Source organism: Streptomyces sp. NPDC001617 (assembly GCF_053596855.1).
Map to the genome: position 1 here is coordinate 1 of NZ_JBSFHA010000004.1, position 111,559 is coordinate 111,559.

General features: G+C 71.0%; 106 protein-coding genes and 2 pseudogenes (1 of these 108 cut by a window edge). 63 read left to right on the forward strand and 45 right to left on the reverse strand.

The features are described 5' to 3' along the window. Positions 1–401: 401 nt before the first annotated feature. The 3 genes from modB to ACWC09_RS04215 form a co-directional block, all read right to left on the reverse strand. Positions 402–1,334 (reverse strand): molybdate ABC transporter permease subunit, encoded by a 933-nt coding sequence (gene modB / locus ACWC09_RS04205; protein ID WP_450848305.1) that lies wholly within the window; start codon positions 1,332–1,334, stop codon positions 402–404. Next, positions 1,331–2,161 (reverse strand): molybdate ABC transporter substrate-binding protein, encoded by an 831-nt coding sequence (gene modA, locus ACWC09_RS04210; protein WP_450848307.1) that lies wholly within the window; start codon positions 2,159–2,161, stop codon positions 1,331–1,333. Before modA ends, modB begins: the two co-directional genes overlap by 4 nt. A gap of 171 nt (positions 2,162–2,332) precedes the next feature. Continuing rightward, positions 2,333–2,728 (reverse strand): TOBE domain-containing protein, encoded by a 396-nt coding sequence (locus tag ACWC09_RS04215; protein WP_450848309.1) that lies wholly within the window; start codon positions 2,726–2,728, stop codon positions 2,333–2,335. Between the two features lie 104 nt (positions 2,729–2,832). Between ACWC09_RS04215 and ACWC09_RS04220 the strand changes: the two genes are divergently transcribed. Beyond that, complete coding sequence (locus tag ACWC09_RS04220) at positions 2,833–3,453, forward strand: DUF1707 SHOCT-like domain-containing protein (protein ID WP_450848311.1); 621 nt, start codon at positions 2,833–2,835, stop codon at positions 3,451–3,453. On the opposite strand, the gene ACWC09_RS04225 is transcribed toward ACWC09_RS04220, so the two are convergent. After that, a complete protein-coding gene (locus ACWC09_RS04225) occupies positions 3,431–3,949 on the reverse strand; it encodes a hypothetical protein (RefSeq protein ID WP_450848312.1) in 519 nt (172 codons plus the stop codon). The two genes, ACWC09_RS04220 and ACWC09_RS04225, sit on opposite strands and share 23 nt — an antisense overlap. A 106-nt stretch (positions 3,950–4,055) precedes the next feature. Next, on the reverse strand, positions 4,056–6,005 hold the full coding sequence (locus ACWC09_RS04230; protein ID WP_450848314.1) for an amino acid transporter: 1,950 nt from the start codon (positions 6,003–6,005) through the stop codon (positions 4,056–4,058). A 471-nt stretch (positions 6,006–6,476) separates the two neighbouring features. On the opposite strand from ACWC09_RS04230, the gene ACWC09_RS04235 reads away from it, so the two are divergent. Then, positions 6,477–7,982, forward strand: a complete 1,506-nt coding sequence (locus tag ACWC09_RS04235) for a hypothetical protein (RefSeq protein WP_450848316.1) — start codon at positions 6,477–6,479, stop codon at positions 7,980–7,982. Position 7,983: 1 nt separating this feature from the next. Here the strand turns inward: ACWC09_RS04235 and ACWC09_RS04240 are convergent, their stop codons facing one another. Then, positions 7,984–9,558, reverse strand: a complete 1,575-nt coding sequence (locus ACWC09_RS04240) for a Na+/H+ antiporter (protein WP_450848717.1) — start codon at positions 9,556–9,558, stop codon at positions 7,984–7,986. A 313-nt stretch (positions 9,559–9,871) separates the two neighbouring features. Between ACWC09_RS04240 and ACWC09_RS04245 the strand changes: the two genes are divergently transcribed. Then, positions 9,872–11,719: an NAD-binding protein gene (locus ACWC09_RS04245; RefSeq protein WP_450848318.1), complete on the forward strand. Its 1,848-nt coding sequence runs from the start codon at positions 9,872–9,874 to the stop codon at positions 11,717–11,719. A 12-nt stretch (positions 11,720–11,731) separates the two neighbouring features. Here ACWC09_RS04245 and ACWC09_RS04250 read toward each other — a convergent pair whose 3' ends face one another. Continuing rightward, positions 11,732–12,277, reverse strand: a complete 546-nt coding sequence (locus ACWC09_RS04250; RefSeq protein WP_450848320.1) for a hypothetical protein — start codon at positions 12,275–12,277, stop codon at positions 11,732–11,734. A gap of 257 nt (positions 12,278–12,534) precedes the next feature. On the opposite strand from ACWC09_RS04250, the pseudogene ACWC09_RS04255 reads away from it, so the two are divergent. The 8 genes and pseudogenes from ACWC09_RS04255 to ACWC09_RS04290 form a co-directional block, all read left to right on the forward strand. Further along, positions 12,535–12,750, forward strand: a pseudogene (locus tag ACWC09_RS04255) (amino acid permease); the annotation flags it as partial. 104 nt (positions 12,751–12,854) lie between these two features. Next, positions 12,855–13,028, forward strand: coding sequence for a hypothetical protein (locus tag ACWC09_RS04260; protein ID WP_450848322.1), 174 nt, complete (start codon positions 12,855–12,857; stop codon positions 13,026–13,028). After that, positions 13,025–13,114, forward strand: a complete 90-nt coding sequence (gene kdpF, locus ACWC09_RS04265) for a K(+)-transporting ATPase subunit F (protein ID WP_450848323.1) — start codon at positions 13,025–13,027, stop codon at positions 13,112–13,114. Before ACWC09_RS04260 ends, kdpF begins: the two co-directional genes overlap by 4 nt. A 7-nt stretch (positions 13,115–13,121) precedes the next feature. Further along, entirely contained in the window at positions 13,122–14,801 is a 1,680-nt protein-coding gene (gene kdpA, locus ACWC09_RS04270) for a potassium-transporting ATPase subunit KdpA (RefSeq protein ID WP_450848325.1), read from the forward strand. Continuing rightward, complete coding sequence (kdpB, locus tag ACWC09_RS04275; protein WP_450848327.1) at positions 14,798–16,927, forward strand: potassium-transporting ATPase subunit KdpB; 2,130 nt, start codon at positions 14,798–14,800, stop codon at positions 16,925–16,927. Before kdpA ends, kdpB begins: the two co-directional genes overlap by 4 nt. 6 nt (positions 16,928–16,933) lie before the next feature. Further along, positions 16,934–17,566, forward strand: a complete 633-nt coding sequence (locus tag ACWC09_RS04280; protein WP_450848329.1) for a potassium-transporting ATPase subunit C — start codon at positions 16,934–16,936, stop codon at positions 17,564–17,566. 266 nt (positions 17,567–17,832) lie between these two features. Further along, complete coding sequence (locus ACWC09_RS04285; protein ID WP_450848331.1) at positions 17,833–18,516, forward strand: response regulator; 684 nt, start codon at positions 17,833–17,835, stop codon at positions 18,514–18,516. A gap of 2 nt (positions 18,517–18,518) precedes the next feature. Then, positions 18,519–21,062 carry a DUF4118 domain-containing protein gene (locus tag ACWC09_RS04290; RefSeq protein ID WP_450848333.1) on the forward strand — a complete coding sequence of 848 codons (2,544 nt, stop codon included), beginning with the start codon at positions 18,519–18,521 and terminating at the stop codon, positions 21,060–21,062. Between the two features lie 12 nt (positions 21,063–21,074). On the opposite strand, the gene ACWC09_RS04295 is transcribed toward ACWC09_RS04290, so the two are convergent. Then, positions 21,075–21,635 carry a universal stress protein gene (locus ACWC09_RS04295; protein ID WP_450848335.1) on the reverse strand — a complete coding sequence of 187 codons (561 nt, stop codon included), beginning with the start codon at positions 21,633–21,635 and terminating at the stop codon, positions 21,075–21,077. 327 nt (positions 21,636–21,962) lie between these two features. On the opposite strand from ACWC09_RS04295, the gene ACWC09_RS04300 reads away from it, so the two are divergent. The 4 genes from ACWC09_RS04300 to ACWC09_RS04315 all read left to right on the forward strand — a co-directional run bounded on the left by ACWC09_RS04300 (position 21,963) and on the right by ACWC09_RS04315 (position 26,189). After that, on the forward strand, positions 21,963–23,255 hold the full coding sequence (locus ACWC09_RS04300) for an extracellular solute-binding protein (RefSeq protein ID WP_450848337.1): 1,293 nt from the start codon (positions 21,963–21,965) through the stop codon (positions 23,253–23,255). A gap of 9 nt (positions 23,256–23,264) precedes the next feature. Next, positions 23,265–24,263 carry a carbohydrate ABC transporter permease gene (locus ACWC09_RS04305; RefSeq protein ID WP_450848339.1) on the forward strand — a complete coding sequence of 333 codons (999 nt, stop codon included), beginning with the start codon at positions 23,265–23,267 and terminating at the stop codon, positions 24,261–24,263. Positions 24,264–24,328: 65 nt separating this feature from the next. Further along, positions 24,329–25,093 carry a carbohydrate ABC transporter permease gene (locus ACWC09_RS04310; protein WP_450848719.1) on the forward strand — a complete coding sequence of 255 codons (765 nt, stop codon included), beginning with the start codon at positions 24,329–24,331 and terminating at the stop codon, positions 25,091–25,093. A gap of 46 nt (positions 25,094–25,139) precedes the next feature. After that, positions 25,140–26,189, forward strand: coding sequence for an endo-1,4-beta-xylanase (locus ACWC09_RS04315; RefSeq protein ID WP_450848341.1), 1,050 nt, complete (start codon positions 25,140–25,142; stop codon positions 26,187–26,189). Positions 26,190–26,361: 172 nt separating this feature from the next. Here the strand turns inward: ACWC09_RS04315 and ACWC09_RS04320 are convergent, their stop codons facing one another. The 3 genes from ACWC09_RS04320 to ACWC09_RS04330 form a co-directional block, all read right to left on the reverse strand. Then, positions 26,362–27,408 (reverse strand): LacI family DNA-binding transcriptional regulator, encoded by a 1,047-nt coding sequence (locus ACWC09_RS04320; protein ID WP_450848343.1) that lies wholly within the window; start codon positions 27,406–27,408, stop codon positions 26,362–26,364. A gap of 235 nt (positions 27,409–27,643) precedes the next feature. After that, positions 27,644–27,850, reverse strand: a complete 207-nt coding sequence (locus ACWC09_RS04325) for a DUF5999 family protein (protein ID WP_450848345.1) — start codon at positions 27,848–27,850, stop codon at positions 27,644–27,646. Between the two features lie 386 nt (positions 27,851–28,236). Continuing rightward, positions 28,237–28,821, reverse strand: coding sequence for a hypothetical protein (locus tag ACWC09_RS04330; protein ID WP_450848347.1), 585 nt, complete (start codon positions 28,819–28,821; stop codon positions 28,237–28,239). Positions 28,822–29,378: 557 nt separating this feature from the next. On the opposite strand from ACWC09_RS04330, the gene ACWC09_RS04335 reads away from it, so the two are divergent. Further along, the gene (locus tag ACWC09_RS04335; RefSeq protein WP_450848348.1) at positions 29,379–30,896 is read left to right on the forward strand and encodes a glutamate-cysteine ligase family protein; all 1,518 of its coding nucleotides are present in this window, start codon (positions 29,379–29,381) and stop codon (positions 30,894–30,896) included. Positions 30,897–30,969: 73 nt separating this feature from the next. Here ACWC09_RS04335 and ACWC09_RS04340 read toward each other — a convergent pair whose 3' ends face one another. Next, positions 30,970–32,736: a substrate-binding and VWA domain-containing protein gene (locus ACWC09_RS04340; RefSeq protein ID WP_450848350.1), complete on the reverse strand. Its 1,767-nt coding sequence runs from the start codon at positions 32,734–32,736 to the stop codon at positions 30,970–30,972. 184 nt (positions 32,737–32,920) lie between these two features. Here ACWC09_RS04340 and ACWC09_RS04345 point away from each other — a divergent pair, with 184 nt between their 5' ends. Further along, the gene (locus tag ACWC09_RS04345; protein ID WP_450848352.1) at positions 32,921–33,721 is read left to right on the forward strand and encodes a CPBP family intramembrane glutamic endopeptidase; all 801 of its coding nucleotides are present in this window, start codon (positions 32,921–32,923) and stop codon (positions 33,719–33,721) included. Positions 33,722–33,757: 36 nt separating this feature from the next. Here ACWC09_RS04345 and ACWC09_RS04350 read toward each other — a convergent pair whose 3' ends face one another. Then, complete coding sequence (locus ACWC09_RS04350) at positions 33,758–34,567, reverse strand: PhzF family phenazine biosynthesis protein (RefSeq protein ID WP_450848354.1); 810 nt, start codon at positions 34,565–34,567, stop codon at positions 33,758–33,760. 153 nt (positions 34,568–34,720) lie between these two features. Between ACWC09_RS04350 and ACWC09_RS04355 the strand changes: the two genes are divergently transcribed. The 3 genes from ACWC09_RS04355 (at position 34,721) to ACWC09_RS04365 (ending at position 38,644) form a co-directional block, all read left to right on the forward strand. Beyond that, a complete protein-coding gene (locus ACWC09_RS04355; protein WP_450848356.1) occupies positions 34,721–35,506 on the forward strand; it encodes a cyclase family protein in 786 nt (261 codons plus the stop codon). Then, the gene (locus tag ACWC09_RS04360) at positions 35,503–37,143 is read left to right on the forward strand and encodes a thiamine pyrophosphate-binding protein (RefSeq protein ID WP_450848358.1); all 1,641 of its coding nucleotides are present in this window, start codon (positions 35,503–35,505) and stop codon (positions 37,141–37,143) included. Before ACWC09_RS04355 ends, ACWC09_RS04360 begins: the two co-directional genes overlap by 4 nt. A gap of 778 nt (positions 37,144–37,921) precedes the next feature. After that, on the forward strand, positions 37,922–38,644 hold the full coding sequence (locus ACWC09_RS04365; RefSeq protein WP_450848360.1) for a dienelactone hydrolase family protein: 723 nt from the start codon (positions 37,922–37,924) through the stop codon (positions 38,642–38,644). A gap of 133 nt (positions 38,645–38,777) precedes the next feature. Here the strand turns inward: ACWC09_RS04365 and ACWC09_RS04370 are convergent, their stop codons facing one another. After that, positions 38,778–39,674 (reverse strand): aminoglycoside phosphotransferase family protein, encoded by an 897-nt coding sequence (locus ACWC09_RS04370; RefSeq protein WP_450848362.1) that lies wholly within the window; start codon positions 39,672–39,674, stop codon positions 38,778–38,780. 522 nt (positions 39,675–40,196) lie between these two features. Between ACWC09_RS04370 and ACWC09_RS04375 the strand changes: the two genes are divergently transcribed. Then, positions 40,197–40,841 carry a PadR family transcriptional regulator gene (locus ACWC09_RS04375; protein WP_450848364.1) on the forward strand — a complete coding sequence of 215 codons (645 nt, stop codon included), beginning with the start codon at positions 40,197–40,199 and terminating at the stop codon, positions 40,839–40,841. Positions 40,842–40,919: 78 nt separating this feature from the next. On the opposite strand, the gene ACWC09_RS04380 is transcribed toward ACWC09_RS04375, so the two are convergent. Beyond that, positions 40,920–41,348: a type II toxin-antitoxin system Rv0910 family toxin gene (locus tag ACWC09_RS04380; RefSeq protein ID WP_450848366.1), complete on the reverse strand. Its 429-nt coding sequence runs from the start codon at positions 41,346–41,348 to the stop codon at positions 40,920–40,922. A gap of 369 nt (positions 41,349–41,717) precedes the next feature. On the opposite strand from ACWC09_RS04380, the gene ACWC09_RS04385 reads away from it, so the two are divergent. The 3 genes from ACWC09_RS04385 (at position 41,718) to ACWC09_RS04395 (ending at position 44,807) form a co-directional block, all read left to right on the forward strand. Then, entirely contained in the window at positions 41,718–42,281 is a 564-nt protein-coding gene (locus ACWC09_RS04385) for a Clp protease N-terminal domain-containing protein (RefSeq protein ID WP_450848368.1), read from the forward strand. Positions 42,282–42,678: 397 nt separating this feature from the next. Further along, entirely contained in the window at positions 42,679–43,692 is a 1,014-nt protein-coding gene (locus ACWC09_RS04390; RefSeq protein WP_450848370.1) for an EamA family transporter, read from the forward strand. Positions 43,693–43,862: 170 nt separating this feature from the next. Next, positions 43,863–44,807, forward strand: a complete 945-nt coding sequence (locus tag ACWC09_RS04395) for a DMT family transporter (RefSeq protein WP_450848371.1) — start codon at positions 43,863–43,865, stop codon at positions 44,805–44,807. A gap of 72 nt (positions 44,808–44,879) precedes the next feature. On the opposite strand, the gene ACWC09_RS04400 is transcribed toward ACWC09_RS04395, so the two are convergent. Together ACWC09_RS04400 and ACWC09_RS04405 are read right to left on the reverse strand one after the other, a co-directional pair. Further along, positions 44,880–45,509: an FMN-binding negative transcriptional regulator gene (locus ACWC09_RS04400; RefSeq protein WP_450848373.1), complete on the reverse strand. Its 630-nt coding sequence runs from the start codon at positions 45,507–45,509 to the stop codon at positions 44,880–44,882. Beyond that, the gene (locus tag ACWC09_RS04405) at positions 45,509–46,192 is read right to left on the reverse strand and encodes a pyridoxamine 5'-phosphate oxidase family protein (protein WP_450848375.1); all 684 of its coding nucleotides are present in this window, start codon (positions 46,190–46,192) and stop codon (positions 45,509–45,511) included. Before ACWC09_RS04405 ends, ACWC09_RS04400 begins: the two co-directional genes overlap by 1 nt. Before the next feature lie 66 nt (positions 46,193–46,258). Between ACWC09_RS04405 and ACWC09_RS04410 the strand changes: the two genes are divergently transcribed. Beyond that, positions 46,259–47,590 (forward strand): aminotransferase class I/II-fold pyridoxal phosphate-dependent enzyme, encoded by a 1,332-nt coding sequence (locus ACWC09_RS04410; protein ID WP_450848377.1) that lies wholly within the window; start codon positions 46,259–46,261, stop codon positions 47,588–47,590. Between the two features lie 39 nt (positions 47,591–47,629). Here the strand turns inward: ACWC09_RS04410 and ACWC09_RS04415 are convergent, their stop codons facing one another. Beyond that, entirely contained in the window at positions 47,630–48,628 is a 999-nt protein-coding gene (locus ACWC09_RS04415) for a DMT family transporter (protein ID WP_450848379.1), read from the reverse strand. 73 nt (positions 48,629–48,701) lie between these two features. On the opposite strand from ACWC09_RS04415, the gene ACWC09_RS04420 reads away from it, so the two are divergent. Next, the gene (locus ACWC09_RS04420; RefSeq protein WP_450848381.1) at positions 48,702–49,604 is read left to right on the forward strand and encodes a LysR family transcriptional regulator; all 903 of its coding nucleotides are present in this window, start codon (positions 48,702–48,704) and stop codon (positions 49,602–49,604) included. On the opposite strand, the gene ACWC09_RS04425 is transcribed toward ACWC09_RS04420, so the two are convergent. After that, positions 49,601–50,068, reverse strand: coding sequence for a pyridoxamine 5'-phosphate oxidase family protein (locus ACWC09_RS04425; RefSeq protein WP_450848383.1), 468 nt, complete (start codon positions 50,066–50,068; stop codon positions 49,601–49,603). The two genes, ACWC09_RS04420 and ACWC09_RS04425, sit on opposite strands and share 4 nt — an antisense overlap. A 143-nt stretch (positions 50,069–50,211) precedes the next feature. Here ACWC09_RS04425 and ACWC09_RS04430 point away from each other — a divergent pair, with 143 nt between their 5' ends. Beyond that, entirely contained in the window at positions 50,212–50,868 is a 657-nt protein-coding gene (locus ACWC09_RS04430) for a cysteine hydrolase (RefSeq protein WP_450848385.1), read from the forward strand. Here ACWC09_RS04430 and ACWC09_RS04435 read toward each other — a convergent pair. Beyond that, positions 50,855–51,364 (reverse strand): Rieske (2Fe-2S) protein, encoded by a 510-nt coding sequence (locus tag ACWC09_RS04435; RefSeq protein WP_450848387.1) that lies wholly within the window; start codon positions 51,362–51,364, stop codon positions 50,855–50,857. The two genes, ACWC09_RS04430 and ACWC09_RS04435, sit on opposite strands and share 14 nt — an antisense overlap. Before the next feature lie 177 nt (positions 51,365–51,541). Here ACWC09_RS04435 and ACWC09_RS04440 point away from each other — a divergent pair, with 177 nt between their 5' ends. The 7 genes from ACWC09_RS04440 to ACWC09_RS04470 all read left to right on the forward strand — a co-directional run bounded on the left by ACWC09_RS04440 (position 51,542) and on the right by ACWC09_RS04470 (position 57,771). Continuing rightward, positions 51,542–52,306, forward strand: a complete 765-nt coding sequence (locus tag ACWC09_RS04440) for a HipA family kinase (RefSeq protein ID WP_450848389.1) — start codon at positions 51,542–51,544, stop codon at positions 52,304–52,306. Then, positions 52,303–52,752 (forward strand): DUF3037 domain-containing protein, encoded by a 450-nt coding sequence (locus tag ACWC09_RS04445; RefSeq protein ID WP_450848390.1) that lies wholly within the window; start codon positions 52,303–52,305, stop codon positions 52,750–52,752. Before ACWC09_RS04440 ends, ACWC09_RS04445 begins: the two co-directional genes overlap by 4 nt. A 158-nt stretch (positions 52,753–52,910) precedes the next feature. Next, a complete protein-coding gene (gene fabG / locus ACWC09_RS04450; protein ID WP_450848392.1) occupies positions 52,911–53,672 on the forward strand; it encodes a 3-oxoacyl-ACP reductase FabG in 762 nt (253 codons plus the stop codon). Between the two features lie 14 nt (positions 53,673–53,686). Next, complete coding sequence (locus ACWC09_RS04455) at positions 53,687–54,448, forward strand: SDR family oxidoreductase (protein WP_450848394.1); 762 nt, start codon at positions 53,687–53,689, stop codon at positions 54,446–54,448. 211 nt (positions 54,449–54,659) lie between these two features. Beyond that, entirely contained in the window at positions 54,660–56,243 is a 1,584-nt protein-coding gene (locus ACWC09_RS04460) for an ABC transporter substrate-binding protein (protein ID WP_450848396.1), read from the forward strand. A gap of 91 nt (positions 56,244–56,334) precedes the next feature. Continuing rightward, positions 56,335–57,018 (forward strand): uracil-DNA glycosylase, encoded by a 684-nt coding sequence (gene ung, locus ACWC09_RS04465; protein WP_450848398.1) that lies wholly within the window; start codon positions 56,335–56,337, stop codon positions 57,016–57,018. 231 nt (positions 57,019–57,249) lie between these two features. Then, complete coding sequence (locus ACWC09_RS04470) at positions 57,250–57,771, forward strand: hypothetical protein (protein ID WP_450848400.1); 522 nt, start codon at positions 57,250–57,252, stop codon at positions 57,769–57,771. 16 nt (positions 57,772–57,787) lie between these two features. Here the strand turns inward: ACWC09_RS04470 and ACWC09_RS04475 are convergent, their stop codons facing one another. Beyond that, the gene (locus ACWC09_RS04475; protein ID WP_450848402.1) at positions 57,788–58,273 is read right to left on the reverse strand and encodes a hypothetical protein; all 486 of its coding nucleotides are present in this window, start codon (positions 58,271–58,273) and stop codon (positions 57,788–57,790) included. Between the two features lie 112 nt (positions 58,274–58,385). Continuing rightward, positions 58,386–58,898: a DinB family protein gene (locus ACWC09_RS04480; RefSeq protein ID WP_450848404.1), complete on the reverse strand. Its 513-nt coding sequence runs from the start codon at positions 58,896–58,898 to the stop codon at positions 58,386–58,388. Positions 58,899–59,084: 186 nt separating this feature from the next. On the opposite strand from ACWC09_RS04480, the gene ACWC09_RS04485 reads away from it, so the two are divergent. Beyond that, entirely contained in the window at positions 59,085–59,990 is a 906-nt protein-coding gene (locus ACWC09_RS04485; protein WP_450848406.1) for a Gfo/Idh/MocA family protein, read from the forward strand. Here ACWC09_RS04485 and lnt read toward each other — a convergent pair. The 3 genes from lnt to ACWC09_RS04500 form a co-directional block, all read right to left on the reverse strand. Next, positions 59,914–61,479, reverse strand: a complete 1,566-nt coding sequence (lnt, locus tag ACWC09_RS04490) for an apolipoprotein N-acyltransferase (protein WP_450848408.1) — start codon at positions 61,477–61,479, stop codon at positions 59,914–59,916. The two genes, ACWC09_RS04485 and lnt, sit on opposite strands and share 77 nt — an antisense overlap. A gap of 71 nt (positions 61,480–61,550) precedes the next feature. After that, the gene (locus tag ACWC09_RS04495; RefSeq protein WP_450848410.1) at positions 61,551–62,036 is read right to left on the reverse strand and encodes a nuclear transport factor 2 family protein; all 486 of its coding nucleotides are present in this window, start codon (positions 62,034–62,036) and stop codon (positions 61,551–61,553) included. Between the two features lie 63 nt (positions 62,037–62,099). Next, a complete protein-coding gene (locus tag ACWC09_RS04500; RefSeq protein WP_450848412.1) occupies positions 62,100–62,447 on the reverse strand; it encodes an FAD-dependent oxidoreductase in 348 nt (115 codons plus the stop codon). Positions 62,448–62,531: 84 nt separating this feature from the next. Here ACWC09_RS04500 and ACWC09_RS04505 point away from each other — a divergent pair, with 84 nt between their 5' ends. Beyond that, entirely contained in the window at positions 62,532–63,500 is a 969-nt protein-coding gene (locus ACWC09_RS04505; protein WP_450848414.1) for an LLM class flavin-dependent oxidoreductase, read from the forward strand. Positions 63,501–63,537: 37 nt separating this feature from the next. Beyond that, the gene (locus ACWC09_RS04510; RefSeq protein WP_450848416.1) at positions 63,538–64,278 is read left to right on the forward strand and encodes an SDR family NAD(P)-dependent oxidoreductase; all 741 of its coding nucleotides are present in this window, start codon (positions 63,538–63,540) and stop codon (positions 64,276–64,278) included. A gap of 137 nt (positions 64,279–64,415) precedes the next feature. Here ACWC09_RS04510 and ACWC09_RS04515 read toward each other — a convergent pair whose 3' ends face one another. The 3 genes from ACWC09_RS04515 to ACWC09_RS04525 form a co-directional block, all read right to left on the reverse strand. Then, positions 64,416–64,988: a chloramphenicol phosphotransferase CPT family protein gene (locus tag ACWC09_RS04515; protein ID WP_450848417.1), complete on the reverse strand. Its 573-nt coding sequence runs from the start codon at positions 64,986–64,988 to the stop codon at positions 64,416–64,418. Positions 64,989–65,012: 24 nt separating this feature from the next. After that, a complete protein-coding gene (locus ACWC09_RS04520) occupies positions 65,013–65,192 on the reverse strand; it encodes a hypothetical protein (RefSeq protein ID WP_450848419.1) in 180 nt (59 codons plus the stop codon). Between the two features lie 261 nt (positions 65,193–65,453). Next, entirely contained in the window at positions 65,454–65,732 is a 279-nt protein-coding gene (locus ACWC09_RS04525; RefSeq protein ID WP_450848721.1) for a winged helix-turn-helix transcriptional regulator, read from the reverse strand. 135 nt (positions 65,733–65,867) lie between these two features. On the opposite strand from ACWC09_RS04525, the gene ACWC09_RS04530 reads away from it, so the two are divergent. Continuing rightward, positions 65,868–66,428: a carboxymuconolactone decarboxylase family protein gene (locus ACWC09_RS04530; RefSeq protein WP_450848421.1), complete on the forward strand. Its 561-nt coding sequence runs from the start codon at positions 65,868–65,870 to the stop codon at positions 66,426–66,428. 1 nt (position 66,429) lies between these two features. On the opposite strand, the gene ACWC09_RS04535 is transcribed toward ACWC09_RS04530, so the two are convergent. Further along, the gene (locus ACWC09_RS04535) at positions 66,430–67,305 is read right to left on the reverse strand and encodes an undecaprenyl-diphosphate phosphatase (protein WP_450848423.1); all 876 of its coding nucleotides are present in this window, start codon (positions 67,303–67,305) and stop codon (positions 66,430–66,432) included. Between the two features lie 320 nt (positions 67,306–67,625). Between ACWC09_RS04535 and ACWC09_RS04540 the strand changes: the two genes are divergently transcribed. The 3 genes from ACWC09_RS04540 to ACWC09_RS04550 are packed head-to-tail and all read left to right on the forward strand — an operon-like array spanning position 67,626 to position 70,440. Then, positions 67,626–68,804: a Gfo/Idh/MocA family protein gene (locus ACWC09_RS04540; RefSeq protein ID WP_450848425.1), complete on the forward strand. Its 1,179-nt coding sequence runs from the start codon at positions 67,626–67,628 to the stop codon at positions 68,802–68,804. Beyond that, positions 68,801–69,727 carry a DUF6807 domain-containing protein gene (locus tag ACWC09_RS04545; protein ID WP_450848427.1) on the forward strand — a complete coding sequence of 309 codons (927 nt, stop codon included), beginning with the start codon at positions 68,801–68,803 and terminating at the stop codon, positions 69,725–69,727. The genes ACWC09_RS04540 and ACWC09_RS04545 overlap by 4 nt, the downstream gene beginning before the upstream one ends. Beyond that, the gene (locus tag ACWC09_RS04550) at positions 69,721–70,440 is read left to right on the forward strand and encodes a cupin domain-containing protein (protein WP_450848429.1); all 720 of its coding nucleotides are present in this window, start codon (positions 69,721–69,723) and stop codon (positions 70,438–70,440) included. Before ACWC09_RS04545 ends, ACWC09_RS04550 begins: the two co-directional genes overlap by 7 nt. Positions 70,441–70,601: 161 nt before the next feature. Here the strand turns inward: ACWC09_RS04550 and ACWC09_RS04555 are convergent, their stop codons facing one another. Further along, complete coding sequence (locus tag ACWC09_RS04555) at positions 70,602–71,072, reverse strand: winged helix-turn-helix transcriptional regulator (RefSeq protein WP_450848430.1); 471 nt, start codon at positions 71,070–71,072, stop codon at positions 70,602–70,604. A 111-nt stretch (positions 71,073–71,183) separates the two neighbouring features. Between ACWC09_RS04555 and ACWC09_RS04560 the strand changes: the two genes are divergently transcribed. After that, positions 71,184–72,353, forward strand: a complete 1,170-nt coding sequence (locus tag ACWC09_RS04560) for a thiolase family protein (RefSeq protein ID WP_450848432.1) — start codon at positions 71,184–71,186, stop codon at positions 72,351–72,353. Positions 72,354–72,424: 71 nt separating this feature from the next. On the opposite strand, the gene ACWC09_RS04565 is transcribed toward ACWC09_RS04560, so the two are convergent. Then, on the reverse strand, positions 72,425–73,195 hold the full coding sequence (locus tag ACWC09_RS04565) for a TVP38/TMEM64 family protein (protein WP_450848434.1): 771 nt from the start codon (positions 73,193–73,195) through the stop codon (positions 72,425–72,427). A gap of 49 nt (positions 73,196–73,244) precedes the next feature. On the opposite strand from ACWC09_RS04565, the gene ACWC09_RS04570 reads away from it, so the two are divergent. From ACWC09_RS04570 to ACWC09_RS04580, 3 genes are all read left to right on the forward strand, one after another. Continuing rightward, positions 73,245–73,967 (forward strand): DNA alkylation repair protein, encoded by a 723-nt coding sequence (locus tag ACWC09_RS04570; protein WP_450848436.1) that lies wholly within the window; start codon positions 73,245–73,247, stop codon positions 73,965–73,967. Positions 73,968–74,244: 277 nt separating this feature from the next. Then, positions 74,245–75,414 (forward strand): elongation factor Tu, encoded by a 1,170-nt coding sequence (gene tuf, locus ACWC09_RS04575; RefSeq protein WP_450848438.1) that lies wholly within the window; start codon positions 74,245–74,247, stop codon positions 75,412–75,414. Positions 75,415–75,537: 123 nt separating this feature from the next. Then, complete coding sequence (locus ACWC09_RS04580; RefSeq protein ID WP_450848440.1) at positions 75,538–76,383, forward strand: spermidine synthase; 846 nt, start codon at positions 75,538–75,540, stop codon at positions 76,381–76,383. On the opposite strand, the gene ACWC09_RS04585 is transcribed toward ACWC09_RS04580, so the two are convergent. Then, positions 76,345–77,640, reverse strand: a complete 1,296-nt coding sequence (locus ACWC09_RS04585; RefSeq protein WP_450848442.1) for an MFS transporter — start codon at positions 77,638–77,640, stop codon at positions 76,345–76,347. The two genes, ACWC09_RS04580 and ACWC09_RS04585, sit on opposite strands and share 39 nt — an antisense overlap. A 157-nt stretch (positions 77,641–77,797) precedes the next feature. Here ACWC09_RS04585 and ACWC09_RS04590 point away from each other — a divergent pair, with 157 nt between their 5' ends. Further along, a complete protein-coding gene (locus tag ACWC09_RS04590) occupies positions 77,798–78,235 on the forward strand; it encodes a DUF4442 domain-containing protein (protein WP_450848723.1) in 438 nt (145 codons plus the stop codon). A gap of 81 nt (positions 78,236–78,316) precedes the next feature. Here the strand turns inward: ACWC09_RS04590 and galU are convergent, their stop codons facing one another. Further along, complete coding sequence (gene galU / locus ACWC09_RS04595) at positions 78,317–79,270, reverse strand: UTP--glucose-1-phosphate uridylyltransferase GalU (protein WP_450848444.1); 954 nt, start codon at positions 79,268–79,270, stop codon at positions 78,317–78,319. A 373-nt stretch (positions 79,271–79,643) separates the two neighbouring features. Between galU and ACWC09_RS04600 the strand changes: the two genes are divergently transcribed. The 4 genes from ACWC09_RS04600 to ACWC09_RS04615 all read left to right on the forward strand — a co-directional run bounded on the left by ACWC09_RS04600 (position 79,644) and on the right by ACWC09_RS04615 (position 86,454). Continuing rightward, entirely contained in the window at positions 79,644–81,425 is a 1,782-nt protein-coding gene (locus ACWC09_RS04600) for an RICIN domain-containing protein (RefSeq protein ID WP_450848446.1), read from the forward strand. Positions 81,426–81,704: 279 nt separating this feature from the next. Then, positions 81,705–84,170 carry a beta-glucosidase gene (locus ACWC09_RS04605; RefSeq protein WP_450848447.1) on the forward strand — a complete coding sequence of 822 codons (2,466 nt, stop codon included), beginning with the start codon at positions 81,705–81,707 and terminating at the stop codon, positions 84,168–84,170. Next, positions 84,167–85,726 carry a carboxylesterase/lipase family protein gene (locus ACWC09_RS04610; protein WP_450848449.1) on the forward strand — a complete coding sequence of 520 codons (1,560 nt, stop codon included), beginning with the start codon at positions 84,167–84,169 and terminating at the stop codon, positions 85,724–85,726. The genes ACWC09_RS04605 and ACWC09_RS04610 overlap by 4 nt, the downstream gene beginning before the upstream one ends. Positions 85,727–85,812: 86 nt before the next feature. Beyond that, complete coding sequence (locus tag ACWC09_RS04615; protein WP_450848451.1) at positions 85,813–86,454, forward strand: DedA family protein; 642 nt, start codon at positions 85,813–85,815, stop codon at positions 86,452–86,454. Between the two features lie 58 nt (positions 86,455–86,512). Here the strand turns inward: ACWC09_RS04615 and ACWC09_RS04620 are convergent, their stop codons facing one another. Then, on the reverse strand, positions 86,513–87,040 hold the full coding sequence (locus ACWC09_RS04620) for a gamma carbonic anhydrase family protein (protein WP_450848453.1): 528 nt from the start codon (positions 87,038–87,040) through the stop codon (positions 86,513–86,515). Positions 87,041–87,148: 108 nt separating this feature from the next. Here ACWC09_RS04620 and ACWC09_RS04625 point away from each other — a divergent pair, with 108 nt between their 5' ends. After that, positions 87,149–87,913, forward strand: coding sequence for an acyltransferase (locus tag ACWC09_RS04625; RefSeq protein ID WP_450848454.1), 765 nt, complete (start codon positions 87,149–87,151; stop codon positions 87,911–87,913). Between the two features lie 13 nt (positions 87,914–87,926). On the opposite strand, the gene ACWC09_RS04630 is transcribed toward ACWC09_RS04625, so the two are convergent. Further along, entirely contained in the window at positions 87,927–88,784 is an 858-nt protein-coding gene (locus tag ACWC09_RS04630) for an EamA family transporter (RefSeq protein WP_450848456.1), read from the reverse strand. Between the two features lie 136 nt (positions 88,785–88,920). On the opposite strand from ACWC09_RS04630, the gene ACWC09_RS04635 reads away from it, so the two are divergent. Next, a complete protein-coding gene (locus ACWC09_RS04635; protein WP_450848458.1) occupies positions 88,921–89,493 on the forward strand; it encodes a helix-turn-helix domain-containing protein in 573 nt (190 codons plus the stop codon). 32 nt (positions 89,494–89,525) lie between these two features. Then, positions 89,526–90,083 (forward strand): YbaK/EbsC family protein, encoded by a 558-nt coding sequence (locus ACWC09_RS04640; protein ID WP_450848460.1) that lies wholly within the window; start codon positions 89,526–89,528, stop codon positions 90,081–90,083. 4 nt (positions 90,084–90,087) lie between these two features. Here ACWC09_RS04640 and ACWC09_RS04645 read toward each other — a convergent pair whose 3' ends face one another. From ACWC09_RS04645 to ACWC09_RS04660, 4 genes are all read right to left on the reverse strand, one after another. Continuing rightward, positions 90,088–91,308 (reverse strand): 4-hydroxybenzoate 3-monooxygenase, encoded by a 1,221-nt coding sequence (locus ACWC09_RS04645; RefSeq protein WP_450848461.1) that lies wholly within the window; start codon positions 91,306–91,308, stop codon positions 90,088–90,090. A gap of 77 nt (positions 91,309–91,385) precedes the next feature. Then, complete coding sequence (locus tag ACWC09_RS04650; RefSeq protein WP_450848463.1) at positions 91,386–93,023, reverse strand: APC family permease; 1,638 nt, start codon at positions 93,021–93,023, stop codon at positions 91,386–91,388. A gap of 135 nt (positions 93,024–93,158) precedes the next feature. Next, positions 93,159–94,118, reverse strand: coding sequence for a formylglycine-generating enzyme family protein (locus ACWC09_RS04655; RefSeq protein WP_450848725.1), 960 nt, complete (start codon positions 94,116–94,118; stop codon positions 93,159–93,161). Positions 94,119–94,194: 76 nt separating this feature from the next. Further along, a complete protein-coding gene (locus ACWC09_RS04660) occupies positions 94,195–94,602 on the reverse strand; it encodes a CoA-binding protein (RefSeq protein ID WP_450848464.1) in 408 nt (135 codons plus the stop codon). A gap of 123 nt (positions 94,603–94,725) precedes the next feature. On the opposite strand from ACWC09_RS04660, the gene ACWC09_RS04665 reads away from it, so the two are divergent. The 3 genes from ACWC09_RS04665 to ACWC09_RS04675 all read left to right on the forward strand — a co-directional run bounded on the left by ACWC09_RS04665 (position 94,726) and on the right by ACWC09_RS04675 (position 96,898). Beyond that, positions 94,726–95,058 (forward strand): DUF190 domain-containing protein, encoded by a 333-nt coding sequence (locus ACWC09_RS04665; protein WP_450848466.1) that lies wholly within the window; start codon positions 94,726–94,728, stop codon positions 95,056–95,058. 524 nt (positions 95,059–95,582) lie between these two features. Next, entirely contained in the window at positions 95,583–96,347 is a 765-nt protein-coding gene (locus ACWC09_RS04670; protein ID WP_450848467.1) for a hypothetical protein, read from the forward strand. After that, entirely contained in the window at positions 96,344–96,898 is a 555-nt protein-coding gene (locus tag ACWC09_RS04675) for a SixA phosphatase family protein (RefSeq protein WP_450848469.1), read from the forward strand. Before ACWC09_RS04670 ends, ACWC09_RS04675 begins: the two co-directional genes overlap by 4 nt. Before the next feature lies 1 nt (position 96,899). On the opposite strand, the gene ACWC09_RS04680 is transcribed toward ACWC09_RS04675, so the two are convergent. Continuing rightward, positions 96,900–98,891, reverse strand: coding sequence for an amino acid transporter (locus ACWC09_RS04680; RefSeq protein ID WP_450848471.1), 1,992 nt, complete (start codon positions 98,889–98,891; stop codon positions 96,900–96,902). A gap of 142 nt (positions 98,892–99,033) precedes the next feature. Here ACWC09_RS04680 and ACWC09_RS04685 point away from each other — a divergent pair, with 142 nt between their 5' ends. The 3 genes from ACWC09_RS04685 (at position 99,034) to ACWC09_RS04695 (ending at position 103,918) form a co-directional block, all read left to right on the forward strand. Then, complete coding sequence (locus ACWC09_RS04685; RefSeq protein WP_450848473.1) at positions 99,034–99,660, forward strand: YigZ family protein; 627 nt, start codon at positions 99,034–99,036, stop codon at positions 99,658–99,660. A 107-nt stretch (positions 99,661–99,767) separates the two neighbouring features. Continuing rightward, complete coding sequence (locus ACWC09_RS04690) at positions 99,768–100,931, forward strand: exonuclease SbcCD subunit D (RefSeq protein ID WP_450848475.1); 1,164 nt, start codon at positions 99,768–99,770, stop codon at positions 100,929–100,931. Then, complete coding sequence (locus ACWC09_RS04695) at positions 100,928–103,918, forward strand: AAA family ATPase (protein ID WP_450848476.1); 2,991 nt, start codon at positions 100,928–100,930, stop codon at positions 103,916–103,918. Before ACWC09_RS04690 ends, ACWC09_RS04695 begins: the two co-directional genes overlap by 4 nt. Here ACWC09_RS04695 and ACWC09_RS04700 read toward each other — a convergent pair. Continuing rightward, positions 103,912–104,358, reverse strand: coding sequence for an Lrp/AsnC family transcriptional regulator (locus ACWC09_RS04700; protein ID WP_450848478.1), 447 nt, complete (start codon positions 104,356–104,358; stop codon positions 103,912–103,914). The genes ACWC09_RS04695 and ACWC09_RS04700 overlap by 7 nt on opposite strands. Positions 104,359–104,452: 94 nt before the next feature. Here ACWC09_RS04700 and ACWC09_RS04705 point away from each other — a divergent pair, with 94 nt between their 5' ends. Beyond that, complete coding sequence (locus tag ACWC09_RS04705) at positions 104,453–104,929, forward strand: rhodanese-like domain-containing protein (protein WP_450848480.1); 477 nt, start codon at positions 104,453–104,455, stop codon at positions 104,927–104,929. A gap of 15 nt (positions 104,930–104,944) precedes the next feature. On the opposite strand, the gene ACWC09_RS04710 is transcribed toward ACWC09_RS04705, so the two are convergent. Beyond that, positions 104,945–105,730, reverse strand: a complete 786-nt coding sequence (locus ACWC09_RS04710; protein ID WP_450848482.1) for an ATP-grasp domain-containing protein — start codon at positions 105,728–105,730, stop codon at positions 104,945–104,947. Between the two features lie 78 nt (positions 105,731–105,808). On the opposite strand from ACWC09_RS04710, the gene ACWC09_RS04715 reads away from it, so the two are divergent. Together ACWC09_RS04715 and ACWC09_RS04720 are read left to right on the forward strand one after the other, a co-directional pair. Next, the gene (locus tag ACWC09_RS04715) at positions 105,809–106,327 is read left to right on the forward strand and encodes an immunity 21 family protein (RefSeq protein ID WP_450848484.1); all 519 of its coding nucleotides are present in this window, start codon (positions 105,809–105,811) and stop codon (positions 106,325–106,327) included. A gap of 41 nt (positions 106,328–106,368) precedes the next feature. After that, a pseudogene (locus ACWC09_RS04720) lies at positions 106,369–107,251 on the forward strand (SDR family oxidoreductase). 122 nt (positions 107,252–107,373) lie between these two features. Here ACWC09_RS04720 and ACWC09_RS04725 read toward each other — a convergent pair. Continuing rightward, positions 107,374–109,065, reverse strand: a complete 1,692-nt coding sequence (locus tag ACWC09_RS04725) for a DUF885 domain-containing protein (protein WP_450848486.1) — start codon at positions 109,063–109,065, stop codon at positions 107,374–107,376. A gap of 32 nt (positions 109,066–109,097) precedes the next feature. Then, entirely contained in the window at positions 109,098–109,589 is a 492-nt protein-coding gene (locus ACWC09_RS04730; protein ID WP_450848487.1) for an Lrp/AsnC family transcriptional regulator, read from the reverse strand. A gap of 59 nt (positions 109,590–109,648) precedes the next feature. On the opposite strand from ACWC09_RS04730, the gene ACWC09_RS04735 reads away from it, so the two are divergent. Beyond that, positions 109,649–110,869, forward strand: a complete 1,221-nt coding sequence (locus ACWC09_RS04735; RefSeq protein WP_450848489.1) for a trans-sulfuration enzyme family protein — start codon at positions 109,649–109,651, stop codon at positions 110,867–110,869. Here ACWC09_RS04735 and ACWC09_RS04740 read toward each other — a convergent pair. Further along, on the reverse strand, positions 110,850–111,559 hold the 3' portion of the coding sequence (locus tag ACWC09_RS04740) for a GNAT family N-acetyltransferase (RefSeq protein ID WP_450848491.1). Its footprint extends 598 nt past the window's final position; 710 of the gene's 1,308 nt are visible here — the last part of the coding sequence; the start codon falls outside the window, past its right edge — the gene reads right to left on this strand; it ends in the stop codon at positions 110,850–110,852. The two genes, ACWC09_RS04735 and ACWC09_RS04740, sit on opposite strands and share 20 nt — an antisense overlap.

Below are 111,559 nucleotides of genomic sequence, written 5' to 3' on the forward strand. Positions count from 1 at the left end.
GCGCGAGGTCGCCCGCGAGGCGTGGGACGGCGGGCTGCTCCAGGTGCCGGGCGCGGACGCCGACTGGGCGGTTTCGTGGTCGGGTGCGGGTGGCCCCTGTGGGGGCTGGGCGCCGTCGGCGGCTGCGGGGCTGTGTTCTGTGGCTGCGAGATCGCCGTCTGCGAGCGCGGGGCTGTGTTCTGTGGTTGCGGGATCGCCGTCTGTGGCCGCGGGACCGCTGTCTGCGAGCGCGGGGCTGTGGTCTGTGGCCGCGGGACCGCTGTCTGTGATTGCGGGGCTGTGGTCTGTGGTTGCGGGATCGCCGTCTGTGGCGGCCGCGGGGTTGTGGTCTGCGGTTGACGGGGCGCCGTCCCGGGGCGCGGCGTGGGGATGGGTGGGGGGCTTGACCCGGTCGGTGTCCTTCATGATGTCGTCATCCAGCGGTCCCGCAGGCCCGCCAGTACCGCGATCGAGACGGCCAGGAGGACCAGGCTGAGGGCGATCGCTGCTTCTGGGTTGTTCTGGAGGGCCAGGTAGACCGCCAGGGGCATGGTCTGGGTGCGGCCCGGGAAATTGCCGGCGAAGGTGATCGTCGCGCCGAACTCGCCCAGGGCCCGGGCCCAGGCCAGGACCGCGCCTGCCGCGATGCCCGGGGCGATCAGGGGGAGGGTGACCCGGCGGAACGCGGTGAAGCGGGAGGCGCCCAGGGTGGTCGCGGCCTCCTCGTAGCGCGGGTCCGCCGCGCGCAGGGTGCCCTCGACGCTGATGACCAGGAACGGCATTGCCACGAAGGCCTCGGCGACCACCACTCCGGTCGTGGTGAAGGGGAGCGTGATGCCGAACCAGGAGTCCAGCCACCGGCCGACCACGCCGTTGCGGCCGAGGGCCAGGAGGAGGGCGACGCCGCCCACGACCGGGGGGAGCACCAGGGGGAGGGTCACCAGGGCCCGTACCAGGCCTCGGCCCGGGAAGTCCGTGCGGGCCAGCAGCCAGGCCAGGGGGACGCCGATGACCAGGCTCACAGCGGTCGCCGCCGTGGCGCAGAGCAGGGACAGACGCAGGGCCTGCCAGACCTCGGGGCTGGTCAGCTGGTCGGGGAGGGTGCTCCACGGCGCCCGTACCAGGAGGGCGACCACGGGGAGCAGGAGGAAGGCCAGGCCCAGGAGGGCGGGGAGGAGAAGAGGAAGGGGGACGCCGGGGGATCGGGTACGCCGGGTACGTCGCGTCCAACGGGCCTGCCGACGGGGGCTGTTGGGGGAGTGGCCCCGGTGGCCGTCGGTCTTGCGGACACGCCCGCGCCGCGGCCCACCCTCGAGGGTGTCGGCCGCTGCGTCGGGCTTGTCGGTGGACGTCACGGCTTGAGGAACCCGGCTTCGGTCAGGACCTTCTGACCCTGGGTGGACCGTACGAGGGCGATGAACTCCTTGGCCGCCGCCGCGTTGGGGGCGTTCTTGAGGAGAGCGATCGGGTAGGCGTTGACGGCGTCGGCGGACTCGGGGAACTCCACGCCCAAGACCTTGCTGCCGGCCGCCTTCACGTCCGTCTTGTAGACGACGGCCGCGTCGGCCTCCTTCAGCTCGACCTTCGTCAGGGCGCTCTTGACGTCCTGCTCGTAGGAGACCGGGGTGAGCTTCAGCTTGCCGGCGGTCAGGGCCTTCTGGGCGGCGGCGCCGCAGGGCACCGTCTTGTCGCACAGCACGACCTTCAACGAGGACTTGGTGAGGTCCTTGAGGGAGGAGACCTTGTCGGGGTTGCCCGGCAGGGTGGCGATCTCCAGTTGGTTGCGGACGAAGGTGGCGGGGGTGCCCACCGCGTCGTTCTTGTCGGTCACGATCGCCATCGTCTTGGGGCTGGCGGCCGCGAAGACGTCGGCCGGCGCGCCGCCGGTGATGCTCGCGGCCAGCGTGTCGCTGCCGCCGAAGTTGAAGGTGACCTTGGTGCCCGGATGTTCCTTCTCGAACTCCTTGCCCAAGGTCGTGAAGCTCTCCTGGAGCGAGGCGGCCGCGAAGACGGTGACGGTGCCGGACAGCTTCGGCGAGGAGGACGCGGACGACGAGGTGTCGGACTTCGTGGAGTTCGAGTCGGAGTCGGACGAGGAGCAGGCGGTCAGGGCCAGCAGCGCGGCGGCTCCTGTGCCGGCCACCTGCAGGGTCCGGCGGGTCCGGCGCGCGGAACGGGTCATCACGGGTCCACTCCCTCGGTTCTCGTCGCGGAGGGGCCGTCGGGTCCCTCCCGTGCGCCGATCATACTGGCGCATATGCGAGGTGTAAGTCTCCTGTCGCATTGCATGAGCCGGAGTAATGGCTTCGTAGGGTGGCATGTGCGTTCGTACGGAACGGGCGGTGCCGGTGGGTCAGGTGCGGTCGATGTGGACGTTCGTCGACTTCACCCGGGCCGTGGCCTCCATGCCGACCTCCAGGCCCAGTTCCTCCACGGCCTCCCGGGTCAGCAGGGAGACCAGTCGGTGCGGGCCGGCCTGGATCTCGACCTGGGCGGCCACGTCGCCGAGTTTGATCGCGGTGACGATCCCGGGGAAGGCGTTGCGGACCGAGGTGTACGGGGCTTCCTCCTCGCCGCTGCCGGCCTTGGCGAGTTCGACGGAGAAGGCCGCCAGGTCCCGGCCGTCGATGAGCCGGCGTCCGCCCTCGTCGCGGTGGGTGGCCACCCGGCCGGCGTCCGCCCAGCGGCGTGCGGTGTCGGGGCTGACGCCGAGCAGCCGTGCTGCCTGGCCGATTGTGTAGCTCTGCATGCGGATCACGATAGGGCCGTGAACGGGCCCTCGCGGATACGGGGTTGAGTGTGGGGTATGACGCGATATAGCGTTAGTTCGTGGCCTCGGAGGGGAGTGCGGGCATGGCCGGTGAGCTGTCGCGGGGTGGTGGGGCGTCCGGTGCCGCCGACTCGCTCGGACTGAGGGCCTCGCACGCGGATCGCGACCGGGTCGTGGACGTGCTGCGCATCGCGGCCGGGGACGGCCGGCTGACCGTGGAGGAACTGGACGAGCGCGTGGAGGCGGCCCTGTCCGCCCGGACGGTGGGGGAGCTCGCCGTCCTGACGACCGACCTGCCGACCGAGGTCGCGGGGATACCGGTCGAGGCCAAGGACGTCGTACGGATCGAGCAGCGGGGCGGCTCGGCCCGGCGGGGCGAGGGCTGGGTGGTGCCGCGGCGGCTGGAGATCGAGTCGGAGTGGGGTGACGTGACCCTCGACCTGAGCGATGCGGTGATCACGTACGACACCCTGCGGATCGACCTGGACATGCGCGGGGGCGTGCTGAAGCTGGTGACGCGGCCGGGAATCGTGGTGGACACCGACGGTCTGGTGTTGGGCTTCGCCAAGATCAAGGCCCGGTCGGCCGGGGAGCCGGGCGCGCCCGTCGAGCTGCGGGTCGAGATACACGGCCGTAAGGACTTCGGGCGGGTGGTGGTACGGCCGCGGCGGCGGGCGTTCGTCAGGAGAGACCCGACGCCCTGAGGACCGCCCGCGCGGTCTCGTCGTCGATCTCGTGGCCGAGGCTGCGCAGTACGTCCGTGCCCTGGCGCAGGGTGCCGCGTTCGAGGGAGCGGCGGACACCGGTGTCCAGCTCGTGCCAGAGCAGGGGGTCGGCGAGCAGGACGCGGGGGTCGAGCTCCACATGCCCGCCGTGGGCGTCGCGCAGGACGAGGTGCGAGGAGGCTCCGCTGTACTGGCGTACGGCGACCAGGGCGTCCGTACGGACCATGTGCCGGCACACCGGGCCGCGTACGGCGAGCCAGCCCGGCCCCGCGGTCACACGGGGCGGGAGCAGCACGGTGAAGACGGCTGCGGACAGGGTGAGCCAGAGCAGCGCGCGGGCCGGGGTCAGGGTCTCCGCGTCCCAGTCGACCAGCATGGTCATCGCGCAGAACGTGAGAGCGCAGCACACGGCGAGCCGGACGCTGCCACGCCAGTGGCGGTCACCCGCCGGGTTCGGCGGTCTGCTTCTTGGCATGAGGTGACCGTAGAGCGCGGAAGGCGGGACGGGAGCTGCTCCTGACGGCGTCCTGATGCCGAGGGGCGGCATCTTGACGGAATCCTGACGCTCGCCGCGATCGTGCTCAGCCCGTGTGGACGCGCGGGCGGCGGGCGCGGTCCGGCTCCGCCTCGCGCAAAACCTCCCGGGTGACCGGGGCGACCTCGCCCTGGCCGAAGAGGAAGAAGCGGAGGAAGTTGGCGAAGGGGTTGCCCTCGGTCCACTCGAAGTAGATGTGCGGGGTGCAGCCGGTGGAGTCGCGGGCGTGGAGGAGCAGGGCCGCCAGCGCGTTGGGGATGGAGGACGACTCCAGGGTCAGGACGCGATAGCGCTTGTGCAGAACCTCGCCGCGCACCCTCAGGCCCGCCTCGAACTCCGAGGGGTCGGTGACCGTCACCTCGACGAAGACGAAGTCCTCGCCGGGGATGTCGTTGTCCTCCTGGATCTGCTGGATCTTGTCGCGGTACTCGGCCTTGTCCCGCTGGTCGGGCTCGTTGGCGATGAACCGTATCTTGCGGCTGGCCATGTCCCGGATGAATCGTTCCGCCATGTCGTCGAGCTCGACATGCGTGACGCGCAGCTCGAAGGCGCGGGCCAGCCGGGACAGGAGGGAGACCAGGATGATGCCGGCGATGAAGCAGGCACCGATCTTGACGCCGTCGGGGCGTTCGACGACGTTCGCGCCGGTGACGTAGAGCAGGACCGCCGAGACGACGCCGAAGCCGATCGTCAAGGCGCGCTGCCCGGCGCGGCGGGATGCGATGGTCACCGCGATCGCCGCCGAGGACATCAGGACCAGCACACCGGTGGCGTAGGCGCCGCCCTGGGCGTCGACGTCGGCGTCGAAGATCCAGGTGACCAGGAAGCCGACCAGGGTGAAGACGATCACCATTGGGCGGACGGCACGGGCCCAGTGCGGGGCCATGCCGTAGCGGGGCAGGTAGCGCGGCATGAGGTTGAGCAGGCCCGCCATCGCGGAGGCGCCGGCGAACCACAGGATGGCGATGGTCGAGACGTCGTAGACCGTGCCGAAGGCGTTGCCCAGGTACTCGTGGGACAGGTACGCGAGCGCGCGCCCGTTGGCCTGGCCGCCGGACTTGAACTCCTTCTCCGGGATCAGGACCGTGGTGATGAAGCTCGTGACGATCAGGAAGATGCTCATGATCACGGCGGCCGCCGTGAGGAGCTTCTTCGTGTCGCGGATACGGCCCCCGGGGTTCTCGTCGGTGTCGCCCGCGTCGCCCTGGACGTGCGGCATGACCGCGACGCCGGTCTCGAAGCCGGACAGGCCGAGGGCCAGCTTCGGGAAGACCAGCAGTGAGACGCCGATCATGGCGAAGATGTTGCCGTGCTCGGCGGTGAGGGCGTTGGACCAGTCGGTGACCACATGACCCTCGGTGGCGACGTGCCACAGGCCGACGACCACGACGACCGCGTTGAGGCCGAGGTAGGCCACCACCAGGGCGACCGCGACGCCGATGGCCTCCAGGAAGCCCTTGAGGAAGACCGCGCCGAGCAGGGCGACCAGGACCAGCGTGATGATCATCCGCTGGCCGTGCAGAACGCTGGTCAGGTGCGGGTTCTCCACCATGTGGGTGGCCGCGTCCGCCGCCGACAGCGTGATGGTGATCAGGAAGTCGGTCGCCGCGAAGCCGAGCAGGGTCAGGACGAACAGCTTGCCCTTCCAGAACGACAGCAGCCGCTCCAGCATCGCGATCGAGCCCTCGCCGTGCGGGCTCTCCTCGGCCACCCGACGGTAGACCGGCAGCGCACCGGCCAGGGTCACGATCACCAGGATGACGGTCGCCACCGGCGACAGGAGACCGGCGGCCAGGGCGGCGATGCCGGGCTGGTAGCCGAGGGTCGAGAAGTAGTCCACACCGGTCAGGCACATCACCCGGTACCAACGCTGGCCCTTGTGGGCCGGCCCCGGCTCGGCTTGCGGGGCCTGCTGGACACCCTTGCCCATGTCGGACAGGCCCTGCAGCATCCAGGCGCGCAGGCGACTGGGAGGCGGGTACTCGGTGGTGGCCATCGGCGTGCTCCTGAGGTGCGGCTCAGCGTGTGGGTTCCGGCCATCACGCGGACGGCGGAATCAGCGTAAGCGGAGAGTGACGCGCGGGCCCACGGATGGCGGGGCTGTGGGCGTCAAGCTTCCGTTAAGACTGCCTGCTCGGAGTCGTCGCGCGTCGAAAAGGCAAGGTACGCGGAGTTTCGGTGGTATTAGGCCGGGTGAGGGAAGCACTGTCGCCGGCCCCGCGCGGACACCCTGTGTCATGGGACGGGGTGACGGCACGAGGACACCTTCGCCCCGTCGCAGACGCCGTCAAGGTCCCGTCAAACACACCTGATCCTGCGTCAGAGGAGCGTCAACGGACCTCTCGAGTGGCCGGAACCGGTCGCAGACTGAGCGGCGCGGGGGACGGGTGACCGTCCGTGGCCTGGTAGGGGAGGGACCGTGGCGATCACGGCCGGAACATCGCGGAGACCCGATACGGAAGGCGCCGTGCGGCCGCCGGTGCGAGCGGTCGTCCCGGCCGGGGGCGGGCCCGGCCCGCGGCCGCCCCGCTCGGGGCCCACCGGTCCCGGGCACCGGACCGTGGCCGCGCGGGCCGCTCTGCGTCGCCGTTTCCGGGCCACCGTGCCCGCGCGGCTGCACCTGCTGCGCGCGGCCACGGTCCTGCTGGCCACCGCCCTCGCGGCACTCCTGCTGGTGGCCGGCCTTGCGGCGGGCGGCACTTGGGGCAGCGTCGCCGGCCGTGACGCCCCCCGCACCACCAGCGCCGCCGACCTCGACCTGGCCCTGAACGACATGGACGCACAGGCCGCCAACATGCTGCTCGCCAACGGCGACGGTGGAAGAGGGCGGCTCCAGACCCCGTACGGGAAGGCTGTTGGTCTCTACCGCGACGCCCGCCGCCGGATAGGGCACGACCTGCGCACGCTCGCCGTCGCCGCGCAGGGCGCCCGGGGCGACGAACGGACCGTGGAGTCCCTCACCGACGACTTCGCCGAGTACCAGGAACTCGTCGGGCGCGCCCTGGAGAGCGACGGGCGGGTCGGCGGCACGGCGGACGCGCTCGTCGAGTACCGGAAGGCGACGGATCTGCTGCGGGGGCAACTCCTGCCGGAATCACGCAAGTTGGTCGACTCCAACAACCGTGCCTTCGACGCGGAGTACGGCGCGGCCCGCTCCGCCCTCTCCGCGCAGCTCGCCGCCGTCCTCGCGCTCGGTCTGCTGCTGCTCGTCCTGCTCGGGGGCCTCCAGTGGTATCTGGCCCGCAGTTTCCGCCGCGTCCTCAACCCCGGCGTGCTCGCCGCCACCGCCTGCACCCTCCTCGCCGTCGTGCTCGGCACCGAGATGCTGTCGGCCACCTCCGGCCATCTGCGCGGCGCCCGGCGGGACGCCTTCGACTCCGTCGTCGCCCTCTCCCGCGCCCGCGCCATCGCCTATGACGCCAACGCCGACGAGAGCCGCTACCTCCTCGACCCGCAGCGCCGCGACCGCTACGCGCGGACGTTCCTCGCCAAGTCGCAGGAGCTGTACGGCATCAGGGGCGCGACTCTGTCGTCGTACGACTCCCGACTCGCCACCAGCTGGCAGGCGTACCGAACCGACCACCACGACCTGCGCTTCACCGGCGAGTACCGGCGCGAGCTCGACAACATCACCTTTCCCGGGGAGCGGGCCGCGGCCGAGCGGACGGTCGAGGCCTACGCCGTCTACCAGCGCGACGACCGGAGGATCCGGGCGTTGCTCGCGGCCGGCAAGGAGCGGGAGGCGGTCGAGTTCTGCATGGGGTGGGAGCCCGGGACGTCCAACGCGCACTTCGGGGCCTACATGGCCGCGCTGGACAAGGTCACCGACATCAACCGGGCGCACTTCGCCTCGGCGGTGGGGGAGGGGAGGTCCGCCGTGAGTGCGGTGCTGCCGTGGGCGGTTGGTCTGTTGTTCGCGGCCGTGGTGCTCACGGCTCTCGGGCTGCGGCCGCGGCTGGCCGAGTTCCGCTGAGTCAGGCGTCCGTGAGGCGTGCCTCCTCCAGGTCCAGGGAGCGCTGGAGCCGTCTGCGGGTCGTGTCGCTGATGGCGTGCTCGTCGTAGAGGCGCTGGAGTTCCAGCGCTTCCACGGCGATCAGGTCGCGGCGCAGCTGGCGGTAGACCAGGTCGGCGGACTCGACGGGGACCGCATGGCCGTCGTCGTCGGCGAGGCGGTCGCGGGCGTCGTCGCGGCGGGCCGTGAGGCCGCGGCGGAGTCGGTCGAGGACGACGTCGGGTACGGCCTCCAGCTCCGAGAGCTCTTCGAGACGGCGGATGCCGGCGTCGGCGAGGCGGCAGCGGGCGGCGGCCTCCTCGCGCTCGGTGTGGTCGGGTTCGAGGGCGATGCCGGAGCGGCGGACGACCGGGGCGAGGGTGAAGCCCTGTACGACGAGGGTGACGACCACGACCGAGGTGGTCAGGACCAGCACCAGGGGGCGGTCCACCAGGGCCGAGCCGCTCTTCGTGGCCTCCGGGATGGACAGCGCGGCGGCCAGCGGCACGACGCCCCTTGTGCCCGCCCAGGTCAGCACCACCGGCATCCGCCAGTTCATGCGGCTGATCCCGCCCTTGCGCTGCACCACCGCCGACAGGGGCGCCAGCCACAGCAGCCGTACGGCGATGAGGGTGCCGGCGACGGCGAGGGCGTAGAGCGGCCAGGCCCGGTCGCCGTCGGACAGGGCCCGGACCTGGGCGGGCAGGGCGAGGCCGATGAGGGAGAAGACCACGCTCTCCAGCAGGAAGACGACGGTGCCGTAGACCGCGTGCAGCTGGAGGCGGATGCGGGCGTTGGTGAGCCGGTCGCCGCGGCCGCCGAGGACGACGCCGGCGACGACGACCGAGGTGACGCCGGAGGTGTGGGCCGCCTCGGCGAGAACGTAGGCGGCGTACGGTGTGACCAGGGCTATGACCGTCTCCAGGACCGGGTCCTCGGTGCGCCGGCGGATCAGGGTGACGACGGAGGCGACGGCCGCGCCGATGACCGTGCCGCCGCCCGCGAGGACCATGAACTCGCCGCCCGCCGCGCCCCAGTCGGCCGCCGCGGACGCCACGGCCACGCTCACCGCGACCCGGAACAGGACCAGCGAGGTCGCGTCGTTGAACAGGCTCTCCGCCTGCACCAGCATCTGGACCTTGGGCGGCAGCGCGAGACGTCTGCCGAGTGCGGTGACCGCGACCGGGTCGGTGCTGGCCAGTACCGCGCCGAGCACGAACGCCATCTGCCACGACAGCGGCGTCACCAGGGAGGCCACCGCGCCGACCGCCGCCGCGGACGCCAGGACCAGCCCGATGGCCAGGATCCCGACCGGCTTCCAGACCGCCTTCAGCTCGCGCCAGGACAGTTCCTCGGCGCTCGCGTACAGCAGCGGCGGCAGCACCACCAGGCCGATGATCTCGGGGCTGATCTCGATCTGCGGGGTGCCCGGCAGCAGGGCGACGGCGAGACCGGCGACCACGAGGAGAGAAGGGGCGGGAATGCGCCACCGGCGGGCGAAGGTGGCCACGAGTGTGGCCAGTACCACGAGTGCGAGAACCGTTCCGACGCCGCGCATGCCGTCCCCCTGGATTGCGAAGGGGGCCACCGCGGCACCCTGCCGACCAGACTTCCCGGCACACCGCTTTCACCCTATCCCGGCCGCGGCCCGTCAAGACAGTGTCAACGTCCCCGGCAGTGATGTCGTTGCCCCGGCCGCGTACGAGGTCGGCAGTGCAGTGGTCTGACCTGCCCGTCTTGGCGTGTTCTTGATTCATTCTTTGATGGTTGTCAGGTGCACGGCCGGAACAGTGCCGCCCTCCCCGGCCGTTCTGCCTCTTGTGACGTCAACTCTCCCCATCCGCGCGGATTCCGGACAGCGAGCACAGCACATGATCATCTGCGGTGACGACGGGCTCGCGCACCGGCTCGCCGTCGAACTGGACGGTGTGTGCGGCGAGATGGTCACCGTCGTGCTGCCCTCCGCAGGCGACGAGCACGGCGCCCGGATCGCCGCGCTGCACCGCGACCCGGACTCGCCCGTCGAACTGCACCTCTCCGCACGGCCCGACGAGCGCACCCTGAGAGCGGCGGGCGTCGACCGGGCCGCCGCCCTCGCCCTCACCTACCGGGACGACCAGGTCAACATGACCGCCGCTCTGCTGGCCCGCACCATCAACCCCTCGGTCCGGCTGGTCGTCCGCATGTTCAACCGCGAGCGCGGCCGCCATCTGGAACGGCTCCTGGACCGGGCGGCCGGACTGTGCGACGACCCCGCCCAGGACACCTCCACCACCGTGCTCTCCGACGCCGACACCGCCGTACCGGAACTCGTGGCGGCCGCCGCCGTGGGCCACGGCCACACCCTCCAGGTCGAGGGCAAGGTCTTCCGCGGTGTCGTACGGGCCGCGGGTGCGCCGGCGCAGGCGACCGACCTGACCACCCTGGCCGTCCTGTCCGGCGCCCACCAGGACGACCCGGCCAGCCAGGACAGCGCGGAGACGCCCGGGGAGGACGGCATCCAACTGCTGCCCGACACCCGGACCGCGTACCACCGGCAGTTCACGCACGGCCGGCTGATGCTGGAGGAGATCAGTGGGGACGCGGCCGAAGCGGCCGTCCGCCGACTGCGTCTGCATCCCCGCACCTGGTTGCGGGCGCGGCTCGCCCGTCTGCCGTGGAAGGTGTTCCTCTCCCATCAACTCGCCGCCGTCTACGGGGCGTTGGGCGCCGTCGTCGTGGCGCTGTCGGCCGCCACCGCGCTCTTCGCCGACGAACACCCGTGGTGGAAGAACTTCTACCTCCCGCTGCTGGACATCTTCACCATGGGCGACCCGGCCACCGACGAACCGGTCGCCCGCCGCGTCCTCCAACTCCTCGCCGGTTTCGTGGGGTTGGCCGTGCTCCCGCTCGTCGTCGCCGCGACCGTGAACGCCACCGAGGCCTTCCGCACCGCCTCCGCCAACCACCCGCCCGACGACGACGTGAACGGCCACATAGTCCTCGTCGGCCTCGGCATGGTCGGCACGAGGGTGCTGGCCCGGCTGCGCGCCGCCGACCACCAGGTGGTCGCCATCGAACGCGACCCGCACGCCCGTGGCGTCCCCCTCGCCCGTGAACTCGGCGTCCCGCTGATCCTGGACGACGCCACCTCCCCGAAGGTGCTGGACCTGGCCCGTGTCCGGCAGAGCCGCTCGCTGCTGGTGCTCACCCGCGACGACGGGCAGAACCTCGACATCGTCATGGCCGTCCGGGAGACCAACCCCGCCGTACGGGTGGTGACACGGCTCTACGACGACGGGTTCGCGGCGACCGTCCAGCGCACCCTGCGCGCCTCCTACCCGGACGCCCTGACCCGGAGCAGAAGTGTTTCCGCGTTGGCCGCGCCGTCGTTCGCCGCGGCGATGATGGGCCGGCATGTGCTGGGGGTGATGCCGGTGGAGCGGGGCTCACTGCTGTTCACCTGCGTGGACGTGGCCGGGCATCCCGAGCTGGAGGGGCGGTCCGTGCACGAGGCGTTCCGGGAGAACGCGTGGCGGGTGCTGGCCGTCGGGGCCGCCGCCGGACCGCTTCCGGCGGCGTCGGCCGCGGACAGCCTCACCGGGCTGCGGCCCGACCGCACGGAGTTCGACTGGCGTCCGGCACAGGCGCGGGTGCTGCGAGCGGGGGACCGGGTGGTGCTGGCCACGACTCGGCGCGGGCTGGACATCCTGATGACGGGCGTGCCGCCGCGGGACTGAGCCGAGGAACCGTCACTTCAGGTCGGAGACCTCGAACACCGTACGTGCCGTCTCGCGCTCCACCCGCTCCGCGATCCGGTCCAGCGCGGTGGTCCCGCACAGCAGGGTGCCGAGCGTGAGTGACCTGCGGGCGTCCTGGTGGAGCCGGTGCCAGAGGTCGGGGTTGTCGACGAGGACCTGGGGGTCGAGTTCGACACGTTCGCCGAAGACGTCCCGGAACACCAGACGCTGGGTGATCCCGTCCAGGCAGCGCACGGACACCAGGAGATCGGTGCGGACTCTGTGGGCGCGCAGCAGGCGGCGTGAGGCCAGCCAGCCCTCGCCGGCCCGGATCCGGGCCGGGCAGAGCGCGAGGAAGAGCAGCAGCGCGAGCGCGATCCACAGCGCACCGCGTCGGGCGGACAGGGTGTCCGCGCCCCAGTCGATCAGAAACAGCAGGGTCAGCAGTACGACGGCGCAGCGACCGGCACTGACCAGATCTCGCGCCCAACGGCGGTCGTGAACCGGGTGACCGGAGGTGCTGGGCCTCTGGTCACGCGCGTCGTCGCGGTGTCCCATGCGCCAGACGCTAGAGACCGCGCGGCACGGCGGAACGGACCTTGACGGGACCCATACGGCCCGGCCTCCCTTCTTGACGCCACGACAGCGACCTGCCGTCCGTCGCTCAGGTCGCATACCCGTCAAGGACGTGTCAAAGACGCCGGTTTCGGCGCGAAGAACCCGCAAGGGACGGTCGGCGGCCCGGAGAACGGGACACGACCTGGGGCACGGCACGTGACGGTCGTACGCGGCCGACGTCCACACCGCACGCGGGTTGTACGCCGGCCTCCCTGGGCCGCCCCATCGCCGCCTACCTCCGTGAGGTGTGCGCGTCCGAGCCGGCCACCCGGGTCACCGTGCTCATCCCGGAGACCGAGCCGGAGCGGCTGTGGCAGCGGCTGCCGCAGGACCAGCGGGGCGCGGTCGTCGCGCACGCCGTGCGCAGGGAGACCGACGCGGTGATCTGCCGCCTGCGCTTCCGGCTGTTCTGAGGCGGCCGTCCGAGCCGGTTGTTCCGAGCCGGCCTTTTCGAGCCGCAGGTCACAGGGCGGAGCAGTGGCCGTAAGAGACCCGTCAAAGCCGCGCGGAGCGCCGTATGGGACCCGTCAACGAGCGCTCGATTCCGGTCACTGAGCCTGTTTCCTCTAATCGTCCCTGTCCAACGAACCTCATCCAGGAGTTCACGATGGCCGATCTGGCCTTCGTCGTCACCACGATCGCGTGCTTCGCGCTGGTGGCTCTCGTCGCCAAGGGGGTGACGAAGCTGTGACCGCCGAGAACATCATCGGTCTGGTCGTAGCCGTCGCCCTGCTGGGCTATCTCGTCCTCGCCCTGATCTTCCCGGAGAGGTTCTGAGACAGATATGGGTCCCGTACTGGCCGGCGTGCTCCAACTGCTCGCGCTCATAGGCGCGTTGGCGCTCGCCTATGTCCCTCTCGGCAACTACATGGCCAACGTCTACTCCTCCGACAGGCACTGGCGCGTCGAGAAGTGGATCTACAAGGGCATCGGCGCCAACCCGGACACCGAGATGCGCTGGACCGCGTACCTGCGAGGTGTCCTCGCCTTCTCCGCGGTCAGCGTCCTCTTCCTCTACCTGCTCCAGCGGCTCCAGGGCGTCCTGCCGCTGTCGCTGGGCTTCAAGGCCATCGACCCGGACCAGGCGTTCAACACCGCCGCGTCCTTCGTCACCAACACCAACTGGCAGTCGTACTACGGCGAACAGGCCATGGGCCATGTCGTGCAGACGGCCGGACTGGCCGTGCAGAACTTCGTCTCGGCGGCGGTCGGCATCGCGGTGGCGGTGGCCCTCGTACGAGGGTTCGCGCGCTCGCGCACCGGCGAACTCGGCAACTTCTGGTCCGACATGGTGCGGGGCGTCACCCGCATCCTGCTGCCCGGTGCCTTCATCGCCGCGATCGTGCTCGTCGCCTGCGGTGCCATCCAGAACTTCTCCGGCATCCACGAGGTCGGTCAGTTCTTCCATGGGCACAGCATGGGCGGCTCGCAGCAGTGGAACGGCGGGGCGGTCGCCTCGCAGGAGGCCATCAAGGAGTTCGGGACGAACGGCGGTGGCTACTTCAACGCCAACTCCGCCCACCCCTTCGAGAACCCGACGCCCTTCACCAACCTCTTCGAGATCTTCCTGCTGCTCGTCGTCCCGTTCGCGCTGACCCGCACCTTCGGCATCATGGTCGGCTCGGTGAAACAGGGTTACGCGATCCTCGCGACCATGGCCACCATCTGGGTCGGCTTCGTCGCCCTGATGATGTGGACCGAGTTCGCCCACCACGGCCCGGCGTTCGAGCTGGCCCACGGCGCGATGGAGGGCAAGGAGGTCCGCTTCGGGGTCGGCTCCTCGTCGATCTTCGCGGTGTCGACCACACTGACCTCGACCGGTGCGGTGGACTCCTTCCACTCGTCCTTCACCGGCCTCGGCGGCGGCATCACCATGCTCGGCATGATGCTGGGCGAGATCGCGCCCGGCGGTACCGGTTCCGGTCTCTATGGCATGCTGATCATGGCGGTCATCGCGGTGTTCATCGCCGGTCTGATGGTCGGCCGTACGCCCGAGTACCTGGGCAAGAAGATCGGCACCCGCGAGATCAAGCTGGCGGCCTGCTACATCCTCATCACGCCCGCCCTGGTGCTGATCTTCACCGCCTTCGCGATGGCCCTGCCGACCCCGGCGCACTCGATGACCAACAGCGGGGCACACGGATTCTCCGAGATCCTCTACGCCTACACGTCCGCCGCCAACAACAACGGCTCGGCCTTCGCCGGACTGAACGCGGATACCCAGTGGTTCAACAGCACCCTGGGCCTGGCGATGATCCTCGGCCGCTTCCTGCCGATGGTGTTCGTGCTGGCGCTGGCCGGTTCGCTCGCCGAGCAGAAGCCGGTGCCGGCCACAGCGGGAACCCTGCGCACCGAAAAGCCTCTGTTCACCGGCCTGCTGGTGGGCGCGATCCTGATCATCACCGGTCTTACCTACTTCCCGGCCCTCGCGCTGGGCCCGCTGGCCGAGGGGCTGGCGTCATGACGACTGACACCAAGAAGCAGGACTCCATGTCCACAGCCACTCCGACCCGGGCGCCGCACAGCGACGTACCCACCGGGCACAAGTCCCCCGAGGGCCGTGTCGGCGCGGGCCTCTTCGACCCCAAGCAGCTGCTCAAGTCGCTGCCGGACGCGTTCCGCAAGCTCGACCCGCGGGTGATGGTCAAGGCGCCCGTGATGTTCGTGGTGTGGATCGGGTCGGTACTGACCACCGTCTTCTCCCTCAAGGACCCCGGCGACTGGTTCGGGTGGGCGATCAGCGCCTGGCTGTGGCTGACCGTGGTCTTCGCCAACCTGGCGGAGGCGGTCGCCGAGGGCCGTGGCAAGGCGCAGGCCGACACGCTGCGCAAGGCCAAGACGGACACCGTCGCGCGCAGGCTCGCCGGAGACTCCGAGGAGCGGGTCCCGGGAACCGAGTTGAAGATCGGCGACCTGGTCGTCTGCGAGGCCGGCGACATCATTCCCGGCGACGGTGACGTCGTCGAAGGTGTCGCGTCCGTGGACGAGTCGGCGATCACCGGTGAGTCGGCGCCCGTCATCCGTGAGTCCGGAGGCGATCGCAGTGCTGTCACCGGCGGGACGAAGGTGCTGTCCGACCGTATCGTCATCAAGATCACGACGAAGCCCGGCGAGACCTTCATCGACCGGATGATCAACCTGGTCGAGGGCGCGGCCCGGCAGAAGACGCCCAACGAGATCGCGCTGAACATCCTGTTGGCCTCGCTGACGATCGTGTTCCTGCTGGCGTGTGCCACGCTGCCGCCCTTCGCGGACTACGCGGGCACGCATCTGACGATGGTCGTGCTGGTGGCGTTGCTGGTCTGCCTCATCCCGACCACGATCGGCGCCCTGCTCTCCGCGATCGGCATCGCGGGTATGGACCGGCTGGTGCAGCGCAACGTACTCGCCATGTCCGGGCGTGCGGTCGAGGCGGCCGGTGACGTGTCGACGCTGCTGCTCGACAAGACCGGCACCATCACCCTGGGCAACCGGCAGGCCGCCGAGTTCGTGCCGGTCAGCGGGACGACCGAGGCCGAGCTGGCCGACGCGGCCCAGCTGTCGTCGCTGGCCGACGAGACGCCCGAGGGCCGCTCCATCGTCGTACTGGCGAAGGAGAAGTACGGCCTGCGGGAGCGGCACCAGGGCGAGTTGGCCGGGGCCGAGTGGATCGCGTTCACCGCGCAGACCCGGATGTCGGGTGTGGACGTGGACGCGCGTCAGATCCGTAAGGGCGCGGCCGGGTCGGTCATCGCGTGGGTGCAGGAGCGTGGTGGTGAAGTCGCCCAGGACGCACAGGATCTGACCGACCGGATCTCCGAGGCCGGCGGTACGCCACTGCTGGTGGCGGTCGAAGATGCCGACGGGGCGCGGGTGTTGGGCGTCATTCACCTCAAGGACGTCGTCAAGGAGGGCATGCGGGAGCGGTTCGACGAGCTGCGGCGCATGGGCATCAAGACCGTCATGATCACGGGTGACAACCCGTTGACGGCCAAGGCGATCGCCGAGGAGGCGGGCGTCGACGACTTCCTCGCGGAGGCCACGCCCGAGGACAAGATGGCGCTCATCAAGCGGGAGCAGGCGGGCGGCAAACTGGTCGCGATGACCGGTGACGGTACGAACGACGCGCCGGCCCTCGCCCAGGCGGACGTCGGGGTCGCGATGAACACCGGTACGTCGGCCGCCAAGGAGGCCGGCAACATGGTCGACCTCGACTCCAACCCGACCAAGCTGATCGAGATCGTCGAGATCGGCAAGCAACTCCTCATCACCCGAGGCGCGTTGACGACCTTCTCCATCGCCAACGACGTCGCGAAGTACTTCGCGATCATCCCGGCGTTGTTCGCGGCCGTGTACCCGGGCCTGAAGACGCTCAACGTCATGGGCCTGTCCTCGCCCGACTCCGCGATCCTCTCGGCGGTCATCTTCAACGCGCTGATCATCATCGCGCTGGTGCCGCTCTCGCTCAAGGGTGTGCAGTACCGGCCGGTCAGCGCCGACAAGCTGCTGCGGCGGAACCTCGCGATCTACGGCATCGGCGGTCTGATCGCGCCCTTCATCGGCATCAAGATCATCGACCTGCTCATCTCTCTGATCCCCGGGATCGGGTGAAGGACCATGAACAACTCCGTTGTGAACACCGGGCGGTTGCTGGGCGCGGGCCTGCGGGCGCTGCTCGTGTTGACTCTGCTCACAGGCGTGATCTACCCGCTGGCCGTCACAGGTGTGGCGCAGGCGCTGTTCCACAACAAGGCGAACGGCTCCGAGATCAAGGCCGACGGGAAGGTGGTCGGGTCCTCGCTGATCGGGCAACAGGGCTACAGCCTCGACTACTTCCAGCCGCGGCCCGCCAACGGGCTGGGCACGAACTCGGTCAACACCCAGTACAAGCTGATCCTCTCCGGCGCCACGAACCGCTCCGGTGACAACGCCGACCTCATCAAGTGGGTGAAGGAGGCGAAGGCGAAGGTCGTCAAGGACAACTCCGTGCCCGGCTACCCGGTCAAGCCCTCCCAGGTCCCCGCCGATGCGGTCACCTCCTCCGGCTCCGGCCTCGACCCGGACATCTCCCCGCAGTACGCGGAGCTCCAGGTCCACCGGGTCGCCCAGCGCAACCACCTCCCGGTCGCCCAGGTCGAGAAGCTGGTCAAGGACCACACCGAGGGCCGCACGCTCGGCTTCATGGGCGAGCCCCGCGTGAACGTCCTCGAACTCAACATCGCGCTCAAGGCCCTCGCGGCGAAGAGCTGATGGCGTCACGAGACCCGAGCGGGAGTCGGCGGCCGGAGCGATCCGAGCCCGTCGGCTCCCCTGGGGGGTGTCCGGCGGATCAGCCCGGCGTCGGGGGGTCCGGCACGCGCCCCCCACTGCCTCAAGGGCGTGGGGGACCCCCAGGAGTCCGCTCGGCTCGGCCAGGAAGCACCGTGTCTTTCAGCCGACCTGATCCGCCGGACACTCCCCAGCCGTGAAGCCGGTTGGACGTCGGCCGGCGCGTACGAGAGGAGTGGCGCCCACCCATGACCAGGGTGTTGGTGGTGGAGGACGACCCGCAGCTGGTGCGGGCCCTCGTGATCAACATGCAGGCGCGCCGGTACGGCGTGGACGCCGCCTCCGACGGAGCCACGGCGCTGCGCCTCGCGGCCGCGCGCCAACCGGACGTCGTGCTGCTGGACCTCGGGCTGCCCGACATGGACGGCGTCGACGTCATCCGGGCCCTGCGCGGCTGGACCCGGGTGCCGGTCCTGGTGCTGTCCGCGCGCCAGGCCTCCGACGAGAAGGTCGCCGCGCTCGACGCCGGCGCCGACGACTACATCACCAAACCCTTCAGCATGGACGAGCTGATGGCCCGGCTGCGCGCCGCCGTGCGCCGTGTCGAGGAGACCCCGCTCGCTCCCGAGACCACCCGGGTGGAGACCGCCGAGTTCACGGTCGACCTGCTGGCCAAGAAGGTGGTCCGCGGCCACCGGGACGTACGGCTCACACCGACCGAGTGGCATCTGCTGGAGATCCTGATCACCAACCCCGGCCGGCTCATCACCCAGAAGTACCTGCTCCAGGAGGTCTGGGGGGTCACCCAGAGCAACAAGACCAACTACCTCCGGGTCTACATGGCCCAGCTGCGCCGCAAGTTGGAGGCGGACCCCTCGCACCCCCGTTACCTCATCACCGAACCCGGCATGGGTTACCGCTTCGAAGGGTGAACATGGCACGCGGCAAGCTGCGGATCTACCTCGGCGCGGCACCGGGCGTCGGCAAGACGTACGCGATGCTCTCCGAGGCGCACCGGCGCATCGAGCGCGGGACCGACTGCGTCGTCGCCTTCGTGGAGCACCACGGCCGACCGCGCACCGAGGTGATGCTGCACGGCCTGGAGGAGATCCCGCGCAAGGAACTCCAGTACCGGGACACCACGTTCACCGAGATGGACATCGACGCCGTCCTGGCCCGCCGCCCCCAGGTGGCGATGGTCGACGAGCTGCCCCACACCAACATCCCCGGCTCCCGCAATGCCAAGCGCTGGCAGGACGTCGAGGAACTGCTCGCGGCCGGCATCGACGTCGTGTCGACGGTCAACATCCAGCACCTCGAATCGCTCGGCGACGTCGTCGAGTCCATCACGGGCGTACGACAGCAGGAGACCGTGCCGGACGAGGTGGTGCGGCGGGCCGACCAGATCGAACTCGTCGACATGTCGCCGCAGGCCCTGCGCCGCCGTATGGCACACGGGAACATCTACAGGCCGGACAAGGTCGACGCGGCCCTCTCCAACTACTTCCGGCCCGGAAACCTCACCGCCCTGCGGGAGTTGGCGCTGTTGTGGGTCGCCGACCGGGTCGACGAGTACCTCAACCAGTACCGCAGCGAGCACCAGGTCTCCACCATCTGGGGTTCGCGCGAACGGATCGTGGTCGGCCTGACCGGCGGCCCGGAGGGCCGGACGCTGATCCGACGGGCCGCGCGGCTCGCGGAGAAGGGCGCCGGCGGCGAGGTCCTCGCCGTCTACATCACCCGCAGCGACGGCCTGACCTACGCCTCCCCGAACGAACTCGCCGTCCAGCGCACCCTCGTGGAGGACCTGGGCGGCACCTTCCACCAGGTCGTCGGCGACGACGTCCCGGCGGCCCTGCTGGACTTCTCGCGCGGGGTGAACGCCACCCAGATCGTGCTCGGCGTCTCTCGACGCAGGAGTTGGCAGTACGTCTTCGGGCCGGGCGTCGGTGCGACGGTCGCCCGGGACTCGGGGCCCGACCTCGACGTGCACCTGATCACCCATGACGAGGCGGGCAAGGGCCGGGGTCTGCCCGTGAACCGGGGCGCACGGCTGGGCCGTTCCCGGATCATCCGGGGCTGGCTGGTCGGCGTGCTCGGCCCCGTTCTCCTCACCCTCCTCCTGACCGGCGTCGCCCCGGACGTCGGCCTCGCCAACGACATGCTGCTGTATCTAACCCTGACGGTCGCCGCGGCGCTGCTCGGCGGGCTGCTGCCGGCGCTGGCCTCGGCGGCGGTGGGCTCGCTGCTGCTGAACTGGTACTTCACCCCGCCCGTCCACACCTTCACCATTGCCGACCCGCAGAACATCGTCGCCATCGCGATCTTCGTCGGGGTCGCGGTGGCCGTGGCCTCCGTCGTCGACCTCGCCGCCCGGCGCACCCACCAGGCGGCGCGGCTGCGGGCGGAGTCGGAGATCCTCTCCTACCTCGCGGGCAATGTGCTCCGGGGCGAGACCAGTCTGGAGGCCCTGCTGGAGCGGGTGCGGGAGACCTTCGGCATGCGGTCCGTGGCGCTGCTGGAGCGGGAGAGCGAGGTGGCGCCGTGGACCTGCGCGGGCAGTGTGGGGCCGCGGCCCGCGGAGGCTCCCGAGGACGCGGACGCCGACATGCCGGTCGGGGACCACATGGCGCTGGCCCTGTCCGGGCGGGTGCTGCCGGCCGCCGACCGGCGGGTGCTGGCCGCGTTCGCCGCACAGTCCGCCGTGGTCCTGGACCGGCAGCGGCTGCGCAGCGAGGCCGACCAGGCCAAGGAGCTGGCCGAGGGGAACCGCATCCGCACGGCGCTGCTGGCCGCCGTGAGCCATGATCTGCGCACGCCGCTCGCGGGCATCAAGGCGTCGGTGTCGTCGCTGCGTTCGGACGACGTCGAGTGGTCCGAGCAGGACCGGGCCGACCTCCTGGAGGCGATCGAGGACGGCGCCGACCGGCTCGACCACCTGGTGGGCAACCTCCTCGACATGTCCCGTCTGCAGACCGGCACGGTCACGCCGATCGTCCGTGAGACCGACCTCGACGAGGTGGTGCCGATGGCGCTGGGCGGGGTTCCCGAGGACAGCGTGGAGCTGGACATCCCCGAGACCCTGCCGATGGTCGAGGCCGACAAGGGGCTGCTGGAGCGGGCGGTCGCCAACGTCGTGGAGAACGCGGTGAAGTACAGCCCCGCCGAGACACCGGTGCTGGTCGCCGCGAGCGCCATCGCCGACCGGGTCGAGGTGCGGGTGGTGGACCGCGGGCCCGGCGTCCCCGACGAGGCCAAGGAGCGCATCTTCGAGCCCTTCCAGCGGTACGGGGACGCTCCGCGCGGCGCCGGGGTCGGCCTGGGGCTGGCGGTGGCCCGCGGCTTCGCCGAGTCGATGGGCGGCACGCTGCACGCGGAGGACACGCCGGGCGGGGGCCTGACGATGGTGCTGAGTCTGCGGATGGCGGCCGGACGGCGACCGGAGGAACCGGATCTCTCGGCCACGGCGGTGTCGTAGCCGACGGCCCGCTCACGCGTCCCGCGGCCCTGGCGCCCTCAGCAGATCCCCCACATCAAGCCGCAGCCGCCATGCGTTACGACGATGTACGGCCGCCAACTCCGACTCCAGCGGCGACGGCGGCACCGCGAGGACCGGGCACGTGGCATGGGCCAGGCAGTAGCGGCTCGTCGAGCGGGCGAGGGCGCGGTGCAGTACGCCACGGCGGCCGGTGCCGACGACCAGCAGGTCGCTCTCCCGGTCGGCGGTGGCGACCAGCACCGGGCCCGGGGCGCCCCGGACGACGAGCGCGTGCATCGGGACGGCCGGGCCGGTCTCGCCGAAGATGTTGGTCAGGGCCGCGGCCAGCCGTCGGCGCGCCAGGCGCGGCCACTCCATGACCACCAGGGCCAGGGCGGTCGTGCGATGCGCCGCCGACGCCCCGCTGGGAGGCTCCCAGGCCAGCACCGGCCACAGTACGGCGCCCCGGCGCCGGGCCTCCTCGGCGGCGCGGCCCAGTGCGGTGAGGCTGCCCAGCGACCCGCTCACACCCACCACGACCCGGTCGGGCGGGGTGCCGTCCGTAGCGGACATGGCTCCCCTTTCTTCGTGACCCTCCTCCATCTCACTCCTGCCCCGAGCCCCTGACCACCCTCTGTTCAGAGGACTCCCGGTCGGCTCCGTAAGGTTCGTCGCCCAGATCGAATGTTTCGACCCCCCAGTCGAAAGGTCGACCCCGCATCCTCCTCAACATCCCCCGGCCACCAGCCCCTTGCTCGCAGATTGACCTCGTACAAGGGGTTGCCACCGTTTGGGAGCTGTCTCTAGGGTGCGGCAACAGCGAAGCTTTCTGGATCATCTCCGAAACTTTCGGTCCAGCGGACGGTCGTGGACACGCCGTCCCTACCCAAGGAGCGCATGATGGGCGATCGGGCACTGTCCCGCCGCGGCTTCCTGGCGGCCTCCGCCGCGGCCGGTCTGGGCATGACGGCACTGAGCGCGTGCGGCGGCGACTCGGACGGCGGGTCGTCGGACGGGACGACCGCGATCGAGTGGTGGAACATCTCCACCACCCAGCCGACGAAGAGCGTGTGGGCGGGGCTGGCCAAGAAGTTCGAGGCCCAGCACCCCAAGGTGAAGATAAAGATCGTCCAGCTGGAGAACGACGCCTACAAGTCGAAGATGACGGCGCTGACCGCCTCCGGGAAGCTCCCGGACATCTTCCACACCTGGGGCGGGGGAGTGCTGCAACAGCAGGTCGACGCAGGGCTCGTCGAGGACCTCACCGACCGGACCGGGCCATGGGCCGACGGTCTGCTGTCCGTGGCGAAGCAGCCGTACCTCCTCGACAAGAAGACGTACGGCATCCCGTTCGACATCGGCATGATCGGCTTCTGGTACAACAAGGCGCTCTTCAAGCAGGCCGGCATCACCACGCCGCCCACCACCTGGAGCGGCTTCCTCGACACGGTCAGGAAGCTCAAGGCGAAGAACATCACGCCCATCGCCCTGGCCGGCAAGGAGAAGTGGCCCGCCATGTACTACTGGGCCTACCTCGCCATGCGCACCGCCGGCATCGACGCCCTGCAGAAGGCCGACGAGAACAAGGACTTCAGCGATCCCGGGCTGGTCCAGGCCGGACAGCACCTCAAGGACCTGGTCAAACTCCAGCCGTTCCAGAAGGGGTTCCTCGGCGCCTCGTACTCCACGCCCACCGGCCAGGCGGCCACCATGGGCAACGGCAAGGCGGCCATGGAGCTCATGGGCCAGTGGGCCCCGGTCGTCGAGGCCGACGCGGGCAAGGGACTCGGCTCGAACCTCGGCTTCTTCCCGTTCCCGGCCGTCGACGGCGGAAAGGGCGCGATCACCGAGGTGTTCGGCGGAGGCGGTGGACACGCCCTGCGCAAGGGCGCCCCGCAGGCGGCTGTCGACTTCCTGAAGTTCTTCGCCTCCGAGGCCACCGACCTGGAGCTGGTGAAGAAGACCGGCGTCCTGCCGGTCGTCCCGGCCGCCGAGAGCGCCCTCAGCGACCCCAACACCAAGGCCGTACAGGCCCAGTTGAAGGGAGCCACCGGCTTCCAGCTCTACCTCGACCAGGCCTACGCGCCCGCCGTCGGCCAGGAGGTCAACGACAGCGTCACCGCGCTGATCGCCGGTTCCAAGTCCCCCGAACAGGTCACGCAGTCGATCACCAAGACCGCGAAGGAAGCGTAGTAGCCGGCGATGACCTCCACTTTCCTCCCGGACAAGCGGACGGGCCCCGACGTCGCCCGCACCTCCCCGGCCGCCAAGCCGGCCCGGGGGCGGGCGCGTCGGCGCCTGCTGAACTGGCTCACCGCGGTCGGCTTCCAGGTGCCCGCGCTGGTGCTGTTCATCGGGCTCGTGATCCTGCCGATGCTGTTCGCGCTGTACGCCGCCTTCTTCCGCTGGGGCGGCTTCGGCATGCCCTCCGACTACACGGGCACGGACAACTTCACCCGTCTCTTCCAGGACGACGTCTTCCTCGGCGACCTGTGGCGCTGCGGGGTCCTGATCGTCCTGTCCCTCGCGCTGCAACTGCCGTTCGCGCTCGCCATGGCCGTCGCCCTCAACCAGCGACTGCGCGGCCGGGCCGTCTACCGGATGCTGTTCTTCGCGCCGTACGTCCTGTCCGAGGCCATCACGGGCGTGCTGTTCAGCATGATCTTCGCGCCCGACGACGGACTCGCCGACCACGTCCTCGGCTCCATCGGCCTCGGCGGTATCGGCGGGGAGTGGTTCGCCGACCCCTCGTACGTCATGGCGACCCTCTTCCTGGTCATGACCTGGAAGTACTTCGGCTTCCACATGATGCTCTACCTGGCCGGACTCCAGTCCATCCCCGCCGAGTTGACGGAGGCGGCCCTCATCGACGGGGCGGGTCCCTGGCAGCGCTTCCGCAACGTCACCCTCCCGCTGCTCGCGCCCACGCTCCGCATCAGCGTCTTCCTGTCCGTCATCGGGTCGATCCAACTCTTCGACCTGGTCTGGGTGATCACCCAGGGTGGCCCCGACCACCACTCCGAGACGATGGCCGTGACTATGTTCCAGTACGGCTTCAAGCGGTACCAGGTCGGCTACGCCAGCGCGATCAGCGTGGTCATGTTCGGCATCTGCCTCGTCTTCGCCCTCGCCTACCAGCGGTTCGTGCTCCGCCGCGACCTCGAGGGCGCCACCACCACGATGCGGGGGGACGGCAAGTGACCCGGAAGACCAGGGCAGTTCGGACCCTGCCGCTGCACGTCGTCCTCGTCCTCGTCGGCGCGGTGATGGTCGTACCCCTGGTGTACGCCGGGCTGTCCGGCTTCAAGTCGACCGCCGAGCTGTCCAGCAACCCCTTCGGGCTGCCCGAGCACTGGCTGACCGGCAACTACACCGGCATCCTCGGCTCGGGCGACTTCTGGCGGCTGGTCGGCAACAGCACGCTGGTCGCGGTGGCGACGACCGCGATCGTGGTCGCCGTGTCCGCGCTCGCGGCCTTCTCCTTCGCCCGATTCGCCTTCCGCGGGCGGGAGTTGCTGTTCACCTTCTTCACGATGGGGCTGATGTTCCCCTTCGCGGTCGCCGCGCTCCCGCTGTTCCTGCTCCTGCGTTACCTCGGCCTGCTGGACAACCCGCTCGGCGTGATCCTCCCGCAGGCCGCCTTCGGGCTGCCGATGACCATCATCATCCTGCGCGGCTTCTTCCGGCAGATCCCGGGCGAGCTGGAGGAGGCGGCCACGCTCGACGGCTGCAGCGCCTTCGGGTTCTTCTGGCGGGTGCTGCTGCCCATGGCCCGGCCCGCACTCGGCACGGTCTCCGTGCTCGCCGTCGTCACCAGCTGGAACAACTTCTTCCTGCCGCTGCTGGTGTTCACCGACGCCAAGTGGTGGACGCTGCCGCTCGGTGTGGCGCAGTACCAGGGCCAGTACTCGGCGGACTACGCCCGTGTCTTCGCCTACCTCGTCCTGGCGATGGTCCCGGCCCTCGCCTTCTACTCGGTCGCCGAGCGCCAGCTCGTCGGCGGCCTCACCGCCGGCGCGACGAAGGGATGACACGCGCCGACACGGCATCGCACCCCACCCCGTGAGGAGTCGCACCATGCCCAAGAACCGCCTCAGACTCGTCGGCGCTCTCGCCGCGGTCCTGGTCGCCGCCGGTCTCACCACCGGCACGCCCGCCCAGGCCCAGAACAGGCCCGCCACCCTCGCCGACCTCGCCCAGCGCCACGGCCGCTACTTCGGCAGCGCGACCGACAACCCCGAACTCACCGACACCGCCTACACCTCCTTGCTCGGCGGCGAGTTCGACATGATCACGCCCGGCAACGGCATGAAGTGGTACGCCACCGAGCCCCGACAGGGCGTCTTCGACTGGACGAACGGCGACCAGATCGTCGACCTCGCCCGGAAGAACCATCAGCGGGTGCGCGCCCACACCCTGGTGTGGCACAGCCAGTTGCCCAGCTGGCTCACCGGCCGCGAGTGGACGGCGGACGAGCTGAGAGCCGTGCTCAAGAAGCACATCCAGACCGAGGTACGGCACTACCGCGGCAAGGTCTACTCGTGGGACGTCGTCAACGAGGCGTTCAACGAGGATGGCACCTACCGGGAGACCATCTGGTACAAGACGCTCGGCCCGGGCTACATCGCCGACGCCCTGCGTTGGGCCCACCAGGCCGACCCGCACGCGAAGTTGTACCTCAACGACTACAACATCGAGGCCGTCGGCCCGAAGTCGGACGCCTACTACCAGCTGGCGCAGGACCTCAAGGCCCAGCACGTCCCGCTCGACGGCATAGGTCTCCAGGCCCATCTGGCTCTCCAGTACGGCTATCCGACCACCCTGGAGGACAACCTCCGCCGCTTCTCCGAGCTCGGCCTCGACACCGCGCTCACCGAGGTCGACATACGGATGATCCTGCCGGCGACCGACGCGAAGCTCGCCCAACAGGCAGACTGGTACCGGGACTTGACGTCGGCGTGCCTCGCGGTGCGGCGGTGCGTGGGCATCACGGTCTGGGACTACACCGACAAGTACTCCTGGATTCCGGCGTTCTTCCCGGGTCAGGGCGCCGCGCTGCCGTGGGACGAACAACTGCGGCCCAAGCCCGCGTACTTCGCGATCAGGGAGGCGCTGGGCGGCAAGTAGCGGCACAACACCGGACGCCCCGGCGGCATTTAGGGGAGCAGCCGGGGACCGGCCCGGCCCGGTGGTGGGCGTGCCCCACCGGGTCGGTGCCGGATCGGTGGGTACGCGGAGAGCGTGGGCGCCGACGGTACGAGGGTCGGCGCCCCGTCAGGCCGACGGGAAGGCGGCGCTCTCAGCCCGCCTCGGCGACCGGTGCCGTGCTCGCCCGCACCACCAGTTCGGTGCCCAACTCCACGCGCGGAGAGTCCGGTTGCTCGTCGCGGGCCAGACGCAGGACCGTACGGACCGCCAACTTGCCCATGTCGGCGAGGGGTTGGCGGACCGTCGTCAGTGGTGGTGCCGACCAGCGGACTTCCGGAAGGTCGTCGAAACCGACCACGCTCATGTCCTCCGGCACCCGCAGACCGCGCCGACGCAGGGCCTCGATCGCGCCGAGCGCCATCTGGTCGCTGGCCGCGAAGATCGCGGTCGGTGGTTCGGGGAGGTCGAGGAGGGTGGTGCAGCCGGTGAAGCCGGACTCGGGGTGGAAGTCGCCGGGGACGACGAGGGTGTCGTCGAGGGCGATGCCGGCGCCCTCCAGGGCGGCGCGGTAGCCGTCGAGGCGGGCGCGGGAGCAGAGCAGCCGGGGCGGGCCCGCGATCAGACCGATCCTGCGGTGGCCCAGCGACAGCAGGTGCTCGGTGGCCGCCATGCCGCCCGACCAGTTGGCGGCGCCGATGGTGGGGACGTCGAGGGCGGGGGAGCCGGCCGGGTCGACGACGACGAGCGGGACGCCGAGGGCGCGCAACTCCTCGTGCAGGACCGGCTCCAGGGCCGAGGTGACCAGGATGACGCCGTCGGAGGCGCGGGCGCGCAGGTTCCGCATCCATTCGCGGGCGTCGCCCGAGCGCCCATGGATCGCCGACACGACCGTGCCGACACCGGCCGCGTGCGCGATCTCCTCCACACCCCGGATGATCTCCACCGCCCAGGGGCTGTCCAGGTCGTTGAAGACCAGGTCGAGCAGCGCGGCGCCGGAGCCGGAGGCCGCGGTGCGCTTGCGGTAGCCGTGCCTCAGCAGCAGGTCCTCGACCCGGGCCCGGGTCCTGGGCGACACATCGGACCGGCCGTTGACCACCCGTGACACGGTCGGCACCGAGACCCCGGCCTGCCGGGCGATCTCCGTGATCGTGACCTTGCCCCGGGTCTCGGATGCCGCCTCGGCCTCGTCTGCTGCCAATTCCCCCACCTCCATGGACGCCGCCGCGAAACTTTCCAGAAGTCTTCCGGAAAACGGGCGTCGGTGGGAAGGGTGATCACCACCGGATCGCCGCACGGCCCTCGCCACCACCTCTATACGCACGGGTAACTACGGGGTGTGATCACCCCCGGACGTGCGTCGGGGCCGGCTCGCGGCTTGGCTCCGCGACCGGCCCCTGGAATACACCGGACGGCTCGGCGCCGCCCGGTCCGCCTCAGGCGGCCGTCATCACCTGGCCGGCACCCATCGAGCGGTGCGGGGCGATGATCTGGCCGTCGGGCAGGAGCTCACCGGTGTCCTCGAAGAGCAGAACGCCGTTGCACAGCAGGCTCCAGCCCTGCTCCGGGTGGTGCGCCACGAGTCGGGCGGATTCCCGGTCGGCGGAGTCTGCTGAAGGGCACGGTGGCTGGTGCTGGCACATTGGTGGGATCTTTCGCTGGGTTGTGAGATGTGAGATGGCTGTCGTGTCTGTTCCGCGGCTTGAAGCGTTGTCCATGGCCGCCCCCCGTTGTCATAAGTCGGTCCAGTCCAGTGTTGCCCCACGGACGTCAATCCGCAGGCATTTCGACGCACCACTTCTTCACAGGTTGATGACGCTTCACCCGGGCGGGCGGTTCAGTCCAACTGCACTGTCACTTCGGGTGGTTCGCAGTGGTCGGATGGGGCTAGTCCGTACAGGTCAGAAGGATATCAAGGCTCGTACGAGCGACTAATTGCTCGTACGAGCGTAATGCCGCCGGAAAACAGCGCCGTGCCCCGTCACCGGAATTCGGCGACGGGGCACGCGGGCGGTCGGGGTGCGGAATGTCAGGCGATCTGGCCGAGCAGCGGGGCGGGAGTCACCCGATGGGTCAGCACCGGGAGCAGCTCGGCGACGCGGTGCGGGCGGTGCGCCGCGATACCGGGTGGGGCCGGCGCCAGCGGGACGAGCAGGTCGGTGGCGGCGGGGTGACCGACGGCGCCGTCGGCCGTGCTGTCGCCGTGCAGCCAGAGGGTGAGCATGTACAGGCTCGGTACCGACAGCAGGCGCGGCTGGTAGGGCTGCTTCATCGTCTCGGCCTGGCGCAGGGCGTGCTCGGTGGAGGCGATGTAGGGGCCCTCGAAGAAGTGCGAGAAGGCCCAGCCGTCGGGGGTCAGCATGGTCTCCGCCGCGGCCACCGCGCGGTCGGCGCAGCGGATCAGGAAACGCCACCCGGTCAGCCGGGTGGCGGAGATGCCCGCGGGGGTCAGCTCGTCCAGCACGTGTACGGGCAGCGGGAGCTCGGGGGTCGCGGGCCCCTGGGCGCGCAGCAGGGAGGGCGTTCGGGCCTCGCGGACCGCGGTGGGCGAGGCAAGTGCGGTGAGGACGGTGCGAAGTGCGGGCGCGGGAGCCGGGGGTACATGCAGCGGCATGGTGGGTCGCCTCTCATTCGACAGGCACGGTGGCGCGAGGGCGTGGCGGGGGCGGACGGCGCTGTCTGCTCACGAGGCGAGAGAGGCGGGGGCCGGGGTCTGGGTACGGTGAGCGTGGCTGAGGCCTGCCGCACGTCACCTGGACGGCAGGTTCCATGACCGGGGCGCCAACCCTCTGCCTTGTTAGTGGAGTTTATACGACATATGTTCAGACGGTGTTTCGTCTAACCGTTTCCGGAGCACCCGGCAAGGGCGTATCCGGTCGGCGATGCGCGGGAATCATCCCGATTCCGCTCCGGGGTTACGGCGGTGACCTCGCACAAGAGCCCGGAAGCGGTCGGCCAATTCTCGTCGGCGTTTTTCACGAGTTCGTTGTCGGCGTGAAACTGCACCGTGCTCCATGCCCGGTGAATGTGCCTCCGGTCACATCCGTCCAGAGTAGCGGGCGACGGCCTCGCGTGGGGACGTTATCGATCGCCGACGCTGGGCATCATCCCCCGTGACCTGACACCGGCGGTCGGGATCTGCCGACCGCCCGATCGAGGAGGGACGCTTCGATGGGGGAGAAGGTCGTGGCAGGTCGGTTCGATCTGTCCGAGCGGCAGCTCTACCGGGCCAAGCTCCGCAGGTGCCTCGCGGGGCTGGAGCGACTCCTGGCCGAGAAGCGGTTCGATCGCCCCAGGAACCTCATGGGGCTGGAGATCGAATTGAATCTGACCGGGGCCGACGGCATGCCGAAAATGCTCAATGGACAGGTCCTGGAACGGATCGCAAGTCGAGATTTCCAAACAGAACTCGCCATGTTCAACCTGGAAGTCAACATAGCCCCACATCGATTGGAGGGGCGGGTATTCGACCGGCTCGCCGAGGAACTCAGGACCTCATTGGCATATGCCGATCGTAAAGCGGGCGAGCTCGACGCGGGAATCGTGATGATCGGCATTCTGCCGACCCTCGACCGGGACGACCTGGTCTCCTCGAACCTCTCCGACGTCGACCGCTACGCCCTCCTCAACGACCAGATCGTCGCCGCCCGCGGGGAGGACTTCGTCCTCGACATCGACGGCGTCGAGCGCCTCACCTGCACCTCCAAGTCCATAGCGCCGGAGGCCGCCTGCACCTCCGTACAGCTGCACCTCCAGGTCACCCCGGCCCGCTTCGCCGACGTGTGGAACGCCGCGCAGGCCGTCGCCGCCGCCCAGATCGCCGTCGGCGCCAACTCGCCCTTCCTGTTCGGCCGTGAGCTGTGGCGTGAGTCCAGGCCGCCGCTCTTCCAGCAGTCCACCGACACCCGGCCGCCCGAGCTGCAGGCCCAAGGGGTGCGGCCGCGCACCTGGTTCGGGGAGCGGTGGATCTCCTCCGCGCACGACCTCTTCGAGGAGAACCTGCGCTTCTTCCCGGCTCTCCTGCCGATCTGCGACAAGGAGGACCCGCTGGACGTCCTCGACGCGGGCGGCGTCCCGAAACTCGCCGAACTCGTCCTGCACAACGGCACGGTGTACCGCTGGAACCGCCCGGTCTACGGCATCGCCGACGGCGTCCCGCATCTGCGCGTCGAGAACCGCGTCCTGCCGGCCGGCCCCAGCATCACCGACGTCATCGCCAACGCGGCCTTCTACTACGGGCTTGTTCGCGCCCTCGCCGAGGAGTCCCGGCCGGTCTGGACCCGGCTGCCCTTCGAGGCCGCCGCCGCCAACTTCGACGCCGCCTGCAAGCACGGCATCGAGGCCCGCCTGGAATGGCCGCGCCGCGGCCGCTACGGCGGTACCACGGAGGTCGACGCGGTGACCCTGGTCCGCGACGAACTCCTTCCGCTCGCCGAGGCCGGCCTGGACGCGTGGGGCATCGAACCCGCCGACCGCGACCTCTACCTCGGCGTCATCGAGGAACGCTGCCGCCGCCGCGTCAACGGCGCCTCCTGGCAGGCGGCCACCTTCCACCGGGCCCTGGAGACGGGCCTGTCCAGGGACGCCGCACTGGCGGCCACGACCCGGAGGTACAGCGAACTGATGCACACGGGGGAGCCGGTGCACACCTGGCCGGTGGGCTTGCCGGAGCCGGTGCCGCTGGGGTGAGGACGACGGTGGGAAGGCCGGCTCACGACGGGTGACTCGAGGAGTCGACGGGAGCCGGGGGCCGTGCCGGCGCTCAGTCCTCGCCCTGTGCCCCCGCCGCCACGATCGCCTTGAGGATCACCGACTGGATCTGGGACGGGTTGGTGACCGACTGACCCGAGCCGCCGGTGGCCTTGGCGATCTCCTCGGCTTCGTCCCGGTCGGCGTCGGGGCCCACGGCGATCATGATCAGGGGAACCGGGCGCTCGGGGTTGGTGAGTCTCTGGAGTTCGGAGATGAGCCTGGCGCGGGTGATGCTGCCGGGGTCCTGGTTGACGCCGTCGGTGAGGATGACGAGGGCGTTGAACTTCCCCTTGGCGTACGACGCCGTGGCCGCCTTGTAGGCGGCGAGCGTGGTGTCGTAGAGACCGGTCGCCCCGTCCGGCACCGGCTGCAGGGCGCCGAACGCGGCCGACAGCTTGTCCCGTTGGGTGCCGCTGCCCTTCTGGTCGCCGAGGCGTTCGGTCGGCACCAGGACGCGGTAGTCCCTGTCGCCGTCCAGCTTGGTGGAGAACTCCCACAGCCCGATCTCGTCCTCCGGCGTGAAGGTGGCGAGAGCCTGCAGCAGCGACGCCTTGGTGACGTCCATCCGGGACTGGCCGCCCGTCCCCGGCACCGCCTCGGCCATGGAGCCGGACGCGTCCACGACCGTGGTGAGCCGGGCGCTCTGCACCGTGATCGTCCAGGTGCCGAGGACCTCCTGCAGCGCCGTGTCCGAGGCCGGCTGCACTGCGGCCTCGGCGTACGGCTGCGGGCTGCTCCCACCGGCCTCGGCGACCACCGCCTCCGGCGCCGACTCGTCGGAGGTCCGGAAGCCGTACTTCTCCAGGAGCCGCGCCTGGGCGGGCTGGCGCAGGTAGTTCATGAACCGCAGCGCGGCCCGGCTCTGGTCGGTGGTCAGCTGGCCGACCATCGCGTACGGGTAGTCGAGCTCGGGCGAGCCGTCCTTGGGATAGAACATGTCCAGACGGGAGCCGCTGTCGGCGGACTCGTTGTACGAGTACGCCGCCTGCTCGGTGAGGACCAGCGCCTCGTTGCGCTTCGGATTGCCCAGCTCGGTCCCGGAGTTGTCGCGCGGCAACGTGTCCACGACCTGGCTGTCGCTGTCCGAGATGCGCTGCGACAGCGTCTTCATCATGGCCGCGGCCTGCGTCTGACCGCCTTTGAGCTTCGCGGTTGCCGTGCTCAGCCGGGTCAGCGCCAGCAGCCCGGTCGCACTGCGCGCGGGGTCGGCCGCACCCAGCTTCAGCGAGTCGTCCGTCATGGTCGCCCCGGCCAGCTCGATCCAGCTGTACGTCTTCTTCGGCCACCCCAGCGACTTCGCCGCCGTCGGCACCATGGCCATCCCGATCGGCGTCGAGGCGACCGCTCCCGCCGGGGTCAGGTCGGTCGCGGCGCTGTTCGCCGTGATCCGGTCGATCCACAGCTGCGAGTCCGGCACCCAGACCTGCGCGTCGGTCTTCTTGTCCGAGCTCAGTGTGTCCGCGACCTTGTACGAGTCACGCGCGGTCACCGAGACCGCGACACAGCGCCCGTCGGAGGTGATGTCGCTCTCCCGGGCCCGCTTCGCCGCGGCCGTCAGGGCGGGGGCGATGTCCGGCGAGGCGGCCAGCTCCAGCCGCACCGGATTGTCCTGGCAGGACGAGCCGAAGGAGAGCAGTCCGCTCTTGACCGCGCCCGCCGTGCCGCCGGCGACGGTCAGGACGAGAACCGTCGCGATGGCCACCTGCCGGCGGCGCACACGTGGGCGGGGGCCGCTGCCGCCCGCCCCATACTGATCGGGCAAGCTGTGACGTCCCATGACGGTGGTGCCCCTCCCTGTTGAACCTCGTGCCGCATCACGGCCGTATGGCAGGCAAAGGGGAGGTACGCCCCGTACGGTGCCCGTCCCCCCAACGGCCTAGCGCACGATCTTCGTAACTTCTTTCGAGACACTAGCGGGGGGACGATGTGGATGAGGCGGGATTGCTGAATTGGAGTCAGGTGTGCAGGCAGAGGCGGGTCCGATGGCCGATTCTTTTCCTCCGGAGAGGCTCTCGCGACGAATCCTCCGTGACGAGACACTGCTCGTTCTGGGGCTTTCGCTCGGTGCGAGTGGAGTGTCCGCCCTGATCAGCTTTGTCGGATCGGTCACGAAACCGGGCGGCCTCAAGGATCAGGCGGCGACCCTCAACGCCTCGGCCGCACCGGGCCGCCCCTGGCTGGATCTCGCCTGGCAGCTGTTCGGGATCGCGACGGCTCTGGTGCCCGTCGCACTCGTCGCGCACCTTCTCCTGCGGGAGGGCGGCAGCCTGCGCACCCTCGGCTTCGACCGCACCCGGCCCTGGCCCGACCTCGGTCGTGGCGCCGGTGTCGCGGCGGTGATCGGCAGCACCGGAATCGCCTTCTACCTGGCCGCACGCGGCCTCGGCTTCAACCTCACGGTGGTGCCGGAGGCGCTGCCCGACGTGTGGTGGAAGTACCCCGTGCTGATCCTCTCGGCGATGCAGAACGCCATCCTCGAAGAGGTCGTCGTCGTCGGCTATCTGCTGCGGCGGCTGGGTCAGTTGGGGTGGACGCCCGGCACCGCGCTGGTGGCCAGTTCCGTACTGCGTGGTAGCTACCACCTCTACCAGGGCATCGGCGGCTTCATCGGCAACATGGTGATGGGCGTGGTCTTCGTGTACCTGTACCGGCGCTGGGGCCGGGTGGGTCCCCTGGTGGTGGCGCATTCCCTGCTCGACATCGGGGCGTTCGTCGGCTACGCGCTGCTCGCCGGAAAGGTGGGCTGGCTGCCGACGGCGTGAGGCGCCGGCAGCCTCTCGTACGGGGCTTTCGAAGCCCTACGCCAGCAGCTCGCCCTCGATGACCGTGACCGCGCGTCCGCTCAGCAGGGTGCGGTCGCCGCGCAGCTCCGTGCGGACGCGGCCGGAGCGCGGCGAAGCCTGCAGACCGGTGAGGACGGAGCGGCCGAGGCGCTCGGACCAGAAGGGGGCCAGCGCCGTATGGGCACTGCCGGTGACGGGGTCCTCGTCGATGCCGACGTTCGGGAAGAAGCACCGGGAGACGAAGTCGTATCCCCGGGCGGGGTCCTCGGCGCGGGCGGTGGCGATGATGCCGCGGGCCGAGTAGGCGCCGAGGGCCCTGATATCAGGGCTCAGGCCATGGATCGTCTTCTCGTCGGCCAGCTCCACCACCAGGTCGCCGACGTTCGGTCCGGTGTCGAAGGCGGAGAGCGGTTCGGCGCCCAGGGCCTCGGCGACCCCCTCCGGGATCTCGACCGCCGTCAGCGGGGCGGTCGGGAAGTCCAGCGTGATCGACCCGTCCGCCTCGGGCGTCGCCACCAGCACACCGCTGCGGGTGGTGAACCGCACGGTGCCCTCGTGGGCGCCCGTGGTGTGCAGCACGTGGGCCGTGGCGAGCGTGGCGTGGCCGCACAGGGCGACCTCGGCCGCGGGCGTGAACCAGCGCAGTGCCCAGTCGGCCGCACCGCCCTCGGGCAGCGGGTGCGCGAACGCCGTCTCCGCGTGGTTCACCTCCAGGGCGATCTTCTGCAGCCGGTCGTCGTCCGGGAAGGAGTCGAGGAGCAGCACACCGGCGGGGTTGCCGGAGAAGGCACGGTCGGTGAACGCGTCGACGATTCGGATTCGCATGGTTCCGACGCTAGGACGCGGTGGCCTGTTCGACCAAGGCCAATGACCGGACACTGGACTGATTTGGGTGGCGCGCACCTCCGCTTGGCGGCCCACGGCTGACACCCTGTACAGGCCAGGTGTTGACAGTTCAGCCCCGCCCAGGAGGCCGTCATGTCCCAGCCGTCCGTGCTCGCCGCCCTGCTGTCCGGGCTGCGAAGCGGCTCCATCGAGGTCGTCGACCTCACGTCGCCGCTGTCCTCGTCCACACCGGTGATCCAGCTGCCGCCCCCCTTCGGCCAGACCCAGATCTTCGAACTGGAGGAGATCAGCCGCTACGACGACCGGGGCCCGGCCTGGTACTGGAACAACTTCCGCACCGGCGAGCACACGGGCACCCACTTCGACGCCCCCGTCCACTGGGTCACCGGCAAGGACCTCGCCGACGTGGCGTCGGTCCCGGCGGGCCGCCTGATCGCACCGGCGGCCGTACTGGACTTCTCCGAGCAGGCCGCCAAGGACCACGACTTCCTCGTCGAGGTGGACCACATCAAATCCTGGGAAGCCGTCAACGGCCCCCTCCCCGAAGGCGGTTGGCTGCTGCTGCGCACCGGCTGGGACGCCCGCTCCGAGTCGCAGGAGGAGTTCCTCAACGCCGACGAGAACGGCCCGCACACGCCGGGCCTCTCCCCGGAGTGCGCGCGCTGGGTCGCCGAGGAGGCACCGGTGATCGGCTTCGGCACGGAGACGGTCGGCACGGACGCCGGCCGGGCCCACTCCTTCGACCCGGCGTTCCCCTGCCACTCCTATCTCCTGGGCGCCGGCAAGTACGGCCTCACCCAGCTCCAGAACCTCGCGACCCTGCCCGCGACCGGCGCCGTCGTCATCGCCGGCCCGCTGCCCATCGTCAGCGGCTCCGGCGCCCCGGCCCGGGTACTCGCCCTGGTGGAGCGGTCGTGAAGGTCGCCGAAGCCGTCGGACGGGCGCTCACCGCGGCCGGGGTCGACCACGTCTTCGGCGTCGTCGGCTCGGGCAACTTCCACTTCACCAACGCCATGGTGGCCGCGGGCGCCCGCTTCGTCGCCGCCCGGCACGAGGGCGGCGCGGCGACCATGGCCGACGCCTACGCCCGCACCGGCGGCACGGTCGCCGCGCTCAGCCTCCACCAGGGCCCGGGCCTGACCAACGCCCTCACCGGCATCACCGAGGCCGCCAAGAGCCGTACGCCGCTGCTGGTGCTGGCGGCCGAGGCGACCGCGCAAAGGTCCAACTTCCGTATCGACCAGGCCGTGTTGGCACATTCGGTCGGCGCCCTGAGTGCCCGTGTGACAACAGCGCACGACGCGGTCGACCAGGCCCGTGCCGCTCTGCGCCGGGCCCGCCACGAACGCCGTACGGTCCTGCTCAACCTCCCGCTGGAGGTACAGGCTCTGGACGTGCCCGAGGGCGTGTCGCTGGACGCCGTACCCCTGCCGGACCCGGAACAGGCCGAGCCGTCTCAGAAGGGGGTGACCGATCTCGTACGGGCCCTGGAAGCCTCCCGGCGCCCGGTCTTCGTGGCCGGCCGAGGCGCCCGCACGCCTGCCGCCCGCGACGCCCTGACCTCCCTCGCCGACCGGTACGGCGCCCTGCTCGCGACCTCGGCCGTCGCCCGCGGCCTGTTCCACGACAGCCCCTGGTCGCTCGATGTGTCCGGCGGCTTCGCCTCGCCCCTCGCGACCGAACTGATCCAGGGCGCCGACCTGATCGTCGGCTGGGGATGCGCGCTGAACATGTGGACCATGCGGCACGGCAGTCTGATCGGCCCGGACGCGACCGTCGTACAGATCGACGAGGACCCGGAGGCGCTCGGCGCGCATCGCCCGATCGACCTCGGCGTCCACGGCGACGTGGAGCGCACGGCACGGCGGGCTTCGGAGGCGGGCGGAGCGGCGCGCGCGGGGTACCGGACCCCCGAGGTTTCCGGTGCCCTCGCCGCTCGGGGGCGGTGGCGGGACGTGCCGTACGAGGACGAGAGCACCCGGGAGCGGATCGACCCGCGCACGCTGAGCACCGCGCTCGACGAGATCCTCCCGGCCGAGCGGGTCGTCGGCGTGGACTCGGGGAACTTCATGGGCTACCCGAGCGCGTATCTCTCCGTCCCGGACCACAACGGCTTCTGCTTCACCCAGGCCTTCCAGTCGATCGGCCTGGGCCTCGCGACGACGATCGGCGCGGCGCTCGCGCAACCGGACCGGCTGCCGGTGGCGGTACTGGGCGACGGCGGTGCGCTGATGAGCGCCGTGGAACTGGACACGGTGCGCCGCCTCGGGCTGCCGATGGTGGTCGTCGTCCACAACGACGAGGGCTACGGCGCCGAGGTGCACCACTTCGGCCCCGACGGGTTCCCGCTGGACACGGTCACCTTCCCGGAGACGGACATCGCCGCCGTCGCCCGAGGCTACGGCTTCGAGGCGGTGACCGTGCGCACGCGCGCCGATCTCAAGGCGGTGGCGGACTGGGTCGCCGGGCCACGCTCTGCGCCGCTGCTGGTGGACGCCAAGGTGACCCGGGAGCACGGTGCCTGGTGGCTGGAGGAGGCGTTCCGAGGGCACTGAGACGGCCCCGCGGCCCCAAGTGGGGCCGGGGCAGGGCGGCTTACGGTCCGGCCGCCGCGCTGTGCAGGTTCTTCGGGGCCAGAGCGAGGCCTTCGGTCTGGGAGTGGGTGGCGTCGATGGCGACGAACTACCAAGTGGGGCGTGGCCTCCCGGTGGCAGGGCATCGACGTCATCGCCTCCATCAAGTGGCTCGGTCCGCTGGTCTTCCACGCCGCCGCGAAGGGCACGCCAATGCGGTGATCGCTCCGCTGCTCAGGCTGCCGGAGCTGCCGGTGGCCGAACTGCCCGATGTGCCGCAGGAGTTCGAGGCCGGCGCGCTGAACTGGAAGACGCGAGCCCTCGTCCGGGCCGCGGCAGGCCGCCCGTTCATCTGGGGTCGACGACTCGATCACCGACCTCGATCGCGCGTGGGTGACGACGCACCACCCAGCGGGCGCTCTCCTCCATCGCGTCGATGCCATGACCGGCCTTGTCGAAGCGGACTTCGCGGTCATCGGCGACCGGCTGCGAGCCTGAGGCGGCCGTAACTGTCCTGTCCCAACGAAGTTGTCGGCCGAGTCGGAGGCACAGTGGCTCTGCGGCATCCGGCCACGGAGCCTCCGCGAAAACCCGTTGGTGGACCACGGCGACCACTGCTACTTTTCCGGAGGCCGTGCGAGAGAACGAGGAGGTGGTACCCGTGAACGCAGTATCGACATGGGTGCTCCCCTCCGGGGCCACGGTCGGGCGATAGGTCGTCCGGGAGCGCCGTTCGCGAGCACTCCCGAAAGGCACGACCATGCGATTCACTTCCGAGCAGCGCCTCGACGACGGCGTCCTCGAACGCGAGTTCACCCTCGGCGAGATCCCCGGCACCCTGTGGACGCCTGAATCCGCCGCACCGGCCCCGCTGATCCTGATGGCCCACAACAACGGCCTGCCCAAGAGGGAAGCCCGGCTGGTGGCCCGGGCACGGCACACCGCGGCGTACGGCTACGCCGTGGCCACCATCGACGCCGTCGGGTGCGGCGACCGGCCCCGCTCCGCCGCCGACGAGCAGGCCCGCGCCGACCTCCGCCGGGCGATGCAGGCCGGTGAGCCGGTCGACGAGATCTTCGAGTCCTTCGTCGGCCCGCTGGTCGAAAGGGCGGTCCCGGAATGGCGGACCACCCTGGACGCCCTCCTCGCGCTGCGCGAGATCGGCGGCCCGGTCGGGTACTCGGGGTGGACCGCCCTCGGCATTCGGCTGGCGGTGGCCGAACCGCGCATCGCGGCCGCCGGTTTCTTCGCCGGGGGTTACGTGCCCCGCGCCCAGCGCGAGGAGGCCCGGCAGGTCACCATTCCGCTGCTGCTCCTGCTGCAGTGGGACGACGAAGGGAACCCTCGGCAGCGGGCCTTGGACCTGTTCGACGCCTTCGGCACCAAGGAGAAGACGCTGCACGCCAATCTGGGCGGGCACCTCGGCACCCCGTGGTTCGAGCGGGAGGACGGGGACCGGTTCTTCAGCCGGCACCTGAAGTGAGGCCGGGCCGTCAGGCCGACAGCAGCCGGTAGGCGGTGTCGGCCCGGCCACCGCTCATCGAGGACAGGTCCCGGCCCTCCTCGATTTGCGGCGGCCGGGCCGGGGTTTGTCACGGCCTCCGATCGGGGCGACGTCACTCCATCGACTCCAGAATGCGGTCGAGTGTCCGGCGCCCCATTCTGCTCATCGTCGGATTGCTCTCGACGTAGTACCAGACAACGCCCATCGCCTGTTCGAACGCCCATGCCTTGCCGCGCTCCCACTCCAGATCGTCACAGGCCAGTGTCCGCCGGAGCACTTCCCGCGGGCCCGGCTGCAACAGATGCCAGGCACTGACCAGATCCAGCGCGGGGTCGGCCGGGCCGAAGCCGCCGGTGTCGAGTACGCCGCTGAGCCGGTCTCCCGCGACCAGTACATTGCCGGGAATCAAGTCACCGTGGCTCATCACGTCGGCCTGCGTGCGTGGCAGCTCCCGAAAGTGGCTCCACACCTGGCGTAGCCGGGGCACGTCGAGCAGCCCTTCACTCTCCTCGAAGCACTTCGCCATCCAATCGTCGTGGTGAGCGAGAACGCCGCCACGACTTTCGCCGCTGAAAAGCCGACCCCGCGTCTCGGCGCCCCGCAGGACTGCGATGAAGGCCGCAAGGTCCTCGGCAAAAACGTCCGACCCACTCGGGTCGGCATCAGAGGCGATCGTTCCCGGCAGCCATGTCTGGACCGACCACGGCATGGGGTAACCCGCTCCAGGCTTTCCCAAGGCGACGGGTTGCGGGGCGGGGAACCGAGACACCTGTGCCAGCTCCGCGCTCGCCTGGGCTTCCTGTTCCAGAACCGCCAGCGCCTCGGCAGCATCGGCCAGACGCAGTGGAAAACGCGCGGAGAGGTCGTTCCCGATGCGGAAGATGGCGTTGACGGTCCCGGTCGACGACAGGCGTTGGATCGCCTTGCCGCTCCACTGAGGGAACTGTTCCTGGATCAAGGTCGCAACGATTTCGGTGGTCACGTCCACTTGGTCGTTGTGCATGGTCATCTCTCGGAGGCTCTTCTTCCGCTAGTCCCATCCGAAACGCCGGAAGCACACCGGATCAACTGAGACGACAGCCAGTATTCACACGCCAAGGTCCGGATCAACTGAGATTTTCGGTCACCCAGGCGTCTCAGGGAGACGTCCTCAGCGATGAGGGTGGGCTGGCAGGAGTCCTGGGTCCAGGCACGTCCGTCCGTCACTCACACGCTTCGAAGGCCGAGCGTGTGGGCGGCAGCGATGTCGGCTTCCGGTCTTCCGGATCTTCGCCTCCTGCTGGACGGTGCGCCCGTTGGTGACGATGACGCGAACCCGGCCGTCTGCCATCTGTTTCGTCCGCCAGATGATGAATCCGATCGTCCTCGACGACGCTTCGGTGTTCTCGGCGACCGCCCGTCGCATGGCGGCGCATCCGGCAGCAGCGTGAGACAGGACGGCCCTCTTGTCCGGCAGGGGCTTGCCATGCGAACTATTCCGATATATCGTTGACGCATCGCGACAGATCAACGATGGAATGGAGTGATTGCGATGCGTTCCCATGGATTCGAACGTGGACACGGTGGACCTGGCCCTCGTGGTGGCCGGGGTGGTTTCGAAGGTCGGCGTGGTGCCTTCGGTCCCTTCGGGCCGGGTGGTCCCGGCGGTGGCCCGGGTGGTCCGGGCTTCGGCTTCGGCGGACCCGGATTCGGTCCGGGGCCCTGGGGGCCACGAGGGCGTGGCGGACCGAGGGGAAGGGCGCGGCGTGGTGACGTACGTGCCTCGATCCTCGCCCTGCTCAAGGACCGGCCGATGCACGGCTACGAGATGATCCAGGAGATCGCCGAGCGCAGCGGCGGGGCGTGGAAGCCCAGTCCCGGCTCGGTGTACCCCACCCTCCAACTACTGGAGGACGAGGGCCTGATCACCAGCGCGAGCGAGGGCGGCAAGAAGCTCTTCTCGCTCACCGACTCCGGCCGCACCGCGGCCGACGAGGGCCCGGACGCGCCCTGGGAGGAAGCCTCCCGCGGCATCGACTTCGAGGCGCTCGGTGAGATCCGGCAGGCCGGCTTCGGTCTGATGGAGGCCTTCGGCCAGGTCTGGAAGACCGGCAGCAAGGAGCAGCGCGAGAAGGCGCTGACCGTCATCAACGAGGCCCGCAAGAAGCTGTACCTGATCCTCGCAGACGAGGACTGACCGGGACCGGCGGCCTCCCCGCCGTACGAAAAGGCGCCCCGTGGAGCGATCCGCGGGGCGCCTTCCCGTGTCCGGTGGTCAGGACACCAGCCCGGCGAGTTTCCGCAGCGACTCGTTCAGGGCGGCGGTCCCCGAGTCCTTGAGCTTGCCCGCCATCAGCGTGACCGCGGCGCCCGTGAACTCGCCGTCGATGCGGACCTTCGTGGCGTCGCCGTCGGGGGTCAGGGTGTAGCGCGTGGCCAGGCTCACGGCCATCGGGCCCTTGCCCTTGATGACGAAGACCCGGGCCGGTTCCAGTTCCGCGATGGTCCACTCGACCTCGGCCGGGAAGCCCATCAGCTTCATGTTCTCCTGGAAGGTCCCGCCCACTTCGAGTGCCGTCGGACCGCCCTGCGGAAAGCTGGTGTGGGTGGCGTTCCACTCGCCGTACGCGGGCCAGTCCGTGAGCTGCGCCCACACCTTCTCGGCCGGCGCCTCGATCCGTGCCTCCGCGCTGATTTCGGGCATGCGACCACCTCTTCGTGTCGGGCTGTGGTGTCGCGGAACGTAGCCGCAGGGCCTGGAACATTCAATACTGATGAACCGTCAGAAAATGTGAGTGTTCCGGTCGGTCGTGGATGCCTGAGCCGAAGGTGCCCCCGTCGTGGCAGTGCCAGGCGTCCCGGAACAGGTCGGCGGGCACCTGTTGGGCGTGCGACGGAGCGCTGCGGTTGCGCGCCGGGCGCACGGCAAGGGGGCGCGCGCCCCTCCGGGTAAAGCGGCCTGATGTCATCCGCAAGGAGGAGATTCCGGCGTACGGAGTCCACTCTGTGTGGGACCCCGAAATGCTTCCCTTCGGGGATGACGGGAGGCGGCGGGACTGATGGGGTGGGGGATGTGCAACCCCGTATCCCCCGGCAGCAAGTCGGTGAGCAGGCCGTGGGGCCCCGTCAGGACAACGATGCCAGGCTCAGTGCCGAGCTGGCAGCGGTGGTCTCCGGTGCCCGCCGTCGGGCGCTGCGCGACGGGGACCGGCAGATCGACACGGCTCATCTGCTGCACTCGCTCCTCGAGTACGACACCGAGGCGCGCACCGTCTTCGGAGAGGGGCCCGAGATCGCCCGGCTGCTCGGCTACCTCGTCCAGCGCAGCATCGGCTACGGCCTGCGCTGGCAGGGCTCGGTCGAGGACTCCGGCGCGGTCCCCGTGGTGACGGAGGCGGACGGCTTCTCGCCGCTGGCCGCGGGCGCCATGGAGTGCGCCCACGCGCTCGCCGCAGCCCGAGGCGACGACGCGGCGCTCGGCGTCGACCTCCTCGCCGCGATCGTCCTCGACCGCCAGGCCCGGGCCGTCGAGGTCCTGGACCGCGCCGGCATCGACCCGCACGAGGTGCTCGCCCGGATCGAGGACGCCCTGACCGAGACCGGATGGTCGGACCGCTGGGACGCATCGGGACGCTGAGGCGCCCGCGACTCACCGGGTCCCGTCCGGCCCGCCGCCGCGGCGCCGTTCGGGCTGTGGAGGCGGCTCCGGCCGCCGGGCACGTTCTGGAGACCGGCCGGGGCCGGTTCGGCCCAAGGGCGTGGCTTCGGCCGTCGGTCGGGGCCGCCCATCGGCCAGCCGCTGCCGCACGCGCGGCGGTCGGCCGGGTCCGGCGCCCGGGGGAGTTCCCGCCGCTCCACTCACGCCGGGGCCGGCGGTCGACCGCCGGCCCCGGCCCCAGCTGCTGCCGTGCCCGCGCTCCCCGGTGCGGCCAGTGAGTCCTCGGCATCCAGCACCCGACGCTTCGACCTCACTCCGTCCAGCCGGTGAGACAGGTGCCAATGGGGGTGACGCTCCTGTCATCGCCTGTCATCATGTGCCGGTGCAGACGTCAGAGAGCAGTCGGAGTGGGACGAGCGGGCCGGGCAAGGGCGTCGGGCTCGGGCTTGCGCTGCTGTCCGCCGTGGCCTTCGGGGGGTCCGGGGTCGCGGCCAAGCCGTTGATCGAGGCCGGCCTCGACCCGCTGCACGTGGTGTGGCTGCGGGTGACCGGCGCGGCGCTGGTGATGCTGCCGGTGGCCGTGCGGCACCGGGCCCTCGTGCGGCGACGGCCCGCCCTGCTCGCCGGGTTCGGTCTGCTCGCCGTCGCCGGTGTGCAGGCCTGCTACTTCGGCGCGATATCCCGGATACCCGTCGGCGTCGCGCTGCTCGTGGAGTACCTCGCGCCCGCCCTCGTCCTCGGCTGGGTGCGGTTCGTGCAGCGACGCCCGGTGACCCGGGCCGCCGCGCTCGGAGTGGCCCTCGCCGTCGGCGGTCTCGCCTGCGTCGTCGAGGTGTGGTCGGGGTTGAGCTTCGACGCACTCGGCCTGCTGCTCGCGCTCGCCGCCGCCTGCTGTCAGGTCGGCTACTTCGTCCTGTCCGACCAGGGCAGCGACGCCGGCGACGACGCCCCGGACCCGCTCGGCGTCATCGCCTACGGCCTGCTCATCGGTGCCCTGATCCTGACCGTCGTGGCCCGCCCCTGGACCATGGACTGGTCGGTGCTGACCGGCTCCGCGCGGATGAACGGCACTCCCGTCGCCGCCGGTCTCCTGCTGGGCTGGATCGTGCTCGTCGCCACCGTCCTCGCCTACGTCACCGGTGTGCTGTCGGTCCGTCGCCTCTCCCCGCAGGTCGCGGGCGTCGTGGCCTGTCTCGAAGCGGTCGTCGCGACCGTGCTGGCCTGGGTGCTGCTCGGCGAGCACCTCTCCGCGCCGCAGATCGTCGGTGGCGTGGTCGTCCTGGTGGGCGCGTTCATCGCCCAGTCCTCCGCACCCGCGAAGGGCTCGCCGGAGCCGGTGGCCGGCGGCGGCCCGGAAAGGTATTTGTCTCGCCGCGGAACCTCCGCCTAGTCTGCCGATCGTGCCTTCGACGCTCGTTCTTCCGCCCCCCGCCGCCTGAGGCGGGCCCTCCGGAATCCACGCCCGGCAGTCTGCCGGGCTGAACGGTGCTGCCCGCAGAAGCAGTCCACGGTCCTGGTCGTCCAGGACCACTTCCGACCTTCTGCACTGCGGAGACACTCGTGTCGAATGCTGCTTTCGGCCTGCCCGTCGGGCGAGGCCTGCTCTGTCTGATCGTCGCCGGTGCCGCCTGGGGCACCGCGGGCGCGGCCGCCTCCCTGGTCTACCGGACCAGTGACCTCGGCCCGATCGCCCTCTCCTTCTGGCGCTGCGCGATCGCCCTGGTCCTGCTGCTCGTCGCCCGCCTCCTGCGCCGCCCGCGCGTCCGCCCCGGCGTGACCCGACCGCTCGGCCGCAGGACCTGGCGTGCCGTCGTCACCGGCGTCGGGCTGGCCGTGTTCCAGACGGCGTACTTCGCGGCCGTGGAGGCCACCGGCCTGGCCGTGGGCACGGTGGTGACGCTCGGCGCCGGCCCGGTGCTGATCGCCGTCGGTGCCCGCGTCACCCTGGGGGAGCGGCTCGGCCGGGGTGGCGTGGCCGCCGTCGCCGGAGCGCTCGCCGGCCTCGCGATCCTCGTCCTCGGCAGTGGCGGCGCGGCCGTACGCCCGTGGGGTGTGCTGCTCGCGCTGTTGTCCGCGGCCGGGTACTGCGTGCTGACCCTGCTCACCCGCTGGTGGGGCCGACGCGGCGAGGCGGACGCCTCGGACACGTCCGTAGGGGCCTTCGCGGTGACCGCGCTCTGCCTCCTGCCCTTCGCCCTGTCCGAGGGCCTGGTCCCGCACACCGCCGACCCGGTCCGCACGCTCTGGCTGCTGGCGTACATCGCGGCCGTCCCCACGGCCCTCGCCTACGCGCTCTACTTCGCGGGCGCGGCGGTGGTCCGCTCGGCCACCGTGTCCGTGATCATGCTGCTGGAGCCGGTCGGCGCGGCGGTCCTGGCCGTCGTCCTGCTGGGTGAACACCTCACCGCGGCAACCCTGTTGGGCACCCTGGTGATGCTCGGCTCGGTGGCGGGCCTGGCGCTCGCGGAGGCGCGCGGCGCGGCTCGGGAACCGGTGCGCGCGTAACAACGAAACGAGAGGGGCCCTCCCCCGTAGGGCCCCTCTCCACAATGATCTGCGTCTGAACGGGAGTTGATGTCACGCCCCGCGTCTGCGCGACAGATGCCGGAGCGCGGCGGCATCACGCGGACCGCCCCGCTCGGCCAGCCCCTCCGCGACCCGCTCCTGCACCTCGGGCTTGCGCCCCGCGTACTTGAACTTCGCCCGTACGTCGACGACTTCGAGCCGTACCCCGCGCAGACCGGAGAGCATCCTGCCGAACGGCACCTCGCCCACCGCCACTTCGGCCGAGCCGCCCTCCGGCTGGAAGTGCCCCAGCATGAGGGTGAGCAACGCGGCCTTCTCCGCCGGATCGTCCACCACCTGGGCGCGGCAACGGAGTTGGACCGCCGTGTAGTAGCTCGTCGGCGTCCCGTGCTCGGCAGGCTCGTCCGGCATGGCCTGCCAGTACCCGGGGGCGTACACATAGTCGTCGACCACGCTCAGCAGCACGTCCGGGTTGGCCTCCAGTGCGGGCCACACCGGGTTGGGCCGCGCGAGGTGGGCGAGGACCTCGCCGCGCTCGGCGTCGTGGAGGAAGTGCAGCGGCTGCACGAACGGTGCCTCGCCGGGCAGGCCGTTGACGGCGAGCTGGCCGAAGTCATGTGTGCCGAGCCACTCCTGCCACTCGGTGTCGTCGCGCGCCGCGTCCCACGGATGGATCAGCATCACGGCACCGCCAGATAGCCGGGAACCTCGATACCGGGGGCCAGGTCAGCGTCGGCGACCGGGACTTCGTACCCCTTGCGCAGCGGGACGACCCCCGCCCAGTGGGGGAGGGACAGGTCCTCGGGGTCGTCGTTCACACCGCCCGTGCGGAGCTTGGCGGAGACCTCGTTCAGGTCGAGCCGGATCACCGCGGTCGCGGCCAGCTCCTTCTTGTTCGCGGGCCGCGAGTCGGCCGCCCGCCCCGGCACTACATGGTCGACCAGCGCGTCCAGCGCCGCCCGCTTCTCCTCGGGGTCGGTCACATCGTGGGCCACACCGTGCACCACCACGGACCGGTAGTTGATCGAGTGATGGAAGGCCGAACGGGCCAGGACCAGGGCATCGACATGCGTGACCGTCAGACACACCGCAAGGCCCAGATCGGCCTGACCGGTCATCCGCAACGGACGCGACCCGGTGGAGCCGTGCACGTACAGCCGATCACCCACCCGCCCGTACAAGGTGGGCAGCACCACCGGCGCACCGTCCCTCATGAAGCCCAGGTGGCAGACGAACCCCTCGTCGAGTATCGAGTGCACCAGCTCCTTGTCGTACGACGCCCGGTCCGCGGAGCGGGTGGGCACGGTGCGGTCGGTCGGCGTGTAGGCGGCAGTGTGCGAGGTGGGCTGGGCGGTCCCCTGCATGTGGGTCTCCATGGCTCTGCGTCCGGCGTCTTGCGATGTTGATTGCACTAGTGCATAATCTTCTTTGTGCTAGGAGGATATCGGATCGAAGGGCGACGCGCAGCGGAGATTGCGGCGAGCGTCGAGCGTGCGGTGGGTTCCGGCGACCTTGAGCCGGGTCAACTGCTTCCACCCATGCGGGAGTTGGCGGTCGAGCTGGAAGTGAATCCGAACACGGTCGCGTCCGCGTACCGCATCCTGCGGGAGCGCGGGGTGATCGAGACCGCCGGCCGCCGGGGCAGCCGAGTGCGCTCGAAGCCGGCCACGACCGGCCGCGAGTACATCCGGATGGACGTCCCGGAGGGCGTACGGGACGTGGCCAACGGCAATCCCGACCCCGCGCTGCTCCCGTCACTGGCGAAGGCGTTCGCGGCGGCGGGAGAGCAGGGCGACCGCGAGCCGGTGCTGTACGGGGATGCCCTCGTGGAGCCGGAGCTGGAGCGCATCGCACGGGCCCGACTGGATGCCGACGGCGTACCGGACGGCCCCCTGACCGTCGCGTCCGGCTCGCTGGACGCCATCGAGCGCGTGCTGGCGGCCCATCTCAAGCCCGGCGACACGGTCGCCGTGGAGGACCCCGGCTGGGGCAGCCTGCTCGACCTGATCCCGGCGCTGGGGCTGCGTACGGCTCCGGTGGGCGTCGACGACGAGGGCCCATGCCCCGAAGACGTCCGACGGGCGCTGGAATCCGGCGCCCGAGCCCTGATCGTCACGGACCGCGCCCAGAACCCGACGGGCGCCGCGGTGACCGCTCCACGCGCGCGTGCCCTGCGCACGGTCCTCCGTGACCATCCCCAGACCCTCCTGATCGAGGACGACCACGGCCACGGCATCGTCGACCTCCCCCTCCACCCTCTGGCCGAGACCACCCACCACTGGGCCTTCGTCCGCTCGGTGGCCAAGGCCTACGGCCCCGACCTCCGTCTGGCGGTCCTCACCGGAGACGCGGTCACGGTCGACCGCGTCTCCGGCCGCCATCGCCTGGGGCCGGGCTGGGTCAGCCGCATCACGCAGCGGGCGGTGGTGAGGCTGTGGGCGGACGGCGCGCTGGACACGGAGGCGGTGGCGAGGACCTACCGGGAACGCCGGGACCTGCTCATCGCGGCGCTGGCAGAGCGTGGAGTGAAGGCCCATGGCCGAAGCGGCCTGAACGTCTGGATCCCGGTCCCGGACGAGACCGGCGCGGTGGCGCGGCTGCTGCACGCCGGGTGGGCGGTGGCGCCCGGAGCCCGTTTCAGGATGAGCGCCCCCTCCGGTATTCGGATCACGATTTCGACCCTCGCACCGGAAGAGGCAGCCCCTTTGGCGTACGCCGTAGCCCAGGCTTTGGGTCCATCGCCGACCCGGAACTATGTATAGCCGACCAGGGACCATGTGGAGAGGGGAACTGACACTCCTTCAGGGGCGCGGGGCCGTGTCGAATGCGCGGCTGCCGCCGCGGGAGCGCGACCAGCCACGACCAACCCGCAGCCGACCATCGTCCCGCGCCTGCGTAAGCGCCGCACCGGCCAACACGACAACCGCCCCCACCGGCGTCGACCAACTCAACGACTCCCCGAGAATCGCAACCCCCGCAGCGGTTGCGACCACCGGAATGAAATACGTGACCATCTGAGCCGTGGTCGGCCCGACCTCGGCGACCAACCCGTACTGGACCAGAACAGCGAGCCCCGTCCCCAGCGCCCCCAACGCGGCGATCGCGAGCAGCGGCACAACAGGGAAGCGACTCGGAACCGATGTGAACAGCGGTGTGACAACGGCCAGTTGCACCGTAGCCAACAACAACTGCGCACCGGTCAACGACAGATGCGAGTGGCTGGACCCCGCCAACGTCCGACGCACATAGATCCACCCGACCGGATAACTCAGCGACGCCAGCAACGCCATACCCGTCCCCGCCGCATCCAGCCCATGAAACCCCTCCCAGGCCCCGAGAACCGTCAGCACACCCAGAAACCCGACCCCCAAACCCGCGACCCGAACCCGAGTGGGCCGATCCTCGGACAGCGCGACCAACGACAGAACCATCCCCCACAACGGCGAGGTCGCATTGCAGATCCCCGCCAGCGTCGACGGAATCGTCAACTCGGAATACGCGAACAACGAGAACGGCAGCGCGTTCAACAGAAACGCGGCGACGGCCACATGCCCCCACGTCCGCACCCCACGAGGCAATCGCTCCCTCTTCAGGGCCATCGCCGGCGCGAGCACCCCCGTTCCGAACACCAGCCGTCCCAGCGTGACCTGGAACGGCGCATACCCCTCCGTGCCGACCTTGATGAGCAGAAAGCTGAAGCCCCAGATCAGCGAGAGCGCGCCGAAGCGCAGACGCCAGTCGAGGACGGGCCGGCCGGAGGCGGACGGTGCGGGGGCTCGGGTCGCGGTGACGCTGCTCATGATCACAACGATCCCCCACCCGACCTCGTAGCACAATCGAGTTTCCCTCCAGGTATCTCGTAGTATTGCTTACATGTTGAACCTGGAGCGCCTCCGTACCCTCGACGCCCTGGCCCGCCACGGCTCGGTCAGCGGCGCGGCCGAGGGCCTGCATGTCACCACGTCGGCCGTCTCCCAGCAGCTGTCCAAGCTGGAGCGCGAGGTCGGCCAGCAACTCCTCGCCAAGAACGGCCGGGGGGTTCGCCTCACCGACGCGGGCCGGCTCCTCGCGGAGCACGCCGCCCGCATCCTCTCCCAGGTCGAGCTGGCCCAGTCCGACCTGGAGGCACACCGCGGCGAGGTCGTCGGCGAACTCCGCCTCGCCGCCTTCCCGACCGCCGCCCGCGGCCTCTTCCCGGCCGCGCTCTCGGAGTTGCGCAAGGCGCACCCGGGCCTGCGCGCCATCTCACGCGAGACGGAACCCGAACCCGCCGTACTGGCCGTGATGCGCGGCGACTTCGACCTCGCCGTCGTCCTCGACTGGTACAACAGGCCGCTGCCGATGCCCGACGGCCTCGTCAAGGCGGTCATCCTCGACGACACGGCCGACATCGCGATGCCCGCGGACCACCGTTACGCGCACCGCGCCGAGGTCGACCTGGAGGACTTCGCCGACGACGACTGGATCACCTGGGGCGAGAGCGAGTTCTGCCACGAGTGGCTGATCCACACGCTCCGCTCCAAGGGCATCGAACCGCGCGTCGCCCACCGCGCGGAGGAGCATCCCACTCAACTCGCCCTGGTCGCCGCGGGGTTGGGGGTCTGCGTGGCGCCGCGCCTCGGGCGCGGTCCGGTGCCGGAGGGCGTGCGGACCGTGCCCGTACGCCAGTCGGTCCGGCGCCAGATCTACGCCGTCTGGCGCGCGGACGCCGACCGCCGCCCGTCGATCCGGGCGGCGGTGGAGGCGCTGCAGGAGGCGGGGCGCACAGCGGTCTAGGCGGGACCCAGCTTGCGGAAGTCCCAGGACACGATCTTGTCCGGGGTCAGCCGTACCCACGCGTGCCGGCCGTCGTGCGGCATCTCCTCCAGGTTGAAGTTCTTGCGGGCGAACAGCGTTTCAGGGACGTCGAGTTCGGCACACAGCTCGCCGATGCGCGGGAACTCGCCCACGAACTCGACGGCCCCGGACAGTTCGACGCCGCGCAACTCGTCGTACTCCTCACCCGTGTCGACGACGATCGCGACCCGCGGATCGCGGCGCAGGTCGGTCCAGCGCTTGCTGCGCACCACGGAGTACAGCCACATCGAGTTGCCGTCCCAGGCGAACCACAGCGTGCTGACGTGCGGAGCGCCGTCCTTCGACACGGTGGCGACCCGGCAGGTGCGCTGGCTGGCGAGGAACTCGTCCAGCTCGCCGGGCGTCATCATGATCTTCCGGCCCCGGCGCTGAGTGACGCTCATGTGTCCCCCTCTTTCTCTCACGTCGTGTCAGAGGAACTCCTGTGATCCTCTGACATCACGTCAGAAAAGGATGGGTCGTCTTCCGTCCGTACGCAATGGTCGCTACGCTCGCCCGCTCCGGACCGCAGCCACGAGGGGAAACCGTGCCGTCGTACGAACAGCTCAGTGAACTCCTCGACCCGGCGACCACCGTGCTGCTCACCGTCGAATGCCAGCAGGGCGTCGTCGGCCCGGACAGCGCCCTGCCCGAACTCGCCCGCGAGGCACGGCAGTCGGGTGCCCTCGCCAACATCGCCCGGTTGGTGGCCACCGCGCACGAGACCGGTGTCCAGGTCGTCCACGCGATCGCCGAGCGGCGGCCCGACGGCCGCGGCGCCAACCGCAACGCCCGCCTCTTCCGCGCCGCCGAACGCCTGCCCGTCCAGCAGTTGTCCGGCACCACGGCGGTCCGCGTGGCCGCCCCGATCGAGGTGTCCGAGGAGGACTTCGTCGTACGACGACTGCACGGCCTCTCCCCGATCCAGGGCACCGACGTCGACGCGCTGCTGCGCAACCTCGGCTGCCGCACCCTGGTCGTCACCGGAGTCTCGGCGAACGTAGCGATCCCGAACGCCGTGTTCGACGCGGTCAACCGCGGCTACAGCGTCGTCGTGCCGTCCGACGCCATCGCGGGGGTGCCTGCCGACTACACCCCCGCGATGATCCGTCACACCCTCGCGTTGGTCGCCACGGTCGCGACCACGGACGAGGTGCTGGGCTGCCTCGGGCGGCCCCGGCGCGCTCGGGTCACGCGAGCGTGATCGAGTCCCCGCTCACGGTCACGTTCTCGGCGGTCAGACCCGTCGTCGCCGGGCCCTTCTTCACGCTGCCGTCCTCGACCGAGAACTGGCTCCCGTGGCACGGGCAGACGATGACCCCGTTGGCGATGCTGCTCACCGCGCAGCCCGCGTGCGGACACCTGGTCGAGAACGCCTTGTAGGTGCCCGACGCCGGCTGCGTGACCACGACGGCCTGGTCCTTGAAGATCTTGCCGCCCCCCTCGGGGATGTCGGCGGTCTTCGCCAGGGCCGTGCCACCGCCGGTGCCGGAGGAGGCGCTGCTGCTCGCGCTGGAACCGCCGCTGCCGCCGCTGCTGGCGTTCGCGCCGGCCTGGGTGTTGGAGGTGTCGGAGGAGGAGTTGTCGTCGGACGATCCGCACGCGCTCAGCGCGACGGCGAGTCCGGCCGCGCCGACCGCCGCAACGACGGTACGGCGGCCGGGCGCCGCGGTGGGGGGAAGCGATTCGCTGGTCGTCATGCTGACGTTCCCTTCATTGCAAGACATTGCAAGCTTCGTAGATCTGGACAGGGGTACGGGTTGCGCGCATGGGTTGTTCAGACGTAGTCGAGATCTAAACGTGCTCAAGGTCATGGCGGGGTAAGCCAGAGCTGTCGCTTCGCTGTCGGCCGGAAACCGTGCCAGTAACCTGGGGCGATGCTCAAGGAAGTCATCGCGACCCGCTACATCGCGCCCCTGCGTGAGGGCGGCTCGCTGCCGGGGCTCGTCGAGGCGGACGACTTCGGTACGTACGTCATGAAGTTCACCGGCGCCGGACAGGGCCGCAAGACACTGGTCGCCGAGGTCGTCTGCGGAGAGCTGGCCCGGAGGCTCGGCTTCCGGATGCCCCGCCTGGTGACGATCGACCTCGACCCGGTGCTGGGCCTCGGCGAACCCGAGCAGCAGGTGCAGGACCTGCTCAGGGGCAGCGGCGGCACCAACCTCGGCATGGACTTCCTCTCCGGCGCCCTCGGCTTCGACCCGCTCGCCTTCGAGGTGAGCCCCGAGGAGGCCGGGCGCATCGTCTGGTTCGACGCGCTGATCAACAACGTCGACCGCTCCTGGCGCAACCCCAACCTGCTGATGGTCCGTGGCGACCTGTGGCTCATCGACCACGGCGCCACCATGATCTGGCACCACAACTGGCCCGGCGCCGAGAAGTCCGCCGCCCGCCCCTACGACGCCTCGGATCACGCCCTCAAGGGCTTCGCCCCGGATGTCGCCCGAGCCGCCTCCGAGCTGGCCCCCCTCGTCACCGAGGACCTCCTCGCCGAGGTCACCGCCGAGGTCCCGGACGTCTGGCTGGCCGACGAGCCCGGCTTCGACGCCCCGGACGACCTCAGACGGGCGTACGCCCGGCCGCTGCTCGCGCGCGCCGCGACCGTCCATGAGCGCATCACCGGAATCGAGGAGGGCACGTGAGCGAGCGCCACATTCACATGGCCGGGAGTGTGGTCGAACGCCACATCATCCGGGGCAGCGAGGCCAACGACCGGGACGTCTTCGAGTACGCCCTGCTGCGGGTCGTCCCCCGCGTCGAGCGCGGCGAGTGCATCAACGCCGGCGTGCTCGTCTACTGCCGCGGCAAGCGCTACGTCGGCGCCCGCACCCACCTCGACGAGGCGCGGCTGCTCGCCCTGGACCCGGAGGCGGACGTGGCCGGCGTCCGGGCCGCCCTCGCGGCCGTCGAGCGCGTCTGCGGTGGGGGAGACACGGCCGGACAGGCCGCCGGGGACGACGCCGGACGGCGCTTCCGCTGGCTCGTCGCGCCCCGCTCCACCGTCGTCCAGCCCGGACCGGTGCACACGGGGCTCACCGCCGATCCGGCGGCCGAGACCGAGCGGTTGCTCGACCTGCTCGTGAGGTAATGGATCACACCGGTGGCGCGTGCCGTTGACACCGAGTGCCAGGCCTTCTAGCGTCACGTCTGCCGAAGGTACTAAGCGGTCGCTCACCCAGCGGGCGTAGAGTCGGACGGACGCACCTTCAAGCGGGCGAACTTTCTCGAGGGCGAGGAGAAGCAGCAATGTCCACCACTGAGCAGCGGGTTGCCGTGGTCACCGGCGGAGCGCGCGGCATCGGGGCCGCGACCGCCGTACGACTGGCCGCGGAGGGCCGCGCGGTCGCCGTGATCGACCTCGACGAGGCCGCCTGCAAGGACACCGTGGAGAAGATCACCGCGGCGGGCGGCCGGGCGATCGCGGTCGGCGCGGACGTCTCCGACGAGGCCCAGGTCGAGGCGGCCGTCGCGCGCGTGGTCGAGGAGCTGGGCGCGCCGACGATCCTCGTCAACAACGCGGGCGTGCTCCGCGACAACCTGCTGTTCAAGATGAGCGTCTCGGACTGGGACACCGTCCTGAACGTGCACCTGCGCGGCTCCTTCCTGATGACGAAGGCCGTCCAGAAGCACATGGTCGACGCCGGCTTCGGCCGGGTGGTCAACCTGTCCTCGTCCTCCGCGCTCGGCAACCGCGGTCAGGCCAACTACTCGGCCGCCAAGGCCGGTCTGCAGGGCTTCACCAAGACCCTCGCGATCGAGCTCGGCAAGTTCGGCATCACCGCCAACGCCGTCGCCCCCGGCTTCATCGCCACCGACATGACCGCCGCCACCGCCGCGCGCGTGGGCATGGGCTTCGAGGAGTTCAAGGCCGCGGCCGCCACCCAGATCCCCGTGGCCCGGGTCGGCGAGCCGGACGACATCGCCAACGCCATCGCCTTCTTCACCGGCGAGGCGGCCGGATTCGTCTCCGGCCAGGTGCTGTACGTCGCCGGCGGACCGCTCGACTAGGAGAACCTCCCCTCATGACTGAACTGCCCGCACTCTCCGGCAAGGTCGCCATCGTCACGGGCGCCAGCCGAGGCATCGGCTACGGCGTCGCCGAGGCCCTCGTCGCCCGCGGCGACCGTGTGGCCATCACCGGCCGCAACGAGGACGCCCTGAAGGAGGCCGTCGAGAATCTCGGCGCCGAGCGCGTCATCGGCATCGCCGGCAAGGCGCACGACCTGGAGCACCAGACCGAGGTCGTCGCGCGCACCATGGAGGCCTTCGGCCGCGTCGACTACCTGGTCAACAACGCCGGCACCAACCCGGTGTTCGGACCGATCGCCGACCTCGACCTGAACGTGGCCCGCAAGGTCTTCGAGACCAACGTGATCTCCGCGCTCGGCTTCGCCCAGAAGACCTGGCACGCCTGGCAGAAGGACAACGGCGGCGCGATCGTCAACATCGCGTCCGTCGCGGGCATCGCGCCCTCGCCCTTCATCGCCGCGTACGGCGTCAGCAAGGCCGCGCTGATCAACCTGACCCAGCAGCTGGCGCACGAGTTCGCGCCCAAGGTGCGGGTCAACGCGATCGCCCCGGCCGTGGTGAAGACCCAGTTCGCCAAGGCCCTGTACGAGGGCCGGGAGGCGGAGGCGGCCGCCGCCTACCCACTGGCCCGGCTCGGCGTGCCCTCCGACATCGGCGGCGCCGCCGCGTTTCTCACCTCCGAGCAGTCCGACTGGGTCACCGGCCAGACGCTCGTCGTCGACGGCGGCATCTTCCTGAACGCCGGCGTCGGCTGACGCAACGGTTGCGATCGTAACGATCGGGCACCCAAGGGCGCGATTTCCTTGACGGAAATCGCGCCCTTGTCCTTGCACAGGAAGAGCACAGTCCAATGACAACGTCGTCATAAACGAGCTGATCAAGGCCCCTTTTCGACCGGGGTTCAACTTCGGTGACACTGCGGTATGGTCTGCCGACCCTTGGTACGGCGGATCGAGGAGCGAGCGCGTGTTCAACCGGAAGCGACGCCTGCGTCAGATGGCGGCCATCGCGTCCATATCGTCCCTGGTGACCGGCTGTGGAGTCCTCTCGTCGGACTCCTCCGGCGACACGGGACCGATCACGGTCGGGACGACCAGTGCCCCCAGCACCCTGGATCCCGCGGCTTCCTGGGACCAGTCCTGGGAGCTGTTTCGCAATATTTACCAAACGCTCCTCAACTACCCCGTCGGCGCGACCACCCCACAGCCCGACGCCGCGGAGAAGTGCAGATTCACGGACAGCTCGAACAGAACGTTCAGATGCGAGCTGCGTTCCGGCCTGAAGTTCTCCGACGGGCACACGCTCGATGCCGAGGCGGTCAAGTACTCGATCGACCGCATCAGGAAGATCAACCTCAACGGCGGCCCCGCGGGCCTCCTCGGCAGCCTCGACCGGGTCCAGGCGCTGGGTGACAAGACGGTCGTCTTCCACCTCAACAAGCCGGACGCCACCTTCCCGTTCGTGCTCGCCACGCCCGCCATGTCGATCGTCGACCCCGAGGAGTACCCGGCCTCCTCCCTCCGCAAGGACGACAAGGTCTACGGCTCCGGGCCCTACACGCTCCAGTCGTACGAGGACGGCAAGCGGGCCGAACTCGTCAAGAACGACAACTACAAGGGCTATGCCGACCGCAAGAACGACGCGGTGACCATCCGCTACTACCGCGAGTCGGCCCCCATGGTCGCCGACCTCAAGAAGGGCACGCTCGACGTCGCCTTCCGGGGCCTGGACGCCGACGACATCGTCAACCTGCAGAAGCATGACGCGGACGGCAATCTCCAGCTCGTCGAGGGCGCCGGCATCGAGATCAACTACCTGGTGTTCAACCCCAAGGACTCCTGGGCCCGAAAGGCCGCCGTACGCAAGGCCGTCGCCCAGGTCGTCGACCGCGGGGCGATCGCCCACAAGGTCTACAAGGACACCGTCGAGCCCCTGTACTCGATGGTCCCGAAGGGCCTGACCGGCCACACCACCGACTTCTTCGACGACTTCGGCAACCCCAGCACCGCCAAGGCCCGCAAGATCCTCACCGACGCGGGCATCACCCAGCGCGTCCCGCTCACCCTCTGGTACACCACCGACCGCTACGGCTCCTCCACCAAACTGGAGTTCGCCGAGATCAAGCGCCAGCTGGAAGCCTCCGGCCTCTTCACGATCACCCTGAAGAGCCGCCCCTGGAAGACGTACGTCACCGGCTACCAGAAGGGCGAGTACCCCGTGTTCGGGCGCGGCTGGTTCCCCGACTTCCCGGACGCCGACAACTTCATCGCGCCGTTCGTCGGCAACCAGAACGCGCTCGGCACGCCCTACCCGGCCCCCGAGATCACCGGCGTGCTGCTGCCCCGCTCACGCAGTGAGAGCGACCGCGCCAACGTGGTCTCGGACTTCGAGCAGGCCCAGCAGATCCTCGTCCGCGACGCCCGGCTGCTGCCGCTGTGGCAGGGCAAGCAGTTCGTGGCCGCCAGCGACGACATCTCCGGCGCGGAGCAGGCGCTCGATCCGTCGACGATCATGATGATGTGGCAGCTGTACCGCAAGACCAGCTGGTAGCGGGCGGAGTCGGGGGAGCGGAGGGTCATTGTCAGTGGTCGCCTGTAGGTTCTGAGACCTGGAAGTGACCGCACGACATGAGGACGTTGACGTGACCGACACCGCCATGCTGCCCGAGTCCTGGCGCGGGGTTCTGGGCGACGAGCTGCAGCAGCCCTACTTCAAGGAGCTGACGGAGTTCGTCGAGGAGGAGCGGGCGAAGGGTCCCGTGTACCCGCCGCGCGAGGAGGTCTTCGCCGCGCTGGACGCGACGCCGTACGACCGGGTGAAGGTCCTGATCCTCGGTCAGGACCCGTACCACGGCGAGGGCCAGGGCCACGGCCTGTGCTTCTCGGTCCGCCAGGGCGTCAAGATCCCCCCGTCCCTCCGCAACATCTACAAGGAGATGCACGAGGAGCTGGGCACCCCCATCCCTGACAACGGCTACCTCATGCCGTGGGCCCAGCAGGGCGTCCTCCTGCTCAACGCGGTCCTCACGGTCCGCTCCGGCGAGGCCAACTCCCACAAGGGCAAGGGGTGGGAGAAGTTCACCGACGCGGTCATCCGCGCCGTGGCCGACCGCCCCGACCCGGCGGTCTTCGTCCTCTGGGGCAACTACGCCCAGAAGAAGCTCCCCCTGATCGACGAGACCCGCCACACGGTGGTCAAGGGCGCACACCCCTCCCCCCTGTCGGCGAAGAAGTTCTTCGGCTCGCGCCCCTTCACCCAGATCAACGAGGCGGTGGCGGCCCAGGGGCACGAGCCGATCGACTGGGCGATCCCGAACCTGGGCTGACGCATCTTCGGTGGGGGCAGCGGCGGCACCGAACCGCCGACGGTCCGGCAGTTCCCCTTCAGGAGCGCCGGGCCGTGTCACTGTGCGGCTCCGCCGCATGGGCACGACCAGCCCCCACCGACCCGCAGCCCACCACGGACCCACACCACGACGGCGCGGCCTGACCAGCAAAGCCAACCGAGCGGATTAGCGTCGAAGCGGACAAACCCGGCGACACCCCCGGAGGGCATCGTGGCGGACCAACAAGAACAGACCGCACTCGATGCCGTCATGACCCGCATCGGCCAGGTCGTCATCCTGCACCACGCCGGCGACCGCGAAGAGGCCCGCCACCGCTTCCTCCAGCTGTGGGCGGAGATCGGCGAGCACGGCGACCCGTTGCACCGCTGCACCCTGGCCCACTACATGGCCGACACCCAGGACGACCCGTCCGACGAACTGGCCTGGGACCTAAGGGCGTTGACGGCGGCCGAGGAACTGAACGACGAGCGCTCCGACGGGCACGAGAACGCCCTCGCGGTAAGGGCGCTGTATCCGTCTCTGCACGTGAACCTGGCCGCCGACTACGTGAAACTCGGCCGCGACGGCGCCGCCCGCACCCATCTGCGCTCGGCCCGGACCGCCGCCGCGGCGCTCGGGGACGACCGTTACGGCGACGGGGTGTGGGCGGCCATCAGCCGGCTGGAGTCGGGCCTGGGGGAGCGGGACGCCGACGGGGACGGATGGTGGGGGCCGCCCAGACAGCGGCCCTGACGGGGGTACGGTCGCCTCAACGCCCGTACGCCTGCTTGCAGATGACCGACTCCGGACTCTCCGCCTTCCAGCCCCCGTAGTGCCTGCCCAGCGCGCACACGTCCTTCGCGCTCTTCGGAACCGACTTGGTCCCGTCCGGAATGTCGACCCGCGGCCGCTGCGGATGCCGGTGCTCCGGATGCGGCGCGCGGGGATGCGGCCGCGGATGCGAGCGGGGCGCCGCCGGCCGCTCGGCCGGAGCCGGCACGCCGGCGGCCGCTCGGTGCTGCTTCGGCGTCCCGGCCTCCGCCCGCCGGGACGGGCCGATCATCTCCAGTGCCTCCCGCGCCGGCGCCTGCATGATCTGCGGCTCCTCCTCACCGTCGGGGCGGGGTGCCGACAGCTGGGAGGGGGCCGTCGGCGGCGAGCCGGGCACGGGTTGGCGCTGGACGGTCACACAGCCGGTGAGGGCCGATACAGCCACGGTGACCAGGAGCGTTGCGGTGGTCGTTGTTCGATGCACCCGCGCAAGAATGTCGTCTCGGGCGCCCCGGAGGACAGCGGACAAGCGGATCATGCCCCACACGGGTGATCTCTGCCCCCGTACGGAGGGCGCGGCCGCGGCCCGGCTGACGTCAGTCGCCGGTGGAACCGTCGATGCGCTCGCGCAGCAGGTCGGCGTGGCCGTTGTGGCGGGCGTACTCCTCGATCATGTGGGTGTAGATCCAGCGCAGGTTGAACTGCTCGCCGGTACGCCGGCTCTTCCCTTCGGAGAGGTCGTCCAGGCCGAAGCGGGCCGCGTTGCTCCGGGCGATCTCGATCTCGGCCTGCCAGGTGGTGTACGCCTCGTCCCAGGTGTCCGCGTCCGTGAGGTGGAACTCGCCGTCCGGGTCCTCGTCGCTGTAGTAGAGGGGACCCGCGTCGTCGTTCGTGAGGACCTTGCGGAACCAGCCCCGCTCGCACTCGGCCAGATGCCGCACCAGCCCCATCAGGGACAGCGAGGACGGCTCCACGGAGGCCGTCCGCAACTGGGCGTCGCTCAGGCCCTCGCACTTCCATGCCAGGGTCTGCCGGTGGTAGTCCAGCCAGCCCTCCAGCATGGTGCGTTCGCCGGCGTCGGTCGCGGGTTCACGGCGTTCGGTCGTCATGCCCGCATCCTCGCCCACCTCGTCCGTCCCCGCCCGGCATTTTCCCACCGCGAGCGCCGCACTCTCGCAGGCCGTGCCCCGGGCTGCTCCTGCGCGGCTTCGGTGCGATCGCCGACCGGCGGCCCCCGTAGCAGCCGTATGCTTCCGGCAGGACCCCGGCAGACAACCGTGAGAGGAGACCATCCCGTGAAGGTCGGCTGCATCGGACTCGGCGACATCGCGCAGAAGGCCTACCTCCCGGTGCTCGGCGGCCTGGCCGGAGTCGAGCTGCACCTGCAGACCCGCACCCCCGCCACGCTCGACCGGGTCGGCGACAGCCACCACCTCCCGGCCGGCCGGCGGCACCGGGACCTCGACTCCCTCCTCGCCCAGGACCTCGACGCGGCCTTCGTGCACGCGCCCACCCTTGTGCACCCCGAGATCGTGACGCGGCTGCTGGAGGCGGGTGTGCCGACGTACGTCGACAAACCGCTCGCCTATCGGCTCGCCGACTCCGAGCGGCTGGTGGCGCTCGCCGAGGAGCGCGACCTCTCGCTCGCCGTCGGCTTCAACCGGCGTTTCGCGCCCGGGTACGTGCAGTGCGCGGACCATCCGCGCGAGCTGATCCTCATGCAGAAGAACCGGATCGGGCTGCCGGAGGAGCCGCGCTCGATGATCCTCGACGACTTCATCCATGTCGTCGACACACTGCGGTTCCTGGTGCCCGGGCCGATCGACGACGTGACGGTACGCGCGCGCGTGGAGGACGGTCTGCTGCACCACGTCGTGCTCCAGCTGGCCGGGGACGGCTTCACCGCGCTCGGCGTGATGAACCGGCTCAGCGGCTCGGCCGAGGAGATCCTGGAGGTGTCCGGGCAGGACACCAAGCGTCAGGTGGTCAACCTCGCCGAGATAATCGACCACAAGGGGCAGCCGACCGTGCGCCGCCGCGGTGACTGGGTGCCGGTGGCCCGGCAGCGCGGCATCGAGCAGGCGACGCTGGCCTTCCTGGACGCCGTGCGGGCGGGCAAGGTGCTCAGCGCCCGGGACGCACTGGCGACTCACGAACTGTGCGAGCGGGTGGTACGTGCGGTTCTGGACCGGGCCGCCTGAGCCGGAACGCCCGTACGCCCTCGGCCGCGCACCACACCGCGAGGATCACGAGGGCGCCGTGCACCGGCCAGTCGCCGTAGCGGACGTACGGTGTCAGGCCGTGTGCCAGTGGTATGTCATATACCACTGAAGCGCTTTCGTCGGTGCCCAGCCAGGAACCGATCCGCTGCCCGCTCGCCCCGTACACCGCCGACACGCCGGTGAGCGTCGCGTGGACCATCGGGCGGCCGGTCTCGGCGGCCCGCAGGGCGGCGAGGGAAGCGTGCTGTTCGGGGGCCCAGCTCTGCTGGAAGGTGGAGGTCGCGGACTGGGCTATCAGCAACTCCGCGCCGTCCTCGGCGAGATGGCGGCTCATGTCGGGGAACGCCGACTCGAAGCAGACCATCGGGCCGACGTGCAGGCCGTGGCCGACGTTCATGATCACCTGTTCGGTGCCGCGCCTGCGGTCCTCGCCGGCCGCCTTGCCCACGGAGGTGGCCCAGCCGAGCAGCCTGCGGGCCGGTATGTACTCGCCGAAGGGCACCAGGCGCATCTTGTCGTAGCGGTCGCCGGTGGGGCCGTCCGGGCCGACCAGGATCGAGCTCTTGTAGATGCCGGGCTTGTCGGAGCGCCGGGCGTCGACGTTGACCAGGATGTCGGTCTTCGTCTCCCGGGAGAGCGCGGCGATGCGTTTGGCCAGATCGGGCCGGTCGCCGAGGTCGAAGCCGACGCTGCTCTCGCCCCAGACGATCAGGTCGAGGTTCCGCCCGGCGAGTTCGCGGGTGAGCTGTTCCTCGCGGTCGAAGCGCTGGTTCGGGCCGTCTATGACGCCGGGCTGGACCACGGCTATCCGTGCCCGGCCGTCGGTGTCCGGGCGCGGTGACCACACCCAGGCCGCGGAGGTGGCCGCGGCCGTCGCGACCAGGCCGGCGACGGCCGGCACCCGGGACTCACGGACCGACACCAGCACGGCGAGGGCGACATTGACGGCCACCACCAGGAAACTCAGCAACCACACCCCACCGACCGAGGCCAGCCGCAGCGCGGGCTCCACCTGCCACTGACTGGAGCCGATCACGCCCCACGGCCCGCCCAGCCCCTGCCAGGACCGCACCAGTTCGACCATCAGCCAGCCCGACGGCAGGACGAGGAGGGCGGCAAGACCCCGCCCGGGCCCGGGCACCCCGTCCAGGAAGCGGCGCACCAGCCAGCCCCAGGGCGCCCACAGCACGCCCAGCAGCGCGGCGAGGACGAAGATGAACACGTTCAGGCTCGGCAGCAGCCAGTGGTGCACCGCCACCATGTACCCGAAGCCGCCGCACCAGCCGTCGTACGCCGCCCGTTTCCCGGTCGGCGCCGAGCGGATCAGCACGATCCACGGGACGAGGGCGACGTACGCGAACCACCACAACGACGGCGCCGGGAACGCGAAGACGGGCAGGGCGCCGGCCAGCCCGGCGAGGGCCGAGCGGCGCCACGGGGAGGCGAGCCAGTGACCGAAGGTCTTCATACGCCACCTCCCTACCCAGTGGGTGGCTCCAGTGTGCGTGTTTTCGGTGATCCGGAACAGAGGGGCCGAGATCAGTCGGTCACCGGGGCGGGCCGCCGCCCGGGCAGCTGCCGCCACTTCTCCTGTACGACCACCTCGCGCACCCGCCAGCCGTCGTATGTCCGCAGCAGCCCGAAGGCATAGCGCCCGCCGCACACGAAGTCGGGAGCGGCACCCTCCGCGTCCTGGGAGTCGAAGCGCATGGGGTTGACGTAGTCGGCCTGCACGCGCGCGGTGTCGCCGGTGTCCTGTTCCAACGTCCCGAACCGCACCCGGCGGTTGACGATCAGATGCTGCCGCATCGGGAACAGCAGCATGTTCTCGGCCAGCCAGGCGGAAACGCTTCCCGCGTCCCCCTCTATCCCGCCGGCCGACCGGTAGTCGGCGCGCCCGTCGGGCGTGAACAGCCCCCGGTACGTCGCCCAGTCGCCGTCGTCCACCGCCACCGCGTAGTCGGTGACCAACTCGTCGACGGCCAGCCGGTCCATCACGGTCGCGAGCTCCACGCGCTGCGTCATCGGCTCAGTGTTGGGCATGGCGCGTGTCCGGCCAAGGGGCGTGCGGTGATATTCGGCTCCTTGTCACACGACGTCCACGCCCCAGGAAGCCGCATGGGCGCCGAACTCGTTCTCGGCCGCTATGGCCACCATGCGCTTGTTCCGGGCCTCGGCCTCCGGACCGTCCGGCAGATGGTAGTCGGCGCCCGCCCTGGCCGAACTGGCTTGTACGGTCGTGGCGTTGGCGTTGCGCTGACGCGCGTACCGTTCGAGCGCCTCGGGTACGTCCGCCGGAGTCGCGTCCGTGAGGACGTGACCGAGCACCGCCGCGTCCATGATCGCCTGAGCCGCGCCCTGGGCCTGGAACGGCACCATCGCACTCAGTGTCGCGGCCAGTCCTCCGATGCCGGCGCCCACCACGATGGCTCGCATGGCACGACCCCACCGCAGAACTCCGGTGCTGTACAGGCCAATTCAGGCGCGATGCGGTGTCCGGCCCCTTCCTATACTGACCGAATGATCAGCATCCCCCTCAGCGCGCTCGAAGTGGCCATGGTCCAGACGGGCGCCCGGGCCGCCGACACGTTGCGCGACACCACCGCGTTCGCGCGAGGCATCGAGGACCTCGGCTACGAGCGACTCTGGTACGCGGAACACCACCACTCCCCGGCCATCGGGGCGTTCCCGCCGGTCGTCCTCACCGCCCACACGGCCGCGTCCACCTCGTCCCTCCGGGTCGGCTCCGGGGGAGTCATGGCGCCGAACCACGCGCCGATCATGCTCGCCGAGCAGTTCGGCACCCTGGCCGCCCTGCACCCCGACCGCATCGACCTGGGCATCGGCCGGGGCCCGGGCACCTTCGACGAACCCACGGCCCGTGCCCTGCGCCGAGGGGCGGGTCCGACGACGGACGCCGAGTACCGCGAGGACGTGTCGGCGATCCTGCGCCTTCTGCTGGACGAGGTCGCGCTCGGCTCCCTCCCGGAACCCTGGCTGCTGTCCTCCAGCACGGCCGGCGCCGCGCTCGCCGCCGCACTAGGACTGCCCATCGCCTTCGCGCACCACATCCGCCCCGACAACACCCGGACCGCGCTCGCCCACTACCGCGACCATTTCACCCCGTCCCGCTGGTGCGCCCGCCCGCGCGTCCTGCTCTGCGTGGAGACGGTGTGCGCCGAGACGGACGAGGAGGCGGCCCGGCTCGCGGGCCCGATGGACGTCGTCAAGGCGGGACTTCTGAAGGGACAGAGCGAGGTCCCGTTCCCGACCCCCGAAGCGGCCGCGGCCCACGCCTTCACCGCCGGCGAAGCGAAGGCCCTGTCGGCGTTCCGTGCCCACCAGGCCCACGGTTCGCCCGACTCGGTGGCGAAGCGGCTCGCGGACCTGACGGACGCCACCGGGGCGGACGAGCTGATGCTGGTGACGCCCGTCTACGCGCTGGCGGACCGGTTGCGGTCGTACGCTCTCGTGGCAGAACTAAAGTGATCGATGATCGATCATTCGCGGGAGTCCAGGAGGTCCCATGAAGCGTCTCGTCACGGTCGTCACCGGCGGCAGCAGGGGAATCGGCGCCGCGACCTGTCTGCGGCTCGCGGCGGAGGGGCATGACGTGGCGGTCGGGTACGTCCACGACGCCGAGGCCGCGGAGGCGGTGGCGGAGGGGGTGCGGAAGCTCGGCCGCCGTGCCGTCGCGGTGCGGGCGGACACGGCCGTCGAGGCCGACGTCGAGCGCCTCTTCGAGACGGCGGAACGCGAACTCGGCCCGATCACGGGGCTGGTGAACAACGCGGGCGTGACCGGCCTGCTGGGCCGCCTCGCCGACACGGACACGGCGACCCTGCGCCGGGTCGTGGACGTCAACCTCCTGGGCACGCTGCTGTGTTCGCGCCGTGCGGCCCAGCTCATGACGGCGCGGGGGAGCGGCGTCATCGTGAACGTGTCCTCGGGCGCGGCCACGCTCGGCAGCCCCGGGGAGTACGTCCACTACGCGGCGACCAAGGCGGCCGTCGACGCGCTGACCGTGGGCCTCGCCAAGGAACTCGGCCCGGACGGCATCCGCGTCAACGCGGTCGCGCCCGGCGCGATCGACACCGACATGCACGCCGCGATGGGCGACCCGGACCGGGCTCACCGTATGGCCGAGGCGATTCCGCTACGGCGGCCGGGGCAGCCCGAGGAGATCGCCGCGGCCATCGCGTGGCTGATGTCGCCGGAGGCTTCGTATGCGACAGGGGCGGTTTTGCGGGTGGCGGGTGGGCGGTGAGTGGCCGTCCTGGGCGGAGGGTTACAGGTGGGCGTGAGTGGCCGTCCTGGGCGCAAGGTTTGGGTGGGTCCTGAGGCTCGGCGCGGATGGTCGCCCGGTGTCGGGCCTCGGCCGTGGGCGGCCATCGGTGTCCAGGCTCAGCCGTGGCCGGCCCGCAGCCGCTCGAACGCGGTCGGCCTCGGCCGGTTCGGCAGGAACTCCTTGATGCGCAGGGCGCATTCACGCGCGGTCTCCGCGGCGGTGTCGCACTCGACGTCGTAACGGCCGTGTGCGTGCACCTGCTTCAGCTGGCGGGCGGCGAGGCCCGGCGGCCGGTCACCGCGCTCGCGCTCACGGCGCTCCAACTCCTCGACGGGGCAGTGCACCCCGACGAGCACCACATCCTCCGGGACGAGGACCGACAGACAGTCCTTCAGTCGCCACTCCGCGCTCAACACATGGTCCACGACGATGTTGTTGCCGGCGGCGGCCATGCCGGCGACCGCGCGGTGGAAGCCCTGCCAGGTCCGGTGCAGAACGGTGTCCAACTGGTCCGGCGGAATCGGCACACGGGATCGCATGGCATGAAACACGTCGACCGGCATATGGAAGTACGGCTCCTCAAGGACCCGCACCAGCTCGGCCGCGATGCTGGACTTGCCCGAACTGGACGTGCCGTTCAGGAAGATGACGAGGCCGCGCTGGGCGGGGACGCTCTCCAGGTGCTCCATGCCGGGAATCCCGGGCCGGCCGCTTCAGGCCGCCTTGACGACGTGGCCCCGGATGGCCGCCGCCCACTCGACCACCAGCAGCTCGTACTCCGCGCGCTCCTGGGGCGACAGCGAGCCGCCCGCACGCAGCCACAGCGCCCGGATCTGCTCGTTGACTTCGGCAGCAGACCGCACGGAACCAGAGGCCATGGAATCGGGGGACATGCCGACAAGCCTAGGGGCAAGCACTGACACTGCGCTACCGAGCGGCTACTCATCCCGTATGTCATTGGTCACGGTTCCATGATCACGCCCGCTGTCACTGACTGGTAAGTCAGTCGCTCCAGGCGACTGCACACCATCCGCGCCGGTTCGTTCCGCGGTGGAACTCCCGTATGGCGTAGAGGTGTTGGCCCAGGCGGCCCCCCGTGCACGTCACTGTCGAACCCGCGACGCGGGCGCATTGCCGGGTCAGGTCGCGTGGCCTCACCGCTGCCGCTCGGCCCACACCCGGGACCAGTCCAGCAGTGGTCCCATCGCCGTCACCAGGTCGGCTCCCAATGGGGTGAGCTGCCAGGTCGCGTCGGACGTCGGTGCGGCGACGGCGGCCTCGCGCAGCTCGGTAAGGCGGGTGGACAGCACGCTGGACGACATGCCGTCGCATCGGCGCTGGAGGTCGCGGAAGCCGATCGGGCCGCCGTGCTGGTGGAGTTCCCAGATCACGCGCAGCGTCCAGCGCCGGCCCAGCAGATCCAGGGCCGCCATGACGGGACGGCCGGTGCTGGAACCGCGGACCGGGCGGCCGGGGGTGGGGGCCGAGTCCAAGTGACCTCCTCCGTACGCGCCTTCTTCCGTCCCCACTCTTGCGCTTCGATTTCAGAAGCGCAAGAGTCGGTCGGCATGAAGCAGCGCATCGACGGCGTAGCGCCGCCCTACTCACCCGAAACCGACCGCGCCCTGCAGCGCTGGATGCCACCCGGCGTCGACCGCGAACCCCTGATGCTCTTCAAGGTCCTGGAACGCCACCCCGAACTCGCCTCCCGCATGCGCGCGCTGGGCGCCGGCCTCCTCGTCCACGGCCACCTCTCCGACGCCGACCGCGAACTCGTGATCGCCCGCGTCTGCGCCCGCGCCGACTGCGCCTACGAATGGGGCGTCCACATGGCGGCGTACGCCGAAGTCGCCGGTCTCGCACCCCACCAGGCGACCCTCACCGCCGACGGCACACCCGACGACCCGGCCTGGTCCCCTCGTCAGACGGCGCTCCTCCGGGCCGTCGACGAACTGCATGACACCGCACGGCTGACCGACGCCACCTGGTCCGCCCTGCGCCGGCACCTCGACGAGCCCGAGGCCCTGGAGTTCCTGGTCCTCGCCGGCTGGTACCGCACCATCGCCTACGTGGCCAACGGCGCCCGGATCGAGCCCGAACCCTGGGCGCTCACCCTGCCCACCGGGTAGGTCAGTCCGCCGACTCCGCCGCGTGCGGGCTCAGCACACCCGCCGTCACCAGGGCGAAGATCACGATGCCGAGCGCGATCCGGTACCAGACGAACGGCATGAAGCTCTTGGTCGAGATGAACTTCATGAACCACGCGATCACCGCGTAACCGCAGGCGAAGGCGATCACCGTCGCGAACAGCGTCGGCCCCCAAGACACATGGTCGCTCTCCATCGCGTCCTTGACCTCGAACAGGCCGGACGCCAGCACCGCGGGGATCGCGAGGAGGAAGGAGTAGCGGGCCGCGGCCTCACGCTTGTAACCCATGAACAGGCCGCCGCTGATCGTCGCGCCGGAGCGGGAGACGCCCGGGACGAGCGCCGCCGCCTGGCACAGGCCGTAGATCAGGCCGTCCTTCACGCCCAGGTTCGCCAGCGTCTTGCGCTGCTTGGGCGCCCGGTGCCGCCCGCCCGTCTCGTCCCGGGCCGCCAGCCGGTCGGCGACGCCGATCACGACACCGATGACGATCAGCATGGTCGCGGTGATCCGCAGATCGCGGAAGGGTCCCTCGATCCGGTCCTTGAACAGCAGTCCCAGCACACCGATCGGGATCGAGCCGACGATCACCAGCCAGCCCATCCGGGCGTCGTGGTCCGCCCGCATGTCCTTGTCGACCAGCGACCGCGACCATGCCGAGACGATCCGCCCGATGTCCTTGCGGAAGTAGATCAGTACCGCCGCCTCCGTGCCGATCTGCGTGATCGCCGTGAAGGCCGCTCCCGGGTCCTTCCAGCCCGAGAAGGCCGCGGTCAGCCGCAGATGCGCACTGGAGGAGACGGGAAGGAACTCGGTCAGCCCCTGGACGAGCCCGAGGATGAGGGATTCAAACCAAGACATGGAGGTACGGCGTCCAAGTGCTCGTCGTCGCGGGCGCGACGGAACGTCACGCCGCCGGGCGTGCTGATCACGGGTGTGCAAAGCAGCCTAGCGTCCGGCGACGGCGGCCCCGGCACAGGGGTTCCACGGGCACCGGCGAGCCCGGGCGAGCCCGGGCGGCGATCACTCCTCACGCCTCTGAGTCGCAGGCCATCTCCCGCCCCGGGTGTCGGGTGGTTGACCTTGTGCGGGGACGGAGCTTACGTTGCTGGAAGGAGAAAGCGCTTGCTAGCTGCCCCTCCTCGTGGCTCGTCGTTTGCGGAGGAGTGCTGATCGCGTCCATGTCCACGCCCGAGACCCAGCCCGGGACGTCCCCGACCCCCTCCACCCCGCTCGCCGGCCGCCGCATCCGGGCCGCTCTCGTCGGCATCGGCGCCATCGGGCGGGGCTCGCACCTGCCCGCGCTGGCCAGGCTGGCGGAGGAGGGTGAGACGGAGGTCGTAGCAGCCGTTGACATCGATGCCACCGCCGTCGAGGAGTTCTGCCGGGCGACCGGGATCCCGCACGCGTACACCGACCTGGAGCAGATGCTGCGCGAGCAGCGCCCCGACCTGGTGAGCATCTGCACCCCGCCGACCCTGCACCGCGACCAGACCATCGCCGCGCTGCGCGCCGGGGCCTGGGTGTGGTGCGAGAAGCCGCCGGTGCCGACGCTCGCCGACTTCGACGCCGTGGAGGCCGAGGAGGGCAAGGACGGCGGTCCGTACGCCTCGATCGTCTTCCAGCACCGCTTCGGCTCGGGTTCGAAGCACGTACGACGCCTGCTCGCCGAGAAGGCCGTGGGCCGGCCGCTCGTCGCGCACTGCCAGACCACCTGGCACCGCGACACCGCCTACTACGCCGTGCCCTGGCGCGGCCGCTGGGCGACCGAGGGCGGCGGCCCCGCGATGGGGCACGGCATCCACCAGATGGACCTCCTCCTCGACCTGCTCGGCCCGTGGAGCGAGGTGCGCGCGATGGCCGGGCGGCTGGTGCACGACGTGGAGACCGAGGACGTGTCGACCGCCCTGGTCCGCTTCGAGAACGGCGCCCTGGCGACGATCGTGAACAGTGTCCTCAGCCCGGACGAGGTCAGCCGCATCCGCATCGACTGCGAGCGCGCCAGCGTCGAGCTCACCCATCTGTACGGCCACAGCAACGCCAACTGGCGCATCACGCCGGCCCCGGACGTGCCCGGTGACGAGGCCGCCGCCTGGCGGGACTTCGGCGCGGACGTGCCCAGTTCGCATCTGGAGCAGTTGCGGGAGCTGGTCGCGAGCATGCGGGCGGCGGAGCGGCCGCGCAGCAGCGGAGCGGACGGGCGGACGAGCCTGGAGCTGATCGCCGCACTGTACAAGTCGGCGTTCACGGACGTGACGGTGAAGGCCGGCGAGATCGGCCCCGGTGACCCGTTCTACACGGCGATGCACGGCAACGCGCCCGGCTGGGCTCCGACCGCTGCCGAGGAGGTGTCCGCATGACCGGCCTGCGTCTCGTCCACGCCCACGGCGACCGGATCACGATCACCGAACCGTCCACCGGTGTGGAGCTGTTGAGCTATGTCTACGCCCCCGAAGCGGCCTGGGAGTCCCCGAAGCCGTACATCCACCCCCTGCGCACCCTGGCCGGCGACGTCGTCACCGACTACCGCCCCAACGACCACCGCTGGCACAAGGGCCTCCAGCTGACGGCCTCGCACCTGTCGGGTGCCAACCTGTGGGGCGGCAACTCGTACATCCACGGCGAGGGGTACCTGCAACTCCCGGAGCGCGTCGGCTCGATGGCGCACATCGGCTTCGACGAGGTGGAGGTCCATGAGGACCGGGCCGTCATCGCGGAACGGCTCACCTGGCATCCGTACAGCGGCGAACTGTGGGCCGACGAGGAGCGCCGGATCGAGATCCACGACGTCGACCGGGAGTCCGGCTCCTGGGCGCTGACCTGGACGAGTGCCGTCACCAACCGCCGTGACGAGCCGCTGCACTTCGGCAGCCCGACCACCGCCGGCCGTGAACTCGCCGGCTACACCGGCCTGTTCTGGCGCGGCCCGCGCGCCTTCCGGGACGGCCGGATCATCGGCCCCGAGTCCGAGGGCCCCGGCCTGATGGGCGAACAGGCGCCCTGGCTCGCCTACTCCGGCGAGCACGACGGCACCGACGGCCACGCCACCCTCGTCTTCGTCCACGCCCCCGAGAACGACCACCTCGGTGTCCAAGGGACCCACCCCGCCCACTGGTTCGTCCGCAACGAGCCGTTCGCCGCCGTGGCCCCCTCCTGGGCGTTCTACGACGAACTGGAACTCGCCCCCGGCGACACCCTCACCCGCCGCTACCGCGTCGTCGTGGCCGACGGAGCCTGGGAGCGGGAGGGGATCGCCAAGTACCTGGAGGCACACCCATGGTGAGCGCCGAAGACTTCACGGGACTGCCGGGCGGCGTCGCCGTCTCGCACCTCTCCGTCTACGACTGGCCCGCCGCCGACGGCGTCTGCGGCGGAACTCCCCATCTGCACCTGACCTGTTCGGAGGCGTACGTCGTCACCGGCGGCCGTGGCGCGGTGCAGACCCTCACGACGTCCGGGTACGAGGTCACGCCCCTCGTACCCGGCACGGTCGCCTGGTTCACGCCGGGCACCATCCACCGCCTGGTCAACGAGGACGACCTGCGCATCACCGTCCTGATGCAGAACAGCGGTCTGCCGGAGGCGGGCGACGCGGTCCTGACGCTGCCGCCGCGGTACCTGACCGACCCGGAGACATACGCCGCCGCGACCACGATCCCGACGGACGCGCCGGAGGAGGAGCAGGCCCGGGTGGCCCGCGCCCGCCGGGACCTCGCCCTGGAGGGCTACCGCGCCCTGCGCGAGGCCGACGGCCCCGAGCCGCTGGCCGCCTTCCACCGCGCCGCCGCGGCACTGGTACGACCCCGGCTCGCCGAGTGGCGCGAGCGCTGGCGCCGGGGTGCCGAGGCCGCCTCAGCTGCCACGGGGGAGCAGCTGGGCCGCCTCGAACAAGGCGATGCGGGTCACCTGGCCGACGCCGTGGTACGGGCCGAACAGCCCGCTGCGTACGGGAAGTTCGGGATGTGCGGGCGGCTGGACGTCTACAAGGGCGACTGACCGTCAGACCGGTGCGGTGAGCCCGGCGGCGAGGAACACCGTGCCCATGCGGACATGAGCGCGCCCCGGGAAAGGGCTTGCCGACAGGGGAAGAGTCACAGCGGAAACGAGAACGATTCCCACTGCTCGCGGAGTTGTCGCTGACACGAGGGCCGCGGCGATCAGGCCGCCGTCGGCCCCGAAACGGTCCACCCCTCGGTCTGCGGATGGGCCGTCAGGTCCTCGTGGCGGACGGGGTCGCCGCAGGCCTGGCAGGTGACGACCGGGATCAGCTCGTTGCCGCAGCGGTGCTCGACCACCATGGGCAGCTCGACACCGCCCCGGAGATGGCGGTCGCCCCACTCCTTGAGGGTCATCAGGACCGGCTCCAGCTCCAGACCCGCCTGCGTCGGCCGGTACTCGAAGCGCCGCGGCCGTTCGCTGTAGACGCGCTTGGTCAGGATCCCCGCCTCGACGAGCCGGCGCAGCCGGGCGGCCAGGATGTCGCGCGGGGCGCCGATGTTGCGCACCAGCTGGTCGAAGCGGCCGTTGCCCAGACACACCTCCCGCAGGACGAGCAGCGAGTACTTCTCGCCGACGAGTGCCAGGGCGTCGGCGATGGAACAGGGGCGCGGGTCTTTGGGGGCGGCCATGACGCCCAGTCTAGGTGAGGGTTTGATTTTCCAACTCGCAGGGCTATGGTGAGTTTGGATTTCCTACTCACCGGTAGTCGTCGTACTCGCGAAGTCGTGGAGGCCCGCACCATGCGTGACGCAGTGATCGTCGAAGCCGTACGCACCCCGATAGGCAAGGGCAAGCCGAACGGCGCCCTCGCGCACGTCCACCCCGTCGAGCTCCTCGCCCACACCCTGCGCACCCTCGTCGAACGCTCCGGTGTCGACCCGGCGCTGATCGACGACGTCATCGGAGGCACGGTCACCCAGGTCGGCGAGCAGTCGGTCAACATCACCCGGCAGGCCGTCCTGTCGGCGGGCTTCCCCGACGCGGTGCCCGCGACCACGGTGGACCGCCAGTGCGGCTCCTCGCAGCAGGCGGTGCACTTCGCGGCGCAGGGCGTGCTCGCGGGGGCGTACGACCTGGTCGTCGCCTGCGGGGTGGAGTCCATGGGGCGCGTGCCGATGGGCTCGGCCGTGCTCCCCGGCACCGACCCGTTCGGGCCCGGTGTCGCCCGGCGCTACCCGGAGGGCCTGGTCCCGCAGGGCATCAGTGCCGAACTCATCGCCACGAAGTGGTCCATGACCCGCGAGGCCTTGGACGACTTCGCGCTCTCCTCGCACCACAAGGCGGCGGCGGCCTGGGACGCCGGCCTCTTCGACGCGGAGACGGCACCCCTGGAGGGCCTCGTGCGCGACGAGTGCATACGGCCCGGCAGCACTCCCGAGATCCTCGCCGGCCTCAAGCCCGCCTACTACGACCCCGGCTTCGCAGAGCGCTTCCCGCAGATCGAGTGGAACATCACCGCGGGCAACGCCAGCCCCATCAACGACGGCGCCTCCGCCGTCCTCATCACGTCCAGCGAGACGGCGGCCCGCCTCGGCCTGCGCCCACTGGCCCGCCTCCACAGCTTCGCCGTCACCGGCTCCGACCCGCTCCTGATGCTCACGGGCGTCATCCCGGCCACGGAGAAGGTCCTGCACCGGGCCGGCCTCACCCTCGCCGACATCGACCTGTTCGAGGTCAACGAGGCCTTCTCCAGCGTCGTGCTGGCCTGGCAGCAGGAGCTGGGCGCCGACCTGGCCAAGGTCAACGTGCACGGCGGCGCGATAGCGATCGGGCATCCGCTGGGCGCGAGCGGCACCCGGCTGACGACGACACTCGTGCACGCGATGCGGGAGCGGGGTGCCCGTTACGCCTTGCAGACGATGTGCGAGGCGGGTGGGTTGGCCAACGCGATGATTCTGGAAGGGCTCTAGGCCAACGCCCATTCTCTGGCGCGACCAGCCTCAACGAACCCGCAGACGCCAACCGGCAATGCGTGGCACCCTCAGCCGCGCAAATGATGCCGCTTCCGCCACGCCAGCACCGTCCCCACCAAGGCCGGCAGGGCGATGCAGGCCATCGCGATCAGAAAGGCCGGCGACGTCGGAGACGACGCGCGCGCACCGGCGACGACATACGCGGCGGTGTTCGGGATCGATCCGAGCGCCGTCGCGACCAGGAAGGGCACCCAGCCCATCCTGGAGACGGCGGCACAGTAGTTGGCCGCCCAGAACGGCACTCCGGGGAAGAGCCGGGCCGCCATCATCGAGCGGAAGGCGTGCCGGCTGAGCTGCCCGTCCGCGGCCTTCAACAACCGCCCCCGCAGCAGCGGTCGCAGCGCGTCCTGCCCGAGCACCCGGCCCAGGCCGAAGGCGAGACCGGCCCCGAGGACCGTGCCCGCCAGGGTCGTGCCGATGCCCACCTGGGAGCCGAACAGCGCGCCCCCGGCGAGGTTCAGCAGCGGCCGCGGCACGAACGCCACCGTGCACAGCCCGTACGCCCCCGCGAACACGACGGCCGCCGCGGCTCCGCCGAGCTGCGGCGGCCAGCCGTCCGCCAGCAGCCGCTGCGGCTCGAAGAGCAGCACCGTCGTGGCAGCGGCGGCGAGCAGGGCGATCAGCAGCGACAGCCGCGACCATGGCGAGAGCAGCACGCGCGTGAAGCGCGCGCCGGGGCCCATCGGGACGGGCACGGGCAGGGCGACGGCGAACTCCGTGGCGGCGGCCCGGGGAGAGGCCGTGGCGGTGCCCCCAGAGCGGGTGGTGGCATCGAGCATCCCGTGACAGTAACGGATTGATATATGTGATCGCCGTATGGTTCGTCTCATGAGCGTCACAGGTACGGATATTCTGGACGTGCCCTTCAGCACACTCGCCGACACCGTGCTGGATCGGCTCACCGTCACGTACGCCGCCGCGGCCGACCCGGAGCGGGCCGCGCCGACGCGCGCGTACATGAAGGACGTGGCCCCTTTCCTCGGCCTCACCACACCTGTGCGCCGTGCCCTGTCCCGCACCGTCATGGAGGGCCTGCCCCGCCCCGACGAGGCCGACTGCACCGCGATCGCGCTGCGCTGCTGGCGGCTGCCCGAGCGCGAGTACCAGTACTTCGCCGTGGACTATCTGCGCCGCCACGCGCGCGTGTGCTCGTCCGGCTTCCTGCCGGTGGCCCGCCACCTCGTGGCCACCGTCTCCTGGTGGGACACCGTCGACCTCCTCGCCGCCCACGTCGTGGGCGCCCTGGTCGCGGCCGACCCGGCGCTCACGGCGGACATGGACGCCTGGATCGTCGACGACGACCTGTGGATCGCCCGTACCGCGCTGCTCCACCAGCTGCGCTACAAGGAACGCACCGACACCGAGCGCCTGTTCACCTACTGCCTGCGCCAGTCCGGGCACCCCGACTTCTTCATCCGCAAGGCCATCGGCTGGGCGCTGCGGGAGTACGCCAAGACCGACCCGGAGGCCGTACGGGCGTTCCTGGCGCGTGAGCGGGGGCGGTTCGCGCCGCTGTCGGTGCGGGAGGCGCTGAAGAACATCGGGGCCTGAGGCGGGCGGGGCGGGCCTGAACTGCCGTAGCGCGGAAAACCATTCGACGCCGGGCAGAGCGTCGGCGATGATCGGCGACATGTTCCGGTACGCCTTCGTCCTCGCAGCATCCGCGGTCGCGGATGCACCGAAGGCTGCCGTCCCGATCCTCCTGGCCGCTGTCGACGGCGCCCGAAGCTGACCCTCTCCGGAATGTCCGGCGGACCCCGCGAGGGGAGGGTCGGCGAGTCCTTGGGGTCCCCAGCTCTTCCACACAGAGGCTTCGAGGTACTCAGCCATGCCCAAGACGGCATACGTACGCACCAAACCGCATCTCAACATCGGCACCATGGGCCATGTCGACCACGGCAAGACCACCCTGACCGCCGCCATCACCAAGGTCCTCGCCGAGCGCGGCACCGGCACCTTCGTGCCGTTCGACCGCATCGACCGCGCCCCGGAGGAGGCGGCCCGCGGCATCACCATCAACATCGCGCACGTCGAGTACGAGACGGACACCCGCCACTACGCGCACGTGGACATGCCGGGCCATGCCGACTACGTCAAGAACATGGTCACCGGCGCCGCGCAGCTCGACGGGGCGATCCTCGTCGTCTCGGCGCTCGACGGGATCATGCCGCAGACCGCCGAACACGTCCTGCTCGCCCGGCAGGTGGGCGTCGACCACGTGGTCGTGGCCCTGAACAAGGCCGACGCGGCGGACGAGGAGCTCGTCGAACTGGTCGAGTTGGAGGTCCGTGAGCTGCTCACCGCGCACGGCTACGGCGGCGACGGGGTACCCGTCGTACGGGTCTCCGGGCTGAAGGCCCTGGAGGGCGACCCGCGCTGGACGTCGTCCATCGAGGCGCTGCTCGACGCCGTGGACACGTATGTGCCCATGCCGGAGCGGTACTTGGACGCGCCGTTCCTGCTGCCGGTGGAGAACGTGCTCACCATCACCGGCAGGGGGACCGTGGTGACGGGTGCCGTGGAGCGGGGTGTCGTCCGGGTGGGCGACCGGGTCGAAGTGCTCGGCGCCGAGGTCGAGACCGTGGTCACCGGTCTGGAGACCTTCGGCAAGCCGATGGAGGAGGCGCAGGCCGGGGACAACGTGGCGCTGCTGCTGCGGGGAGTGCCTCGGGACGCGGTCCGGCGCGGGCATGTGGTGGCCGCGCCGGGGAGTGTGGTGCCCAGTCGGCGGTTCTCGGCGCAGGTGTATGTGTTGTCGGCGCGTGAGGGCGGTCGTACGACGGCCGTGGTCTCCGGCTATCGGCCGCAGTTCTACATCCGGACCGCGGATGTGGTCGGTGACGTGGACCTCGGTGAGGTGGGGGTCGTGCGGCCCGGGGAGACGGTGATGATGACCGTTGAGCTGGGGCGTGACGTTCCCTTGGAGCCGGGGCTCGGGTTCGCCATCCGTGAGGGCGGTCGGACCGTGGGGGCGGGGACTGTCACGGCCCTTGTGTGAGGGGGGCTCAGGTGCGTGGGGGACTGCGGGTCCGTTGTGGCCGGTCGCGCCCACGCGGCGGAGCCGCACATCGATGCGGCCCCGCGCCCCCTGGGCGGCACTGCGGTGCCCCACAATGGAGTCGTGACCGAGCCCATACCCGTGACCCGTGACGTCGACCACGGCACCGCCAAGCTGATGCCCGACGTCGACCGCAAGCGGGCCTGGCTGCTCACGGTCGACGGGGCGCCGCAGTCGTACGTCGATCTGGACGAGCCGGCGTATCTGGAGTTCGAGTACGCGCGGCGGCTCGGGCATGTGCTGGACATCGTCGACGAGCCGGGGCGGGCGTTGGACGCGCTGCATCTCGGTGGTGGTGCGCTCACGCTCCCCCGGTACCTCGCGGTGACCCGGCCCGGGTCCCGGCAGGACGTCGTCGAGGCCGACCGGGGACTGCTGGAGCTGGTCGTGGAGCAGCTGCCGCTGCCGGACGGCTCCGGTATCGCGCTGCACACCGCCGACGCCCGTGCCTGGCTGGAAGCCGCCCCCTCCGACTCCGCGGACGTGGTCGTCGCCGACGTCTTCGGCGGGTCCCGGGTCCCGGCCCACCTCACCTCCCTCGACTACGCCCGTGAGGCGGGACGGGTGCTGCGTGAGAACGGCGTCTATCTGGCCAACCTGGCGGATGCCGCGCCCTTCGGCTTCCTTCGCTCCCAACTCGCCACGTTCGCGGAGGAGTTCGAGGAGCTGGTGCTGATCGCCGAGCCGGCGGTGCTGCGGGGGCGGCGGTTCGGCAACGCCGTCCTGGTCGCCTCGCACCACCCGGTCGACACGGCCGCCCTGGCCCGGCTCACCGCCGCGGACGCCTTTCCCGCCCGGGTCGAACACGGCCAAGACATACGGGAGTTCATCGGCGGCGCGCGACCCGTCCGGGACGAGGACGCCGTACCGTCACCCGAGCCCCCCGACGGGGCGTTCGGCATCGGCTGAGCGGCTCGCCACGGCCACTTCCTCGGTACGACGGCGCAGGTTGCGTACGTCCGGCACGCTCAGCACCGCCGCCGTCACCACCACGACCAGCGCCGAACAGCCCCACAGGGACGCCGTCCGCCCGAACGCCTCCTCGGCGGGGCCCGCCAATGCCGTGGCGAGCGGCATCAGGGCGATCGACCCGAACCAGTCGTAGGCCGAGATCCGCGAGAGCTTCTCCTCGGGTATCTCCTGATGCAACGCGGTCATCCAACTCACCCCGAACACCTCCACCAGCGTCCCGGCCAGGAGCATCACCGCGCACAGGACGCCGAGGTGCACCGGCACGGCGAGTGCGGCCGACGGGAGGGCCATCGGGAAGACGCACAGGGTGCCCGCGAGGAGCAGGCGGTGTGGTTTCCAGCGGGTCATCAGGAGGGCGCCGGCCACCGTGCCCGCGCCGAAGAAGCCGAGGGCCAGGCCCCAGGGGCCGGCGCCGCCCAGGGCGTCGCGGGCGACCAGCGGGCCGTAGACCGCGTCGGCGGCGCCGAGCACCGCGTTGGCGATCGAGAACTGCACGACGATACCCCACAGCCAGGGCCGCCCCCGGAACTCACGCCAGCCCTCGCGCAGGTCGGCGAGCATCCCGCCGCCCGGTTCGCGCGGCGGGACGTGGCTCACGTCGAGGAAGGCCCGCAGCGCGCCGGCGATCGCGAAGGCCGCCGCGTCCGCCCCGAGCACCCAGCCCGGCCCGACCGCGGCGACCATCGCGCCGCCGAGCGCGGCCCCGCCGAGGGCCGCCCCCTGTGTCGCCATCCGGAACATGGCGAAGGCACGGCCGGCGTGCTCCCCTCGGACCGACGACATCAGCATGCCCTCGGCCGCCGGGCTGAAGAACGCCTGGCCGGTGCCGCCGAGCGCGGTCAGCAGCATCATCTGCCACAGCTGCGGATGCCCGGCGAGCACGAGTGCGGCGAAGGCCGCCTGGGACAGGCAGTTGAGGGCGTTGGCCGCCACCATCACGCGGTGGCGGGGCAGTCGGTCCGCGACCGCGCCGCCGATCAGCAGGAACACCACCAGCGGCAGCGTGCGGGAGGCGGCCACCAGACCCACGTCACCGCCGTCGCCGCCCGCCTCCAGTACGGCGAACGCCGAGGCGATCAGGGCGCCGTTCGCGCCGAGGCCGGTGATCACCGCCGCGGTGGTCAGGAGGCCGTAGTTGCGGCCCGTCCAGGCGGGGCGGCCGCGGTGCTCGGAGGAGTCGGCGGGGGACGTCACCGGACGACTGTCCCCGGCGGCACAGTCGCCTGCCAAACCGTTTCCGCGCCATGCTCATGACTCGTTCCGAGCCAGGCCCGTGATCCTGCCGACACCGCACGGATCTGGCCACTCGCGGCTACTCGTGGGTAACATTCCCGTCATGAGCGCAGACCAGATGTCCATCGGCGAGATGCTCGCCGCCACCGTGCCGATGGCCCGGACCATGAAGCTCGAGTTCGTGGAGACCACGCCGGAGAAGACCGTGGTGACCCTGCCGGACCAGGGCGAGTTCCACAACCACGTCGGCGGGCCGCACGCCGGTGCGTTGTTCACGCTCGGGGAGACCGCGAGCGGCACGATCGTGCTGGCCGCGTTCGGGGAGCAGCTCTCGCGGGCCGTGCCGCTCGCCGTGCGCGCCGAGATCGCGTACAAGAAGCTGGCGATGGGGCCCGTCACGGCCACCGCGACCCTCGGTCGCCCGGTCGCCGATGTCGTCGCGGAGCTGGACGCGGGGGAACGCCCCGAGTTCCCGGTGGCGATCGAGATCCGTCGTGGGGACGGTGCCGTCACCGGCGAGATGACCGTCGTATGGACGCTGCGGCCCAACGGCTGAGCGGCGATCGAGCGTGGGGGCCCGGGGGTCGTCGTCGCCCCTCGGGCCCTTGCCGTGCCGTCGGTCGGCGAGGCCGTGTCGTCAGGCGGCGAATCGCCGGCGGGAGCTGTCCGCGCCGCCCTCCAGTCCCGCGACGAACTCCTTGAGCCACGACACGAATTCGGGGCCGAGGTCGTCGCGGTCGCAGGCCAGCCGGACGACGGTGCGCAGATAGTCGGCCTTGTCGCCGGTGTCGTAGCGCAGGCCGTCGAAGACGACGCCGTGCACCGTGCCGCCCGCGGCCAGTTCCTGGAGGGCGTCGGTCAGCTGGATCTCGCCGCCGCGGCCCGGCGGGGTGCGCTCGAGAGCGTCGAAGACGGCCGGGTCCAGGACGTAGCGGCCGATGACGGCGTAGGCGCTGGGCGCGTCCTGGCGCGAGGGCTTCTCGACCATGCCGGTGACCCGCACCACGTCGTCCTCGCCGGTCGCCTCGACGGCCGCGCAGCCGTAGAGGTGGATCTGCTCCGGCGGCACCTCCATGAGGGCGACGACACTGCCCGCGTACTGGTCGCGGACGTCCAGCATCCGGCTGAGCAGTGTCTCGCGCGGGTCGATCAGGTCGTCGCCGAGCAGGACGGCGAAGGGCTGGTCGCCGACGTGGCGGCGGGCGCACAGGACGGCGTGGCCGAGGCCGAGGGGCTCGCCCTGGCGGATGTGGTGGATGTTGGCCAGCCGGGCCGGGTCGCGTACCGCGTCCAGGCGTACGGCGTCTCCCTTCGCGGCGAGTGCCTGCTCCAGTTCGAAGGCGTTGTCGAAGTGGTCCTCGATGGCCCGCTTGTGCCGGCCGGTGACCATGAGGACGTCGTCCAGACCGGCCGCGGCGGCCTCCTCGACGACGTACTGGATGGCCGGCTTGTCGACGACCGGCAGCATCTCCTTGGGCGTCGCCTTGGTCGCGGGCAGGAAGCGGGTGCCGAGGCCGGCGGCCGGGACGACGGCCTTGGTGACCGTGCGGGTGGTGGGGACGGGGGCGCTCGAAGAGTGGGGGGCGATCATGCGGCCCATGCTGACCCGCGGGGATGAGAGCTTCCCGAGAGGAACTTCGGAGATTCCTGTGCGTCCGGCGACGGGCACCAGAAGTTGGAGATTTCGTGTGCCAACCACCTTTGCGCGCACACAAGTTGAGGCCTCTCGACCGCTGATTTTCGAATACCGGTGCGGATACCGCCGGTAACTTATCTGAAGTTTCCCCGTTTTGAACTTGGGTCACTCGAACTCCTTGTTTCCTGTGCGCCAATTGTGCGAAAGTGAGCGGCCCCATAGCGGCCGAGATCTGGCACCGCATAGGTACGCACCAATCAGGCACCTGCTTTCCGGTGGACGCGCGTATTCCGCATGTGATCCTGCGGCTTGGAAGGAATTTGGTTCTGTGCCATCCCCCTACCCCCCACGTCCGCCGTACCCGCCGCGTCCCGGATCCGGGCCGGCCGAGTCCGACCGCAATCTCGTCGCGCAGCTGGGTCAGGGTGCGGCGGGAGTCCGGGCGGGCGCCCTGCTGCCGGCCCGGCACTGGCGGGCGACATGCGAGTACGCCGCCATCTGCCTGGCGACCACCGAGAGTGCTGCGTCGATGGTCGCGGCCGCCGCCTTCCACCGGGTGCTCGACCGGCCGACCGGCGGAGCCCTGCGGCCACAGCTCCTCATGGCCGTACGGGACACGGTCAAGGAGTGGGCGGCCGACGACCGTATATCCCTCGTGCTGCCGGAACTCCGCAAACCGACCGGCGGTCGCGGGCTGCGGGCCGCACGCTCCGTGACGCCCGAAAGGCGGCAGCTCGCCGAGCGCGCATTCCGCGCCCTTCCGGGAGCCTCACAATGCCTGCTCTGGCACGCTGAGGTCGAGGCCGAACCCATAACCATACCCGCCGGTCTGTTGGGGGTGGACGCGCCCACCGCGGCGGCCGCCCTTGAACAGGCGCGCGAGCAATTCCGGCAGGGCTGCGTACGCGCCCACCGGGAACTCGCACCCGGCAAGGAATGCCGCTTCTACAACCGCCTCCTCGACGTCCCGATCCGCAGAGGCGGCGCCCTGCTCCCGGATGTCCAGCAGCATCTGACGGAGTGCCGTTACTGCCGGCACGCCGCCGAGCAGCTCAGCCATTTCGAGGGCGGCCTCGGGGTGCTCCTCGCCGAGACCGTGCTCGGCTGGGGCGCCCAGCGCTACCTCGACTCCCGCCCCGGACGCGGCGGGGGCCGGGCGGTACGGCCCGGACAGGGCGGCACCCGCTTCACCGGCACCGGCCGTCATCGCCCCGTCCCCTCGGGCAGACGGGCCAAGGTCGTCGCCGTGGGCGTCGGCGTCACCGCCCTCGCTCTTCTCGCGACGGTCCTCGTGACCAAGGGGTGGTCCGATGACAACGGTGTCCCGGCCCCGCACGCCACCTGGGGCGCACCGAGCGGCAGCACCCTCGCCCCCGCGAAGCCCGTCGGCGGGACCGAGTCCGCCGGCTCACCGTCGCCCGCCTCGGCCCCAGGCCCCGTCGAGGTCGGCCGCGGCAGGCTCCGCAACCCGCACGCCGGCCTCTGCCTCGACGTCGAGGGCGGCCGGGCGGTGTCCGGGGCCCGGGCCCTGCTGGCGGCCTGCTCCGCAGCCGGGTCCCAGCAGTGGTCGTACCAGGACGACGGCCTGCTCCGCAGCGGCGTCGACCCGACCCTGTGTCTGGACTCCGACGCCGGCAAGCACGTGGTGATCCTGGCCGGTTGTGTCGTACACGCGGGGGAGGTGCGCTACGACCTCACCGTGCGCGGCGAGTTGCTGCTGCGCGGCGGGAAGGGGCTGCTCGTCGCCCCCGGGAAGAAGCGGGCCGTCGTCGTCACCGAGCGGGACGGGGCGGCCGGGCAGCGCTGGGTGCTCGAAGTGGGCGGCGGCGCGGAGAGCGCGGAGCGGGAAGGCGCACCACAGGGGAGTGCGCCTTCCGGGCAGCCGGGCCCTCGGCAGAGTGTCCCTCGGCCGCCCGGCGCTGCCGAGCCGCCGAGGGGCAAGCCCGAGAAGCCGAAGGAGCGCGGACAGGGCGAGCGGTACGGGACCCGGATGGCCCAGGTCGGCCACGAGACCCGGCCGACCCCGCTCGACGAGGTGGGGACCGTCCCCGCCGGCGTACGGGACACGGTCTCCTCCGTCACGGCGCCACTCACCGCCCTGCTTCACTGAGGTCCGGACCGCCGATGGGGCCGCCCTACACCGAGGGCGGCCCCGTCTTCGTTTCTTGTCGGCGTTTCCACCGTTTCCTGTTCGCATGATTGACACGAGTCACCTCCGGTCATAGTTTTCCCGCCGCGTCGGTGATGTCCAACGGGTCGTCAAGTGCCTTCTGGCGCAGGAGCGTTCAGAAGCCGAACACAACACCCGCGGCGCCGTCGCACGCTCCCCCCGAGGGGGGCACCCAGCGGTTCACATCGTCGTGCCCGCACACCGAAGGAGTGACGGCTCATGTCCGACACTGTCTCCCGGCGATCCGCCCTGCGCCTCATGGGCGGCGCGATCGCCGTCGCCACGGCGGCCACCGGCGGTCTCACGCCTCCCGCGTCCGCGCAGGCAAGACCGGAGGCGGGGGCCGGCCCCCGCGTGGAAGGCCTCATCGCCCACCTCACCCTCGACGAGAAGATCTCCCTCCTGCACGGTGCCACCGACCCCGCCTCGCTCGGCCAGGCCGGCTACGTCCCCGGAGTGAAACGCCTCGGCATCCCGCCCCTGCGCCTGACCGACGGCCCGGCAGGCGTCCGCGTCACCGCGCACGCCACCGCCCTGCCCGCCCCCGTCCTGCTCGCCTCCGCCTTCGACCCGTCTCTCGCCCGCCGCTACGGCCAGGTGGTCGGCCGCGAGGGCCGGGCCCTCGGCCAGGACGTCCTGCTCTCCCCGATGGTCAACCTCATCCGCACCCCGTACGCGGGCCGCAACTTCGAGACCTTCAGCGAGGATCCGCTGCTCGCCTCGCAGCTGGTCGCCGCGGAGATCGGCGGCATCCAGGGCGAGCACCTCATCGCGACCGTCAAGCACTACGCGATGAACAACCAGGAGCAGGACCGCATGTCCATCGACGTGCTCGTCGACGAACAGACCATGCACGAGATCGAGTTGCGCGGCTTCGAGGCGGCCGTCGACGCCGGCACCGGCGCGGTCATGGGCGCCTACAACAAGGTCAACTCCACCTTCGCCTGCGAGAACAAGACGCTGCTCACCGACATCCTGCGCGACCGGTGGGGCTTCGAGGGCTGGGTGATGACCGACTGGTTCGCCGCCCACAGCACGGTCGCCGCTCTCACCGCCGGCCTCGACATGGAGATGCCCGACGGCACCTACTTCGGCACGGCGCTCAAGACGGCCGTGCAGAACGGCAGTGTGGCCGAGCGCTATGTCGACCGCGCCGTGCGCCGCATCCTCGCGGTCATGGACCGCTTCGGCCTGCTCGACGGGACCATCCCGGCACGCCCCACCCGTGACGCGGCGGCCGGCGCGGCCGTCGCCCTGGAGGTCGCCAAGGCGGGCGCCACGCTCCTGCGCAACGAACACCGCACGCTCCCGCTGTCCCCGGGCGGCTCGGTCGCGGTGATCGGCCCGACCGGCAGCCTGCCCTTCGTCAGCGGCGGCGGCAGCGCGCACGTGGTGCCCGACCACGCGGACAGCCCCCTCGACGCCATCAAGTCCCGTGCCGCGAAGGTCACTTACGCCCTCGGCGAGGACCTGTTCGGCAAGGCGATCCCGGCCTCCGCGCTCAGCCCCGCCTTCGACAGCGAGGGCCAGCAGGTCGGCGTCGGCAAGATCTGGACGTACGACGGGACGCTCACCGTCTCCGACGCCGACGAGTGGACCTTCGTGCTGCACTTCTCCTCCGCGCCCACGGCACGCCCCAAGGTCCTGCTGGACGGCACCGAACTGTTCCCGCAGGCCGCCGGATACGGCGAGTACTTCTCGGGTGGGCTGGTCTCGACCGCCCCGGACGGACTGTCCGTCCGCCGCAAGACCCTGACCCTCGCCAAGGGCGCCCACACCCTCAAGATCACCGCGCAGGGAGGAGCCTCCGGTCTGCTGTTCCGCCTGCGGCGGATCACCGGCACGACCCGCGCCCAGGACGTCGCCGAGGCCGTCAAGGCCGCGCAGGTCGCCCGTGACGTCGTCCTGTTCGCCTATGAGGACGCCACCGAGGGCCTCGACCGCACCACCCTCGCCCTACCCGGCCACCAGGAGCAGCTGATCGAGGCGGTCACGGCGGCCAACCCGCGCACCACCGTCGTCCTCAACACCTCGTCCTCGACGTCGATGCCGTGGCTCGGGCGCACCGGCGCCGTGCTCCAGATGTACTACCCGGGCCAGGAGGGCGCGGCCGCCACCGCAGCCGTCCTGTACGGCGAGTGCGACCCCGGCGGCCGCCTCACGCAGTCCTTCCCGGTCGACGACCACCACCATCCCGTCGCCGACAACCCCCGCCGCTACCCGGGAGTCGACGGCACCGAGGAGTACTCGGAGGGCATCCACGTCGGCTACCGCTGGTACGACACGGAAGGCGTGCGCCCGCTGTTCCCCTTCGGCCACGGGCTGTCGTACACCTCCTTCGTCTACGAGGACGTGCGGGCGCGCCCGACCCGACACGGCCTGGAGGTGTCCTTCGGCGTGCGCAACACCGGACGGCGTACGGGAGTCGCGGTCCCGCAGGTCTACGTCGGGCGCTCACCCGACCTGGGACTCGACCAGGCGGTGCGCGTGTTGGGCGGCTACCAGCGGCTGTCGCTGCGGGCGGGCGAGCGACGCCGGGTCACCGTGGAAGTCGCCGCACGCACATTGTCCTCATGGGACCCGAAGCGTCACGATTGGGTGCTCGGGACCGGTCGGCGCACTGCGTGGGTCGGGGCGTCCTCACATGATCTGCGGCTGCGGGCAAGCGTGGAGGTGGGCAAGTGATACGACACGTCACCATCGCCCTGACGGCCCTCGCGGCCGCACTCCTCGCCCCCGTCCCGGCGGCGCAGGCGGCAACCCGGGCCCACGACCCCGTCGTTCGCACCGACGCCGGCCTGGTGCATGGTGAAACCACCGCCGAGGGACGGCAGTTCCTCGGCATCCCGTACGCCGAGCCGCCGGTCGGCGGCCTCCGCTGGCGCGCTCCGCGGCCCGTCCGCCCCTGGAGCGGGGTGCGATCGGCGCAGGGCTTCGGCAACAAGTGTGTACAGACATCGAGTTGGGATCCCGGATACGACCAGCCGTCGTACACCGAGGACTGCCTCGACGTGAACGTGTACGTCCCCTCCGGATCCGAACGGCGCGCGGTCCTGGTCTGGTTCCACGGCGGAGGCCTCACCGCGGGCGCCGGACAGGACGTCGTCCCCGACACCTTCGCGCGCCGGACCGGAACGGTCGTCGTAACCGTCAACTACCGCCTGGGCGCGATGGGTTTCCTCGCCGAGGCGGGCCTCGACCGCGAGGCGCGCGACGGGGTCTCGGGCAACTTCGGCATGCTCGACCAGCAGGCCGCGCTGCGCTGGGTGCGGGCCAACATAGGCCGCTTCGGCGGCGATCCGGGCCGCGTCACCATCGCCGGCGAGTCCGCGGGCGGCCGCTCGGTCTGTACCCAGCTGGCCTCCCCGACGGCGAAGGGTCTGTTCCGGGCGGGCGTCATCGAGAGCGGGGCGTACGACGACTGTGGCGCACGTGCGCACGCCGACGCGGTGGCCGAAGGAGCCGACTTCGCCAGGAAGCTCGGCTGTACGACGGTCGCCTGTCTGCGCGGCAAGTCGGCGCGCGAAATCCTCGACGCCCAGGGCGACTTCGACTGGGGCCCGGTGGCGGGCGGCGCGTTCCTGCCGGTGCAGCCGGAGCAGGCGATGGCGAAGGGGACCGCGTCCCGGGTGCCGGTGATCAACGGTTCGAACAAGGACGAGGGCAGGCTGTTCGCCTTCAGCGACTTCGATCTGAACGGCACGCCGGTCACGGCCGAGCAGTACCCCGACCTGATGCGCCAGAACTTCGGCGAGGAGGCGCTGCGGCGCTACCCGCTGTCGGACTACTCCACGCCGACGATCGCCTACGCCACCGCACTGGGCGACGTGGTGTTCAGCTGCCCGGCCCTGCGGCTGGACGGCCTGCTGGCCGCCCGCGGCCCGGTCTACTCGTACGAGTTCGCGGACCGCACCTCGCCGCCCTTCGCGTCCCTGCGCAACCTGCACACGGACTTCGACTTCGGCGCGACCCATGTGAACGAGATCCAGTACCTCTTCAAGCACTTCGGTCTGCAGAGCCCGTTCGACGCGGAGCAGAGGACGCTGTCGCGGCAGATGATCGACTACTGGGGGTCCTTCGTACGAGACGGTGTCCCGCGGGCCGCGGGACAACCCTCCATGCCCACGGGCCCGGGCGTGATCCTCTCCCTGAAGACCGCGTCCAAGGGAGGAAACACCCTCAGCGCCACGGTGCACCAGGAGCACCGGTGCGACCTCTGGGACAGCCCCGCGAGCGGCTGACCCGGTAGGCTTCCCGGCGTGCGCCCCCGTGCGGCGCACGCCGGGAACACGGAGAACCAAGGGTCACGAACCGGGAGGAATCGGCGTTGCACGTCCAGGAGTGGCTCGACACGGTGCCCGCGGCAGCCGTCTACGCCGTGGTGGCGCTGGTCATCGGTCTGGAGAGCCTGGGCATCCCGCTGCCGGGCGAGATCGTCCTGGTCTCGGCGGCCCTGCTGTCCTCCCAGCACTCCGGAATCAACCCGATCGTCCTCGGCGCGTGCGCGACCGCCGGCGCCGTCGTCGGCGACTCCATCGGCTACGCGATCGGGCGCAAGGGCGGCCGTCCACTGCTGGCCTGGCTGGGCCGGAAGTTCCCGAGACACTTCAGCGAGGGCCACGTCGCCACGGCGGAGAAGTCCTTCGAGAAGTGGGGCATGTGGGCGGTCTTCTTCGGCCGCTTCATCGCCCTGCTGCGGATCTTCGCGGGACCCCTCGCGGGCGTGCTCCACATGCCGTACTGGAAGTTCCTGATCGCCAACGTCCTCGGCGGCATCTGCTGGGCGGGCGGCACCACCGCGGTCATCTACTACGTCGGCATCGTCGCCGAGGACTGGCTGAAGCGGTTCTCGTACGTGGGGCTGGCGGCGGCGGTGCTGGTCGGCCTGACGTCGATGCTGATCATCAGGCGCAAGGCGAAGAAGGCGCAGGTCGCTTCGCGGGAGCCGGAGAAGGTTGCGGCCGAGTAGTGCGGCGCGGGTCGTCCGTGGCTGGTCGCGTGGTTCCCCGAGCCCGCAGGGGTTTGCGCTACTCGTGGATTTCGGTGTGCGCCTTTGCCAGATCCGCGTAGAGCGTGCCGTTCAGGGTGACCCCTTGCCGCTCCTCCTCCGTCAGCTCTCGCTTCACCTTCGCCGGTACCCCCGCCACCAACGACCCCGGCGGCACCCGCATCCCCTGCGGCACCAGGGCCTGCGCGGCGACCAGTGACCCCGCCCCGATCACCGCGCCGTTCAACACGGTCGCCCCCATCCCGATGAGGCAGTCGTCCTCGACGGTCGCCCCATGGACCACCGCGTTGTGCCCCACCGACACCCGCTCCCCGATGCTCACGGGAAAGCCGGGGTCGGCATGCAGGGTGCAGTTGTCCTGGATGTTGGCCTGTGCCCCGACGAAGATCCGCTCGACGTCACCCCGCAGCACCGCCCCGTACCAGACGCTCGCTCCGGCCTCCACTGTCACGTCCCCGATCACCGACGCCGTGGGCGCCACGAACGACTCCCCGGCGATCTTCGGCTCCCGCCCGCCGATCCCCGTGATCAACGCCTTCTGCGTCATCGCCCTCTCCTCGCTGTGGACACACTCCGCACCGTACGCCACCCGGTAGGGCGAAGATCACAACCCCTCGACCTCATATACGAACCGAACGCTCAGTACGGTGACACCGTGCCGAAGCGCAAGAACACGTTCTCATCCTGGTCGCGCGGCCTCGCGCAGCGCGCCGTCCACGCGGGCTGGGCCTGGGTGCAGCGCACGGGCTCGGTGACGGCCGACAACCCCGGCCGCTTCCGCTTCGGCTCGATCGGCGACGCCACCCGCCTGGCGTTCCCGCTGGGCACCGTCTTCGGTGAACCCTGGATCCACCTCGGCTCCCACTGCATCGTCGGCGAACAGGTCACCCTCACCGCCGGCCTCATGCCCGACCTCGACCTCGGCCCCGAACCGATCCTCCGCATCGGCGACGGTGTCGTCCTGGGCCGCGGCAGCCACGTCATCGCCGACACGACGGTGACGATCGGCAGCGACTGCTACTTCGGGCCGTACGTCTACGTCACCTCCACGAACCACTCCTACGACGATCCGCACGAGCCCATCGGCAAGCAGTGGCCGCGCATGGAGCCCGTGGAGATCGGCCCGGGCTGCTGGATCGGCACGGGTGCCGTGATCCTGCCGGGGGCGAGGATCGGGCGGAACGTGGTCGTGGCCGCGGGGGCGGTCGTACGAGGTGTGGTGCCGGACCATGCCGTGGTCGCGGGCGCGCCCGCCCGGGTCGTACGGCGCTGGACGGCCGGCGAGGGCTGGCAGCCGCCGCTCAGGACGCCCGCACCGGTGCCGATACCCGACGGGACCACGCCCGAACAGCTGTGGGCACTCTCGAAGTTGGACGAGGAGACGGTGGCGAAGCTCGCGGAGCTGGAGGCCGAGGCCTGACCGGCGTCGCGGCTCAGCCCGTCGCCAGCAGCAGCGTGCCGACCAGGGCGAGGCCCGCGCCCGCCGCCTGGATCCCTCTGAGGCGTTCCCGCAGGACCCCGCGGGCGGCCAGCGCCGTCACCACCGGGTAGAGCGAGGCGAGCACGGCGGCGACCGTGACCGGGCCGTGCTGGGCGGCGACCGAGTAGGTGCCGTTGGCCGCCACGTCCGCGAGGCCGACGAAGGCCAGGGCCGGCAGGGAGGCCCAGGGGAAGCCGCCCTCGGGGAGGGCGCGCGTGCCCCGCTTCACGGACGCGCACAGGGCGATGCCGCCCGCGGCCACGTTCGTCAGCCGCTGGACGAAGAGGGCGAGGAACAGACCGCCGGCCGTCGTGGAGGCTTCCGCGATCAGTGCGAACACGGTGCCGAAGCCGAGCGCTGCGACGAGGGTGAGCAGGATGGCCCGGCGCTGCACGGCGGCACCTCCCAGCTGCGGGCCGCCCGCGAGCACCACACCGGTGACGGCGACCGCGATCCCCAGGGCCTGCGTCAGGCCGGGACGCTCGCCGAGGAAGAGGCCCACGCCCACCGGGACCGCCACGCTCAGCGTCGCGAGCGGGGAGACGACGCCCATCGGGCCCAGCGCGAGCGCCTTGTAGAACGAGATCATCGCCACCGGCCCCGCCAGGCCCGCCGCGAACGCGAACCACAGCCGCGGACCGGCCTCGCTCCAGCCGCCGGTGGCCGCCACGATCACGCCGAGCACCGCCGCCGCGATCGTCTGCGAGACGACGACCACCGTGAGTGCCGGGGTACGCCGGGTCAGCAGTCCGCCGCCGAAGTCGGCCAGGCCCCACAACAGGCTGGTGGCCAGGGCGAAGAGTGCTGTCACGGCTTTCCTCGCAGTACAGTTCGGTGAACGATCGGGTCCACCCCACGGTAGTTCAGTGAAGTGAACCCTGTCATCCAAAATAATGCCCTCATCGGGCCTCTGTTCGCCCTCGTGGAACACGGATATTGGACGGAACGTGTCGGACCTCGACCTGCTGACCCAGTCCCTGGCGCGCAACGTCAAGCACTGGCGCGCGGTACGCGGCTTCACCCTGGACGTGCTCGCCGCCCGTGCCGGGGTCAGCCGGGGCATGCTCATCCAGATCGAGCAGGCCCGCACCAATCCGAGCCTCGGCACCGTGATCAAGATCGGCGACGCCCTCGGGGTCAGCATCACGACCCTGCTCGACTACGAGCAGGGTCCGAAGGTGCGGGTCGTCCCGGCCGACCAGACCGTACGGCTGTGGCACACCGAGGCGGGCAGCTACAGCCGGATCCTCGCCGGCACGGAGGCGCCCGGTCCGCTGGAGATGTGGCAGTGGCGGCTCGCGCCGGGCGAGAGCAGCAGGTCCGACCCGCACCCGGTCGGCACGGTCGAGATCCTGCACGTCACCGAGGGCGAACTCACCCTCACCGTCGAGGGAGTGCCGTACGGCGTCCCGGCCGGGTCCAGCGTCACCTTCGAGGCGAACGCCGAGCACTCGTACGCCAATGAGGGCGGAGTCCCGACGGAATGGGTGCTGGCCGTATCGGTCCCGCCCGCGCGCTGAGGCGGCCTGGGCCGTCCTGTTAGCGTGCGGCCATGCGCGCACCCATCGGACACTTCGACACCGCCCTCCCCGCTCCCGACGCCCTCGACGAGCTGATCGGCCCGGTCGCCGACGCCGTACGCCACTGGACCGGCAGCGTTCCCGCCGAGCAGATCGTCTGGGTCGACACCGACCCGCAGTGGGCCGACACCGCCGTCTTCGTGCAACACTACGGGCAGGAGCTGCTCGAGCAGTCGGCGAACTGCGTGGTGGTGGCGGGCAAGCGCGGCGGCGAGACGACGCTGGCCGCGTGTCTCGTCCTGTCCACCACCCGGGTCGACGTCAACGGCGCGGTGCGCCGCCAACTCGGCGCCCGCAAGGCCTCGTTCGCCTCCATGGACACGGCGACGGGGGAGACCGGCATGGAGTACGGCGGCATCACCCCGGTCGGACTCCCCGCCAGCTGGCCGGTGTTGGTGGACTCGGCCGTGGTCGACCTGCCGTACGTCCTGGTGGGCAGCGGACGACGGCGCGGCAAGCTGCTGGTGCCGGGCAAGGCGTTCGCCGAGCTGCCGGGTGCGGTGGTGCTGGAGGGGCTGGGCGTGGCCTGACCGGTCAGGGCGTCGGGCCGGTGCCGAGGTACTGCGCGGCGAACGCGGCCGCAGCGGAGGGGGATGCGAAGAGACGGCGCAGCCGGGCCAGTGTGGTGCCCGCACGGTACGCGTCGCCCGACGAGGTGCCGTGGTACACCTCCGACAGCCACTGCGAGAACTCCTGGTAGTCCCAGACGCGGTCGAGGCAGGCCTGCGAGTAGCCGTTCAGACCGGCGGGTTCGCCCTTGACGAGGTGGTCGACGAGCCCGTCGCCCAGCAGGAACGCGTCGTGCAGGGCGAGGTTCATGCCCTTCGCGGCGATGGGAGCGATGAGGTGGGCCGCGTCCCCGGCGAGGAAGAGGCGGCCGAACACCATGGGTTCGACGACGTAGTTGTGCATGTCGAGGACGCGCTTCTCGATCAGTCGGCCCTCGGTGAGCGGCGGCCGGTCGTCGGCGCCGAGGCGCTCCTGGAGCTCGGCCCAGACCCGCTCGTGCGGCCAGTTCTCCGGGTCGTCGCCGGGTGGGCATTCCAGGTAGTAGCGGGTGACCTCGGGGCTGCGGGCCATGTGCCCGGCGAAACCCCGCGGATGGATGCCGAACACCACGCAGTCGCTCGACGGCGGCGCCTCGGCGAGCAGCGCCAGCCAGCCGATGCCGTAGTCCTGCCGGGCGATCCGCGCACTCTGTGGCAGCACGGTCCGGGTCACCCCGCGTGCCCCGTCGCAGCCGGCCACGAACTCGCACCGCACGAGCTCCCGCTCACCGGTCTCCGGGTCGGTGTACGACACCGCCGGGTGGTCCGAGTCCAGCCCGTGCAGCTGGACGTCCCGCACACCGAACCGTATGGCCCCACCGCGCACGTCCGCGTACTCGCGCACGAGGTCCGTCACCAGCAACGGCTGTGGATAGACGAAGTGGTGATGGCCCGTCAGCTCGTGGTACGCGAGCCGGTGGCGCCGGTTGTCGAAGCGGAACTCGCACTCGGTGTGCAGCTGCGCCCGCTCCAACAGGTGGTCCGCCAGGCCGCGTTGCTCAAGACCCCGTACGGCCCATTCCTCCAGGACTCCGGCCCGGGGGTGCTGCTCGATGAACTCACGCGTCTCCACCTCCAGGACCAGACAGTCGACCGCGGCGGCCCGCAGGATGTTGCCGATGGTCAGACCGGCGGGCCCGGCGCCCATGATGACGACCGGAAAGCGCTGCGGGGACGGGGAGTTGGCGTGGGGGGTCGCGGAAGTCACCCGAGCATTATGACGGTGGCCCGTCAGCCACGGCAGGGCAGCCGCGGCCGACGGGCCCGTACGACAGAGGCGGTCGGTCAGTGCGCGGGGGCGTCGGTGACCACGACCTCCTCGATGCTGCGCTCGATGTCCGCGGCGGTGGAGGCGCTCGCCCGCGCCCAGTAGTAGATGCCCAGCGAGAAGGCCGCGATGACCAGCATGTCCCACCACAGGGGGAGGTTGCCCAGGCCGCCGAAGGTGCCCTGGGAGGAGATCACGCCTATGCCCAGCAGATAGACGGGCAGCCACTGGGCGGCCTTGAAGTCCATCCGGGGCGCGTCGGGCTGGTTGGTGGCGTTGGCCCACCAGGCGTAGCCGCCCAGGAGCAGATAGCCGAGGACGACCGCGATGCCGAGCCGCCACAGGATGTCCCAGCCGGCCCAGTAGATGATCAGGTTGGCCACGATGAAGGACACCGGGGAGATCACCTTGCCGGCGGGCAGCCGGTAGGGCCGCTCATGGTTCGGCAACTTGTCGACGAAGACGCCGTACGCCAGCGGCGCGCCCGCGTACATCAGGACGCTCGCGGAGGTGATGAAGCCGACCAGCTCCTGCCAGCTCGGGAAGGGCAGGAAGCAGACCACGCCGGTCACGAAGGACATGATCAGACCGAACCACGGCACGCCCCGGGAGTCGGTGCGGGCGAAGATCTTCGGCGCGTAGCCGTTCTTCGCCAGACCGTAGGAGATGCGGGAGGTGGCGGTGGTGTAGATCAGGCCGGTGCCGCCGGGGGAGATGATGGCGTCGGCGTAGAGGACGAAGGCCAGCCAGCCCAGACCCACCAGGGTCGCGAGGCCCGCCCACGGGCCGCTGATGCCGACGTAGTCGAGCTTGGCCCAGCCCTTGGCGAAGCTGCTGTGCGGCAGCGCGGCGATGAACACGACCTGCAGCAGGATGTAGATGACGGCGCCGATCGCGACCGAGCCGAGGGTCGCCCGGGGCAGGTCCTTCTTCGGGTTGCGGCTCTCGCCCGCCAGCTGGATCGCCTGCTCGAAGCCCAGCAGCGCGAAGATGATGCCGCTCGAACTGATGGCGCTGAGGACACCCTTGGCGCCGAACGGGGCGAAGCCCTCCGAGGTGAAGTTGGACCCGTGGAAGTTGCCGACGGCGATGATGAAGATCGCGGCCAGCGGCACGGCGATCTTCCACCAGGTGGCGGCGCTGTTGGTGTGCGCGAGGATCCGCACACCGAAGAAGTTGACCGTGACGAAGACGGCCATGAGGAGGACGGCGACGGTGATGCCGGAGGCCGTCAGGGTCTGGTCCTTGTGCTGGAGACCCTGCGCCCAGTGCCAGTGACCGGCGTAGCCGATCATCGCCTCGACCTCGATCGGCGCCACGGTCGCCGCCTGCAGCCAGGAGAACCAGCCGAAGGAGAGACCGGCGAGACCGCCGAAGGCGTAGTGCGGGTAGCGGGCCGTGCCGCCGGCCACCGGGAACATGCCACCGAGCTCTGCGTGCACCAGGGCCAGCAGGACGATGGCCACCGTGCCGATCACCCACGAGATGATCGCCGCGGGACCGGCCACGCCGACCGCCTTCTCGGCGCCGTAGAGCCAGCCGGAGCCGATGATGGAGCCGACGGAGGCCCACATCAGACCGATCAGTCCTACGTCACGCCTGAGGCCACCGGAGCCCCTGGTGTCCTGCAATGAGGCCTGCTCGACGCTCACCATATTTTCAGAGACCTCTCACAATATGAATAGCTGTTTTCAGTCCGTGCGACGTCGCAGATTAGGAATCATTGAGGGGGGAGCAGAAGACCCATGGTGAAGTTTTGACCAAAGCTCGAGCTGATCCTGTACAACTGTTCAGAGGCTCTGTACACAGCGGAAACCGGTGTGACCACTGGAACTGTCCACGGTGTTCGCGCTGCGTGCGGCCACGCGGTAGCGGTTGCAGTAGGAGCGGTGGCACAGGTGGGAGCCGCCGCGGATCACCTTCGCGCTGCCGGAGGCGGGGCCGGTGGGGTTGGGCAGGGGGCGGGCGGTGCCGTGGTCGGTGGTCCACCAGTCGGCGCACCACTCCCACACGTTGCCCGAGGTGTTGTACAGCCCGAAGCCGTTGGGCTCGAAGGCGTCGACCGGAGCGGTGCCGCGGTGGCCGTCGGCGGCGGTGTTCTTGGTGGGGAAGGTGCCGCGCCAGATGTTGCAGCGGTAGGTGCCGTCCGGGTCGAGCTCGTCGCCCCACGGGTACCGCTTGCGCTCCAGACCGCCGCGGGCCGCGTACTCCCACTCGGCCTCGGTCGGCAGCCGCTTGCCGGCCCAGGCGGCGTAGGCGGCCGCGTCGTTCCAGGACACGTGCACCACCGGATGGCCGCCCCGGCCCTCAAGCGTGCTGCCAGGTCCCTCGGGGTGTTCCCAGCTCGCGCCCGCGACCCCGCACCACCAAGGCGTGGCCTCGGGGCGCGGAGCACCTCGTCGCAGCGTGCCGGGCAGAAAGCCGGCGAAGACGTACGACCACCCGAGCCGCTCGGCGTCCGTGACATGCCCGGTGTCGCCCACGAAGGCGGCGAACAGCTCGTTCGTCACGGCACAGGCATCGATGCGGAAGGGCTCCAACCGCACCGCCCGCACGGGCCCTTCACCGTCGGCCGGGAACCCCTCGCTGTCCTCCGAGCCCATCAGGAACTCGCCGCCGGGCAGCAACACCATGCCGTCGGAACTCGCCGCCCGACGCTTCACGGCCGGCGGCGACGCGATCCGCAGCGGTTCGGCGGAGCCGCCGCCCGGCGGCATGCAGCAGGGGGCGGGCGAACCGGGCTCGTGCATCGGGTGTTCCTCGGGTGCGGACGACATGGGGCGGACCCCATGTGTACGACACGGTCCTGTGACGGGGTGCCCCCGGCTAGCCGAGCTTCGGTATCTCGATCGCGGGGCAGCGGTCCATCACCATCTCCAGGCCCGCCGCGCGCGTACGCTCGTACGCCGCCTCGTCGATCACGTCCAGCTGGAACCAGACGGCCTTCGCCCCCTTCGCGACCGCCTCGTCGGCGACCGGCCCGGCGAGGTCGCTGTTGACGAACACATCCACGACGTCGACGTCGAAGGGGATGTCGGCGAGGGAGGCGTACCCCTGCTCGCCGTGCACGGTCTCGGCCTTGGGGTGGACCGGCACGACACGCTTGCCGTAGCGCTGGAGCACCTGTGCGACGCCGTACGCGGCCCGCCGGCGGTTGGACGAGAGGCCCACCACCGCCCAGGTGTCGCCGAGTTCGGTGAGGATCTTGCGGACCGTTGCCTCGTCGCCGTACACCGTGGCCTCCCTGCGCCTCGTGGAAGTGCTGCCGACTGCCACAACGGCCGAGAGCCCGCGAGGATTCCCCGCCACCCGGCGGCGCAGTACCGTCTGGACAGTCCGCGCGGCAGGGGGTGGCCGATGCCCGGGTACGACATGCTCGCCGCACGTCTGACCATCCATCTGGACGCGGGCGTCGTCTGGCACCACCGCCCTGCCTACGCCGAACTCGTCCACCGCGCACACCGCGAGGGCCTGGTCGGCGCGAGCGTCTTCCGAGGCGTCACCGGCTTCGGCTCCGGCGACCCCAAGCCGCCCGCCCTCGGCCCGAAGGGCCCCTGCGCCGTGATCATCGTGGACGAGGAACCCCGCCTGAGGGACTTCCTGCCGCATGTGGCGGACGTCCTGGGGGAGACCTCCGCGGTGGCGGTGCTGGACCGGGTGCGGATCCATGCGCCGGGCGTGCGTGAGTGAAGGGCGGAGAGGGGAGGGCGGGCGCCGCATGGGTGGGGGTGCGTCGTGCGGGTGCGGTACGCGCGGGGGCGCCGCGGGTGCGGGATGGCGCCTGGATGAGCGCGCGGGCGTCGACAGAGGTGCCCGACTCGCTGCGGGCCCGTGGCGATGGCCCCGGCCCCTTGCGGCAGGGCCTGGACGCGTGCGCGGCTCTCGAACCGCCGCGGTGGCGGCACGCGCGCGTCGGCGTCGGCTCCTCGTAGCGGCCGCCTTACGCGCGTGCCGTGCGCTCCCGCCGTCCAGGGGCAGCGCGACGGCGAGGACGGGCCGTGCGGGCCGGCCCGCGTCGACGTGCACATCCGCGTGCCCCGCGCGTCCGCCGATTGCGGCCGGCGCAGTGGCGAGGGCGACCCGCACCACCCGGCCCGGTGTATCTGCACGCGCGCGTGCCGCGCACATGCGCCTCGCCCGGTCGCCGTGCACGCACCCGGAAGTCACCTCCATACCTTGTTGAATCGTGACGCCGTGTCCGGATTCCGTGCCGGATGCCTGCGCCGGGGCGTCGGCCCGCCTACGCTCACTCCGTGCTACGCATCACCGACGCCCGAACCGGCCAGTCCGTCGACGCCGCCCCGGCCCGCCGGGGGCTCACCCGCATCGAGGTCCATGTGGCCGGGTTCGACCCAGGCTCCCTGCGGGTGCTGCTCGTCGCCGACATGCTCGTGCGTGCCCTGGAGCTCGGCGGCACCCCGGTGTGGGGCGTGCTGACCAGTGGGCGGCAACGGGCGGAACTCCAGGCCGGGGCCGCCGCCCTCGGCATCCGGCCCTTCGAGGACAGCCGGGACGTCGGGTCCGGGCTCGGGGAGGCACAGGTCATCCATGTGGTGGAGGAGGGCGGCGCGACCCCCGACGGTGTGCGCATCGCCGTGGCCCCGGTCGACCCCGGGACGCCGAGCACGCCGGAGGACACGGACCCGGCCGCCCTGCGCCTCGCCCTGCTCGGCCAGCCCCGCACCGCACCGGCGCGGCTCGACGCCGCCGCCCTGAGCGAGGCCCACGCCACCCTCGCCCGCTGGCGGGCCGCTGTCGCCGCCTGGGCACGGCAGCCGTCCCGGCCCATCCCCGACGAGGCCCGCGCCCGCCTCCGTGCCGCCTGGGAGGACGACCTGGACATCCCCGCCGTACTCAACGCCCTGACCTGGGTGGAGACTTCGGCCGACCTGCCGGAGGGCGCCCGTTTCGAGACGTACGCCTACGCCGACCGGCTCCTCGGCCTCGAACTCACCCGCGACCTCGGATCCCCGGCATGACCGCCCGCATGGGAGCGGGTCCGCTGCGCTGCCTGGTCGTCCTGCGGCACGCCAAGTCCGCCTGGCCGGTGGGCGTCCCGGACCACGAACGCCCGCTCGCGCCACGCGGGCGCCGTGACGCCCCGGAGGCCGGCCGCGCCCTCGCCGAGAACGACTGCCTGCCCGACCTCGCCCTGTGCTCCACCGCCGTACGCGCGCGGCAGACCTGGGAGCTGGCCGCGGCCCAGTGGGGCACCCCGCCGCCGGTGCGCCGCGACCCGAGGCTGTACGCCGCCGATGTGCCCGACCTGCTGGAGGCCGTGCACGAGGTGCCACCCGAGGTCGAGACGCTGCTGCTCGTCGGGCACAACCCCGGCCTGGAGGAACTCGTCCTCGAACTCGCCGGGGACAGCCTCGACGACGCGCTGGACGAGGTGCGGGTGAAGTTCCCGACCTCGGCGATCGCCGTACTGGCCTGGCACGGCACCGGGTGGCAAGGGCTCGCCCCCGGCACGGCGCTCCTGACGAGCGTGATCGTGCCGAGGGGCAAAAAGGACCACAAGAAGGGCTGAGTCAGCCCACGTGCACGCGTGGCCGTCGTTCCGGGTCCGGCTCGGCGCGCCGCAGCACCTCGCGGGTGACCGGCGCGACTTCACCGTCCCCGAACACCAGGAAGCGGATCAGATGGCCGACGGGATTGCCCTCGGTCCAGCTGAAGTAGGCGTTCGGCACCTTGCCGGTACGGTCGCGCAGGTCCAGCAGAACAGCGGCGATGGTGTTCGGCACGGTCGGCCCCTGCACCCGCAGCCGGCGCACCCCGTGCTTCTCGTCGCCGTGCACGGTGATGTCCGAGGTGAAGTCCGAGGAGTCGCGGACGAAGACCTCCAGGAACAGCAGGGGGCTGTCCTCCGGGATGTGCGTGTGGGCCCGCTGGTCGTACTCCTTGGCGCGGTACTCCTTCGTGCTGTGCTCCTGCGGCTCGTTGGCGATCAGCCGCAGCGCCCCGCTGCTCGCGGCCTCCGTCACGAAGCGCACCGCCGTCTCGTCCAACGTCACCTCGGCGGCCCGCAGTTCGAACGCCCGCCGCACACGCGAGCCGAACGACGTCACCAGGATCGCCACGATGAAGATCGCCGCGATCTTGATGCCGTCGGGCCGCTCCAGGACGTTCGCCACCGTGGTGTACGCGAACACCGCGGTGATCGCCCCGAAGCCGACCGCCGCGGCCCGGTGGCCCCGCCTGTGCACGGCCACCGTCGAGGCGAACGACGCGGACAGCATGAGCACCAGCACACCGGTCGCGTACGCCCCGCTCTGCGCGTCCACGCTCGCGTCGAACCACAGCGTGATGCCGACCGCGGCCACCATGAAGACGAGCACCAGGGGGCGTACGGCCCGCGTCCACTCGGGCGCCATGCCGTAGCGCGGCAGATAGCGCGGTACGAGGTTGAGCAGACCGGCGAGCGCGGAGGCGCCCGCGAACCACAGGATGGCGATCGTCGAGACGTCGTACACCGTGCCGAAGGCCTCGCCAAGATGCTGGTGCGCGAGGTAGGCGAGCGCGCGCCCGTTCGCCGGGCCGCCGCTCTTGAACGCGTCCTGCGGGATCAGGATCGTCGTCGCGAGGCTGGAGAGCAGCAGGAAGAAGCTCATGATCACGGCGGCCGTGGTGAGCAGCCTGCGGGTCTCCCGGATACGGCCCGTCGGCTTCGCGTACGTGTCCGACTCGTCGCCCTCGACCTGTGGCATCACCGCCACACCGGTCTCGAAGCCGGACATGCCGAGCGCCAGCTTCGGGAACACCAGCAGCGCCACGCCGACCATCGCGAGCGGCGAGGAGTGTTCGGCCGTCAGCGCGTCGGTCCAGTCGCCGATCTTCACCGGGTGGCTGAGCACTTCCCAGGCGGACACGGCGAGCACGACGACATTGAGGGTCAGATACGCCCCCACCAGGACCACGGCGATCCCGATGGCCTCCCGGAACCCCTTCAGGAACACCGCACCGAGCGCACCGACGAGGGCGAGGGTGATCCAGAGGTTCCCGCCCTCAAGCCAGTGCGGGGCGAAAGGGTTCTCCACGACATGCGCGGCGGCGTCCGCGGCCGACAGGGTGATGGTGATCAGGAAGTCGGTGGCCGCGAACCCGAGCAGCACCAGGACGAAGATCTTCCCCGACCACCACGACAGCAGCCGCTCCAGCATGGCGATCGAGCCCTCGCCGTGCGGGCTCTCGTGCGCCACCCGGCGGTAGACCGGCAGCGCGCCGAGCAGGGTCAGCGCGATCAGCACCAGGGTCGCGACGGGAGAGAGCAGACCGGCGGCGAGCGCCGCGATGCCCGGCTGGTAGCCGAGGGTGGAGAAGTAGTCGACACCCGTGAGGCACATCACCCGCCACCACTTGTGGCCCTTGTGTTCGGCCTGCGGCGCGGCATGCGGTCCCGGATGCCGCGCCGACTGCTCGCTCAGGCCTTCCAGCAGCCACGCCCGGAAACGGGCCTTGGCAGGAGAGTGCTCGATATCGCCGGGGCCGGTCGTGCCCGGGCTCTCCACCTCGGTGCCGGTCATGCGGTGATCTCCCTGAGGACGTCATGGCCGTGGGGCCGTGCGGACAGCGTGGTGCGGACAACGAGGAGCGAGTATCCATGACATCCTCACCCGCACCACCGGCGGGGGGCGACCCCACAAGGGGGCCGCATAGGGTGGGCGAATGCAGGACGAGTACCGCACCGTCGCCCGCGCGGGCGTCCACGAGACCGAGGTCAACCGCTCCCGTTTCCTGTGCGCCGTCGCCCCGGCGGCCACCGAGCAGGAGGCCCAGGACTTCATCGCCGGCATCCGCAAGGAACACGCGGACGCCACGCACAACTGCTGGGCCTACGTCATCGGGGCCGACGCCTCCACCCAGAAGGCGAGCGACGACGGCGAACCGGGCGGCACCGCGGGCGTCCCCATGCTCCAGATGCTGCTGCGCCGCGACATGCGCTACGTCGTCGCCGTCGTCACCCGCTACTACGGCGGGGTCAAGCTCGGCGCGGGCGGCCTCATCCGGGCGTACGGCGGCGCGGTCGGCGAGGCCCTGGACACCCTCGGCACCCTCACCCGCCGCCGCTTCCGCCTCGCCACGGTGACCGTCGACCACCAGCGCGCCGGCAAGGTCCAGAACGACCTGCGGTCGACGGGACGCGAGGTGCGTGATGTGCGTTACGGCGAGGCGGTCACGATCGAGATCGGCCTGCCGGACGCCGATGTGACCACCTTCCGGGCCTGGTTGGCGGACGCGACGGCGGGAACGGCCGGGTTCGAACTGGGCGGAGAAGCCTACGGAGACGCATGACGTTCATCGCGAAACGGGCGTAACGGACTGGTGCGGGACGGCTCATGACGGGCCGATACGGGAGTAACCGCTCGTGATGTCAGACCCGGCCGTTAGGGTCGGGGATCATGAGGCTGCTGCACACGTCCGACTGGCACCTCGGCCGGGCGTTCCACCGGGTGAACATGCTCGGGGCCCAGGCCGGGTTCATCGGCCACCTCGTCACGACCGTGCGCGAGCGCGGTGTGGACGCGGTGGTCGTGTCGGGAGACGTGTACGACCGGGCGGTGCCGCCGCTGGCCGCGGTCGAGCTGTTCGACGACGCCCTGCACCGCCTCGCCGACCTCGGCGTGCCGACGGTGATGATCTCCGGGAACCACGACTCGGCCCGCCGACTGGGCGTCGGCGCCGGACTCATGGGTCGCGCGGGCATCCACCTGCGCACCGAGCCCTCGGCATGCGGCACGCCGGTGGTGCTGGCCGACGAGCACGGGGATGTCGCCTTCTACGGGCTGCCCTATCTCGAACCGGCCCTGGTCAAGGACCAGTTCGGCGTCGAGAAGGCCGGCCATGAGGCGGTGCTGGCCGCCGCCATGGAGCGCGTTCGCGCCGACCTCGCCACGCGCGCGCCGGGCACCCGGTCCGTCGTGCTCGCGCACGCCTTCGTCACCGGCGGCGAGGCCAGCGACAGCGAGCGGGACATCACGGTCGGCGGAGTGGCCGCCGTCCCCTCCGGCGTCTTCGACGGCGTCGACTACGCGGCGCTGGGGCATCTGCACGGCTGCCAGACCATCACCGAGCGCGTCCGCTACTCCGGCTCCCCGCTGCCGTACTCCTTCTCGGAGGCCGACCACCGCAAGACCATGTGGCTCGTCGACCTCGACGCCGAGGGTGCCGTCACCGCCGAGCGCGTCGACTGCCCGGTGCCGCGTGCACTGGCCCGCATCCGGGGGACCCTGGAGGACCTGCTCGCCGACCCCGGCCTCGCCCGGCACGAGGAGGCGTGGGTCGAGGCCACCCTCACCGACCCGGTCCGCCCGGCCGACCCCATGGCCCGCCTCACCGAGCGCTTCCCGCACACCCTCAGCCTCGCCTTCGACCCCGAGCGGGCACCGGACGACCCCGACGTGTCGTATGCCAGGCGGCTCGCGGGACGCAGCGACCAGGAGATTGCCGAGGACTTCGTCGCCCATGTGCGGGGCGCCGGGCCGGACGAGCGCGAACAGTCCGTGCTGCGGGACGCGTTCGACACGGTGCGCGCGGACGAGGCCGTGCGGGAGGTGGCGCGGTGAGGCTGCACCGGCTGGACATCACGGCCTTCGGGCCCTTCGGCGCCTCCCAGACCGTCGACTTCGACGCGCTGTCGGCGGCCGGGCTGTTCCTGCTGCACGGGCCGACCGGCGCGGGCAAGACGTCCGTCCTGGACGCCGTGTGCTACGCGCTCTACGGCACCGTCCCGGGCGCCCGCCAGAGCGGCCAGGGCCTCAGCCTGCGCAGCGACCACGCGGCGGTCGGCACGCGCACCGAGGTGAGGCTCGAACTGACCGTCGCCGGACGCCGGTTGGAGGTCACCCGGCAGCCGCCCTGGGAGCGCCCCAAGAAGCGCGGTTCGGGTACGACGCTGGAGAAGGCCCAGAGCCGGCTGCGCGAGTACGACGCCACGGCCGCCGTCTGGAAGGACCTCAGCCGCTCGCATCAGGAGATCGGTGAGGAGATCACCCAGCTGCTCGGGATGAGCCGCGAGCAGTTCTGCCAGGTCGTGCTCCTGCCCCAGGGCGACTTCGCGCGCTTCCTGCGCGCCGACGCCGAGGCCCGCGGCAAGCTGTTGGGCCGCCTCTTCGACACCCACCGCTTCGCGGAGGTCGAGAAGCGCCTCGCCGAGCGGCGACGGGCCGCAGAGGCCCAGGTGCGCGAGGGCGACGCGACCCTGCTGGCCGACGCGCACCGTATGCAGCAGGCGTCGGACGGTGCCATGGAGCTGCCGGAGTTGGCACCGGGGGAGCCGGGCCTGGCCGAGGCCGTCATCGGCGCGGCGGCGATCGCCCGCAGCACGGCCCGCGAACAACTGACGATCGCCCACTGCCGCCTCACGGCCATGGAGTCGGCTCAGGCGGCGGCCGAGCGAGCCCTGGGCGAGACACGCGAACTGGCCCGCCTTCAGGAGCGGTTCGCGGAGGCGCGAAGGCGTGCCGGACTGCTTGAGGAACGAGCCGACGCCCACCGGGAGGCGCAGGCCCGCATGGAGCGGGCACGCAAGGCGGAGGCGGTGGCCCCCGCGGTGGAACTGAGGGAGGCCGCGGAGGCGGAGCATCGGCGGGCGGCCACCGCCGAGGCGCGTGCGCGTGCCCTCCTGCCCGAGACGTTCACTTCCGCCGGCGCCGCCGGCCTCGCCGCCGCCGCGCGCCGGGCCGCCGAGGAACTCGGGGGGCTGGAGTCCGCCCGGCGCGGCGAGCAGCGGGTGGTTCAACTGGTCGGGGAGCGGTCCGACCTGGATCGGCAGGAGCGGGCCGACCAGGACGTGCTCCAGGAGGCCGAGGCATGGCTCGCCGGGTGGGACGAGATTCGGGCCGCGCTTCAGGGGAGCATCGAGTCCGCCCAGGACGCGGCCACCCGCGCCGAGCAGCTCGGTGTGCAGCGTGAGCCGGCGCAACGGCGGCTCGGGGCAGCTCGTCAGCGCGACCAGTTCGGCCGCGACACCGACGAGGCCCACGCGCGCGTGCTCGCCGCCCGCGAACGGTCCACCGAGGCCCGCGCCCACTGGCTCGACCTCAAGGAACAGCGCCTGAACGGCATCGCCGCCGAACTGGCCGCGAACCTCACCGACGGCGAGCCCTGCGCCGTCTGCGGAGCCACCGAACACCCCGCCCCGGCCCGCAAGGTCGCCGGCCACGTCGACCGCGAGACCGAGGAGCGTGCCCTCGCCGCCTACCAGCGCGCCGACGAGCAGCGCGCCGAGGAGGAGCGGCGCCTGGGCGTCGTACGGGAAGCGCTGGCCGCCGCCACCGCCGAGGCCGGAGACACGCCCACGGCCCGACTCGCCGAAGAGGTCGAGGAGTTGGAGCGGCTGTACGGGCGGGCCCGCGCCGCCGCCTCCGAGCTGCACCCGGCGAGCGAGCAGCTGCGGCGCGCAGAGCAGGAGCACGATCGGCGGACCACCGTACGACAGGAGGCAGCGGTCCGGGCCGCCGCCCGTGTGGGCCACCGCGACCGCCTCGACCGCGAACGGGCTGCTCTGGAGGAGGAGTTGGCCCAGGCGCGCGGCACCGCCGACAGTGTCGCCGCCCGCGCCGCCCAGCTGGAGCGCCAGGTCTCCCTCCTGACCGACGCCGCCGACACCGCTCGCGTCGCCGAGGACACCGCCCAGCGCCTCAAGGACGCCGACGCCCGCCTCGCCGACGCCGCGTTCCGGGCCGGCTTCGACACCCCGCAGGCCGCGGCCGTCGCCCTCCTCGACGACACCGCCCACCGCGAGCTCCAACGGCGCCTGGACGCCTGGCAGTCCGAGGAGGCCGCCGTACGTGCCGTGCTCGCCGAGGAGGAGACCGCGGCCGCCGCCCAGCAGCCGCCCGCCGACCTCACCGGCGCCCAACGGACGGCCACCGCGGCGGCCCAGCGTCTGCGCGACGCCGCCTCCACCCGCGACGCGGCGGCCCGGCGCTGCACCGAGCTCGACCGGCTCTCCGCCCGCTCGGCCGACGGCGTCCGGCGGCTGGCGCCCCTGCGCGAGGAGTACGACCGCGTGGCCCGTCTGGCCTCCCTCGCCGCGGGCACCTCGGCGGACAACGAGCGCAAGATGCGCCTGGAGTCGTACGTGCTCGCTGCCCGCCTCGAACAGGTCGCCGCCGCCGCGACCGTACGGCTGCAGCGCATGTCGTCCGGCCGCTACACCCTGCTCCACTCCGACGACCGCTCCGGACGCGGCCGCAGCGGCCTCGGACTCCATGTCGTCGACGCGTGGACCGGCCGCGAGCGCGACACGGCGACCCTGTCCGGCGGTGAGACCTTCTTCGCCTCCCTCGCGCTGGCCCTCGGCCTCGCCGATGTCGTCACCGACGAGGCGGGTGGCGTCCGCCTGGACACGCTCTTCATCGACGAGGGCTTCGGCAGCCTCGACGACCAGACCCTCGACGAGGTCCTCGACGTGCTCGACTCCCTGCGCGAGCGCGACCGCAGCGTCGGCATCGTCAGCCATGTAGCCGACCTGAGACGGCGCATCCACGCCCAGCTGGAGGTCGTGAAGGGCAGATCGGGATCGACGGTCCGGCAGCGAGGTCAGTGACCGAGCGGGCGCCTGGGCAGCGGCGACGAGTAGACGACACTCGTGGTCACCGAGCCGAGCGCCCCGATCTTCCCCGACACCTCCTCCAGGTGCCGCATGGAACGGGCGGTGACCTTGATGACGAAGCAGTCGTCGCCCGTGACGTGGTGCGCCTCCAGGATCTCGGGCGTCACCGCGACCAGGTCGTGGAACGGCTTGTAGTTGCCGTTGGGATACCTGAGCCGCACGAACGCGAGGATCGGCAGCCCCAGCCGCTCGGGGTCCACGACGGCGGCGTACCCCTGGATGACACCCGCCTCCTCCAGTCGCCGCACCCGCTCGGTGACCGCGCTCGGCGACATGGAGACGGCCCGGGCCAGCTCGGCGAAGCTGGCCCGGCCCTCCCGCTGGAGGACATCGAGAATGCGCCAGTCGGTGGCGTCCGGGGAAAACGCGGTCATGCCCGAGGAATAGCAGGGGAATCCCCGGCCGATCAAGAGGATGCCCGGGGAACCTCACTTCAGTAGGTTCGACGGCAGGCATAGATTTTCGAACATGATCTCCGACACCGTGCACCCCGTGCTCCGCGTCGCCCCCGCCGCCCCGGCCGAGGCCGCCGCCTACTTCCGGGCCTGCCTCGTCTTCCACGCCGACGCCTCCGACGTGGCCGCCGCGCTCGCGGCCGGCGGCGACCCCGGGTTCGTCGTGCTGGACTCCCGGTCGACCGAGTCCTGGGACCAGGGCCACATCCCCGGCGCAATCCACCTGCCGACCGCCCTGATCCCCGAACAGGCCGAGCGACTCCTCGACAAGACCGTGCCGGTCGTCACCTACTGCTGGGGCCCCGGCTGCAACGGCGCCACCCGTGCAGCGCTCGCCCTCGCCGAACTCGGCTACCAGGTCAAGGAGATGCTCGGCGGCTTCGAGTACTGGGCGCGCGAGGGCTTCGCGTACGAGACCTGGGAGGGTCCCGGGCGCCGCACCGCCGACCCGCTCACCGCGCCGGTGGACGCGCAGGACTGCGGCTGCTGACGCGCCGACGCCCGCTCAGTCCCGTAGCACCTCCGGAACCGGCCGCAGAAAGCGACGGTCGGCCGGCGTGAACCCCGAGGCCGGGCCCGCCGCCCGCAGCACCACGTCCAGCGCGGCATCCGCGTCGCACGCGTAATGCCCGCTGGCCCAGGCTGCGTTGGCCTCGACGACCGCCCACCCGGCGCCGTCGATCGGACCGACGTCCACCACGATCGCACTCGGCACCTCCGAAGCCGCCAACTGCCCGGCGAACGCCAGCACTTCGTCACGACGCGGGTCCTCCGTCAGCGGGGCGACATCGAGCGCACCCCGCGTCGCGTACCGGCTGCCGGTGCGGACCTCGCCGTCGAGGAGGAACAACCGGTACTCGACGGCGAACGCCACGATGTCGCTGACCAGCACCGCCTCGGTGTCGTCGACCGCGTCCGGGCCGGGCAGGCCGCTGCCGTCCGGGTAGACGCGGGCGGGGAAGCTCTTGTCGTTCGGCGGTTTCACGAAGGCCGGCCGCCGCAGCTGCCGCGCCTCAGCGATCGTGGTGAACTCGACGTCCCTGCACGTGAGTTCGTACGGAAGCCGGGCGAGCCAGTCCTCCGGCGCCTCCAACAGCCCGAGTCCCAGGCCCCCGGCGACCGTGTCCGCGAAGAGGGGGCCGGCGTAGAGCGACGCGTTCCCGCTCCACCGCGCGGGCAACCGCCAGTCGCGCAGGGTCTCGACACGCATGGCGCGACGCCGCGCCGCGTGGGCCAGGGCCAGGCCCGTCGCGGTGACGCGCGGGGAGAGAAAGAGGGTCCGGCTGCTCATGGGTGTCGAGGGTGGCGGATGAGGAGGGTTGGGGACCAGCGAATGTGCGCGACGGCTGTGCGTGTAGGTTCTTGCGTCATGGTGCGATACGCGGATCCCGGTGCGCTGGAGTGGGTCGAGTCGGGCGGCGGCCCTCTCATAGCGGTGCCGGAGACGGTCCTGCCGTTCTGGGCGGGGGCCGACGGCGAGGAGACGGCCTCGGACTACGACCGTGCCTGCGAGGTCGACGGAGTCGTCGGCCTGCTCCCGGTCGGGGACTCGTCGGCACTGGTCCTGGGCGACGAACCCGCCTCCACCGCCTACCTGCCGGAACACTCCACCTTCGTACGGTGGTGTGCCGCGAGCTCCGAGGACGAGCTCCTGGCCGGTGTCCCGGTCGCCCTCGCCACCGCCGACTGGGAGAACGAGGTCCGCTGGGACGTGCCGGGCGCGGTCGTGCTGTTCGACTCGGCCTGGCCCGGCAACGACACGGAGCGGACGGACTGCCTGAAAGTCGTACTCGAACCGGGGAGTTACGCGGTGCGGGCGGCCAACGTGCAGCCGGGGCCGGAGACTTGGCTGGGACTCGTGCAGCTGCGGCGGGTCGAGCACGGATAATCGTGTGCGGTGTACGGCCGTGATCACCATCATGGTCGTCCATGCCCCGACGCCCGCACCCCGCCCCCGAAGACCTGCGCCGCGCCCCCCTGCCCCTGCGCGGCCGAACCGCCCTCGTCACAGGGGCGAGCAGACGCGCCGGCATCGGGCACGCCGTCGCCCGGCGGCTGGCCGCGTACGGTGCGAGCGTCTACCTCCATCACCATGGGCCGCACGATGCCGCGATGCCTTGGGGTGCCGACCGGCCCGAGGCGGTGACGGCCTCCGTGCGCACGGCACTTGGCGATCCGGACGCCCGGGTCCTGGCGGGCCCGGCCGACCTCACCGAGCCGTCCGCGCCCGCCGATCTGATCGCGAGGGCCGCCTCCGCACTCGGCGGCCGGCTCGACATCCTCGTCGCCAACCACGCCCTCAGCGGCAGCGACGGCACCCTCGACGAAATCGACGCAGATGGGGGTGCCCCCGCGCGAGCTCTGTTCGAGCGTGGGGGAGCTCGACGCGCACTGGGCCGTCGACACCCGCTCGGTGCTGCTCCTCGTCCAGGCCTACGCCCGACTGCGCGCCCAGCTCCCGCCGCGCACCCCCGGCGGACGCGTCGTGATGATGACCTCCGGTCAGGACATCGCCGGCGGCATGCCGACCGAGATCGCCTACGCCCTCCAGAAGGGCGCCCTCGCCTCGATCACCCGCTCCCTGTCGACCACGCTCGCCGAACGAGCGATCACGGTCAACACGGTCAACCCGGGTCCCGTGGACACGGATTACGCGACCGGCGAGTTCTACGACCAGATCGCCGCACGCTTCCCCGCCGGTCACTGGGGCATGCCCGACGACCCGGCCCGTCTCATCGCGTGGCTCGCCACGGACGAGGCGGACTGGATCACCGGGGAGGTCATCAACTCGGAGGGCGGCTTCCGGCGTTGAGCCCGCGCCTCAATCGGCAAGGCGCCTTTCGGAATTGACCCGGTGCGTCAACTCAAGGGGCGGCGCCGGGCGTCGACCCTGTGCGTCAACGCGCGAGCCAGGCTCCCGGCGTTGCCCCCGCGTCACAACTGCGCCAGCTCGTCCACCAGGTCGTCCAGGCCCAGCGAGCCCTGTGAAAGGGCCGCCATGTGCCAGGACTTGAGGTCGAAGGCGTCGCCCTGCCGCTCGCGGGCCTTCTCGCGGCCGAGCAGCCAGGCGCGCTCGCCCAGCTTGTAGCCGATGGCCTGGCCCGGCATCGAGAGGTAGCGGGTCAGCTCGCTATCCACGAAGTCCGCCGGCCGACTGCTGTGCGCGCCGAAGAACTCCTGTGCCAGCGCGGGCGTCCAGCGTTCCCCGGGGTGGAAGGGGGAGTCGTCCGGGATCGTCAGCTCCAGGTGCATGCCGATGTCGATGATGACCCGGGCGGCCCGCATCATCTGCGCGTCCAGATAGCCCAGTCGGCGCTCGGGGTCGGTGAGGAAACCCAGCTCGTCCATCAGCCGCTCGGCGTACAGTGCCCAGCCCTCCGCGTTGGCGCTGACCATGCCGACGCCCGCCTGGTAGCGGGAGAGGTTGTCGGCGATGTGCTTCCACTGGGCCAGCTGGAGGTGGTGGCCCGGCACGCCCTCGTGGTACCAGGTGGAGACCAGGTCGTAGACGGGGAAGCGGGTCTGGCCCATGGTCGGCAGCCAGGTGCAGCCCGGGCGGGTGAAGTCGTCCGAGGGGGGCGTGTAGTACGGCGCCGCCGCGCTGCCGGGAGGCGCGATCCGGGACTCGACGCGTCGTACCCGCTCGGCCAGGTCGAAGTGGGTGCCGTCGAGCTTCTCGATCGCCTCGTCCATCAGGGCCTGCAGCCAGCGCTGCACCTCGTCGACGCCCTCGATGTGCGTGCCCTGCTCGTCCAGGTGGGCCAGGGCCACCCACGGCGTGGCCGCGCCGGGCAGGATCTTCTCCGCCTCGGTCCTCATCTCGCCGAGCAGCCGGTGGTACTCGGACCAGCCGTACGCGTACGCCTCGTCCAGGTCGAGGTCCGTACCGTTGAAGTAGCGCACCCAGCGGGCGTACCGCTCACGCCCCACCACGTTCGGGGCGCCCTCGATCGACGGCGCGTAGACGTCCCGCACCCAGTCGCGCAGCACGAGCACCGCCTCGTCGGCCGAACGGGCCGCCGCGTCCAGCTCGGACCTCAGCGCCTCGGGCCCGGTGGCCGCGTACTGCCCGAACCAGCCGTGCCCCGCACCGTCCGCGTCGGCCCACTGACCGAGCTGCTCGACGAAGGTGGCGGTGGCGCGCGGCCCGCCGTACAGCTTCCGCTCCAGGCCCAGGGCCAGCGACTCCCGGTAGCCCTCCAGCGCGGCCGGCACCGCCCGCAGCCGCTCGGCGATCGCCGCCCAGTCCTCCTCCGACTGGGCCGGCGTCACCGTGAACACCTGGCGCACCGCATGGGCGGGCGAGCTCAGATTGCTGACGGCGCGCAGTCCTTCGTCGGCCTCGTGCACGGCGAGCGACGCGCTGAGCCGCTCGCGCAGCAGGCGCGCGCACCGGCGCTCGATGTCGTTGTCCGCGCCGGGCAGCCGCTCCGCGTCCGCCAGCCGGACCAGCGTTCGGCGCGACAGCTCCGCGAGCGCCTCCTCACCCGCGGGCGACGTGTCGGGCAACCTGCTCGAACTCTCCCTCACGCCGAGGAAGGTGCCGGTGATCGGGTCGAGGGCGACGAGCTCGTCGACATAGGCGTCGGCGACCTCGCGGGGCAGCGGGCTCTTGATCTCAGACATACGGCCATCCTCGTACGACGGCCCGCCACACGTCACCCCGATGGGGCCGAGGACACCGGCGGAAGCAGCGGTCCGCACTCCCACTGCTGGAAGATCAACCGGGTCTCCACCCGGGCCACTTCACGGTGCGCCGTGAACTCGTCGAGCACCAGCCGCTGCAGATCGGCCATGTCCGCGACCGCCACATGCACGAGATAGTCGTCCGGTCCGGTGAGATGGAAGACGGTACGGGACTCCGGCAGCGCCCGGATCCGCTCCACGAACGGCCCCACCAACTCGCGCCGATGCGGCCTGACCTGCACGGACAGCAGCGCCTCGAGCCCCCGGCCGAGCTTGGCCGGATCGAGCCGCAGCTGATGCCCGAGGATCACCCCCGACCGTCGCAGCCGGGTCACCCGGTCAAGACACGTCGACGGCGCGACCCCGACCAGCGCGGCGAGGTCGCGATACGTCATCCGGGCGTCGTTCTGCAACAGCCGCAACAGATGGAGATCCACCGGGTCCAGTACGACAGATTCAGCCATTCGCCGAACGTAGCACGGTGCTCGGCCGCTGAGTCCCGTTGGTTGTTCACCCTTCCCGCATGGACTCCACGAGAGCTCTGGCCACCGAGGCCGTGCACGCCGGCCGCGACGACCTCGCCCGGCAGGGACTGCACGCCCCGCCCATCGACCTGTCGACCACCTACCCCTCGTACGACAGCCGCGCCGAGGCCGCCCGCATCGACGCCTTCGCCACCACCGGCGCCGAACCCGAGGGCCCGCCCGTCTACGGCCGCCTCGGCAACCCCACCGTCGCCCGCTTCGAGACCGCCCTGGCCCGCCTGGAGGGCACCGAATCCGCGGTCGCCTTCGCCAGCGGGATGGCCGCACTGAGCGCGGTCCTTCTCGTACGGGCCTCACTGGGCCTGCGCCATGTCGTCGCCGTGCGCCCCCTGTACGGCTGCAGCGACCACCTGCTCACCGCCGGCCTGCTCGGCTCCGAGGTGACCTGGACCGACCCGGCCGGCATCACGGACGCCCTGCGTCCGGACACCGGTCTGGTCATGGTCGAGTCCCCGGCCAACCCGACCCTCGCGGAGATCGACCTGCGAGCGGCGGCCCACGACTGTGGCTCGATCCCGCTCCTCGCGGACAACACCTTCGCCACCCCGGTCCTCCAACGCCCCGCCTCGCTGGGCGCCCGCCTGGTACTGCACAGCGCGACCAAGTACCTCGGCGGCCACGGAGACGTGATGGCGGGCGTGGTCGCCTGCGACGAGGAGTTCGCCGGGCAGCTGCGGCAGATCCGCTTCGCCACCGGCGGCGTACTGCACCCCCTGGCCGGCTACCTGCTCCTGCGCGGCCTCGCGACCCTGCCGGTGCGGGTGAAGGCCGCCTCCGCGAACGCGGCCGAACTCGCCCGCCGCCTCGCCGCCGACCCACGCGTCACCCGCGTCCACTACCCCCGCATCGGAGGCGCGATGATCGCCTTCGAGGTGGCAGGCGACCCACACGAGGTCATCGCCGCGGTCCGCCTGATCACCCCGGCGGTCAGCCTGGGCAGCGTGGACACACTCATCCAACACCCGGCGTCGATCAGCCACCGCATCGTGGACGCGGAGGACAGACGCGACGCCGGGGTGGGCGACCGACTGCTACGACTTTCGGTGGGCCTTGAGGACGTCGAGGACCTGTGGGCGGATCTCGATCAATCGCTGGGCGCGGGGCCGCATCAGTTTGCGGCTCCGCCGCGGGGCGCGACCAGCCACAGCTCACCCGCACTCGCAGGCGATTCCCCAGCCCCTACGGCGCTTCGGCGTTGACAACTCCCACGGCGCCCTCCTGAAGCCCCGCGTCCACACCCAGCCGAGCCGTGATCACCAGGGTCCCCTCCTCGACCTGATAGTCGAGGGGGAGCCCCAACCTCCGCATCGCCGCGACCATCCCCGTGTTGGACGCCTGCGTCACGGCATACACACTCTCGCACCCCGCCTCGACAGCCATCCCCACCAGCCGCCGCAACAACTCCCCACCGATCCCGCGCCCCTGCCACTTGTCCTCGACAAGCAACGCGACCTCGGTCTCGTCGCCGTCCCAGAGCAGATGCCCGAGCCCGACGACCCGCCCCGACACGGTCTGCACCGCGAGCGTCCGTCCGAAGCGCGGACTGAGCAGATGGTTCAGATAGCGGTCCGCGTCCCCGACCGGCCCGTGATACCGCATCCCCAGCGTCCGCGCCGAGCACCGCTCGTGCATCTCCCGCGCGGCCTCCAGGTCGCGCGGGTCGGCCCGCCGCACCGTGATCTCGTTGCCCTCGGGCAGCGTCAGCACGTCCCGGCCGTGCGGTACCCGGGGACCGAGCCTCGCGTCCAGCTCGACCAGCGCCCGTGCCCGGGCGAACTCGGTCGGGGTGAACGGCAGATACGGCCGCTCCACGGTGATCACTCCACCTTCCGGCGCCCGCAGACGCATCACGGTGTCCTCCAGAACTCCCTCCACCGGCACGCCCTCCG

Bases quoted from the DNA above. Each gene is read 5' to 3' on its own strand.
- modA (WP_450848307.1), bottom strand. From the start codon at position 2,161: ATGACCCGTTCCGCGCGCCGGACCCGCCGGACCCTGCAGGTGGCCGGC.
- ACWC09_RS04215 (WP_450848309.1), bottom strand. From the start codon at position 2,728: ATGCAGAGCTACACAATCGGCCAGGCAGCACGGCTGCTCGGCGTCAGC.
- ACWC09_RS04220 (WP_450848311.1), top strand. From the start codon at position 2,833: ATGGCCGGTGAGCTGTCGCGGGGTGGTGGGGCGTCCGGTGCCGCCGAC.
- ACWC09_RS04225 (WP_450848312.1), bottom strand. From the start codon at position 3,949: ATGCCAAGAAGCAGACCGCCGAACCCGGCGGGTGACCGCCACTGGCGT.
- ACWC09_RS04230 (WP_450848314.1), bottom strand. From the start codon at position 6,005: ATGGCCACCACCGAGTACCCGCCTCCCAGTCGCCTGCGCGCCTGGATG.
- ACWC09_RS04240 (WP_450848717.1), bottom strand. From the start codon at position 9,558: ATGCGCGGCGTCGGAACGGTTCTCGCACTCGTGGTACTGGCCACACTC.
- ACWC09_RS04245 (WP_450848318.1), top strand. From the start codon at position 9,872: ATGATCATCTGCGGTGACGACGGGCTCGCGCACCGGCTCGCCGTCGAA.
- ACWC09_RS04250 (WP_450848320.1), bottom strand. From the start codon at position 12,277: ATGGGACACCGCGACGACGCGCGTGACCAGAGGCCCAGCACCTCCGGT.
- ACWC09_RS04260 (WP_450848322.1), top strand. From the start codon at position 12,855: ATGGGACCCGTCAACGAGCGCTCGATTCCGGTCACTGAGCCTGTTTCC.
- kdpA (WP_450848325.1), top strand. From the start codon at position 13,122: ATGGGTCCCGTACTGGCCGGCGTGCTCCAACTGCTCGCGCTCATAGGC.
- kdpB (WP_450848327.1), top strand. From the start codon at position 14,798: ATGACGACTGACACCAAGAAGCAGGACTCCATGTCCACAGCCACTCCG.
- ACWC09_RS04280 (WP_450848329.1), top strand. From the start codon at position 16,934: ATGAACAACTCCGTTGTGAACACCGGGCGGTTGCTGGGCGCGGGCCTG.
- ACWC09_RS04285 (WP_450848331.1), top strand. From the start codon at position 17,833: ATGACCAGGGTGTTGGTGGTGGAGGACGACCCGCAGCTGGTGCGGGCC.
- ACWC09_RS04290 (WP_450848333.1), top strand. From the start codon at position 18,519: ATGGCACGCGGCAAGCTGCGGATCTACCTCGGCGCGGCACCGGGCGTC.
- ACWC09_RS04295 (WP_450848335.1), bottom strand. From the start codon at position 21,635: ATGTCCGCTACGGACGGCACCCCGCCCGACCGGGTCGTGGTGGGTGTG.
- ACWC09_RS04300 (WP_450848337.1), top strand. From the start codon at position 21,963: ATGGGCGATCGGGCACTGTCCCGCCGCGGCTTCCTGGCGGCCTCCGCC.
- ACWC09_RS04305 (WP_450848339.1), top strand. From the start codon at position 23,265: ATGACCTCCACTTTCCTCCCGGACAAGCGGACGGGCCCCGACGTCGCC.
- ACWC09_RS04310 (WP_450848719.1), top strand. From the start codon at position 24,329: ATGGTCGTACCCCTGGTGTACGCCGGGCTGTCCGGCTTCAAGTCGACC.
- ACWC09_RS04315 (WP_450848341.1), top strand. From the start codon at position 25,140: ATGCCCAAGAACCGCCTCAGACTCGTCGGCGCTCTCGCCGCGGTCCTG.
- ACWC09_RS04325 (WP_450848345.1), bottom strand. From the start codon at position 27,850: ATGTGCCAGCACCAGCCACCGTGCCCTTCAGCAGACTCCGCCGACCGG.
- ACWC09_RS04330 (WP_450848347.1), bottom strand. From the start codon at position 28,821: ATGCCGCTGCATGTACCCCCGGCTCCCGCGCCCGCACTTCGCACCGTC.
- ACWC09_RS04335 (WP_450848348.1), top strand. From the start codon at position 29,379: ATGGGGGAGAAGGTCGTGGCAGGTCGGTTCGATCTGTCCGAGCGGCAG.
- ACWC09_RS04340 (WP_450848350.1), bottom strand. From the start codon at position 32,736: ATGGGACGTCACAGCTTGCCCGATCAGTATGGGGCGGGCGGCAGCGGC.
- ACWC09_RS04350 (WP_450848354.1), bottom strand. From the start codon at position 34,567: ATGCGAATCCGAATCGTCGACGCGTTCACCGACCGTGCCTTCTCCGGC.
- ACWC09_RS04355 (WP_450848356.1), top strand. From the start codon at position 34,721: ATGTCCCAGCCGTCCGTGCTCGCCGCCCTGCTGTCCGGGCTGCGAAGC.
- ACWC09_RS04365 (WP_450848360.1), top strand. From the start codon at position 37,922: ATGCGATTCACTTCCGAGCAGCGCCTCGACGACGGCGTCCTCGAACGC.
- ACWC09_RS04370 (WP_450848362.1), bottom strand. From the start codon at position 39,674: ATGACCATGCACAACGACCAAGTGGACGTGACCACCGAAATCGTTGCG.
- ACWC09_RS04375 (WP_450848364.1), top strand. From the start codon at position 40,197: ATGCGTTCCCATGGATTCGAACGTGGACACGGTGGACCTGGCCCTCGT.
- ACWC09_RS04380 (WP_450848366.1), bottom strand. From the start codon at position 41,348: ATGCCCGAAATCAGCGCGGAGGCACGGATCGAGGCGCCGGCCGAGAAG.
- ACWC09_RS04400 (WP_450848373.1), bottom strand. From the start codon at position 45,509: ATGCTGATCCATCCGTGGGACGCGGCGCGCGACGACACCGAGTGGCAG.
- ACWC09_RS04405 (WP_450848375.1), bottom strand. From the start codon at position 46,192: ATGCAGGGGACCGCCCAGCCCACCTCGCACACTGCCGCCTACACGCCG.
- ACWC09_RS04415 (WP_450848379.1), bottom strand. From the start codon at position 48,628: ATGAGCAGCGTCACCGCGACCCGAGCCCCCGCACCGTCCGCCTCCGGC.
- ACWC09_RS04420 (WP_450848381.1), top strand. From the start codon at position 48,702: ATGTTGAACCTGGAGCGCCTCCGTACCCTCGACGCCCTGGCCCGCCAC.
- ACWC09_RS04425 (WP_450848383.1), bottom strand. From the start codon at position 50,068: ATGAGCGTCACTCAGCGCCGGGGCCGGAAGATCATGATGACGCCCGGC.
- ACWC09_RS04435 (WP_450848387.1), bottom strand. From the start codon at position 51,364: ATGACGACCAGCGAATCGCTTCCCCCCACCGCGGCGCCCGGCCGCCGT.
- ACWC09_RS04440 (WP_450848389.1), top strand. From the start codon at position 51,542: ATGCTCAAGGAAGTCATCGCGACCCGCTACATCGCGCCCCTGCGTGAG.
- fabG (WP_450848392.1), top strand. From the start codon at position 52,911: ATGTCCACCACTGAGCAGCGGGTTGCCGTGGTCACCGGCGGAGCGCGC.
- ACWC09_RS04455 (WP_450848394.1), top strand. From the start codon at position 53,687: ATGACTGAACTGCCCGCACTCTCCGGCAAGGTCGCCATCGTCACGGGC.
- ACWC09_RS04480 (WP_450848404.1), bottom strand. From the start codon at position 58,898: ATGACGACCGAACGCCGTGAACCCGCGACCGACGCCGGCGAACGCACC.
- lnt (WP_450848408.1), bottom strand. From the start codon at position 61,479: ATGAAGACCTTCGGTCACTGGCTCGCCTCCCCGTGGCGCCGCTCGGCC.
- ACWC09_RS04495 (WP_450848410.1), bottom strand. From the start codon at position 62,036: ATGACGCAGCGCGTGGAGCTCGCGACCGTGATGGACCGGCTGGCCGTC.
- ACWC09_RS04500 (WP_450848412.1), bottom strand. From the start codon at position 62,447: ATGCGAGCCATCGTGGTGGGCGCCGGCATCGGAGGACTGGCCGCGACA.
- ACWC09_RS04505 (WP_450848414.1), top strand. From the start codon at position 62,532: ATGATCAGCATCCCCCTCAGCGCGCTCGAAGTGGCCATGGTCCAGACG.
- ACWC09_RS04510 (WP_450848416.1), top strand. From the start codon at position 63,538: ATGAAGCGTCTCGTCACGGTCGTCACCGGCGGCAGCAGGGGAATCGGC.
- ACWC09_RS04515 (WP_450848417.1), bottom strand. From the start codon at position 64,988: ATGGAGCACCTGGAGAGCGTCCCCGCCCAGCGCGGCCTCGTCATCTTC.
- ACWC09_RS04520 (WP_450848419.1), bottom strand. From the start codon at position 65,192: ATGTCCCCCGATTCCATGGCCTCTGGTTCCGTGCGGTCTGCTGCCGAA.
- ACWC09_RS04525 (WP_450848721.1), bottom strand. From the start codon at position 65,732: ATGGCGGCCCTGGATCTGCTGGGCCGGCGCTGGACGCTGCGCGTGATC.
- ACWC09_RS04530 (WP_450848421.1), top strand. From the start codon at position 65,868: ATGAAGCAGCGCATCGACGGCGTAGCGCCGCCCTACTCACCCGAAACC.
- ACWC09_RS04535 (WP_450848423.1), bottom strand. From the start codon at position 67,305: ATGTCTTGGTTTGAATCCCTCATCCTCGGGCTCGTCCAGGGGCTGACC.
- ACWC09_RS04540 (WP_450848425.1), top strand. From the start codon at position 67,626: ATGTCCACGCCCGAGACCCAGCCCGGGACGTCCCCGACCCCCTCCACC.
- ACWC09_RS04545 (WP_450848427.1), top strand. From the start codon at position 68,801: ATGACCGGCCTGCGTCTCGTCCACGCCCACGGCGACCGGATCACGATC.
- ACWC09_RS04550 (WP_450848429.1), top strand. From the start codon at position 69,721: ATGGTGAGCGCCGAAGACTTCACGGGACTGCCGGGCGGCGTCGCCGTC.
- ACWC09_RS04555 (WP_450848430.1), bottom strand. From the start codon at position 71,072: ATGGCCGCCCCCAAAGACCCGCGCCCCTGTTCCATCGCCGACGCCCTG.
- ACWC09_RS04560 (WP_450848432.1), top strand. From the start codon at position 71,184: ATGCGTGACGCAGTGATCGTCGAAGCCGTACGCACCCCGATAGGCAAG.
- ACWC09_RS04565 (WP_450848434.1), bottom strand. From the start codon at position 73,195: ATGCTCGATGCCACCACCCGCTCTGGGGGCACCGCCACGGCCTCTCCC.
- ACWC09_RS04570 (WP_450848436.1), top strand. From the start codon at position 73,245: ATGAGCGTCACAGGTACGGATATTCTGGACGTGCCCTTCAGCACACTC.
- tuf (WP_450848438.1), top strand. From the start codon at position 74,245: ATGCCCAAGACGGCATACGTACGCACCAAACCGCATCTCAACATCGGC.
- ACWC09_RS04590 (WP_450848723.1), top strand. From the start codon at position 77,798: ATGTCCATCGGCGAGATGCTCGCCGCCACCGTGCCGATGGCCCGGACC.
- galU (WP_450848444.1), bottom strand. From the start codon at position 79,270: ATGATCGCCCCCCACTCTTCGAGCGCCCCCGTCCCCACCACCCGCACG.
- ACWC09_RS04605 (WP_450848447.1), top strand. From the start codon at position 81,705: ATGTCCGACACTGTCTCCCGGCGATCCGCCCTGCGCCTCATGGGCGGC.
- ACWC09_RS04620 (WP_450848453.1), bottom strand. From the start codon at position 87,040: ATGACGCAGAAGGCGTTGATCACGGGGATCGGCGGGCGGGAGCCGAAG.
- ACWC09_RS04640 (WP_450848460.1), top strand. From the start codon at position 89,526: ATGCGCGCACCCATCGGACACTTCGACACCGCCCTCCCCGCTCCCGAC.
- ACWC09_RS04650 (WP_450848463.1), bottom strand. From the start codon at position 93,023: ATGGTGAGCGTCGAGCAGGCCTCATTGCAGGACACCAGGGGCTCCGGT.
- ACWC09_RS04655 (WP_450848725.1), bottom strand. From the start codon at position 94,118: ATGCACGAGCCCGGTTCGCCCGCCCCCTGCTGCATGCCGCCGGGCGGC.
- ACWC09_RS04665 (WP_450848466.1), top strand. From the start codon at position 94,726: ATGCCCGGGTACGACATGCTCGCCGCACGTCTGACCATCCATCTGGAC.
- ACWC09_RS04670 (WP_450848467.1), top strand. From the start codon at position 95,583: ATGCCTGCGCCGGGGCGTCGGCCCGCCTACGCTCACTCCGTGCTACGC.
- ACWC09_RS04675 (WP_450848469.1), top strand. From the start codon at position 96,344: ATGACCGCCCGCATGGGAGCGGGTCCGCTGCGCTGCCTGGTCGTCCTG.
- ACWC09_RS04680 (WP_450848471.1), bottom strand. From the start codon at position 98,891: ATGACCGGCACCGAGGTGGAGAGCCCGGGCACGACCGGCCCCGGCGAT.
- ACWC09_RS04685 (WP_450848473.1), top strand. From the start codon at position 99,034: ATGCAGGACGAGTACCGCACCGTCGCCCGCGCGGGCGTCCACGAGACC.
- ACWC09_RS04690 (WP_450848475.1), top strand. From the start codon at position 99,768: ATGAGGCTGCTGCACACGTCCGACTGGCACCTCGGCCGGGCGTTCCAC.
- ACWC09_RS04700 (WP_450848478.1), bottom strand. From the start codon at position 104,358: ATGACCGCGTTTTCCCCGGACGCCACCGACTGGCGCATTCTCGATGTC.
- ACWC09_RS04705 (WP_450848480.1), top strand. From the start codon at position 104,453: ATGATCTCCGACACCGTGCACCCCGTGCTCCGCGTCGCCCCCGCCGCC.
- ACWC09_RS04710 (WP_450848482.1), bottom strand. From the start codon at position 105,730: ATGAGCAGCCGGACCCTCTTTCTCTCCCCGCGCGTCACCGCGACGGGC.
- ACWC09_RS04715 (WP_450848484.1), top strand. From the start codon at position 105,809: ATGGTGCGATACGCGGATCCCGGTGCGCTGGAGTGGGTCGAGTCGGGC.
- ACWC09_RS04725 (WP_450848486.1), bottom strand. From the start codon at position 109,065: ATGTCTGAGATCAAGAGCCCGCTGCCCCGCGAGGTCGCCGACGCCTAT.
- ACWC09_RS04730 (WP_450848487.1), bottom strand. From the start codon at position 109,589: ATGGCTGAATCTGTCGTACTGGACCCGGTGGATCTCCATCTGTTGCGG.
- ACWC09_RS04735 (WP_450848489.1), top strand. From the start codon at position 109,649: ATGGACTCCACGAGAGCTCTGGCCACCGAGGCCGTGCACGCCGGCCGC.